We start from the raw sequence: 111,059 nt of genomic DNA, 5'->3' as shown, positions 1-111,059 counted from the left end.
TCGTCACGCGTCCGATCTCGCTCGGCCTGCTGCTTGCCGCTTTGCTGCTGCTCGTGATCGTGCTGCTGCCGGCGGTCAAGGCGAAGCGCGAAGAAGCCTTCGTCGAGGACTGAACGGCCCACCCCCGTCCCTCGCTCACTTCGTGTAGCTCGACTCCCCCCTCAAGGGGGCAACACCAGCGGCCCGGCATAGCCGGTTCCGCGGTGTTCCACGAAAAATACGGCGGCGCCTTCGGGCGCCGTTTTCTTTTTCAGGGCCTGGCAGCCCTTGGTGGTTTCATGTGCTGTCGTGCCATGGTGAGAAAAGCCATGGCCGCGGGATTGAGCGGATGCTTGGCCAGGCGGATGGCGACGACCGGGTATTCGAGCGCCGGGCGCGTGACAGCCACGGCGCGCAGGTTGCCGGGCATCAGCACCTCCACATAGCGCGGCAGGAGCGCCACACCCGCGCCCGCCTGGATCAGGCCGAAGGCCGTCGAGAGCATCGACACATGGTGGACCACGCGCGGATACACATTCGCCATGCTCGACAGCTGGCGGCTCACGGCGCGCCACACGTTGGCGTCGGGATTCACGTGGATGAAGGGCAGCGCCTCGAGCTGCCGGGCATCGACCACCACGCGCTGGGCCAGCGGATGGTCGTCGCGTACGAAGAGGGCCATGCGCTCGGTGAACAGCGGCTCGGTCGCCAGCTCCGAGTGCTTCTGGCCGATGTCCGAGCCGAAGCCCAGGTCGGCCTCCTGCGAGAGGATGCGCGAGATCATCTGCTCCGCGGTGCTGTCCAGCAGCGTGGTGGCCAGCGTGGGGTGCTTCTGCGAGAAGCGGCCGAGCATCGGCGGCAGCAGGGCGCCCGCCGTGAGGTGTCCCACGGCCAGCACCACGCGTCCTTCGCGCAGCTGCGACTGCGAGCGGCAGGCGTCCACCGATTCATCGATCATCCGCAGCGCCCGCACGGCGGTCTCGACCATCACTTGGCCCGCGCTCGTGAACTGGATACGGCGGCCGCGCACGATGAGCGGCTGTCCGAGCTGCTCTTCCATGCGCTTGACCAGGTGGCTGATGGCCGGCTGCGTCAGCTGCAGGCTTTCCGCTGCCAATGTGAAGCTGCCCGATTCGGCGACCGCCGCCAGCGCCCGCAGCTGCTGCAGCGAGACTTCCTCCGTGGCGTTCTTCGTCATAAGCAGCGCTCATAGTTGAATAAGCTGGATTATCTGGCTTGATGTGCGGCGGCTGCATAGCATGCGAGCTTTTCTCCACCGGGCCAGAATCAGCACCATGAAAAGAATCCAGTTCCTCCAAGCGGCCGCGGCGGCGCTTTGCGTGGCTGCATCGACGGCCAGCGTGGCCCAGGGCTATCCGAACAAGCCGGTGCGGCTGATCGTGCCGTTCCCGGCGGCCGGCGCAACCGACCTCTTCGCCCGCACGCTCGGGCAGAAGATGAGCGAAAAGCTCGGCACCCCGCTGATCATCGACAACAAGCCGGGCGCGGGCGGCGCCATCGGCTCCGACATGGCCGCGAAGGCGCCGGCCGACGGCTACACGCTGCTGCTGGCCACCACCAGCACCCACTCCATCGGGCCGGCCATCACCAGCAAGCTGCCCTATGACACGGTGCGCGACTTCACGCCCATCGCGCACGTGGGCGATGCGCCGAGCATCATGCTGGTGCCGGTCAACTCGCCCGCAAAGACCGTGCGCGAATGGATTGACCACGCAAAGAAGAACCCCGGCAAGCTCAACTACGCGTCCAGCGGCAACGGCACCATCGTGCAGCTCACTGCGGAGCTCTTCAAGGCGCAGGCCGGCGTGTTCGTGACCCACATTCCCTACAAGGGCACCGCGCTGGCCATTCCCGACCTGATCAGCGGCAAGGTCGACGTGCTGTTCGACTCGCTTCCCACCGGCATGCCGCACGTGCGCGACGGCCGGCTGCGCGCGCTGGGCGTCACCACGCTCAAGCGCAGCCCGCTGGCACCCGAACTGCCGCCGATCGCCGACACGCTGCCGGGCTTCGAGTCGAACACCTGGTTCGGCTTCTACGGTCCCAAGGGCCTGCCGGCGGACATCGTGGCGCGCGTCAACAAGGCCGCGAACGAGGCGCTGGCCGATCCCGAGGTGAAGGAAAAACTGTCGCGCCTGGGCATCGAGCCTGCCGCCGCCGGAACGCCCGAGCAGTTCGCCAAAATGGTGGCGGCCGATGCCGCCAAGTGGAAAAAGATCGTGGTCGAGCGCAAGATCACCAACGAATAAGCGAGCACATTCCCATGAATTTCGACTTCAGCAATCCCTACCTCTCCACCCGCATTCCGATCTTCGCGCGCAACGTGGTGTCGACCTCGCACCCGCTCGCCTCGCAGGCGGGGCTGCGCATGCTGCAGCAGGGCGGCAATGCCGTCGATGCGGCCATTGCCACCGCGGCCGTGATGACGCTGGTCGAGCCCGTGAGCAACGGCCTGGGCAGCGACGCCTTCTGCATCCTGTGGGACGGCAAGGAACTGCACGGCCTCAACGCCTCGGGCCCTGCGCCCAAGGCCTGGACGCCCGACTACTTCAAGGCCAAGTACGGCGCCGACGCCGCCACGCCGCCGATGCGCGGCATTGATTCGGTCACCGTGCCGGGCGCGGTGCGCGGCTGGGTGGCGCTCAGCGAGCGCTTCGGCAAGCTGCCTTTCGCCGACCTGCTGGCACCGGCCATCGACATCGCCGAGCGCGGCTACCTGGTGCCGCCGGTGGTGCAGCAGAAGTGGGCCGCGGCCACGCCGGTGCTGGCATCGGTGGCGGGCTTCGCGCAGACCTTCATGCCCTGGGGCCGCGCACCCGAAGTGGGCGAGCTGTTCCGCTTCACGGCCGCCGCGCGCGCGCTCAAGGCCATTTCCCGCACCAAGGGCGAGGCCTACTACAGCGGCGAGATTGCCGAGGCGCTTGCCAGGTTCTCGAAGGAGCAGGGCGGCTCGCTCACGGTGGCCGACCTCTCGGCCTACCAGCCCGAATGGGTCAAGCCGATCTCGCGCGACTACCGCGGCCACACGCTGCACGAGATTCCGCCCAACGGGCAGGGCATTGCGGCGCTGATCGCGCTCGGCATCTTGGAAAAGTTCGACATCGCCTCGCTGCCGGTCGACTCGGTCGCTTCGCAGCACCTGCAGATCGAGGCGATGAAGCTCGCCTTCGCCGACGTCTACCGCTATGTGTCGGAGCCATCGTCGATGACGGTGACACCCGCGCAAATGCTCGATGACTCCTACCTCGCATCGCGTGCGAGACTCATCGACGTGAAAAAGGCACAGGACTTCAAGGCCGGCAACCCCGTCAAGGGCGGCACCATCTACCTCACGGCGGCCGACGAGAGCGGCATGATGGTGAGCTTCATCCAGAGCAACTACATGGGCTTCGGCTCGGGCTGCGTGGAGCCCGAGTTCGGCATCAGCCTGCAGAACCGCGGCCATGGCTTCAGCCTCAAGGCCGAGAGCCCGAACGTCGTGGCGCCGGGCAAGCGGCCGTTCCACACCATCATCCCGGCCTTCCTTACCAAGGACGGCCAGCCGGTGATGAGCTTCGGGGTGATGGGCGGCAACATGCAGCCGCAAGGCCACATGCAGACGCTGGTGCGCATGCTCGACTACAAGCAGAACCCGCAGGCCGCCTGCGACGCGCCGCGCTGGCGCTTCAACGCGGGGCTCGAGATCAACGTCGAGGCCGCAATGGACTCGGCCACGGTGCAGGGCCTGCGCGAGCTCGGCCATCACCTGGACGTGATCGACGACTCCTACCAGGACTTCGGCGCCGGCCAGTTCATCTGGCGCGCGGGCGATCCGTCGGTCGAAGGCTACGTGGCCGCCAGCGATCCGCGCCGCGATGGCCTTGCGGCAGGCTTTTGACGGCTACGCGATGATCGGGGAATGACCAAGTCCGCCGTACAGACCGGCATTCCCTCTTCTTCTTCTTCTTCTTCTTCTGCCAGCGGCGCAAGGAGCCTTGCGCCCGGCCTCATCCTCGCCTCGCTCGGCGCGGTCGCGTTCAGCGGCAAGGCCATCATCGTCAAGCTGGCGTACCGCTACGGCGTGGATGCGATCACGCTGATCATGCTGCGCATGCTGTTCGCGCTGCCGCTGTTCGCGGTGATGGCGTGGTGGGCCGGCCGCGGCAAGCCCGCGCTCACCTTGCGCGACTGGTTCGGCGTGGCCGGGCTCGGCTTCTCGGGCTACTACCTGGCGAGCTTTCTCGACTTTGCCGGGCTCGCCTACATCTCGGCCAGCTTCGAGCGGCTCATTCTCTATCTCAACCCCACGCTGGTGCTGCTGTTCGGCTGGCTCCTGTACCGGCGGCGCGCCACGCGGCCGCAGGTGCTCGGCATGATCGTGAGCTATGCCGGCGTGCTGCTCGTGTTCGGGCACGAGCTCTGGATCGGCGGCGGCGGCAAGGGCGGCGGGGCGGCGGCCTGGGGCACCTTCCTCGTGTTCCTGAGCGCCGTGAGCTATGCGGCCTACCTTGTCTACAGCGGCGAATTCGTCAAGCGCCTGGGCTCGCTGCGGCTCGTGGGCCTGGCCACCACCGTGGCCTGCCTGCTGTGCATCCTGCAGTTCGCGCTCACGCGGCCGATGAGCGCCGCAATGCAGGTGGCGCCCGAGGTCATCTGGCTGTCGGTGCTCAACGCCACGCTGTGCACGGCGGTGCCTGTCCTCATGGTCATGATGGCCATCGAGCGCATCGGCCCGGCCATGGCCGCGCAAACCGGCATGATCGGGCCGCTGTCGACCATCCTCATGGGCGTGGTCATACTCGGCGAGCCGTTCACCGCGTGGATCGCGGCCGGCACGGTGCTCGTGATTGCGGGCATCTTCGTTTTCACACGCACGGGGCGCTAGCGCTCCTGCAGTCAAGGAGCAACAACATGGATTTGGGCATTGCAGGCAAGACCGCGCTGGTGTGCGGCGCGAGCAAGGGACTGGGCTACGGCTGCGCCGAGGCCCTGGTGCGCGAGGGCGTGAACGTGGTGATCGTGGCGCGCGGCGCCGAGGTGCTCGAAGCGGCGGCTGCGAAGCTGGCCGCAGCGGCAGCCGGCTCGCCGGCGCCTTTCGTCAAGCACGTGGCCGCCGACATCACGACCGAGGCCGGCCGCGCGGCGGTGTTCGCGCTCGGCCACGACTTCGACATCGTCGTCACCAACGCCGGCGGCCCGCCTCCGGGCGATTTCCGCAACTGGGACCGCGAGGCATGGATCAAGGCCGTCGACGCCAACATGCTGACGCCGATCGAGCTCATCAAGGCCACGGTCGACGGCATGGCCAAGCGCGGCTTCGGGCGCATCGTCAACATCACCTCGAGCTCGGTGAAGTCGCCCATCGACATCCTCGGCCTCTCCAACGGTGCGCGCAGCGGCCTCACGGGCTTCGTGGCCGGCGTGGCGCGCACGCCCATCGCCGCGCAGGGCGTGACCATCAACAACCTGCTGCCCGGTTCCTTCGACACCGACCGCCTGAAGGGCACGATGGCCGGCGCAGCGCAGAAGTCGGGACAAGACTTCGACACCGTGTGGGAAGCCCGCAAGAAGAACATTCCGGCCAGGCGCTTCGGCACGCCCGCCGAGTTCGGCGCGATCTGCGCCTTCCTCTGCAGCATGCAGGCCGGCTACATGACGGGACAGAACGTGTTGGCCGACGGCGGCGCCTACCCCGGCACGTACTGAGCTCGCCCCCAGGCTGCGCGCGCTTCGTGCCGCGCGCGGCTATGGGCGCCGTGACGAGATCACGATGCCGCCCACGATCAGCGCAAAGGCCGCGCCGTGGTACCAGTGCGGCGGCTCGCGCAGGAAGGCCGCGGACAGCAGCGCGGCGAACAGCGGCGTGAGGTTCATGAAGAAGCTCGCGGCCTGCGGCCCCGCATGCTGCACGCCGCTGCCCCAGCAGCGGTAGGCCACCACGGCCGGGCCGATGCCGATGAAGGCCAGCGCCGCCAGCAGCGGCCATCCGAGCTCCATGCGCGCATCGGCCAGCGTCCATTCCCCGGCCGCGAACAGGCCCGACCATGCGAGGCCGAACACCAGCTGTGCCATCAGGAACGCGGCCCAGTCCTGCCGCACGTCCTGCGGCTCCCGCGTGCGCACCAGGAACCAGCTGTAGAACGCCCAGGCGATGGTGCCCAGGATCATGTAGAGATCGCCCGGCACCAGCCGCAGCGCGAGCAGCTGCCGCCATTCGCCCCGGCTCAGCACCAGCAGCACGCCCAGCATCGAGAGCAGCGAGCCGCCGATCTCGCGCCCGCCGACACGCGCGCCGAAGAAAATGCCGCCCACCGCCAGCATCCACAGCGGCAGGCTGGAGCCCACCAGCGTGACGTTGATCGGCGCGGAGGTCTGCAGCGCCAGGTACTGGAATGCGTTGTAGCTGCCGATGCCCAGCAGCCCCAGCACCGAATAGCGCTTCCAGTGCGCCCACATCGGGCTGCCGCGGCGCAGCACCGGCCATGCGAGCGGCAGCAGCAGCACGAACGCGATGACCCAGCGCACGAAGTTCAGCGTGAGCGGCGACACCAGGTCGCGCACCAGGCGGCCGACCACCGCATTGCTCGCCCACAGCAGCGGCGGCACGGTGAGCAGGAAGACGGTGGAAGGCGTGAGGCGCTGCTGGATCTGCATGGCCGCCGACTCTACCGGGCATTCCCCGCCCCCGTCGCGCGAAGGCCAAACGTGGCACCATGCGCCTCTTCTTTTCTGTGCGACTGGAGACTGCAAAGATGATGAGCAAAGCCGTCCGTATCGACCGCCATGGCGGCCCCGAGGAACTGAAGATCGTCGACGTCGAGGTGGGCGAGCCCGGCCCCGGCGAGATCCGCATCCGCCACAAGGCCGTGGGCCTGAACTTCATCGACACCTACCAGCGCAGCGGGCTCTATCCGTTCCAGATGCCGCTGCAGCTGGGCATGGAAGCCTCGGGTGTGGTCGAGGCCGTGGGCGAAGGCGTGGCGCACCTGAAGGCCGGCGATCGCGCCGCCTATGCGAGCCAGCCGCCCGGTGCCTACAGCGAGCTGCGCGTGATGCCGGCCAAGAATGTCTGCAAGCTGCCCGATGCGATCTCCTTCGAGACCGGCGCGGCCATGATGCTCAAGGGCCTCACGACGCAATACCTGCTGAAGAAGACGCTGCCGGCCGAAGGCCTGCAGCCCGGCGACTTCATCCTGTTCCATGCGGCGGCCGGCGGCGTCGGCCTGATCGCCTGCCAGTGGGCCAAGGCGCTCGGCCTGCAGCTGATTGGCACGGCCGGCAGCGACGCCAAGTGCAAGCTCGCGCTCGAACACGGCGCGGCGCATGCCATCAACTACAGCACCGAGAACTTCGCGGCCCGCGTGAAGGAGATCACCGGCGGTAAGGGCGTGAAGGTGGTGTACGACTCGGTCGGCAAGGACACCTGGGAAGGCTCCATCGACTGCCTGCGCCCGTTCGGCCTGCTGGCTGTGTTCGGCAACGGCTCGGGCCCGGTACCGCCGATCAGCCTGGGCACGCTGGCGTCCAAGGGCTCGCTCTACGTGACGCGACCGACGCTGTTCACGCACATCGCCACGCGCGAGAGCACGCAGGCCATGGCCGACGACCTGTTCGCCGTGGTGCAGAGCGGCGCGGTGAAGATCCCGATCGACCAGCGCTATGCACTGGCCGACGTGCAGCAGGCGCATCGCGACCTGGAAGCGCGCAAGACCACCGGCTGCACCATCCTCACGCTCTGAGGCCGGGCCAGCCGCCGTCCTACCCGCGGTGGGGTGTCATGCCTGCGTCTTGTGCAAGGCGCACTTTGTAGCCTTCAGCAAAGCCAGCGAAGGCCCGCGCCATGGACACCGTCAGAACCTTCATCGTCGAGGACAACCCCGCCATCCGCGAGAACCTGGCCGGCACGCTGCGCGAGGTGGCGCGGGTCGATCCGGTGGGCCAGGCCGAAACCGAGAACGAGGGCGCGCGCTGGCTCGCGGGCAACCTGTCGCAATGGGACCTGGCCATCGTCGACCTGTTCCTCAAGGACGGCACCGGCTTCGGCGTGCTCGAGGCCTGCCGCAACCGCGATCCGAACCAGAAGATGGTGGTGCTCAGCAACCACCTGACGCCGCAGATGCGGCGCAAGTGCGCGCAGCTGGGCGCCGACGCGGTGTTCGACAAGGCCACCGAGCTCGACGACCTGGTCGATTTCTGCCTGCGCCGGCGCATGGAGCAGTTCGCGGCCCCGCCATTTCCTGCGGCGCACTGACCGCGCCAGCGCCAGATCAGCCCTCGATCTTCCCGAGCCGCGATTCGCGCAGCCGGCTTGGTGCCAGCGCGCCCGCCGATTCGAGGATCGGATAGGCAATGGAGCAGATGTGCGAGTTGATCCGCTTCAGGTCGCTGATCAGGTCGATGTGCAGCGAGCTGGTCTCCATGCTCAGCGTGGTGCGGTCGGAGAGGCGGTCGAGGTGGGTGGTGGCATAGGCCCGCTCGAGGTCGCGGAAGCGCGCCTTCTCCTCGAGCAGCCGCTGCGCGTCGCGCACGTTGCCGTTCAGGAAGACGCTCATGCTCAGCCGCAGGTTGGCGACCAGCCGCCCGTGCAGCTCGACGATTTCCGCCATGCCCGCCTCGGAGAAATTGCGCTGCGGCTTGATCTTCTTGTCCTCGATGTCGATGATCACGCGCTCGATGATGTCGCCGATCTGCTCCATGTTGATGGTGAAGCTGATGATGTCGGTCCAGCGCCGGCTTTCTTCCTCGCCCAGCGCCTCGCGCGAGATGCGCGTCATGTAGTACTTGATGGCCGAGTAGAGCTCGTCCACCGTGTCGTCGAGCTGCCGCAGCTCCTGCGCCAGGCGCAGGTCGTTGTGGCGGATCACGTCGAGCGTGCCGATGAGCATGGTCTCCACCACGTCGGCCTGGTGCAGCGCCTCGCGCGCCGCGTTGGAAATGGCGAGCGAGGGCGTCGACAGCGCCGACGGGTCGAGATGGTGCGGCCGCATGGAGCTGGCCGGCACCGGCGGCACCGGCAGCATCTTCGTGACCAGCGTGGCAACCCACTGCGTGAGGCCGATGAAGCCCAGGCTGATGAGCACGTTGAACGCCAGGTGGAACAGCACCACGCCGTGCGTCGCGTTCGGCACGTGCGGCTGCACATGGCGCAGCCAGAGCCCGACGAAAGGCGCGAGGATGGCCACGCCCAGCGCCTTGAACAGCAGGTTGCCCACCGTGACCTGCCGCACCGGCACGGCGGACTTGGCCGTGGTCAGCACCGCCAGCAGGCCGCTGCCGAGGTTGGCGCCCAGCACCAGACCGAGCGCGACGTCCAGCGGCACCACGTTGGAACTGGCCATGGCCGCCACCAGCAGCACCACGGCCAGGCTCGAATAGGCCACGATCGCCAGCACCGCGCCGATGGTGATCTCGAGCAGCACGTCGCTGTTGAGAGAGGCCAGCAGCACGCGCACGGCCGGCGCTGAAAAGAGAGGCTCGGTCGCTTCCACCACCAGCTGCAGCGCCAGCAGCATCAGCCCCAGGCCGATCAGCACCCGCCCCACGCGGCCCGCCACGCTGGCCGAGCGGGAAATGAACAGCACCACCCCCACGAAGATGAACATCGGCGACAGCCAAGAGAGGTCGGCCGAGAACAGCACCGAGATGAGCGCCGTGCCCACGTCGGCCCCGCGCATCACCGCCAGCGCCGCCGGCAGCGTGACCAGGCCCTGCCCCACGAAGGAGGAGGTCATCAGCGAGGTGGCGGTGCTCGACTGCACCAGGGCCGTGACGCCGATGCCCGAGAGCGCGGCCGTGAAGCGGTTGCGCATGCTCTGCACCAGGATCTTGCGCAGGTTGGCGCCGAACACGCGCAGCACGCCCGTGCGCACGAGGTGCGTGCCCCACACCAGCAGGGCGACGGCGGCGAGCAGGTTCAGGAGATGCTTCATGGGTGCCGGTTTCTATCCTTTTCGTTTTTGTTCGTTTGCGGCCCCATTTTCCACATCTATGGCCTCAGTCGATCAACGCTCCGTTGTCATGGAAGGGAAAAGGCCCTTCGAAGGTGCCGGAAGCCGCCAGATGGGTCACGAGCCGGCCGTCCCGGGCCGACCAGGCGTGAATCTTGAAGCCCGGGGGCTCCAGCGTCCAGGCCGAGGCCGCATCGGGCGACAGGTCCAGGCAGACCTGGTGCGCCGGCGCCGGCGAAGTCGATGCGATGCTGCCGCCGAAGCGCACGTCGATGGCGCGGTGCAGGTGGCCGCAGATCACGCGCTCCACGTTGCGGTGCCGCCCGACCAGCGCCTCGAGCGCCTCGGCGCCCTGCAGCAGGCCGATCTCGTCCATGTGGCCGATCAGCGTGCGGAAAGGCGGGTGGTGCATGGCGATCACCACCGGCTCGCCGCGGCAGGCATCGAGCTGTTCCTCGAGCCAGGCCAGGCGCTCGCTGCAGAGTTCGCCGTGGCTCGCGCCCGGCACGCAGGTGTCCAGCGTGAGCAGGCGCAGCGCGCCGACGCGCACCGAATACTGCACGAAGCCGGCCGAGCCCACGCCCGCCGCCAGGTAGGCGTGGCCGGGAAAGCTGCGGCGCAGCTGGCCGCGCTCGTCATGGTTGCCGGGCATCAGGTAGACCGGCATCGCGAGCGGCGCCAGCAGGCGCGCCAGGTGCTCGTATTCGGCCGCGCGGCCGAAGTCGCTGAGGTCGCCCGTGATTACCACGGCGTCGGGCTGCTGCGGCAGCCGCAGCACCGACTGCACCGCGCGTTCCAGGTAGGGCGCGGTGTCGATGCGGCCATAGGCCAGGCGTCCCGGCTCGCGGATGTGCAGGTCGGTCAGCTGGACCAGGAAGGTGGTGTCTTGTGTCGTTGTCGTCGTCATGCGATGGTCTCCTGCGAGGTCATCAGGCGGTCGGGCTGGATGCGCAGGCCCACCGGATCGCCGGGCCCGAAAGGCGTGTCGCGGCCCACGTCGGCCACCAGCAGGGGCTGGTCCTGCACGCGCAACTGCAACTGCACGCGGTCGCCGAGGAAGGTGCGGCGCTCGACCGTGGCGGTGCCCCAGTCGGGCCGCGGCGCGCTCACTTCGACGTCTTCGGGCCGCACCAGCAGCATCGCATGGCTGCGCCAGGCGGGTGGGCAAGGCAGGGTGCTTCCGCCGAGTCGGACAACGCCTTGCGCAATGGCGTCGGCTTCGCGCGCGAGGCGGTTGACGCGGCCCAGGAATTCGGCAACGAAGGGATGCGCCGGTGCGCGGTACAGCTCTTCGCCGCGGCCGATCTGCACGATGCGCCCGGCGCTCATCACCGCCAGGCGGTCGGCAATGGCCAGCGCCTCCTGCTGGTCGTGCGTCACGTGGATGGCCGTGATGTGCAGCCGGCGCAGCAGTTCGGCAAGCTCGTCGCGCAGCGACTCCTTGAGCTTGGCATCGAGCGCGGCCAGCGGCTCGTCGAGCAGCAGCACGCGCGGGCGCACGGCCACGGCACGCGCCAGCGCCACGCGCTGCCGCTGGCCGCCCGAGAGCTCGGCGGGGCGCTTGTTCTCCAGGCCGCCCAGGCGCACCAGGTCGACCAGCTCGCCCACCGCGCGCCTTTCCTCTTCCGGCGCCACGCCGCGGATGCGCAGCCCATAGCCGATGTTGGCCGCCACCGTCATCTGCGGAAACAGCGCATAGCTCTGGAACACCATGCCCACGCCGCGATGCTCCACCGGCCGTTCGGTGACGTCCTGCCCGCCGAACACGATGCGGCTGCCTGCGTCGGGCGCTTCGAGCCCCGCGATCAGCCGCAGCAGCGTGGTCTTGCCGCAGCCCGAGGGCCCGAGCAGCGCCAGCACCTCGCCGGCCTCCACATGCAGGTGGGTGGGCAGCAGGCCGCGCGTGCCGTCGGCGTAGGTTTTCGCGCAGTTCGCGATGTCGATGGGAATGCGTTCAAGTTCCATGGCGTTTCTGCATCAGGTTGGCAAGATATTGAAGGCCCCACAGCACCGGAAGGATCACGGCGAAGAAGACCAGCGTGTAGGCCGATCCGATCTCGATGCGCATCGAGGCATAGCTGTCGGCCAGGCCCACGGGCAGGGTGCGCGTGAGCGGCGTGTGCAGCATCCACGTGAGGTTGAACTCGCCCACCGAGAGCGTGAACACCATCAGGCTGCCGGCCACGATCGCGGGGAACACGGCGGGCACGAGGATGCCCATGAAGCGCTGGCGGAAGTTCGCACCCAGCGAGCGGGCAGCTTCCTCCAGCGCGAGCAGGTCGTCGCGCTGGAAGGCCGAACTCACGGTGCGCACCATGAACGGCAGCGTGAACACCATGTGGCCCACGAGGATGAAGGCGAAGCTCTGGCGGAAGGCCGTGAGCTGGCCGTAGGCGAGGATCAGCGCCAGCGCCGTGGCCAGGCCCGGCACCGCCACCGGCAGCGTGAGCAGCTCCTCGAAGATGTGCGCCGCGCGCGAGCGGCTGCGCGCCAGCGCATAGGCGCAGGGCACGCCCAGCAGCACGGTGCCGACCACGCAGGCCAGCGCCAGCGCGAGCGACCAGCCGACGGTGCCGCCGTAGTTGTCCCACACCTCGCCGAGCCAGCGCAGCGTGAGGCCGCTCTTCAGGCCCGTGCTGTAGTTGTTGACCAGGCCCGCCATCACCGACAGCAGCATCGGCGCGATCATGAAGAGGCTCACGAGCACGGTGATGGCCAGCAGGAAGGGCGCCCTGGGTTGCGTGTTCTTGCGCATGAGGCAATTCCTTCGGTCAGCGTGCGACCGGGTTGGCACCGAAGCGCCGCGCGGCGAACAGCACCAGCCAGGTCACGAGGCCCAGCGCAATCGACAGCGATGCGGCGAGCGCGAAGTTGGCGTAGTTGGTGAACTCGTTGTAGATGGTGATGGGGATCACCTCGAACTTGCTGGCTAGCGTGAACGCGGTGCCGAAGGCGCCCATCGAGGTGGCGAACAGGATCGCGCCGCATGCGAGCGTGGTGGGCGCGAGTTCGGGCATCCACACGTCGCGCGCCACGCGCAACCGCGAGGCGCCGAGCGAGCGCGCGGCTTCTTCGAGCTGCATGTTCATGGCCTCGGCCGCGGCGGCATAGGTGGCAATGGCGCGCGGCAGCGAGAAGTAGAGGTACGCGAGAAACAGCCCGAGCAGGCCGTAGGCGAAGGTGATGCGCTGGCCGAACAGGCTGTCGCCGATGTCGGCCACCAGCCCTTGGCGCCCGCCGAGCAGGATCACGAAGAAACCAATGATCACGCCCGGAAAGGACAGCGGCAGCGTGAGCAGCGACAGCAGCATGCGCTTGCCCGCGAAGGCATGGCGCGCAAGGTAGATGCCGACGGCGGCGCCGAGCACCAGGGTTGCCAGTGTCACGGCCACCGACAGTGCGACGGTGTTGGCCATGCTCTGCAGGTAGCGCGAGTCGGTGAGCACTGCGAAGTAGGTGGACCAGCCTTTGCTCGCCGGCAGCGTGAGCAGGCGCACCACCGGCAGCAGCCAGAAGGCCGCGAAGAAAACGGCGGCGGGGGCTGCGCAGGCCAGCAGGCGCCAGCGGGGGTTCCAGGCGTTGGGTTGCTTCATCTCAGTTTTTCATTACGCGCTTGTGTTCTTGTCGCTGTTTTGTTCGGGGCGTGTGCACAGGCCACCGGGTACTCCCCTCCGCGAATGTCCCCCGCCTTCGGCTCCTCCTTTATTTCGCTGCGGGGAGCACCCGATGGCCTGTGCACCAGGGCACGCTCTGGGTGTACCGCTGATCAACGACTGCTCTGTCCAACGCACCCGCTGATGGGGTGCCTTGCGCAGCGAAATCAAGGGGGAGGCCGCAGGCCGGAGGACATTCGCGGAGCAAGGTACCCCGTCGGCGGGAGCGCGCCCTGAACGCATCCGGGACAAAACTCAGCGCACTTCCTTGAGATACCGATCGGAGAACGCACGCTGCGCCTCGGCCATGCGGGCGTAGTCGACGCTCTTCGCGCGGGCGTATTCGGTAGCAGGCAGGAACTGCGCCTCGATGTCCTTGGGCATTGCGCTCGCGCGCACCGGCCGCAGGTAGGCCTTGGCCCAGATCGCCTGGCCCTCGTCGGACAGCACGAAGTCGAGCACCTTCTTGCCCTCGGCCGCATGCGGCGCCCTGGCGACCAGGCTCATCACGTAGGGCACGGCCAGCGTGCCTTCGCTCGGAATGACGAAGGCGACGTTGGCCTTGTCCTTGTACTTGGCGCGGTAGGCATTGAAGTCGTAGTCCAGCAGGATCGCGATCTCGCCCGACAGCACGCGTGCGTAGGAAGTCTGCTTGGGCACGATGGGCTCGTTCTTCTGCAGCGCCTTGAAGTAGTCGATGGCCGGCGCGAAGTTGTCGAGCGTGCCGCCGCGTGCCTCGTTCACCGCCACCGCGCCGACATAGCCCACGAAGGCCGAGGCCGGATCGAGGTAACCGATCAGGCCCTTGTATTCGGGCTTGAGCAGGTCGGCCCACGACTTCGGAATCGGCTTGCCCTTGAGCGCATCGACGTTGACCATGAAGCCGAGCGTGCCCGAGTGGATGGTGAACCAGTTGCCCGCCGGGTCCTTCAGGCCGTCGGGGATGTCCTTCCACGCGGCCGGCTTGTAGGGCTCGACCACGCCTTCCTTCTGCGCCTGCACCGCGAAGGTCACGCCCAGGTAGGTGACGTCGGCCACGGGGCTCGCTTTCTCGGCCACCAGCTGCGCGAGCGACTGGCCCGAGTTCTTGTTGTCGGCCGGCACCGTGATGCCGGTCTTGGCCTTGATGGCCTTGAGCTGCGTGCCCCAGTCGGCCCACTCGGTGGGACAGTTGTAGCAAATGGCGGTCTGGGCCGTGGCGCTGCCGGCGGCAACGAGCGCGGCGGCGATCAGGCCGAGGCGAGCCATGCGGGAAATACGGAGGGACATGAAAGAACTCCTTGGATGGATATGTGGAGACGGAGGCGAGGTGATCGATCAGTCGTTGGCGTTGTCGCGCGCGGCCGCGCACGATTCGCCGTCGCGGAAGAAGTACGGCAGCAGCAGGCTCGCATCGGCCTGCAGCGCGGTGCCGCCGGCCATCGCCTGGATCAGCAGTTCGACGCTGCGGCGGCCGATGTCGTCGTTGGGCTGCGCGATGGTGGTGAGCGCCGGCGTCAGGTCTTCGCCGAGCGCGATGCCATCGAAGCCGATGACGCTGAGGTCGTCCGGCACGGCAAGGCCGCCCAAGTGCGCGGCGCGGATGCTGCGGATGGCGAGCAGGTCGTTCGAGCAGACCAGCGCAGTGGGCCGGCCGGGCACCTGCAGCACGCCGGCGAGCGCATCGACCGCGCTTTCGACAAACGGCACCTCGATCAGCGGCGGTGCCTTGAGCCCGGCATCGGCCATGCCCTTGCGGTAGCCGCGGTAGCGCTGCTGCGCGCGGTCGGACGCGGCGAGCGTGCCGCTGACCATTGCGATGCGGCGATGCCCGTGCAGCACCAGCCGCGCCACCGCATCGGCCACGGCTGCTTCGCCATCGACGGTCACGCAGGGATGCTCGGGGTGCCTGTTGTAGGCCAGCACGTAGGGCGTGCCGGTGCCGCGCAGCCGGGCCAGCGCGGCCGACGTGGAAGGATTGGAGACCACGAGGATCAGCCCATCGACATTGCCGGCAAGCAGCAGGTGGACCGCACGCTCTTCCTCGTCGAGCTGGTAGCCCGTGGTGACCGGAATGATCGCGTAGCCGCCGGCGATGGCCGCGCGCGCGATGCCCTGCAGGCATTCGGCAAAGGTCGGATTCAAGAGCGTCGGCAGCACCACGCCCAACGCACGGCTGCGCTGAGTGCGCAAGGTGCGCGCGCTGGCGTTCGGCACGTAGTCGAGTTCACGCGCGACGCGCTCCACCAGCTCCCGCGTGGAGCGGGTCACCTTGTCGGGGAAATTGAAGGCCCGCGACACGGTGGCCACGGAAACCCCGGCTTTGGCTGCAACGGCTTGGATGCTCATTCGTGCGGTGTCATGTAATCGATTACATTTCACCGCGGCAGTATGACCCCGCTATGACAGCCGATGAAGTGGGGAAAAACCCTCGCGCGCGTGCGAGCCCGGTCTTGCTCCCTCTCCCTCCGGGAGAGGGCCGGGGTGAGGGCAGCGGCATCCAAGCGACGGCAAGCGCCCGGCAGGCGGTGCGGTGCGGACGGCCCCTCTGTGCCGCCGAGGAGCGCAGCGTTTCGCGGATCAGGGCTCGCAGCTGTCTGAGCCGCAGGCGAGTTCTGCGAGACCCCGCGAAACGCGAGCACCGCAGGGCAGCCCGAAGGGCCGGCACAGTGGGGCCGACCGCGCCGCGCCGCATGCCGGGCGCGTCTCCCCAAAGCCGCTAAGAAGCCCTACTTCCCCCGCCGAACCCGCCGTATCTCATCCAGCACCAGGCAGATCGCCCCCAGCGTGATCGCGCTGTCCGCCGCATTGAACGCCGGAAAGTACCAGTTGCCCGCGTGGAAGCTCAGAAAGTCCACCACGTAGCCGTGCATCATCCTGTCGATCACATTGCCGATCGCCCCGCCCAAAATGCAGGCCATCGAGAACGAGAACAGCTTCTGCCCCGCGTGCGACTTCAGCATCCAGACGATGAACACCGCGGCCGCCACGCCAATGGCCGTGAAGAACCAGCGCTGCCAGCCCGAATGGTCGGCCAGGAACGAGAACGCGGCGCCCGTGTTGTGCGCGCGAACCACGTTGAAGAAGCTCGTGACGTAGGTTGCGTCGCCCAGCTTGTAGTAGCCCAGGATCAGCGTCTTGGTGAACTGGTCGATGATCAGGATGATCGCCGCCAGCCCGAGCCATGGCCAGATGCTGCCGCTGCGCGAGCGCGATGCCGACATGGTGCGTGCCGCCGCCATCAGGCAAAGCTCCGCGGCTCGCCGGCACCGAACAGGTTGCTCGTGCAACGGCCGCAGATCGTCGGATGCGCCGGGTCGTGGCCCACGTCGTCGCGGTAGTGCCAGCAGCGATCGCACTTCTGCGCGCTGCTCGGCGTCACCACCGAAGACAGCGCCTCGCCCGCCGCCAGTTCGATGGCGGAAGTGATGAAGACGAACTTCAGGTCGTTGCCCAGCGACTCCAGCAGCGCGAAGTCGTCGGCCGGTGCGCTGAGCTGCAGCTTGGCCTGCAGCGACGAGCCCACCTTGCCTTCGGCGCGCACGGCTTCGATGTCCTTGTTGACCACGTCGCGGATCTCGCGGATGCGGCCCCACTTCGCAAGCAGTGCTTCGTCGGGCGCGGCGAACTTGCTGTAGGTCTGCGCAAAGATCGACTCGCCCGGCTTGCCCGTGCTCACGAACTTCCATGCCTCTTCGGCCGTGAAGCTCAGGAACGGCGCCATCCAGCGCAGCATTGCCTGCGAGATGTGCCAGAGCGCCGTCTGCGCGCTGCGGCGCGCCAGCGAGCCCGGCGCGGTCGTGTAGAGCCGGTCCTTCAGGATGTCGAGGTAGAAGCCGCCCAGGTCTTCCGAGCAGTAGATCTGCAGCTTGGCCACCACCGGATGGAACTCGTACACCTTGTAGTGCGCAAGGATCTCGGCCTGGAACTGCGCCGCGCGCGAGAGCGCATAGCGGTCGATCTCGAACAGTTCCTCGAGCGGCACGGCATCCTTGGCGATGTCGAAGTCGCTCGTGTTCGCCAGCAGGAAGCGCAGCGTGTTGCGGATGCGGCGGTAGGCATCGACCACGCGCGCCAGGATCTTGTCGTCGCCCGCGATGTCGCCCGAGTAGTCGCTCGCGGCCACCCACAGGCGGATGATTTCCGAGCCCAGCTTGTTGCTGATTTCCTGCGGGTCGATGCCGTTCTTGAGCGACTTGCTCATCTTGATGCCCTTGGCATCCACCGTGAAGCCGTGCGTGAGCAGGCCGCGGTAGGGCGCCCGGCCTTCCAGCGCGCAGGCGATCAACAGCGACGAATGGAACCAGCCGCGGTGCTGGTCGTGGCCTTCGAGGTACAGGTCGGCTTCGGGGCCGCTCTCGTGGTGCACGTTGGGGTGCGTGCCGCGCAGCACGTGATAGAAGGTCGAGCCCGAGTCGAACCACACCTCGAGGATGTCGGTGCTCTTGGTGTAGTGCGGCGCGTCTTCGGCGCCCAGGATCTCTTCAACCGTGACGCGGCTCCAGGCCTCGATGCCGCCCTTCTCGACGATGTCGGCGGCCTGGTCAAGGATTTCCATCGTGCGCGGATGCAGCTCGCCCGAATCCTTGTGCAGGAAGAACGGGATCGGCACGCCCCAGCTGCGCTGGCGGCTGATGCACCAGTCGGGCCGCCCGGCGATCATGTCGTGCAGGCGCGCCTTGCCGTTCTCCGGGTAGAAGCTGGTCTGTTCGATGGCGTCGAGCGCGGTCTGGCGCAGCGTCTTGGGCGCCTTGTCCTTGGTGAACACGCCTTCGCCCTGGTCCATGCGGATGAACCACTGCGCCGCGGCGCGGTAGATCACCGGCGTCTTGTGGCGCCAGCAGTGCGGATAGCTGTGCGTGATGGTCTCGGTGGTGAGCAGGCGGTTGGCGTCGCGCAGCGCGGCGATGATCACCGGCACGGCCTTCCAGATGTTCTGCCCGCCGAACAGCGGGAAGTCGGGCGCATAGCTGCCGTTGCCCTGCACCGGGTTCAGGATGTCGTCGTACGCCACGCCGTGGGCGATGCAGGAGTTGAAGTCGTCCACGCCGTAGGCGGGCGAGGAGTGGACCAGGCCGGTGCCGTCGGTGGCGGTGGCGTAGTCGGCCAGGTACACGGGCGACAGGCGCTTGTAGCCGGCGTCCACGTCGTACAGCGGATGCTCGAATTCGAGCCCGCCAAGTGCTTCGCCCTTGACCGTGGCCAGCACCTTGCCGTCGAGCGCATAGCGCGTCATGCACATCTCGACCAGCGAGTTGGCGAGGATCAGGAGGCCGCGCTCGGTGTCGACCAGCGAGTATTCGATCTCCGGGTTCAGGTTGATCGCCTGGTTGGCCGGGATGGTCCACGCGGTGGTGGTCCAGATCACGGCAAAGATGTCGCCGAGGATCGTGTGGTCGGTCCCGAAGGCCTTGAGCACCTTCTCGCGCTCGTGCGCCTTGAAGGCCACGTCCAGGGTCTGGCTCTTCTTGTCGGCGTATTCGATCTCGAATTCGGCCAGCGACGAGCCGCAGTCGAAGCACCAGTACACGGGCTTGAGGCCGCGGTAGACGAAGCCGCGCTCGATCACGCGCTTGAACGCGCGCAGCTCGCCGGCTTCGTTCGCGAAGTCCATCGTCTTGTAGGGATGGTCCCATTCGCCCAGCACGCCCAGGCGCTGGAAGTCGGCCATCTGCTGCGCGATCTGTTCCGTGGCGTAGGCGCGGCTCTTGGCCTGCATCTCGTCGCGGCTCAGGTTGCGGCCGTACTGCTTTTCGATGGCGTTCTCGATCGGCAGGCCGTGGCAGTCCCAGCCGGGCACGTAGAGCGCGTCGTAGCCTTCGAGCTGGCGCGCCTTGGTGATCATGTCCTTCAGGATCTTGTTCACCGCGTGGCCCATGTGGATCTGGCCGTTGGCGTAGGGCGGGCCGTCGTGCAGGATGAACTTGGGCGCGCCGTGGCGGGCGTCGCGGAGGCGCTGGTAGCGGCCTTCGTCGTTCCATTCCTTGACCCAGCCCGGTTCGCGCTTGGGCAGGTCCCCGCGCATCGGGAAGGGGGTGTCGGGCAGGTTCAGCGTGGAACGGTAATCGGTGGGGGAAGCGGCGTCAGACATGTTGGGGTGCGAAACAGAGGGGCTTCGACAGGCTCAGCCCGAACTGCATTTGAGCGGTCGGTGCGGAAGAAAAGCCGTTCGCCCTGAGCTTGTCGAAGGGCGGCAGCACGGTGCGTGCAGGGCTAAATTCGGTCGCGCGTGGTCTGGCGGTGGGTTTCGGCGTGGGTCGACGCAAAGAACGCGCGCGCGTCGCGCCCATCCTTCGCGATGCCCGCAGTCAGGGCCTCGAGGCTGGTGTAGCGCAATTCGTCGTGCAGTTTGTGCAGGAGTTCCACGCGGACGATTTTACCGTAGGCCCCTTCGGCTCCCAGATGCGAGGGCCACTCCAGGCAATGCGTCTCCAGCAGCACGCGGCCCGCGTTGACGTCGTTGGCATCGAGCGAGGGCCGCACGCCGAGGTTCGCCACGCCCGGCAGCGGCTGGTCGGCCAGCCCGTGCACCAGCACCGCGAAGATGCCGCTGGCCGCCGGTTTCCAGTGCTTGAAGCGCAGGTTGAGGGTGCGGAACCCGTCGTCCTTGCCGGGCGCCGAGGCGCCCAGCGCGCGGCCGAGCTTGCGGCCATGGACCACGTGGCCCGAGATCGTGTAGGGCCGCCCGAGCAGATGCTGGGCATCGGCCATGCGGCCCTCGGCCAGCGCCTCGCGCACGGCCGAACTGGAAACGCGCAGGCCGTGGACCTCGTAGCTGTTCATGCGCGCCACGTCGAAGCCGTGCGCATCGCCGGCGGCGTCGAGCATGGCGTAGTCGCCGGCCCGCCTGGCGCCAAAGCGGAAGTCGTCGCCCACCAGCACGTAGCGCGCGCCCAGGCCGTCGATCAGCACGTTCTGGATGAAGGCTTCGGGCGACTGGGAGGCCAGCCGGCCGTCGAAGGGCAGCACCACCGTCTGCGCCACGCCGCAGGCCGCGAGCTCGGTGAGCTTGTCGCGCAGCGTGCCGATGCGCGCGGGCGCCAGGTCGGGTTTCTTGGTGACGGCGGCGAAATAGTCGCGCGGATGCGGCTCGAAGGTGAGCACGCAGCTGGGCAGCCCGCGATGGCGCGCCTCGGTCTGCAAGAGCGCCAGCATGGCCTGGTGGCCACGGTGCACGCCGTCGAAATTGCCGATGGTGAGGGCGCAGGCCGGAGCCACGCCCGGGTGCCGGAAGCCGCGGAAAACCTGCATGGATGGGTATCTTTTTGATAGCGCCTTTTGCCCGTCGAATGGGCACATCAGGCCGTTTTGTCACAAAGCCGGTATATTGTGACTCAGTGCGTCGCCTGAAGTGGTCTCCGGCGCGCTCCGTGTCCCTGGTCTTTCCGTGATTCTTCCCTTTTTGAGGAGGCGTGTGGTGAAGGTCTTGAAGCTGTCGGCCCAAGGGCTGCCCCAGTCATGGATATCGCTCGAACAGGCGGTCATCCACTATGCAGCGGACGAAGTCCGCTGGGAGGTGGGCGCGCAGGTGGCCGTGTTCCGTGGCGGCCACAATGCCATCACCGGCCAGCAGTCGCAGATCGCGATCAACAGCATCATCGGCACCAAGGGCGTGCCGCGCATCAATCCCTTCACCCAGCGCCCGGGGCTCACCAACAGCAAGCTGTTCTCGCGCGACCGCAACATCTGTGCTTACTGCGGCGGGCATTTCCACGAAGACGAGCTCACGCGCGAACACATCATTCCGTTCGCGCAGAACGGCATCGACACCTGGATGAACGTGGTCACCGCCTGCCGGCCCTGCAACCACCGCAAGAGCAGCCGCACGCCCGAGCAGGCCAACATGCCGCTGCTGTACGCACCCTACGTGCCCAGCCTCTGGGAAGATTTCATTTTGCGAAACCGCCGCATCCTGGCGGACCAGATGGAATTCCTGATGGCGCACCTGCCGCAGAGCTCGCGGCTGCACGACACCTAGCGCTTCCAGCCGGGCGGGCGCTTCTCGATGAAGGCCTGCACGCCTTCCAGCGCGCTCTCGTCCATCATGTTGCAGGCCATGGTCTGGCTGGCGTCGGCCAGCGCGGCCTCGATGCCGGTTTCGAGCTGCCGATAGAACAGCGCCTTGCCGAGCGCGAGCGCCTGGCGCGGCTTGGCGACGATGCTGGCCACCAGCGCCTCCACTGCGGCGTCGAGCTCGCCGGGCGGCGCCACCCGGTTGACCAGGCCTTTCTCGCGGGCTTCCTCCGCGCCGATGAATTCGCCGGTCACCAGCATCTCGAAGGCCTGCTTGCGGCCGAGATTGCGCGACAGCGTGACGCTCGGCGTGGCGCAGAACAGGCCCACGTTCACGCCGCTGACCGCGAAGCGCGCCTCGCTCGAGGCCACCGCCAGGTCGCACACCGCGACCAGCTGGCAGCCCGCGGCCGTCGCGATGCCGTGCACGCGCGCGATCACCGGCACGGACAGGCGCTGGATCGACAGCATCATCGCGCCGCAGCGCTCGAACAGCCGCTGGTAGTAGCCGAGCGAGGGTTCGGCGCGCATTTCCTTCAGGTCGTGGCCCGCGCAGAAGGCCTTGCCCGCTGCCGCGATGACGACGGCGCGCACCGTGTCGTCGGCCGCAATGTCAGCGAGCGCCTGTTCGAGCGCGCCCAGCATGCCTTCGGAGAGGGCGTTGAACGAGGCCGGGCGGTTCAGCGTCAGCGTGGCCACGCCGCGCGCATCGCGTGTCGCCAGCACGAAGGGAGAAGTCGCGTCATTCATGTCCTGGGCCCTCGTCAATCAGTCAGTAGGTCAATTCGAGCACCGTCACGTGCTGCTGCGCCGCCGGCCAGGTCAGGCCGGTGATGCGCTCCGCGTTGAATTCGCCGGTCACCGCGCGCTGCGGTTGTGCGGCGGCCACCCGCAAGCGCGAACTCGACACGCCGGAGCCCTTGGGCGGCACGCCGGGCGGCGGGCTCTGGCCGTCGAAGCGCATGGTGTCGCGCTCTGCATCGAAGTAGCCGCGCGGCCGCGTGAAGACGACCACCGCCTGGGCGCTGCCATCGGCCGGCGTGAGGCGTTCGGGCCGCAGGTTCACGACGCGGCTGCTGCGCGGAAACGGACTGCGGTAGATGTGCGTGATGCCGTAGCCGGGTGCGCTGAGCACGAACTCGTAGGCCGTGTCGCCGCGCGCATTGAACGGACCCCAGCGGCCATCGGCGCCGATGCTCTTGCTGTGCACCGCATCGCCGCGCCGTGCGCCCGTGGCCGGATCCACCGCGTAGACGGTGACCTGCCCGCCATTGAGCGAAAGGTTCTCCGCGCCCACCGCCCGGCCGTCGAGCACGACGCTCGCCTCGGGCGCCACCGCCGTGCTGCGCGGCGCTTCGCCGGTCAGGAACTGCCAGGTCGCCGCGAATGCCGCGGGCGAGAACGAGGTTTCCCGGTGGTCCACGCGCGGCAGCACCACGTTGGTTGCGCCCTTGAGCGCCGGTCCGTCGAAGCCGATGTTCGTCGGCTGGCCCGGCACCCCGATCCACACGCCATCGGGCTGGGCGTACTTGTCGTTGTTGTCCGAGCGCAAGGTGAGCCACTTCACGCCCGGCGTGACCTCCTCGCCGTTCGGCCCTTTCGGCGCGTTGAGCTGCTGCATGAAGCCCGAGAGCCCCGAGAACTCGTTGTTCTCGCGGAAGCCCTTCACGGCCCAGATGCCGTGCGCCGGATTGCCGCCCAGCACCACGTGGCTCACGACGGCCGCGCCGCCGCCGTTCTGCACGTAGTTGCGGATCGTGTTGCCGCCGCGCGAATTGCCGATCAGCACCACCTTGCCGGCGCCCGTGGCCTTCAGCACCTTGTCGACCTCGGCCTTCAGGAAGAGGGCCGAATCGGCGGTCGAGCTGCGGCCCGGCTGGGCCACGGCATCGTCGTCGCGTGCCAGCGGGTAGGGCTGGTCGAGCGCAAAGAGCCGGTCGCGCGGCCAGCCGTTCGACTCGAAGCGCCAGATCGTGGTCTGCCAGAGCGCAGCCGAATCGCCATTGCCGTGCATGAAGACGATCGGCGGGCGTTCGGTGTACGAAGGCGAGGGGGCGGTGGCGCAGGCGGTCAGCATGGCGGTCGATGCGAGTCCGAGGGCCAGCAGGGTGCGGCGTGATGGCATGTGATGTGTGTTCCTGGCGAGGTTCCAGTAAGAACGCCCGCCGGCGCAAGGCGGGCGGGCGTTGGATGCTATGGGAAAAACTCCGTCAGGCGAAGACGCCGGCCGTGTCCTGCATGCGCGCCGACACTTCGCCCAGGTGGTGCAGCGTGTCGCCGAAGGTCATTTCGAGCTGCGTGAGCTTGCGGAAATAGTGGCTGCCGATGTATTCGTCGGTCACGCCGATGCCGCCATGCAGCTGCACCGAATTCGCGGCGACAAAACGCATCGACACGCCCAGCTGGTACTTGGCGCGTGCCAGCGCCTGGCGCCGCTCCTCGGCGGGCGCATTGAGCTTGAGCGTGGCGTAGTAGCTCATCGAGCGCGCGAGCTCGAGCTGCATCTTCATGTCGGCCACGCGGTGGCGCAGCGCCTGGAAGGTGGAGATGGTCACGCCGAACTGCTTGCGCTGGTTCATGTAGTCGACGGTGAGGGCCAGGGTCTTGTCCATCACGCCGACCGCTTCGGCGCAGGTGGCGGCAATGCCGACGTCCACCGCATATTCGAGCGCGGCCAGGCCGTCGGCCGTGACCAGCGTGGCGTCTGCCTTGTCGAACACCACCTCGGCCGCGCGGCCGCCGTCCTGCGTTCCGTAGCCGCGGGCCTCGACGCCGCTCGCGCTGCGTTCGACCAGGAAGAGGGCGATCCTGCCGTCGGCCTTGGCCGGCACCAGGTAGGCGTCGGCCTCGTCGCCCACGGGCACCACGCTCTTGGCACCGGTCAGCGACCAGCCGTCGCCGGCCTTGGCCGCATGGGCCTCGCACACGTCGAGGCGATAGCGCGACTTGCGTTCCTGATGAGCCAGCACCACGATGGCCTGGCCGCCGGCGATGCGCGGCAGCCAGTTGTCCTTGGTGTCGGCACCGGCGTAGCCGCCCAGCACGGCGCCGGCGATCAGCGTCTGCGCAAAGGGCTCCAGCACGATGCCGCGGCCCAGCTCTTCCATCACCACCATGCCGGCCACCGGACCCATGCCCAGGCCGCCGTCGTCCTCGGCGATGTAGAGGCCGCCCAGGCCGAGCTCGGCCAGTTCGTCCCAGGCCTCGCGCGAGAAGCCGCCGTGGGCCTCGATGCTGCGGCGGCGTTCGAAGTCATAGCCCTTGTCGACCCACTTGCGAACGGCGTCGCGCAGTTGTTCCTGGTCGTCGGTGAAATTGAAATCCATGTTCTTGTCTCCTCAGCCCAGCACCGTCTGGGCGACGATGTTGCGTTGCACTTCGTTCGAGCCGCCGTAGATGGTGGTCTTGCGCATGTTGAAGAAGGTCGATGCAAGCGGCGCGAGCGCCGGGTTGCCGCCCGGGAAGTTGCCCTGCCAGCCGGCTTCCATCGCTTCGCGGATGAGCGGCAGCGAATAGGCGCCGCCGGCCAGCATCATCAGTTCGCTGTAGCGCTGCTGGATCTCGCTGCCGCGGATCTTGAGCAGGCCCGCGACATCGAGCGAATTCTTGCCCGAGGTGGCGGCCGAAAGCACGCGCAGCACCATCATCTCGAGCGCGACGATGTCGACCTCCAGCTTGGCGATCTCGTCGCGGAAGCGCTGGTCGTCGTAGACGCCTTCGCTCTTGGCGATGCGCTTCAGGCGCTCGAGCTCGCGCTTGGCGCGGTTCACGTCGGCGATGTTGGTGCGCTCATGCGAGAGCAGGTGCTTGGCGTAGGTCCAGCCCTTGTTCTCCTCGCCGATCAGGTTCTCGGCCGGCACCTCGACGTTGTCGAAGAACACCTCGTTCACTTCATGGCTGCCGTCCAGCAGCTTGATCGGCCGCACCGTGACGCCGGGCGACTTCATGTCGAGCAGCAGAAAGCTGATGCCGGTCTGGGGCTTGCCCTCGTTGCTGGTGCGCACGAGGTTGAACATCCAGTCGCCATGCTGGCCGAGGGTGGTCCAGGTCTTCTGGCCGTTGACGATGTACTTGTCGCCGTGGCGCTCTGCCTTGGTCTTGACCGAGGCCAGGTCGGAGCCCGAGCCGGGCTCGCTGTAGCCCTGGCTCCACCAGACCTCGCCGCTCGCGATGCCGGGAAGAAAGCGCTTCTGCTGCTCGGCATTGCCGAAGGCCATGATCACCGGGGCGACCATCACGGGGCCGAACGGGATGATGCGCGGCGCGCCGGCCAGCGCGGTTTCTTCCTCGAACAGGTGGCGCTGGATGGCGGTCCAGCCCGGGCCGCCGAATTCCTTCGGCCAGCCGTAGCCGAGCCAGCCCTTCTTGCCAAGAATCTTGGCCCAGCCCTGCAAATCGTCGCGCGTCAGCTCGAGCGCGTTGTGCACCTTGTGCGAAATTTCTTGGGGAAGGTTTTCTCTGACCCAGGCGCGAATTTCTTCGCGGAACTGCTGTTCTTCGGGCGTGAAGCTCAAATCCATGCGTGCCTCGCTGTGTTGATCGGTCCGCCGCCGTCGCGGCTGCGGCGGCATGTCTCCGGAGCTTCGAGTTTTAGCACGGTCGTGCTGTGAATCGGTGTCCGCGCGGCGACAACGCGGGCGGAGCACAGATAATCCCGGCCTCCCATGAAGAACATCGTGATCCTGATTTCCGGCGGCGGCTCCAACATGGCGGCCATCGTGCGCGCCGCCGAGCGCGACCGCTGGCCCGAGCGCTTCGGCGCGCGCATTGCCGCGGTCGTCAGCAACAAGGCCGACGCAGGGGGGCTTGCCGTCGCCAGGGCCCACGGCATCGCAACCGCCGTGGTCCCGCACAAGGACTTCGCGACGCGCGAGGCCTTCGACGAGGCGCTGGCGAAGGCGGTCGACGCGCATTCGCCGGCGCTGGTGGTGCTGGCGGGCTTCATGCGCATCCTGACGCCGGGCTTCGTCGGGCGCTACGCCGGCCGCCTGATCAACATCCATCCCTCCTTGCTGCCGGCCTTTGCGGGGCTGAACACGCACCAGCGGGCCATCGATGCCGGCTGCAAGGTGGCGGGCGTCACGGTGCACCAGGTCACGACCGAACTCGACCACGGTCCGATCCTGGATCAGGCGGTGGTGCCGGTGCTGCCGGACGACACGGCCGCCACGCTGGCCGGCCGGGTGCTCGCGCAGGAGCATCAGTTGTATCCACGCGCCATTGCCGCGTGGCTTGCAGATACATCAAGTCACACGTCTTAAATTTGTTTATATTCGCGGGTTTTCGGGAGCACGAATGAAAACCCAATCGCTACTGTCCGCGGTCGCCGGCGCTGTCCTGTTGTCGGCCTGCGCCGCGCCAGCCCCCGCACCAACCCCTGCATCCGCATCCGCTGCACCGCCCGAGCCGGTGTTCCAGTGCAATGCGGACGGCGCGCGCTTCGCCGTCGGCCAGCCGCTGTCGCCCCAGCTCGAGGCCGCCGCCCGCGTACGCGCCGGTGCGGGCACGGTGCGTGCGCTGAAGCCCGGCGAGGCAGTGACGATGGAACTCAACGGCGGGCGCCTGAACCTCGACGTGGATGCACGCGGCCGCGTGACGGACGTCCGCTGCGGCTGAGGCGCACTGGGGCCGGCGCTGTCGTCGAATACCTGGTGTTCTAGATCGGCGCGAAGCGCGGTTGGATGACGCCGTCGATCTCCACCGTGCCCTCGAACATCGCAGCCGGGCGGACCCACAGCCCTTTCGCACCATAGAGCGCGCGGTACAGCGTCATCGGCTCCAGCGTTTCGCTGTGGCGCACGGTGCCCAGCACCTCGTATTCGCCGCCCTTGTAGTGCCGATAGCGGCCGGGGGGCGTCTCGATCAGGGGTGGCAGGTCGTTGTCGTCGTTCATGTTCTTGCTGGCCTTTCAATGGGAGGCTGGTGGAGGAAAGTCGGATGGATCGCGCTGATTTTGTTCACCTCGTCAGGCTGAGCGAGCATGCCAGCGCGGACGACAGCGCGCGCTACCGGCGCGGCGTCGCGGCTTTTGCGGCGCTCGGCTATCTCTGGGTGCTGGCTTGCCTTGCGCTTTCGGTCGGCATCATCGCCTGGGTCGCGCTGGCGGCCGGACGCGGGCGTTTCAGCTTCACGCGCGGCTGGCTGCTGCTGTTCGCCCTGGGCCTGCTCTGGGCCACGCTGCGCGCGCTCTGGGTCCGGTTCGACGAGCCTGAAGGGCGCGAGCTTTCGCGCGCCGATGCGCCCGCGCTGTTCGAGGCGCTCGAGCGCATCCGCAAGAAGATCAAGGGGCCGCCGGTCCACCGCGTCTATCTCGACGACGAGTTCAATGCCAGCATCCGGCAGGTACCGCGCTTCGGGCTGTTCGGCGGGGCGGTCAACTCCCTGAGCATCGGGCTGCCGCTGCTCATGATGCTGGACCGGCGGCGGCTGCTGTCGGTGCTCGCCCATGAATACGGGCACCTGCGCGGCAACCACGGCAAGCTCAGTGCCTGGATCTACCGCACGCGGCTTTCATGGCTGAAGCTGGACGCCAGCCTGCAGCGCGACGAAGGCGTGATGGCGCTGGTGTCGCAAGCCTTCTTCCGCTGGTACTTTCCGCGTTTCGCGGCCCGCACCTTCGCGCTTGCGCGGCAGGACGAATACGAAGCCGACCGCATCTCCGGCCGGCTGCTGGGCACGCCCGTGGCCGCGGCCGCCTTGACCGAGATCGCCATCAAGGCCCGCTGGTATGCCGACGAGTTCTGGGCCTCGCACTGGGCGCGCGCCGAACGCGAGCCGCAGCCGCCCGGTCCCTTCGAGGCCCTGAGCCAGCGCGCCGCCACGCCGCCGGACGCCGAATTCGCGCGCCAGGCCCTGCGCGAAGCCATGCGACGCGTGAGCGACCTGGAAGACACCCATCCCGTGCTGCGCGACCGGCTCGAGGCGCTCGGCCAGAAGGCCGTGGTGCCGCCCTGGTCGGTCGAACCCGCGCTGGGCATGCTGGCCGACAGCGCCAAGTGGATCGCGCATTTCGACAACCAGTGGCGCCGCGCCCATGCCGGCGACTGGAAGCAGCACCACGCGCATCGCTCGCGCATCCGCGAGCGCGTCGAGCTGCTCGCGGCGCGGGGCGAGCGCAACACGCCCGACGAGCTGGTGGAGTGGGCGGATGCCGAACGCCGGCTCGATCCGGCCGCCCCGGTGCGTGTCCGCTATGAGCGCGCACTCCAGATCGCGCCCGAGCACGCCGGCGCGCTGCGCGGACTGGCCCAGATGCTGCCCCTGCGCGACCGCGCGGCGCGCCTGGCGGTGCTCGAGCGCCTGTACGGCTCCAGCGCGGCGAGCCGCTGGTGGGCCGCGAAAAGTGCCGTGGCCGCGCTCGAGGACCCCGATGCGGGCGCGCACGACGAGGACGCGCTCAAGCTGTGGCGCGGCCGCCTCAAGGAGGCCGAGGAAGCCGAAGCCCGCGCCTGGGAAGAGATCACCGAGACGCCTTTCTTCAGCCAGATCGCCCGGCACGACCTGGGCGACCACGAACTGGGCGAGCTGCGGGCCGACCTCGCGCGCTGCCTGCCCGTTTCGCGGGCCTGGCTGGTGCGCAAGATCCTGCGCGAATTCCCGTGGCGCCGGGCCTACGTCGTGTTCGTCGAGTTGCCGGGGCTGGACGACGACGACCGCTGGCAGCTCTGCCGCCAGCTCGAACACACGCTGAGCCTGCCGGGCGCGGCGCTGGTGCTCTGGGCCGGCCATTCGCCGACGCTGGAGGAGATCGAGCGGCAGGCTTTCGGGGCGATCTGGACGCGCACCGCGTAGCGGGCCGCCCGGCTGAGACAATCGGGGCATGCACCCCAAAGCCCTGTTGGAGGCCACCGCCGATCTGGTCGGCCTTGTCCTGAAATTCGATCACCCGGCCGACCAGGTCGTTTCGCGCTTTTTCCGCGACCACCGCGAGTTCGGCCCGCGCGAGCGCGCCACGCTTGCCGAAACCGTCTACACCGTGCTGCGCAAGAAGCTGCTGTTCGACCACCTCTCGCCCTCGGGCAGCGGCTCGAAGGAGCGCCGCATGGCGATCCTGGGCTTTCACGGCCCGCGCGACTTCCTCAAGAGCGCCCTCAACGACACCGAAAAGCGCTGGCTCGACAACTGCGACGCCGTCAAGCCGGACGATCTGCTCGAACGCCATCGCCACAACCTGCCCGAATGGCTGGTGGGGCCGCTCAAGGCCCAGCTGGGCGACGGTTTCTGGGCGCTGGTCGAAAGCCTGCAGCAGCCCGCGCCGCTCGATCTCCGCGTCAATGCGCTGACCGACAAGCGCGCCGAAGTCAAGGCGGAGCTTGCGAAAGCTGCTATCAAATCGGAAGCAACGCCGTTCTCGCCCTGGGGCCTGCGGATCGACGGCAAGCCCGCGCTGACCAAACTGGACGCCTTCGCCCGCGGCGCCGTCGAGGTGCAGGACGAGGGTTCCCAACTGCTCGCGCTGCTGCTGGATGCCAAGCGGGGCGAGATGGTGGTCGATTTTTGCGCCGGTGCCGGCGGCAAGACGCTGGCCATCGGCGCGACCATGCGCAACACCGGCCGGCTCTACGCCTTCGACACCTCGGCCCACCGGCTCGACGCGCTCAAGCCGCGGCTCGCGCGCAGCAAGCTGTCGAACGTGCATCCGGCCGCCATCGCGCACGAGCGGGACGACCGCATCAAGCGCTTGGCCGGCAAGATCGACCGCGTGCTGGTGGACGCACCCTGCTCGGGCCTGGGCACGCTGCGCCGCAATCCGGACCTGAAATGGCGCCAGTCGCCCCAATCGGTCGAGGAACTGACGGTCAAGCAGGCCGCCATCCTGCAAAGCGCGGCGCGCCTGCTGAAATCGGGCGGACGGCTGGTCTATGCCACCTGCAGCGTGCTGCCCGAGGAAAACGAGGCCATTGCCGAGGCTTTCAGCGCCGCCAACCCCGATTTCGTGCCCCAGGACGCCGCGGAACTGCTGCAGGGGCTCAAGGTGGAGGGTTTCGAGGCGCTCTGCGCAGGCGGAGCGGACGGGCGGCGCTATCTGCGGCTGTGGCCGCACCGCCACGCCACGGACGGTTTCTTTGCCGCGGTGTGGAACCGCAAATAGGCACGGCACTCCAAATTAGGGTAAATCTGCGCCTTCAAGGAAGGGCAAAGGGCCTCATTTTGGCCCTGCCGCCTTAAAATCGCGGGTTAACTGAAAGGCTGCACCTTCGTGTGGCCATGGAGCACTTAATTCAATGTTGATTCCTGACTCTGCCGTTTTGAGCGCGGCCATCGACTGGCTCGGACACGGCTTGTGGGACCTCACATGGTGGCAAGTCGTGCTGTACACGCTCGTCACCACGCACATCACGATCGCTGCGGTCACGATCTTCCTGCACCGCACGCAGACGCACCGGGCCATGGATCTGGGCCCGATCCCCTCGCATTTCTTCCGCTTCTGGCTGTGGCTCGGCACCGGCATGGTGACCAAGGAATGGGTGGCCATCCACCGCAAGCACCACGCCAAGTGCGAAACCGAAGAAGACCCGCACAGCCCGCAGGTCAAGGGCATCGACGAAGTCCTGTGGCGCGGCGCCGAGCTGTATCGCGCCGAGTCGAAGAACAAGGAAACGATGGAGCGCTACGGCCACGGCACGCCCGACGACTGGCTCGAGCGCAACCTGTACACCCGCTACAGCTGGCAGGGCGTGGGCCTCATGCTGGTCATCAACCTGGCGCTGTTCGGCGCGCTCGGCCTCACGGTCTGGGCCGTGCAGATGCTGTGGATCCCGATCACCGCGGCCGGCATCATCAACGGCATCGGCCACTACTGGGGCTACCGCAACTTCGAGGCGCCGGACGCCAGCCGCAATGTCTCGCCCTGGGGCCTGATCATCGGTGGCGAAGAGCTGCACAACAACCACCACACGTATCCCACCTCGGCCAAGTTCTCGGTCAAGAAGTACGAATTCGACATCGGCTGGGTCTACATCCAGATGATGCAGAAGATCGGCTGGGCCAAGGTCAAGAAGGTGCCGCCGAAGATGCTGATGGGCGACATCCAGCCCGTGGCCAACGAGAAGACGCTCGAGGCCGTCATTGCCAACCGCTATGAAGTCATGGCCGGCTATGCCCGCGAGATGCGCCGCGTCACCAAGGCCGAACTGGCTGCGCTCAAGACCAAGGGCGGCGACATTTCGGTGCTCAAGGCGGCCAAGAACTGGCTGCATCGCGACGACGACAAGGTGCCCGCATCGGCCCGCTCGCACCTCGTGCAGGCGCGCGCTGCCCACCCGGTGATCGACAAGATGGTCACCATGCGCGAAGAGCTGCGCCAGCTCTGGCTCAACACCTCGCAGTCGCGCGAGCAGCTGGCGGCCGACCTGGCGGCCTGGTGCCACCGCGCGGAGGCCAGCGGCATCGCCGGCCTGCGCGAGTTCTCGACCCGCTTGCGCGCTGCACGCGCCTGATCAGGCGGGCGTTCGCGCCCATCAAGAAGCCGGCCCATGGGCCGGCTTTTTTGTTTGTGCCTGCCGCACCCCGCGCTGCGCGTGATTCGACAGGCAACAAAAAACCCGCTGGGTGAGCAGCGGGTTTTTCGTGGGGGAAACCGGGGCCGAATTACTTCAGCTTGATTTCCTTGTATTCGACGTGCTTGCGTGCCTTGGGGTCGAACTTCATGATCGACATCTTTTCAGGCATCGTCTTCTTGTTCTTGCTGGTCGTGTAGAAGTGGCCGGTACCCGCGGTGGATTCCAGCTTGATCTTTTCGCGTCCGCCTTTGCTCGTTGCCATGATTCAGCTCCTTAAGCTTGGCCGCGTGCACGCAGGTCTGCGAGCACGGCGTCGATGCCGTTCTTGTCGATCAGGCGCAGTGCGGCGCTCGAAACACGCAGGCGAACCCAGCGGTTTTCAGTCTCGACCCAGAAACGGCGGTATTGCAGGTTCGGCAGGAACCGGCGCTTGGTTTTGTTGTTGGCGTGGGAAACGTTGTTTCCGACCATCGGGCCTTTGCCCGTTACGTCGCATACGCGTGCCATGAGGACACTCTTTCTTGAACAGCTGGCACCGGCGCAATCGTGGCGATTGCAGGTGTTTTGCAGCTTGACCTCGCCAGAAAACGGGTGGCGGTACCCCGGCTTTGCCTGGATTCTCGGCCCCGGTTGAAAGGGGCTATTTCGGCAAAGCCTTGGATTATAGCCCTTTTGGGGCTGCCCGCTTAAAGCGTGCCGTCCTGCTCGAGGAAGCGCTGGGCGTCCAGCGCGGCCATGCAGCCGGTGCCGGCGCTCGTGATGGCTTGGCGGTACACGTTGTCCTGCACGTCGCCGGCGGCAAAGACGCCCGGAATGCTGGTCATCGTGGCAAAGCCCTGCAGGCCCGAGCGGGTCAGGATGTAGTTGTCCTTCATTTCCAGCTGGCCCTGGAAGATGTCGGTGTTGGGGTGGTGGCCGATCGCGATGAAGCAGCCCTTGAGGTCGATCTGCTCGGTGGCGCCGCTTTGCGTGTTCTTGATGCGGATGCCCGTCACGCCCGTGTCGTCGCCCAGCACCTGGTCGAGTTCGTTGTGCAGCTTCAGGACGATCTTGCCTTCGGCGACCTTCTCCATGAGCTTGTCGATCAGGATGGGCTCGGCGCGGAACTTGTCGCGGCGGTGCACCAGCGTGACCTTGTTCGCGATGTTGGCCAGGTACAGGGCTTCCTCGACGGCGGTGTTGCCGCCGCCGATCACGCACACTTCCTGCTCGCGGTAGAAGAAGCCGTCACAGGTGGCGCAGGCCGAGACGCCGCGGCCCATGAATTTCTGTTCCGAGTCGATCCCCAGGTACTTGGCGGAAGCACCCGTGGCAATGATCAGCGAATCGCAGGTGTAGGTGCCACTGTCGCCGGTCAGCGTGAACGGGCGCTTGCCGAGGTCGACCTTGTTGATGTGGTCGAAGACGATCTGCGTCTTGAAGCGCTCTGCGTGCTCGAGAAAACGCTGCATGAGCTCGGGGCCCTGCACGCCATGCACGTCCGCGGGCCAGTTGTCGACCTCGGTGGTCGTCATCAATTGGCCGCCCTGGGCAATGCCCGTGATGAGCAGCGGCTGGAGGTTTGCGCGGGCTGCGTAGACGGCGGCGGTGTAGCCGGCCGGGCCGGAGCCCAGAATCAAGACCTTGGCGTGTTGGGGAGCGGACATGAGTGGAAAACCTAGGATTTGCGCTGCTTCAGCGTGTACATTTTCAGGGTGGTAGCGATATATGTGGAGTATCACCGCTCGGTTCAACACCGGGTGCACGGTGTTTTCAATGCGCGCGATTGTAGTAATCCATCGGGCCCACGATGGACGAGCTTGCGCACGCCGTATCAGGGATTGATAAATGTCGATGCTGTCCAATCTTGAGTTGCTGCGGCGCGTTCCGCTGTTTGCCTCGCTCACGTCCTCGCAGTCTGCAAGCATTGCGGATGCGATCATCAAGAAGCGCTTCAAGCGGGCCGAAGTCGTTGTCGAGCAGGGCAAGAAATCGGACGCGCTCTACATCATCCTGACCGGACGCGCGCGCGTGACGAGCGCCGACAACCGCGGGCGCGAGGTGATCCTTGCCACCTTGCATCCCGGCGACTACATCGGCGAGATGAGCCTGATCGACGACGAGCCCCATTCGGCCACGGTGCGCACCGAGATCCAGTGCGACGTACTCATGCTGGACCGGGACGCCTTCGCACGCTGCCTGCCCGAGAACTCCTCGATGGCCTACAACATCATGCGCGGCCTGGTGCAGCGCCTGCGCCATGCCGACCGCAAGATCGAGTCGCTTGCGCTGATGGACGTCTATGGGCGCGTGGCGCGCTCGCTGCTCGAGTTCGCGATCGACGATGGGGCAGGCAACCTGAAGGTGCGCGACAAGATCTCGCGCCAGGATCTCGCGAAAATGGTGGGCGCCTCGCGCGAAATGGTGAGCCGCGTGATGAAGGATCTCGAGGAGCGCGGATTTGTCCAGACCCAGGACGACGGCTCCATGATCGTCAAGGACCGGCTCTTGTCCCTGGCTTGAGCCGCCGGGTCCGGCGCTTCAGGCGGCCGCACCCTTTTGTTGTAGTGTTCAGGCATCCAGCCGCCGTTTCGAAGGATTGGGTGCCGCGTTTTTCATGACCTATTCGCTCAATACACTTCAATCTTCTTCTGCCGCCGAGGGGCAGCCGGTGCGCCTGCGCGCCATGCGCTTCGCCCACGAGATCACGCTGGTGGCGGGCTTTGCGGGGCTCTTGTTCTGGCTGCTGGCCATGCTGAGCTTCACGCCCTCCGATGCGGCCTGGTCGACCTCCGGCACCGGCGGCGAGATCAAGAACTGGGGCGGCCGCATCGGCGCCTGGCTGGCCGACGGCAGCTATTTCCTGGCCGGCTATTCGGTCTGGTGGTGCCTCGCGGCGGGCCTGCGGGCATGGCTTTCGTCGCTGGCCAACTGGCTGCGCGGCGGCGAGGCCGCGCCGGCCGAGCAGCCGGTGCGCGGGCGCTTCAACCGCAGCCGCCTGGCGTTCTGGTTCGGCCTGGTGCTGCTGCTGTGCGCGAGCGTGGTGCTCGAATGGTCGCGCCTGTACCGGCTCGAGTCCCACCTGCCGGGTTCGGGCGGCGGTGTGCTGGGCTACCTGGTGGGGCCCGCAAGCGTGCGCTGGATGGGCTTTACCGGATCGGCGCTGGTGGCCATCGCTGCCGGCGTGATCGGCTCGGCGCTGGTGTTTCGTTTCTCATGGAGCCAGATCGCCGAGCGCATCGGCGCGCGGGCCTATTCGCTGTTCGAGTCGCGCCGCGAAAAGCGCGAGATGGCGGCCGACATCGCCATGGGCAAGCAGGCCGCCCGCGAGCGTGCCGAGGCCGAAGACCTGCCGTTCTCGCGTGCAGCGGACGGTGGCGAGCCGGCGGATTTCGACGGCGACGAAGAACTGCGCATCGAGCCGCGCCCGAAGCGCCGCGCGGCGTCGCCGCCGGTGCAGATCGAGCCCGCGATGACCGAGGTGCCCAGGAGCGACCGCGTCGTCAAGGAGCGCCAGAAGCCGCTCTTCAAGGAACTGCCCGACAGCAAGCTGCCGCAGGTCGACCTGCTCGACGCGGCGCAGGCGCGCCAGGAAACGGTCTCGGCCGACACGCTCGAGATGACCTCGCGCATGATCGAGAAGAAGCTCAAGGACTTCGGCGTCGAAGTGCATGTGGTGCTGGCTTCGCCGGGCCCGGTGATCACGCGCTACGAGATCGAGCCGGCCACCGGCGTCAAGGGCTCGCAGATCGTCGGCCTGGCCAAGGACCTGGCGCGTTCGCTCTCGCTGGTGTCGATCCGCGTGGTCGAAACCATCCCGGGCAAGAACTACATGGCGCTCGAGCTGCCGAACGCCAAGCGCCAGTCGATCAAGCTCAGCGAGATCCTCGGCTCGCAGGTCTACAACGAAGGCAAGTCCTTCCTGACGATGGGCCTGGGCAAGGACATCATCGGCAACCCCGTGGTGGCCGACCTGGCAAAGATGCCGCACGTGCTGGTGGCCGGTACCACCGGTTCGGGCAAGTCGGTGGGCATCAACGCGATGATCCTCTCGCTGCTCTACAAGGCCGAGGCACGCGACGTCCGCCTGCTCATGATCGACCCGAAGATGCTCGAAATGTCGGTCTACGAAGGCATTCCGCACCTGCTGGCGCCCGTGGTCACCGACATGCGGCAGGCCGCGCACGGCCTGAACTGGTGCGTGGCCGAGATGGAGCGCCGCTACAAGCTCATGAGCAAGCTCGGCGTGCGCAACCTGGCCGGCTACAACACCAAGATCGACGAAGCCAAGGCGCGCGAGGAGTTCATCTACAACCCCTTCAGCCTCACGCCCGACGATCCCGAGCCGCTCAAGCGCGAGCCGCACATCGTGGTGGTGATCGACGAACTCGCCGACCTGATGATGGTGGTGGGCAAGAAGATCGAAGAGCTCATCGCCCGCCTTGCGCAGAAGGCGCGCGCCGCCGGCATCCACCTGATCCTGGCCACGCAGCGGCCCAGCGTCGACGTGATCACCGGCCTCATCAAGGCCAACATTCCCACGCGCATCGCGTTCCAGGTGTCGAGCAAGATCGACAGCCGCACCATCCTCGACCAGATGGGCGCCGAGGCGCTGCTGGGCATGGGCGACATGCTCTACATGCCGAGCGGCACGGGCCTTCCGATCCGCGTGCACGGCGCGTTCGTGAGCGACGAGGAAGTGCACCGCGTGGTGGCCTACCTCAAGAGCCAGGGCGAGCCCGACTACATCGAAGGCGTGCTCGAAGGCGGCACGGTCGACGGTGACGGCGACATGCTGGGCGAGGGCGGCGACGCCGAGAAGGACCCGATGTACGACCAGGCGGTCGAAGTGGTGCTGAAGAACCGCAAGGCCAGCATCTCGCTGGTGCAGCGCCACCTGAAGATCGGCTACAACCGCGCGGCGCGGCTGGTGGAAGACATGGAGAAGGCGGGCCTGGTCAGCGCCATGAGCGGCAGCGGCCAGCGCGAGATCCTGGTGCCGGCGCGCGCCGAATAGCCGGCCCATGCCTGCGCACCTGGGCGTTACCCACTGACAGCCACGTTGCAAAAGCTGCAATAACGTTGCAAAACTTCATGAAGCCCCGCACATGGCGCAACGCGCAGCGGGGTATGGTCCTGTCAACGCCATCGCTTTTTCCGAGGAACCCCAATTGAAAATTCGCCATTGGCTGTTGATCGGCCTCCTGTGTTCCGCCAACGCCTGGGCCGGCGGCCTTGAAAGCCTCGAGGCCTTCGTGAAGACGGTCAAGTCGGGCCGCGCCGAGTTCACCCAGACCGTGACGGCGCCGCCGCGCGAAGGCCAGCCTGGCCGCACCAAGACCTCCACCGGCACCTTCGAATTCCAGCGGCCCGGCAAGTTCAAGTTCGACTACCAGAAGCCCTTCGCCCAGAGCATCGTGGCCGACGGCAAGACGCTGTGGCTCTACGACGCCGACCTGAACCAGGTCACGCAGCGCGCCCAGTCGCAGGCGCTGGGCTCGACGCCCGCCGCGCTGATTGCCGCGGCACCCGACCTGCGCGCGCTGCAGGCCGACTTCACGCTCGAGGCCGCGCCCGAGCGCGACGGCCTGCAGTGGGTCAAGGCCACGCCCAAGAACAAGGACGGCCAGCTGCAGAATGTGCAGGTCGGCTTCCAGGGCGACGCGCTGGCGGCGCTCGAAATCCTTGACAGCTTCGGGCAGCGCTCGGTGCTCAAGTTCAGCAAGGTGGAGGTGAATCCGGCACTGCCTGCCAGCGTGTTCGAGTTCAAGGCGCCCGCCGGCGCGGACGTCATCAAGCAATAGCCACCGGACGCACCGCAGGTTTGGCCACCAGTTCGCATCAACCCCTTGCCGAGCGCCTGCGTCCGAAGACGCTGGGCGAGGTCATCGGCCAGCAGCACCTGCTGGGGCCGGGCATGCCGCTGCGCATTGCCTTCGAATCGGGCCAGCCGCATTCGTGCATCCTCTGGGGGCCGCCCGGCACCGGCAAGACGACCATCGCGCGGCTGATGGCCGATGCCTTCGATGCGCAGTTCCTCAGCATCAGCGCGGTGCTCGGCGGCGTGAAGGACATCCGCGATGCGGTCGAACGCGCCACGGCGGCGCGCGACGGCCTGGAGCAGCGGCGCACGATCGTCTTCGTCGACGAGGTGCACCGCTTCAACAAGAGCCAGCAGGACGCGTTCCTGCCGCATGTGGAATCGGGACTCTTCACCTTCATTGGCGCCACCACCGAGAACCCCTCGTTCGAGGTCAACTCGGCCTTGCTTTCGCGTGCGGCCGTGTACGTGCTGCAACCGCTCACCGAGGCCGACCTCAAGCAGATCGTGGCCAAGGCGCAGGCCATCCAGGCAGTGCCGGGCATCGAGGACACGGCCATCGACCGGCTCGTCGCCTATGCCGACGGCGATGCGCGGCGCCTGCTCAACACGCTCGAGACGCTGGCCGTCGCGGCCCGCGCCGAGAAGCTCGGCCACATCACCGACGAATGGCTGCTGCGCGTGCTCGGCGAACGCATGCGGCGCTACGACAAGGGCGGCGAGCAGTTCTACGACACCATCAGCGCGCTGCACAAGTCGGTGCGCGGCAGCGACCCCGACGCCGCGCTCTACTGGTTCGTGCGCATGCTCGACGGCGGCGCCGATCCGCGCTACATGGCGCGCCGGCTGGTGCGCATGGCCAGCGAGGACATCGGCCTGGCCGACCCGCGCGCGCTGCGGCTCGCGCTCGACGCCGCCGAGGTGTATGAGCGCCTGGGCACGCCCGAAGGCGAACTCGCGCTGGCCGAGTGCGTGGTCTACCTGGCGATGGCGCCCAAGTCGAATGCGGTCTACACCGCCTACAACGCCGTGCGCGCGCTCATCAAGAAGGACAGCACCCGCCCGGTGCCGATGCACCTGCGCAACGCGCCCACCAAGCTCATGAAGGACCTCGACTACGGCAAGGGGTACCGCTACGCGCACGACGAGGAGGGCGGCTTTGCCGCGGGCGAGCGCTACCTGCCCGATGGCCTCGAGGGCCAGGTTTTCTACCAGCCCGTCGAGCGCGGGCTTGAAATCCGCATCGCGGAGAAGCTGCGTGAACTGCGCCGCCTGAACGGCCAGCGCGAGGAGTGATACGCCTTTTCACCATGCGCGTACGCCATGCATGACTTCACTCGCATACAGCATGGCATGAGCGGGTAAACCCCGGGCAAGGCGCACCAAATCGGCGCTGGTGGGTGCTTACAATCCCGCCCACAAATCAGCCAGCGGCACATGTTGGCTGGTTTTTTGCTTATCAAGCCAAGGTGCCAAACCGGTGCCAAGGTGGGTGAACAGCACCCCGCAACGGTGCAACAAATAGGGAACGCGTTATGGAAATATTGCTGCAGCAGATCATCAACGGTCTGGTCCTGGGCAGCATGTATGCCTTGATAGCCTTGGGCTACACCATGGTGTACGGCATCATCAACCTGATCAATTTTGCGCACGGCGAAGTGCTGATGGTGGGGGCGCTCACGAGCTGGACCATCATCGGGCTCATGAAGGAATCCATGCCCGGCACGCCCGGCTGGCTGATCCTCATCATCGCGCTGATCATCGCCTGCATCGTTGCAGCCACGCTCAACTTCGTGATCGAGAAGGTCGCCTACCGGCCGCTTCGCAACAGTCCCAAGCTCGCACCGCTCATCACGGCCATCGGCATGTCGATCCTGCTGCAGACGCTGGCCATGATCATCTGGAAGCCCACCAACAAGGCCTATCCCAACCTGCTGTCGACCACGCCCATCGAGGTGGGCGGCGCGGTGATCTCGCCCACGCAGGTCATGATCCTGAGCGTCACGGCGTTCTCGCTCGTGGTGCTGATGTGGCTGGTCAACTACACCAAGCTCGGCCGCGCGATGCGCGCCACCGCCGAGAACCCGCGCGTCGCGGCGCTGATGGGCATCCGGCCCGACATGGTCATTTCGGCCACGTTCATCATCGGTGCCGTGCTCGCGGCCATCGCGGGCGTCATGTACGCCTCCAACTACGGCATCGCGCAGCATGCGATGGGCTTCCTGCCCGGCCTCAAGGCCTTCACCGCGGCGGTGTTCGGCGGCATCGGCAACCTGGCCGGCGCGGTGGTCGGCGGCATCCTGCTCGGGTTGATCGAAGCCATCGGCTCCGGCTACATCGGCACCCTCACGGGTGGCGTGCTGGGCAGCAACTACAGCGACATCTTCGCTTTCATCGTGTTGATCGTCATGCTCACGCTGCGGCCCTCGGGCCTGCTCGGCGAGCGCGTGGCGGATCGGGCCTGAGGAGCAGCACACCATGAAGAACAGCAAGAACCTCGCGCTCTACATCCTGGGCGTCGTCGCGGTGCTCGCACTGCCGATCTTCCTGCAGAGCCAGGGCAACGCCTGGGTGCGCATTGCCGACATCGCATTGCTCTACGTGATGCTCTCGCTCGGCCTGAACATCGTCGTCGGCTACGCCGGCCTGCTCGACCTGGGCTATGTGGCCTTCTTTGCGATCGGGGCCTACCTGTTCGCGCTGATGGGCTCGTCGCACCTGTCCGACACCTTTCCGTGGTTCAAGGCCATGTTCCCGAACGGGCTGCACACCTCGCTGCTCATCGTGATACCGCTGGCGCTCGTGGTGGCCGGCATGCTGGGCGTGCTGCTCGGTGCGCCCACGCTCAAGCTGCGCGGCGACTACCTGGCCATCGTGACGCTCGGCTTCGGCGAGATCATCCGGGTGTTCCTGAACAACCTCGACCAGCCGATCAACATCACCAACGGCCCGAAGGGCATCACCGCCATCGACTCCGTCAAGTTCTGGGGGCTCGACCTCGGCAAGGCATGGAAGTTCGACGGCTTCTCGATCTCCTCGGTCACGCTCTACTACTACCTGTTCCTTGCGCTGGTGGTGGCCACGATCATCATCTCGCACCGCCTGCAGATGTCGCGCATCGGGCGCGCCTGGATGGCGATCCGCGAAGACGAGATCGCCGCCAAGGCCATGGGCATCAACACCCGCAACATGAAGCTGCTGGCCTTCGGCATGGGCGCGAGCTTCGGCGGCGTGTCGGGCGCCATGTTCGCGGCCTTCCAGGGTTTTGTCTCGCCGGAGTCGTTCAGCCTCATGGAGTCGGTGATGATCGTTGCCATGGTGGTGCTGGGCGGCATCGGCCACCTGCCGGGCGTGATCCTCGGCGCCGTGCTGCTGGCTGCGCTGCCCGAGGTGCTGCGCTACGTGGCCGGCCCGCTGCAGGCCATGACCGACGGCCGCCTCGACGCGTCCATCCTGCGCCAGCTCTTCATTGCGCTGGCCATGATCATCATCATGCTGGTGCGCCCGCGCGGCCTCTGGCCTTCGCCCGAGCACGGCAAGACATTGCAGCGCAAGGGGGCCGCTGCCCCCGGCGCACCGGTGGCGCCGGGGTCGCTGCAGACCCATGCGCCGGGCATCGAGACGCCGGCCGACGAACTGCCGGGTGCGGCCTCGCGCCCCATGTCGATCAATCCGTGAGCCGAAGGAGAAAATCAACATGACGACAGACACCATCCTCGACGTTCGCGGCATCTCCAAGCGCTTCGGCGGCCTGCAGGCGCTTTCCGACGTCGGCATCACCATCAAGCGCGGCCAGGTCTATGGCCTCATCGGCCCCAACGGCGCCGGCAAGACCACCTTCTTCAACGTGATCACCGGGCTCTACACGCCCGACAGCGGCAGTTTCGAGCTGGCCGGCAAGCCCTACCAGCCCACGGCCGTGCACGAAGTGGCCAAGGCCGGCATTGCGCGCACCTTCCAGAACATCCGCCTGTTCTCCGAAATGACGGCCCTCGAGAACGTCATGGTGGGGCGGCACATCCGCACGCATTCGGGCGTGTTCGGCGCGATGCTGCGCACCGGCAGCTTCAAGGCCGAGGAAAAAGCCATCGCCGACCGCGCGCACGAGCTGCTCGAGTACGTGGGCATCGGCAAGTTCGCCGACTACAAGGCGCGCACGCTGTCGTACGGCGACCAGCGCCGGCTCGAGATTGCGCGCGCACTGGCCACCGACCCGCAGCTCATCGCACTCGACGAGCCCGCCGCCGGCATGAACTCGACCGAGAAGGTGCTGCTGCGCGAACTGATCGACCGCATCCGCAAGGACGACCGCACCATTCTCATCATCGAACACGACGTCAAGCTCATCATGGGCCTGTGCGACCGCGTCACCGTGCTCGACTACGGCAAGCAGATCGCCGAAGGCACGCCCTACGACGTGCAGAAGAACGAAAAGGTGATCGAGGCCTACCTCGGCACCGGAGGACACTGAAATGGCGACGACGACGATGACGAGCGCAGAAGAAACAACAACGACGGCAACGGCAACTGCAACCCCGCGCAAGACCGCGGCCAACGCCCCTGGCAAGACGCTGCTCAAGGTCAGCGGCCTCAAGGTCGGCTACGGCGGCATCCAGGCGGTGAAGGGCGTGGACTTCGAGGTCCACGAAGGCGAACTGGTGTCGCTGATCGGCTCCAACGGCGCCGGCAAGACCACCACCATGAAGGCGATCACCGGCACATTGCCGGCGGGTGCCGGCACCATCGAATTCCTGGGCCGCAACATCAAGGGGCGCGGCGCCTGGGACCTGGTGGGCGAGGGCCTCGTGATGGTGCCCGAAGGCCGCGGCGTGTTCACGCGCATGACGATCACCGAGAACCTGCAGATCGGTGCCTACATCCGCAAGGACAAGGCCGAGATCGCGAGCGACATGGAGCGCGTGTTCGTGACCTTCCCGCGGCTGCGCGAGCGCAAGGACCAGCTCGCGGGCACCATGTCGGGCGGCGAACAGCAGATGCTGGCCATGGGCCGCGCACTCATGGCGCGCCCCAAGGTGCTGCTGCTCGACGAGCCCACCATGGGCCTGTCGCCGATCATGTGCGACAAGATCTTCGAGGTGGTGCAGACCGTGGCCGCGCAAGGCGTGACCATCCTGCTGGTGGAGCAGAACGCCAACCGTGCGCTGCAGCTGGCCGACCGCGGCTACGTGATGGAGTCGGGCCTCATCACGATGACGGGCGACGCCAAGGATCTGCTGAGCGACCCGCGCGTGCGGGCCGCCTACCTCGGCGAATAATCTCCAAGGGTCAGTCGACCCTGGCGCCGGTCGCCTTCACGACGGCTTCGTACTTGGAGAGTTCGCTCTTCATGAACGCGCCGAACTGCTCGGGCGAATTGGCGACCGGCTCGGCCAGCAGCGTGGCAAAACGGGTCTTCGTTTCCGGTGCGTTCAGCGCCGCCACGAAGGCCTGGTTGAGCTTCACAACCACGTCGTGCGGCGTGCCGGCCGGTGCCACCAGGCCCCACCAGGTGTCGATCGAGAAGCCCTTGAGCGTGTCGGCCACCGGCGGCAGCTCGGGCATGGCGCTGCTGCGCTGCAAGGTCGTCACGGCAATGGCCTTGAGCTTGCCCGAGCGGATGTTCGGCGCCGCCGTGGCCAGGTTGTCGAAGTTGAAGTCGACCTGGCCCGAGAGCAGCGCCAGCTGCGCCGGATTGCCGCCGTTGTACGGAATGTGCAGCGCGAAGATGCCGGCCTGCTTCTTGAACAGCTCGCCTGCCAGATGGCCGGCGCTGCCGTTGCCGCCGCTGCCGTAGTTGAGCTTGGCGGGGTTGGCCTTGGCGTAGCGGATCAGGTCGGCCACGGTGTTGATCTTCAGGCGCTGCGCCGTTTCCGCATTCATCACCAGCACGTTCGGCACGCGCACCATCTGCGTGATGGGCGCGAAGTCGGTCGCCGCGTTGAACGGGATCTTGCTGTAGAGCCACGGATTCACCGCGTGGGTGGCGGTGGCCGCAATGCCGATGGTGAGGCCGTCGGGCGCCGCCTTGGCCACGATGTCGGCGCCGATGTTGCCGCCCGCACCGGGCTTGTTGTCGATGATGACCGTGCCCAGGGAGTCCTTCACGCGTTCGGCCAGCATGCGGGCCGTGACGTCGATGGGGCCGCCAGCGGCGTAGGGCACCACGAGGCGGATCGGGCGCTGCTGCTGGGCCGCGGCCTGGCCGGCGGTGGCCAGCAGCGTGGCGCCGGCGAGCAGCGCGAGGAGGAAGTGTCTCGTCTTCATTCTTTGATGTCGTCTCGGAGAAAAGGGAAAGCGGGGATCAGGGAAGCGCCTTGTCGGCCTCGGTGGTGAACGCGTCGGCAAAGAATTCTTCTTCGGGCAGGCCGGCCAGCGCCACGTAGTCGTGCCTGGCCGAGTCGACCACGATCGGCGCGCCGCAGGCATACACCTGGTGGCCTGAAAGGTCGGCAAAGTCTTCCAGCACCGCGCGATGCACGAAGCCCGTGCGGCCGTTCCAGTTGTCTTCCGGCGTGGCGTTGGAGATGACCGGCACGTAGCGCAGGTTCGGCATCTCCTTCTGCTGCTCGCGCACCCAGGCGTCCATGTAGAGGTCTTCGGGCCGGCGGCCGCCCCAGTAGAGCGAGGCGGGCCGGTCGATGCGCTTGAACTTCATGTGCTCGAGCAGCGCCTTGATGGGCGCAAAGCCGGTGCCCGAAGCCAGCAGGATCATCGGCTTGGCCGAATCCTCGCGCAGGAAGAAGCTGCCGTAGGGGCCTTCGATGCGAAGGATTTCCTTTTCCTTCATGGCGCCGAACACATGGTCGGTGAACTTGCCGCCCGGCAGATGCCGCAGGTGCAGCTCGATGCCCGTGCCCGGCTCGGCCAGCGTGTGCGGCGCATTGGCCATCGAGTAGCTGCGGCGCGCGCCGTCGCGCAGGATGAATTCCACATACTGGCCCGCATGGAACTGCAGCGGCTCGCCGGCCGGCAGCTGCAGGCGCAGCTTCATCACGTCGTGGGAGAGCCGCGTGAGCGCCAGCACCCGCACCGGCATCTTGCGGATCGGCAGGGCGCCGGCCTCGGTGACCTGGCGCGACTCGAGCACCACGTCGCTCTTGGCATGGGCGCAGCAGGTCAGCACGAAGCCGGCCAGCTGCTCTTCGGCGCTCAGCGCCTTGCTCTGGTGCGGCCCGAGCTCGACCTCGCCCGAGAGCTTCCGGCACTTGCACGAGCCGCAGGCGCCATCCTTGCAGCCATAGGGAAGGCCGATGCCCTGGCGGATGCCGGCCGCGAGAATGGTTTCGTCGCCATGCACCACGAAATGACGCCCGCTGGGCTCGACGGTGATGGAAAAGCCCGCTTCATGCGGCGCTGCAACAGTCATCGGTATTCTTCGGCTTGTTTCAGCCTGGGTCTGAAAAGGGAAAGGAACTCGGATTTTGCCTTCAATCAATAGCCCTTCCGGCGCGCTGCCGGCGCGCTTTCGCCGCGAACGCCTGCTGATCGTGGGCTGCGGGGACGTCGGCCAGCGCGTGGCGCGCAGCCTGCGCGGCCGCATGCAGCTGGTGGCGCTCACTTCATCGGGCGAACGGGTGCCGGCCCTGCGGGCGGCGGGCATCCGTCCGCTCCAGGGCAACCTGGACGATCCGGCCACGCTGCGCCGCCTGGCCGGCGTGGCCACCCGCGTGCTGCACCTGGCGCCACCGGCGCGCGACGGCGGCGCCGCCTGGTGGCGCGACCAGCGCACCACCGCGCTGGCGCGCGCGCTGCGGCTGCGTTCCGTGCCGCTGGCGTTCGTCTACGGCTCCACCAGCGGCGTCTATGGCGACTGCGGCGGCGCCCGCGTGAGCGAAACGCGCCCCGTGCGGCCCGACACGCCCCGCGCCCACCGCCGCGTGGACGCCGAGCGCGCAGTGCGCTGGCTCGGCCGCAGCGCGGGTGTGCGCGCCAGCATCCTGCGCATCCCGGGCATCTATGCGCCCGACCGCGAGGGCGGCACGCCGCGCCAGCGGCTCGCGCGCGGCACGCCGGTGCTGCGGCGCGAGGACGACGTGTTCACCAGCCACATCCATGCCGACGATCTTGCGCGGGCCTGCGTGGCGGCGCTGTTCCGGGGCCGGCCGCAGCGCATCGTGCACGCCTCGGACGACACCGAGCTGCGCATGGGCGACTACATCGACCTGGCGGCCGACCTGTACGGCATGCCGCGCCCGCCGCGCGTGGCCCGCGAGGAAGCCCAGCGCCAGCTGCCCTTGCAGCTGCTGAGCTTCATGGGCGAATCGCGCCGGCTCGACAACACGCGGCTCAAGCGCGAACTGCGCGTGCGGCTCGCGCACCCGACGGTGCACACCGGCCTGCGCGAAGAAGCAGCAGCAGCCTGAAGCCGTGCCGGACCTGCCCGCGAAGGCCTTTCATTTCGTCGATGCCGCCAACTGGCCGGCGGTGCGGCAGCAGGGGCTGTGCAGCACCGACGAGCTGCTGCGGCGCGGTGCCTTCGGCACTGAAGTCGAAGCCTCGGTGCGCGCGCACCGCCCCGAGGGCGTCACGCTGCCCGACGGCCGCTACATCCGCGACCAGCGTCCCATGCCGCCCGGAGCACTGGCACGCTGCCTCGATCCCGGCCTGGCGCCGGCCGACTGGTATGCGCTGCTCAACGGCTGCGTGTTCTTCTGGCTGGACCCCGAAAGGGTGCAGCGCCATCGCGCCGCCCTGCGCGGCCGGCCGCAGGTGCTGCTGACTTTCGACGCGCATGCGCTGGCCGCCGCCCACGAGGCTGTCGCGCACGTTACGCCATTCAACATCGGAAGCGCCCTGCGCAAGGCCGCGCCGCGGGGGCTGCGAACGCTGGTGCCGCTCAAGCAATGGCAGCCGAAGGGATGGGCATCGGAGGCACTGCCGGGGCAGGCGGTGCGGGCTGCGAGCCATCGGCCGGCCGAGCTGGTGCTGCGCGCGGCGGCCGTGCCGGACGCGATGCGCCATGTCACGGCGACCGAAATGATCGGGGCTGCGTGAGGGCAGGCAGGAAAGAGGGGGAGGGGGTGGTGCCCGGGGCCGGAATCGAACCGGCACACCTTTCGGTGGGGGATTTTGAGTCCCCTGCGTCTACCAATTTCACCACCCGGGCACATCCGGAAGGAAGCCCAAAATTATGGCACAGTGGCTGCCATGAATTATCCGACGATCGAAGACGCCATCGGCAAGACCCCCCTGGTGGCACTGCAACGCATCGATGCGGCCGAAAACGCCAGGCGCGGCAATGTCATCCTTGGCAAGCTGGAAGGCAACAATCCCGCGGGCTCGGTGAAGGATCGTCCTGCGCTTTCGATGATCAAGCGCGCCGAGGAGCGCGGCGAGATCAAGCCCGGCGACACGCTGATCGAAGCCACCTCGGGCAACACCGGCATCGCGCTGGCCATGGCCGCGGCCATCAAGGGCTACCGCATGGTGCTGATCATGCCGGAGGACCTGTCCGTCGAGCGCGCCCAGACCATGAAGGCCTTCGGCGCCGAGCTGGTGCTCACGCCCAAGAGCGGCGGCATGGAATACGCGCGCGACTTGGCCGAGCAGATGGTGGCGCAGGGCAAGGGCCGGGTGCTCGACCAGTTCGCCAATGCCGACAACCCGCGCATCCACTACGAGACCACCGGCCCCGAGATCTGGACCGACACCAAGGGCAAGATCACGCATTTCGTGAGCGCCATGGGCACCACCGGCACCATCACCGGCGTCTCTCGCTTCCTGAAGGAAAAGAACCCCGCGGTGCGCATCATCGGCGCGCAGCCGGCCGAAGGCTCGCGCATCCCGGGCATCCGCAAGTGGCCGGCCGAATACCTGCCCAAGATCTACGACCCGAGCCGGGTCGACGATGAAATCAGCGTGAGCCAGGACAACGCCGAGGAGATGTGCCGGCGCCTTGCGCGCGAAGAAGGCATCTTCGGCGGCATCTCCGCGGCCGGCGCGCTCTGGGTGGCGCTCGAGGTTGCCAAGACGGTCGAGAACGCGACCATCGTGTTCGTGGTGTGCGACCGCGGCGACCGGTACCTGTCGACCGGCGTCTTTCCCGCCTGACCGAAGCCATGGCCCATCCCAAGTTCTGCCAGGCCTGCGCCACGCCGCTCGAATGGATCGCGTTGATGGAAGACGGCGGTCCCAAGGAACGCCTGCGCTGCCCCTCCTGCGGCCACACGCACTGGAACAACCCCACGCCCGTGCTCGCGGCCATCGTCGAGTATCGCGGCCAGGTGCTGCTGGCGCGAAACGCCGCCTGGCCCGTGAAGATGTATGCGCTGATCACCGGCTTCATGGAAGCCGGCGAAACGCCCGAGGAAGGCATTGCGCGCGAGGTCAAGGAAGAAACCAACCTCGACGTGAGCGCGGCCAAGCTCGTCGGCGCGTACGACTTCCAGCGCATGAACCAGATCATCATCGCCTACCACGTGGTGGCCGATGGCGAGGTCAAGCTTTCGCCCGAGCTGCTGGACTACCGCCTCTACGACCTGCCCGACCTCAAGTGCTGGCCCGCGGGCACCGGCTATGCACTGGCCGACTGGCTGCGCACGCGGGGGCACGAGCCGGTGTTCTTTACCGCGGCGGAAAACGAGGAACGGCGGCGCGGCCTGAACCTGCCGCCCGAGGAGCCGAAGCATGCAGGTTGACCGCGAACTCGACACGCGGGGCCTGAACTGCCCGCTGCCCATTCTCAAGGCAAAGAAGTCGCTCAACGACATGGCGAGCGGCCAGCTGCTGAAGGTGGTGTCGACCGACCCGGGATCGCTGCGCGACTTCCAGGCCTTTGCGCGGCAGACCGGCAACGAGCTGGTCGAGCAGCAGACGATCGGCAGCGACTTCATCCACGTGCTGAAGAGGCGCTGAGCGCCAGAAAAGAAAAGGGCCCCGCCGGGGCCCTTTTTCTTCAGAGCTCCAGGCTCTTGAGGTATTCGCGGAACTGCCCGCCGACTTCGGGGTGCGCGAGCGCAAGCTCCACCGAGGCTTGCAGGAAGCCTTCCTTGCTGCCGCAGTCGTAGCGGATGCCCTTGTAGGCATAGGCGTAGACCGCTTCCTTCTTCATCAGCGCCGCGATGCCGTCGGTGAGCTGGATCTCGCCGCCCGCGCCCTTGGGCTGGTTGCGGATCTCGTCGAACACGGCGGGCGTGAGGATGTAGCGGCCCGCCACGCCAAGGCGCGAAGGTGCCTTGTCCGGCGAGGGCTTCTCGATCATGCGATCGACCTTCACGAGGTCGTCGCCGATCGATTCGCCCGCCACGATGCCGTAGCGCTTGACGTGTTCGAGCGGCACTTCCTGCACCGCGAGCACCGAAGCACCGAGCTTGCCGAAGGCGGCCGTCATCTGCGCGAGCACCGGTGCGCCGCCCACAGGGCCGACCATCAGGTCGTCGGCCAGCAGCACGGCGAAGGGCTCGTTGCCCACCAGGTGTTCGGCGCACAGCACTGCATGGCCGAGCCCCAGCATGCGCGGCTGGCGCACGTAGGAGCAGGTCATGTCGTCGGGCATGACCGAGCGCGCGATGTTGAGCAGTTCGAGCTTGCCGCTGGCCTCGAGCTGGCTCTCGAGTTCGTAGGCGGTGTCGTAGTGGTCTTCGATGGCACGTTTGTTTCGGCCAGTTACGAAAATCATGTCGCGAATGCCCGCCGCGTAGGCTTCCTCAACCGCGTACTGGATGAGTGGCTTGTCGACAACCGGCAGCATTTCCTTGGGCTGCGCCTTGGTGGCGGGCAGAAAGCGGGTGCCGAAACCTGCAACAGGAAATACGGCCTTGCGGATGCGTGTCGAGGGAGTGGGCATGGACAATTTGGGCGTCTGTTCGTTCAGTTGAAGAAGAAGGTTCGATGGATCAACGGCGGCACGGAAAGGCCGTCGTTGCCATGCTAAACCTTGCCCAGGCCCGCGTGTGTCAGCCGAGACGCACAAGCTGGTCGCGAAGACGCTCCAACATGGTGCTGAAATCGGCCAGGCGCTTGCGCTCCTGCTCGATCACGGCCGGCGGTGCCTTGGCCACGAAGGCTTCATTGCCGAGCTTGCCGTTCACCTTGAGGATCTCGCCCTCGATGCGGGCAATTTCCTTGCCGATGCGCGCGCGCTCGGCGGCCTTGTCGATCTCCATGTGCAGGCACAGGCGCGCCGTGCCGACCACGGCCACGGGCGCCGCTTCGGCCGCCGCCGACCAGGAAGCCTCGTCGTCGAAGACCTTCACTTCCTTGAGCTTGGCCAGTGCCTGCAGCACCGGCGCCGCGTCGCGCAGGAAGGCCGCGCCCTCGGCATCGTCGGCCACCGCATAGAGCGGCAGGCGCACCGCGGGCGACACGTTCATTTCGCCGCGCAGCGTGCGGCAGGCATCGACCAGCGCCTTCAGGCGCGCCACATGCGCTTCGGCTGCTTCGTCGATCTTCCCGGGCTGGCTTTGGGGGTAGGCCGCGACCATGATCGATTCGCCCTCGCGTCCGGCGACGGGCGCCACCTTCTGCCAGAGCTCCTCGGTGATGAACGGAATCACCGGGTGCGCGAGGCGCAGCAAGGCCTCGAGCGTGCGGATCAGCGTGCGGCGCGTGGCGCGCTTTTGCGCATCGTCGCCGGTCTGGATCTGCACCTTGGCGATCTCCAGGTACCAGTCGCAGAACTCGTCCCAGGCGAACTGGTAGATGGCGTTGGCCACGTTGTCGAGCCGGTATTCCTCGAAGCCCTTGGCCACTTCGGCCTCGACGCGCTGCAGCTGCGATGCGATCCAGAAATCGGCGCGGCTGAACTTCAGGTAGCCGTGCGCCGGGCCGCCGACCGCGCATTCTTCCTTCGTGTGCTCGCGCAGGCCGCAGTCCTGCCCCTCGCAGTTCATCAGCACGAAGCGCGTGGCGTTCCAGAGCTTGTTGCAGAAGTTGCGGTAGCCCTCGCAGCGCTTGCTGTCGAAGTTGATGCTGCGGCCGAGCGAGGCCAGCGACGCGAAGGTGAAGCGCAGCGCATCGGCGCCGAAGGCCGGAATGCCATCGGGAAATTCCTTCTGCGTGTTCTTGCGCACGGCAGGCGCGGTCTCGGGCTTGCGCAGGCCCTGCGTGCGCTTGTCGAGCAGTTCGGGCAGCGCGATGCCGTCGATCAGGTCGACCGGGTCGAGCACGTTGCCTTCGGACTTGCTCATCTTCTTGCCCTGTGCGTCGCGCACCAGGCCGTGGATGTAGACGTCCTTGAACGGCACCTTGCCGGTGAAGTGCTTGGTCATCATGATCATCCGGGCGACCCAGAAGAAGATGATGTCGTAGCCCGTCACGAGCACCGTGGAGGGCAGGTACAGCGCGAGGTCCTCGGTCTTCTCGGGCCAGCCGAGCGAGGAGAAGGGCACCAGCGCGGACGAATACCAGGTGTCGAGCACGTCCTCGTCGCGGCGAAGCGTCTTGCCCGGGGCCTTGGCCTGCGCCTCGGCCTCGTCATGCGCCACGTACACCTTGCCGTCCTCGTCGTACCAGGCCGGGATCTGGTGGCCCCACCAGAGCTGGCGCGAGATGGTCCAGTCCTGGATGTTCTCCATCCAGTGGTTGTAGGTGTTGACCCAGTTCTCGGGCACGAAGCGCACCTCGCCGGTCTTCACCACGTCGATGGCCTTCTGCGCGATCGAGGTGCCGTCGGCGCCCGGACGCGTCATGGCCACGTACCACTGGTCGGTGAGCATCGGCTCGACGATGGCGCCGGAGCGCGCGCAGCGCGGCACCATGAGCTTGTGCTTCTTCACCTCGACCAGGAGGCCGAGCGCATCGAGGTCGGCCACGATGGCCTTGCGCGCCACGAAGCGGTCCATGCCGCGGTACTTCTCGGGCGCGTTGTCGTTGATGGTGGCGTCCAGCGCGAGGATGCCGATCAGCTCGAGCTTGTGGCGCTGGCCGACCGCGTAGTCGTTGTAGTCGTGCGCGGGCGTGACCTTGACCACGCCGGTGCCGAATTCCTTGTCGACGTAGTCGTCGGCAATGATCGGAATCAGCCGGTCCACCAGCGGCAGCCGCACCTGCTTGCCGATCAGCGGCCGGTAGCGCTCGTCCTCGGGGTGGACCATCACGGCCGTGTCGCCGAGCATGGTCTCGGGCCGCGTGGTGGCCACCGTGAGCGTGCCGCTGCCGTCTGCCAGCGGATAGGCGATGTGCCAGAGCGAGCCGTCTTCCTCTTCGCTCTCCACTTCGAGGTCGCTCACCGAGGTCTTGAGCACCGGGTCCCAGTTGCCCAGCCGCTTGCCGCGGTAGATCAGGCCTTCTTCATAGAGCGAGACGAAGGTCTGCGTGACCACCTTGGACAGGTCGTCATCCATCGTGAAGTATTCGCGGCTCCAGTCGACCGTGTCGCCCATGCGGCGCATCTGCTCGGTGATGGTGTTGCCCGACTTTTCCTTCCATTCCCACACGCGTGCCACGAAGTTCTTGCGGCCGAGGTCGTGGCGGCTGATCTTCTGTTCCTGCAGCTGGCGCTCCACCACGATCTGCGTCGCGATGCCCGCATGGTCGGTGCCCGGCACCCACAGCGTGTTGTCGCCCTTCATGCGGTGGTAGCGCGCCAGGCTGTCCATGATGGTCTGGTTGAACGCATGGCCCATGTGCAGCGTGCCTGTCACGTTGGGCGGCGGCAGCTGGATGGCGAAGGAATCGGCGCCCTTCTTGGGCGCCTGCGTGCCGCGAAAGCCCGCCTTGGCGTAGCCGCGCTTCTCCCACTCGGGGGCCCAGTGCGCCTCGATGGCGGCGGGTTCGAACGACTTGGAGAGGCTCTCCAGTCCAGGCTGGGCGGAAGGGGTGGTGGGTTCGCTCATGGGAAATGCAGAAGCGGCGCCTTCGGGGGTGCCGTGGGGACAAGATGGGATAGCCGGCGATTTTACCGGGGCCGCCCCGGGGCAGGCCCACCCCACATAATTCCGGGATGCTCTTCCTGCTCTCCCCTGCGAAATCGCTTGACTACGACACCCCCGTTCCCACCGAAGTCCCCGCCACCCAACCCCATTTCGAAGCCCCCCGCGGCCCCTCGGCCGAACTGATCAAGCTGCTGCGCGAGAAGTCGCCGCAGCAGATCTCCGAACTCATGCACCTGTCGGACAAGCTCTCCGCGCTGAACGTGGCGCGCTACCAGGCCTGGTCCGGCAAGAGCACGCCGAAGAATGCGCGCCAGGCCGCCTTCGCGTTCGATGGCGACGTCTACGGCGGGCTCGATGCGCGCTCGCTCACGCCCGCGCAGCTGGCCTGGGCGCAGGAGCACGTTTGCATCCTGAGCGGCCTCTACGGCCTGCTGCGTCCGCTCGACCTGCTGCAGCCCTACCGGCTGGAGATGGGCACGCCGCTTGCCAATCGGCACGGCAAGGACCTGTATGCCTTCTGGGGCGCGCGCATTGCGGAGCACCTGAACCAGCGCCTGGCGGCGGACCGCACGCCCGTGGTGGTCAATGTGGCCTCGCAGGAGTACTTCAGGTCGGTGGACCGGAAGGCGCTCAAGGCGCGCGTGGTCGAATGCGTGTTCGAGGAGTGGAAGGGCGACCGCTACAAGATCGTGAGCTTCTACGCCAAGCGCGCCCGCGGCCTGCTCGCGCGCTGGGCGGTGCTGCACAAGGCCGCCACGCCCAAGGCGCTGGAAAAATTCGATCTCGAGGGTTATGGTTTCGATGCCACGGCGTCGACGGCCGAAAGGCTGGTGTTCAGAAGGAAGACTTGATATGTCGCAACCGATCAGTCCGGAGCTCCGGGAATGGCTGGTGTCGCAGCTCGCGGCGGGGCATTCGGTGCCTGCGCTGCGGGCCTCGATGCGCGCGGCCGGCTGGCAGGACGCGGCCACCGACCTGGCGCTGGCGCAGCTCGAGGCCGGCTTTCCCCACGTGGAGGTGGCCAGGCCGCGGCGCACCGAGATGCCCGGTCCCGACCTCGAAGGCGCGCCGCTGTACATCGACGCGGGCGACCGCCGCGTGCAGGTGCTGCAGACCATGCGGCATCCGCGCGTCGTCGTGTTCGGCAACCTGTTGTCGCCCGAGGAGTGCGAAGGGCTGATTGCCGCCGCGCGGGTGCGGCTGGCGCGCTCGCTCACGGTCGAGACGCGCACCGGCGGCGAGGTGCTCAACGTCGACCGCACCAGCGAGGGCATGTTCTTCGAGCGCGGCGAGAACGACATCGTCGCGCGCCTCGAGCAGCGCATTGCCGCGCTGCTGCGCTGGCCGGTGGAGTTTGGCGAAGGCCTGCAGATCCTGCGCTATGCGCCCGGCGCCCAGTACCGGCCGCACTACGACTACTTCGACCCCGGCGAGCCCGGCACGCCCACCATCCTCAAGCGCGGCGGCCAGCGCGTGGCCACGCTCGTGATGTACCTGCAGGAGCCCGATCAGGGCGGCGCCACCACCTTCCCCGACGTAGGCCTGGAAGTGGCGCCCGTGCGCGGCACCGGCGTGTTCTTCAGCTACGAGGATCCCGACCCCGCCACCCGCACGCTGCATGGCGGCGCGCCCGTGCTCGCGGGCGAGAAGTGGGTCGCCACCAAGTGGTTGCGCGAACGCGAATTCAAATAAACAGACACGGGAGCGCCATGAAGCTGCTGGCCAACGGATTGCAGATCGAGGTCGACGACACCGGCGGCGAAGGCCGCCCGGTGGCCCTGCTCATCATGGGCCTGGGCATGCAGCTGGTCGGCTGGCCGCAGGACTTCGTGCAGGCGCTGGTCGATGCGGGCTTTCGCGTGGTGCGCCACGACAACCGCGACATCGGCCTGAGCCAGGGCTTCGACCATGCGGGCACCGGCAACATCGTGTGGGAGAGCATTCGACAGAAGCTGGGCCTGCAGGTCCGATCGGCCTACACCTTGCAGGACATGGCGCGCGATTCGCTGGGCGTGCTCGACGCATTGGGCATCAAGCAGGCGCACGTCATCGGCGCCTCGATGGGCGGCATGATCGCGCAGCACCTGGCCGCCGAAGCGCCCGAGCGCGTGGCCAGCCTCGTGAGCATCATGAGCTCCAGCGGCGCGCGCGGCCTGCCCGGACCGCGCAGCGACGTGGCCGCCATGCTGCTGCGCCGGCCGCTGGGCGGCGGCGAGGCCGAGCTGGTGGCGCACAGCATCCGGCTGCTCAGGCTCATCCAGAGCCCCGCCTATCCGCAAAGCACCGAGGCGCTGGCAGAGCGCCTCACCTTCAGCATGCGCCGCGCCTACCGCCCGGCCGGCATGTTCCGCCAGATGCTCGCCATTGGCGCCGATGCGCGCCGCCCCGAAGTGCTGCCGCGCATCAAGTGCCCGACGCTGGTGCTGCACGGCGAAGCCGATGCGCTGGTGCCGATGGCCTGCGGCCTGGATACCGCCAAGCGCATTCCGGGCGCAAAGTTCGTCAGCATTCCCGGCATGGGCCACGACCTGCCGCCCGAGGTCTGCGCGATCCTCGCCCACCACATCGCGCCGTTCCTGCATGCGGCCGAAGAACACCACAAGCCATGAGCCTCGACAACATCCCCCCCGCCAACCCCAACACGCCCGAGCAGTCGCAGCTGGGCCGCGCCTCGGCCTATGCCGACAGGTACGACCCCTCGCTGCTCTTTCCGATTGCGCGCAGCACCCAGCGCGAAGCCATGGGCATCGCCGCCGGCGCGCTGCCCTTCTTCGGCGCCGATCTCTGGACCGCCTTCGAGGTGAGCTGGCTCAACCTGCGCGGCAAGCCGCAGCTGGCCATCGCGCACTTCACCATCCCCTGCGAAACGCCCAACATCATCGAGAGCAAGTCGTTCAAGCTGTATCTCAACAGCTTCAACAGCAGCGCCTTCGCGAGCGTCGAGGCGGTGCGAGACCGCCTGCGCGCCGACCTGTCCGAGGCGCTCTGGCGCGGCAGCGACCAATCGGCCGGCATCGGCGTGAAGCTGCTGGCACCCGACATGTTCGACCGCGAGCCGGTGCACGAACTCGACGGCCTGGACCTCGACCGGCTCGACATCGAGTGCACCCACTACCAGCCCGCGCCCGAACTGCTGTCCAGCGACAGCACCCAGCCGCCGGTGAACGAGACGCTCACGAGCCGCCTGCTCAAGAGCAACTGCCTCGTCACCGGCCAGCCCGACTGGGGCAGCGTGCAGATCCGCTACAGCGGCCCGGCCATCGACCAGGCCGGCCTGCTCGCATACATCGTGAGCTTTCGCAACCACAACGAGTTCCACGAACCCTGCGTGGAGCGCATGTTCACCGACATCTGGCGCCGCTGCCAGCCCAACAAGCTCGCCGTGTATGCGCGCTACACGCGGCGCGGCGGGCTCGACATCAATCCGTTCCGCACCAGCTGGCCGCAGGCGCTGCCGCCGAACATCCGCACCGCGCGGCAATAAGGGAGGGGCAAGGGCGCCGCCGAAGCCCCTCTTCGGAAATCCGGAACCCGCAGCGCGGCCCCTGTGGCATTCTGGAACTGCCCGCGACACTGCGGGCGGCTATCCGGAGCAGACACACATGGTTGAAGGAAAAGTAGTCGTCGTCACCGGCGCGGGCGGCGGCATCGGGCGCGACATCGCGCTGGCCATGGCGAGCCATGGCGCCAAGGTGGTGGTGAACGACATCGGCGCGGCCCTTGATGGTGCGGGCGGCAGCGCCGGCCCCGCGCAGCAGGTGGTCGACGAGATCCGCGCTGCGGGCGGCCAGGCCGTGCCCAACACCGACAGCGTGGCCGATGCGGCCAGCGCGGCGCGCATCGTCGAGTGCGCGGTCGAGAGCTTCGGGCGCATCGATGCGGTGGTCAACAACGCCGGCATCCTGCGCGACCGGTTCTTCCACAAGATGTCGGTCGACGAGTGGGACGCCGTGCTCAAGGTGCACCTGTACGGCGCCTACTACGTGAGCCGCGCGGCCGCCACGCACTTCAAGGAGCAGAACTCGGGCGCGATGGTGCACATGACCTCGACCTCGGGCCTCATCGGCAACTACGGCCAGGCCAACTATGCGGCGGCCAAGCTCGGCATCGTGGCACTGTCGAAGTCGATCGCGCTCGACATGCTCAAGTTCAACGTGCGCTCCAACTGCATCGCACCGTTTGCATGGAGCCGCATGATCGGCGCCATTCCCACCGACACCGACGAGCAGCGCGCCCGCGTCGACAAGATCAAGCAGATGACGCCCGCCAAGGTGGCGCCGCTCGCGGTGTACCTGGCAAGCGATGCGGCCGGCGCGGTCAACGGCCAGATCTTCTCGGTGCGCAACAACGAGATCTCGCTCATCAGCCAGCCGCGGCCGGTGCGCTCCATCCATCGCTCCGAGGGCTGGACCCCGCAGAGCATTGCCGAGCACGCCATGCCGGCCATGCGCGCGAGCTTCCATCCGCTGGACCGCTCGGCCGACGTGTTCAGCTGGGACCCGGTCTGAGCGGGGCCCGCTCCTGAGGTCAAACCCTGAGGCCGGCGCGCGCGGCGCCATTCGCCGGACAATGCACGCTTCCTTTCTTTCTGGCGCGCTTGTCCGGTGAACCTGCATTTCGACCTGTTCGACCTGAAACTGTTCGTCTACGTGGCGGACGCGCGCAGCCTCACGCGCGGCGCCGAGAAGGCCTGCATCTCGCTGGCGGCCGCCTCCACCCGCATCAAGCAGATGGAAGAGGCCGTGGGCGGCAAGCTGCTGCACCGAAGTGCGCAGGGCGTGAGCCTCACGGCGGCAGGGCAGGCGGTGCTCTACCACGCCAAGCGCGTGATGCAGCAGATGGAGCACCTGCGCTGCGACATGCAGGATTTCGGCAAGGGCATCAAGGGCCATGTGCGCGTGTTCGCCAACACCACCTCCATCACCGAATACCTGCCGCAGAAGCTGGCCGGCTTTCTCACGCAGCATCCGGCGGTGCAGGTGGACCTGCGCGAATACCTGAGCGAGGAGATCGTGCGCGCCGTGGCCGACGGCGAGGCCGACATCGGCATCCTGGCCGGCGACGTGCACACCGGCGAACTCGACGCGCGCCCCTTCGGCCGCAACCAGCTGGTGCTGGTGGTGCCCGCTGCGCACCACCTGGCGGGTGCGGCCTCGGTGGCCTTTGCCGACACGCTCGACGAGCAGCACGTGGGCCTGCACCACGGCAGCGCCATCCACCGCTTCCTGCAGCGCCGGGCCGAGCTGGCCGGCCGCGGCTTCAACCCGCGCATCCAGGTCAGCAGCTTCGAGGCGATCTGCCTGATGATCGAGGCGGGCGTGGGGGTGGGCGTGCTGCCGGCCTCGTCGGCGCAGCGGCTGTCGATGGCGATGCGCATCGCGACCGTGGCGCTCAGCGATGCCTGGGCCGAGCGCGAGCTCAAGCTCATCGCACGCAGCCGCGAGCAGCTGCCGGCCTCGGCGCGCGAGCTGTTCGACCACCTCGTTGCGCCCTGAAGAAGAAGGCGCGCAGGCCATGTCCGCCGACCTGAAGTCGCTGCGCCTGTTCGTGACCGTGGCCGACCACGGCAGCATCAGCGAAGGCGCCAAGCGCTGCCACATCGCGCTCGCGGCCGCGAGCAAGCGCATCTCCGACCTGGAAGCCCGCGCGCGGCTGCCGCTGCTGGTGCGCCATGCGCGCGGCGTGACGCTCACTTCGGCCGGCCACGGCCTGCTGCTGCATGCGCGCGCCGTGCTCTCGGCCATGGACCGGCTCGGCGCCGAGCTCGACGACTTCCAGAACGGCGTGGCGGGCGTGGTCAGCATCACGGCCAACGCGTCCACCATCGCGCAGTTCCTGCCCGCGCAGATCGGCTCCTTCCTGCGGCTGCATCCGGTGCTCAAGATCGACCTGCAGGAGCGCGCCAGCACCGAGGTCGTGAAGGCCGTGCAGGCCGGCCTGGCGGACATCGGCGTGATCGAGGGCAACACGCCCGCCGACATGCTCGAATGCCTGCCCTACCGCAGCGACGAACTGGCCGTGGTGGTGGCGCGCGACCATCCGCTGGCCCGCCGCAAGCGCATCGGCGTGGAGGAGGTGCTGCGGCACGACCATATCGTGGTGCGCGAAGGCACGGCGCTGCACCGCGTGCTGCTGAACGCGGCGCTGGAGGCGCAGCTGCCGCTCAAGGTGCGCATGCAGGTGGGCAGCTTCGACATGGTGTGCCGCATGGTGGAGCAGGGCGTGGGCATCGGCGTGCTGCCTTATGCGGCCATCCTGCCGCAGCTGCAGATACTGAAGCTGCGCTGCCTCAAGCTCGATGCGCCGTGGGCGGTGCGCCGCCACCTGCTGTGCGTGCGGCGGCAGCAGGACCTGACCGCGGCCGCGCGCTCGGTGCTGGAGCATCTCGGCCGGCCGGACTGAGCCCCGAGCCTTCGCGCGGCGCGAAGCCTCGCGCCCGCCAAAAACGAATTGTTCTCCGCGGCCTGCGCACCAAGAATCGTGCAGCCGAAGCAAAGCAACAGGAGACGTTCTTGAAGATCATCCGCGTCAGCGCCACGCCGCTGAACATTCCCGTCACCATCGATGTGCTGGGGCTCAACCAGCAGACCTCGCTGTCGCTCTGCCTGACCGAGATCGAGACCGACACCGGCCTTGTCGGCCATGGCATGACGGCCATCACCGAAGAAGAAATCATTGCCGCTGCCGTGCGCGAGGTGGCCGGCCCGGCATTGATCGGCGAAGACCCGATGGCCACCGAGCGCCTGTGGGACAAGCTCTACTGGCTGCTCTCGCCGCGCGGCCAGACCGGCTATGCGAGCCACGCCATCGCCGCGCTCGACATCGCGCTGTGGGACCTGAAGGCCAGGGCGCTCGGCCAGCCGCTGTGGCGCCTGCTGGGCGGTGCGCGCTCCAAGGTGCCGGTCTATGCGACCTTCGGCTTCGGCTTCTTCGAGCGCGACCAGCTCGCCGCCGCCGCCAAGCTCTGGGTCTCGCAGGGTTTCCGGCGCCTGAAGATGACGGTCGGTGGCCATGCGCTCGCGCGGCGCGACGAGCCGCGGCCCATCGACGAGGTCATTGCCGAGGACGTGCGCCGCGTGGCGGCCGTGCGCGAGGCGGTCGGTCCTGATGTGAAGCTGTACGTCGACGCCAACTGCGGCCTCGACCTGTTCCACGCCACCGAACTCGCGCGCCGCATCGAGCCCTACGGCATCAGCTTCTTCGAGGAGCCGCTCACGCAGAACGACGTGCGGCAGATGGCCCAGCTGCGCGCGCGCACCAGCATTCCGCTGGCCTGCGGGCAGAACGAAGGGCTGGCCTTCCGCTTCCGCGACCTGCTGGTGAACCAGGCGGCCGACGTGCTGCAGCCCAACGTGACCATCTCGGGCGGCTATTCGCAGTGCCTGAAGATCGCGGGCATGGCCGCGGCCTTCAACGTGCCGATCGACAACGGCGGTGCCTGGCCCTTCCACAACATGCACCTGCATGCGGGCGTGTCGAACGGCGGCATGGCCGAATACCACTACGTGGCCGTGCAGATGCTCAAGCAGGTCTTCGACGGCCTGCCGGTGCCGCAGGACGGCTGGCTGCAGCTGCCCGAGACGCCGGGCCTGGGCTTCGCGCCCAATGCGGATCGCGTGCGCGAGCTTGCGAAGCTGCCGACTTCGCGCGGCAAGGGCAAAGCATAAAAATGGACGCTCCCCGAAGCGCCTTGGGCGCTTCCCCCCACTGGGGGCGCACCCGGCGGCCCGGCAAAGCCGGTTCCGCGGGTGCACTTGAACGAGCCGCGCAGACGGCCGCTGATCGATGACCATTGGAGACATGATGAAAGCCAGAGAGATTGCTCGCCCTGCACGCCGCCAGGCGCTGCGTGCCGCCATGGCCCTGGGCCTTGCGGGTGCGCTCGCCGCGCCCGCCGCCTGGGCCCAGAAGTACCCCGACAAGCCGATCCGCCTCGTGGTCGGCTATTCGGCCGGCGGCGGCGTCGATGCGGTCGCGCGCCTGCTCGGCACGCGCCTGTCGGCGGTGCTCGGCCAGCAGGTGATGGTCGACAACCGCACCGGCGCCACCGGCATGATCGCCGCCGAATACGTCGCCAAGTCGGCGCCGGACGGCTACACGCTGATGATGGGCGACAGCGCGCTGCTGGCCGCCAAGCTGCTGCAGCCGAAGGCGCCGGTCGATCCGCTCACCAGCTTCAGGCCCGTCGCGGGCGCCTTCGTCTCGCCGCTGATGATCGTCACAGGCAACGACTTCCCGGCCAGGACGCCGGCCGAATTCGTGAAGGAGATCAAGGCCCGGCCGGGACACTATTCCTACGCCACCTCGGGCGTGGGCACGGTGCACCACCTGGGCTTCGAGATGCTCAAGCAGACCAGCGGCAGCAGGGTGGTGCACGTGCCCTACCGCGGCGCCGCGCAGATCGTGCCCGACGTGGTCGGCGGGCAGGTGCCCATCGGCGTGGTCAGCGCCACGGCCGGCATGGCGCAGGCCAAGGCCGGCAAGCTGCGCGCGATCGCACTGATGAACACCGCGCGGCTCGAAGGCGCCGAGAGCGTGCCGCCGCTGGCCGATGCGCTGCCGGGCTTCGACGTGGCGCCGCGCATCTTCGTGCTCGCGCCCGCCGGCACGCCCGACGAGATCGTCGACAGGCTCTCGGCCGCGGTGAAGACCGTGCTCGACACGCCCGACGCCGGCGCCGCGGCAGCCGCGCAAGGCACGCTGCGCGCCTACGCCACGCCGGCGCAGCTCGGCAAGGACATGGCGGAGGAGACGAAGCGCTGGCAGCGCATCATTGCCGAGCAGAACATCGTGGCGGAGGGCAAGTAGATGGCGCGGCCGCACCTGGGCCTGATCGTGCCGCCGGCCGCCGGCGCGGTGCCGGTGGACGGCCCGTTGCTCTACGGCGAGCGCATCCGCTTTTCAGCAAGAGGCTTGGGACTCGGCGAAATCTCGACCCGCGGCTACACCGAAGTGATCGACTCGGTCGTCGACAAAGCGCTGGAACTCAAGGCGGAGGGCGCCAGCGCCGTCTCCCTCATGGGCACGTCGCTGAGCTTCTTCCGCGGCGTCGCCTTCACGCGTCAACTCCAGCGCGAGATGGAACAGGCGACGGACCTGCCTTGCACGACGATGAGCGACGCCATCATCGCGGGCCTGCATCACCTGAAGGTTCGGCGCGTGGCCGTCGCCACCGCCTACATCGACGAGGTCAACACGCAGCTGCGAACCTATCTCGAACAGAGCGACTTCGAACCGCTGGCGCTCGAAGGCCTCGCCATCTCCGATGTGCAGGCCGTGGGCCAGGTGCCGACCGAGGTGCTGGTCGACCTGTGCCTCAAGGTGTTCGAGGACCAGCCCGGCGCCGATGGCCTCCTCATCTCGTGCGGGGGCCTCGTCACGCTCGATGCCGTGCGCGAGGTCGAGGCGCGCCTGCAGGTGCCCGTGGTGTCCAGTTCGCCCGCGGGCTTCTGGGACCTCGTGCGCACCGCCGGGCTCGATGCGCGCTCGCCGGGGCAGGGCCGATTGTTCGCCTGAAGGGCCTCAGCCGAGCCAGCGGCCCACGCGCGGCGCAGACTCGAGCTGCCAGATGCGTTGGCACAGCGCCTTCGCCTCGTCGGCCGTGGCGCCCTCGCCGTAGTGCGCAAGGCGCTGCATCTTGTCCTCGATCTCGGCGCGGCTCAGGCTGTTGCCCGGGTCGCCCTTGGGCTCGTCGACGCGGCCGGCCAGCGTGCGGCCGTCGCGGGTCTGCACGCTGACCTTGCCGATCCAGCGCGCGGGGTAGGCGGTGTCGACCTCGGCGTCGAGTTCCATCGCCACCTTGTCGCGGAACGTGGCCACCTCGGGCGCGAGAAAGTCGCGGTCGAATTCGCCCAGGCCGGCGCGGCCATGCACCGCGATCAGGCCCAGCACCGTGCCCATCGAGAACTTGCCCTGGTGCACGGTGGCCGGCACCGTGACCCGGCCCAGCACGTCGATGGCGCCCTGGTGCACATGCGCGGTCACGCGGGCCACGTCGCCGTGCGCGAGCTGGTGCTCGCTCATCACCTGCAGCAGCGCATCGGCCGCGGGATGCGTGTGGCGGCAGGAGGCGTGGTACTTGAACGAGGTTTCGGCCAGCGCCCAGCGCGTGCCGAGGCGGTCGGTGAGCCGTGCCGGATCGGCATCGCTCGACATGCCCACGCCCAGGCCCTGCGCGCCTTCGAGCACTTTCGCCGCGCCCGTGAAGCCGTCCTGCGCGAGGTAGGCCGACATCAGTCCGCTCGCGGCCGCATGCGCGCAGTGCAGCTGCTTCGAATCGGCCGCATCGCGCAGGAATTCCCAAACGCCGGCCGACTGCGTGCCGGCCGAGCCGAAGGCGTGCAGCATCTGCTGCGGCGCGAGTTCGAGCAGCCGGCCCACTGCCGCGGCAGCCGCGAGCGTGCCCGCCGTCGCGGTGGTGTGGAAAGTCTTGTAGTGCGAGCGGCCCAGGAACTCGCCCACGCGGATGCCGACTTCGTAGCCCGCGACCACGGCCGTCAGCAGCTGCGCACCGCTGGCGCCGATGCTCTGCGCCACGGCCAGTGCGGGCGCAATGACCACGGCCGCGGGATGGAACACCGAACCGTTGTGCACATCGTCCTGCTCCACGTAGTGCGAGGCCGCGGCGTTGACGAGCGCGGCGAACACTGGCGAAGTGGTGCGGCGCGAGGTGAGCATTTCGCTCGGCCCCTCGGCCGGCCCCATCGTCTGCGCGAAGCGCTCGATGCTGCGTACCGGCCGCGCCGTGCGCGCCGCGAGCACCGAGCCCAGCCAGTCGAGCATCAGGTCCTCGGTGCGGCGCAGCACGGGGGCGGGAATGTCCGCTAACTTGAGTTCGGCGGCGAAGGTGGCGAGATCCCGGCTGGGATGATTCGATGAGGTGGTCATGGAGTGCCTTCAGAACGAACGCGGCAGGCCGAGCATGTGCTCCGCCACGTAGCTCAGGATGAGGTTGGTCGAGATCGGTGCCACCTGGTAGAGCCGCGTCTCGCGGAACTTGCGCTCGATGTCGTATTCGCACGCAAAGCCGAAGCCGCCATGGAACTGCAGGCAGGCATTGGCCGCCTCCCAGCTGGCCTTGGCCGCCAGGTACTTTGCCATGTTGGCCTGTGCGCCGCAGGGCTCGCGCGCATCGAACAGGCGGCAGGCCTCGTAGCGCATGAGGTTGGCGGCCTCTATCTCGATGAAGGCCTCGGCAATCGGAAACTGCACGCCCTGGTTCTGGCCGATGGGCCGGCCGAACACCACGCGCTCCTTGGTGTAGGCCGTGACCTTGTCGATGAACCAATAGCCGTCGCCGATGCATTCGGCCGCGATCAGCGTGCGCTCGGCATTGAGGCCGTCGAGGATGTACTTGAAGCCCTGGCCCTCTTCGCCGATCAGGTTCTCGGCCGGGATCTCGAGGTTCTCGAAGAACAGCTCGTTGGTCTCGTGGTTCACCATGTTCAGGATGGGCCGCACCGTCATGCCTTGGCCGATGGCCTCGCGCAGGTCGACGATGAAGATCGACATGCCTTCGGATTTCTTCTTGACCTCCGCAAGCGGCGTGGTGCGCGCCAGCAGGATCATCAGGTCCGAATGCTGGATGCGCGAGATCCACACCTTCTGGCCGTTGACGACGTAGCGGTCGCCCTTCTTCACGGCCGTGGTCTTGATCCTGGTGGTGTCGGTGCCGGTGCTGGGCTCGGTCACGCCCATCGACTGCAGGCGCAGCTCGCCAGTGGCGATGCGCGGCAGGTAGTTGCGCTTCTGCGCCTCGCTGCCGTGGCGCAGCAGCGTGCCCATGTTGTACATCTGGCCGTGGCAGGCGCCCGAGTTGCCGCCCGAGCGGTTGATCTCTTCCATGATCACCGAGGCTTCGGTGAGCCCGAGGCCGGAGCCGCCGTATTCCTGTGGAATGAGCGCGGCCATCCAGCCGGCTTTGGTGAGCGCGTCGACGAATTCGGCCGGGTAGCCGCGCGCCTCGTCGATCTTGCGGAAGTACTCGTTGGGAAACTGCGCGCACAGGTCGCGCACGGCATCGCGGATGTCGGCAAAGCGGGTGTCGTTGTGGTTGTTCATCTCGTCCAATCCTGGCGCGGGCCGCCGGCTTCCTTTTCGACGCGCTGCCAGATCTCGATGGCCATCGGGTCGTCGATTTCCTCCAAGAGGTGGCCCGCGAGCCCGATGGCGCGCGCCATCACGCCGAGGCCGCGGATGATCTTCCACGGAAAGCCGAACTCGGCCGCAATCGCACCGATGGCGCCCGTCGCATTGATGGGCAGCGACTTGCCCGAGACGCGCTCGGCCTCCTGCTGCACCGCCTGCATCAGCGCCACGTAATGGCCCGAGAGGCCGTTCTCCTCGGCGATCTGGAACAGGCGCGGCGTGCGCGGGTCGATCGGCTTGTGCAGCGGATGCCCGAGGCCCGGCACGATCTGCTTGCGCGCGCGATGGTCGGCCACGATGTCCTTCGCCATGTCGGCCAGTGGCCGCGCCGGCTTCTCGCCGAAGGGAATGGCCTCGTAGAGCATCCTGGCTGCGCCTTCGGTGCTGCCCACGAACACCGTGCCCAGGCCGCACAGGCCCGCGGCCACCGCAGCCTGCAGCGCCTCGGGCGCGCCTGCATAGGTGAGGCGCGCGGCCAGCGCGCTGGGCGTGATGCCATGCTCGACCAGCGTGACGACGATGGCGTTGAAAGTGACCGACTCCTGCGGTGTCGGGATGCGGCCCGTGAGCTCCAGGAAGGCCATGTCGCCGAGGTTCAGGTGGCCCAGGATCTCGGAGGGCAGGTCGCGCCCGCGCACGGTGATTCGGTCGGGCGTGCTGTGGCCGAGCTCGGTGTGCAGGGATTTCTTGATCTTTGTGGTGGTCATGTGCCGAATCTATGCCGCCCTCGCGCGAGGCGGGTCTGTGAATGCGAAACCCTCCCTTCGGCAAATGCAAATGCCGCGCGGCGGGGCGTTCTGTCACGCTGCGGCGATGGACACAGAATCACTTTCCGCCGTGCGCGATGCTGCGCTCGACTACTTCGTTCGCAGCCGTTCCATCCAGCGGCGGCGCGAGCGCATGGAGCGGCCCGATGCCGACGAGGCGCAGGGCTGGAGCGCCATGGCCGAGCTGGGCTGGACCGGCATGCTGGCACCCGAATCCGCAGGCGGGCTCGGTCTGGGGCTCGCGGGCGCCGCGCAGATCCTGCGGGCCGCGGGCGAGCATGTGGCGCCCGAGCCGTTGCTGGCGGTGGCGGGCCTGAGCGCGATGCTGCTCGCGCGGCTCAAGGCTCCGGCCGCGCAGTCGCTGCTGGCGGAGCTGGTCGCGGGCCGCAGCCTGCCGGCGCTGGCCTGGCAGGAGAGCGCCGGCGACCTGAGCGCCGTGCCGCTGGCCTGCGGCTGCGAGCCGCGCGGGGGGCATGCGGGCGGCGTGCTGCTGCAGGGCGAGAAGCTCATGGTGCTGCCCGGCGCGGCCGCCAGCGGCTGGCTGGTGTCGGCGCGCGGCAGCGACGACGCGGTGCTGCTGTGGGTGCCGCGCGGCACGGCCGGCGTGAGCGAAACCCTGGTGCCGCTGGTTGACGGCAGCCAGGCTGCGAGCCTGCGCTTCGAGCAGGTGGCGCTGCCCGCGGATGCGGTGCTGGCCGAAGGCCCCGCCGCGCAGGACGCGCTACGCCACGCGCTCGCGGCCGGCCAGGTCCTGCAGGCGGCCGAACTGCTGGGCGTGGGCCAGGCGATGCTCGCGCAGACGCTGGCCTACCTGCGCACCCGTTCGCAGTTCGGCAAGCCCATCGGCAGCTTCCAGGCGCTGCAGCACCGCTGCGTGGACATGTTCATCCACCTCGAAGTGGCGCAGGCCGCGCTCGCCGAGGTGCTGGCACTGGCGGACCAGGGGCTCCCGGCCGAACGGCTCGAAGCCGAAGCCAGCCGCGTCAACGCCCGCTGCACCGCCGCGGCGCTGCAGGCCTCGCGCACGGCAGTGCAGCTGCATGGCGCCATCGGCTACACGCAGGAGTGCGAGCTGAGCCTCTACTACAAGCGCACGCTGTGCCTTTCGGCGTGGCTCGGCAACGTGGCCGCGCACCAGCGCCGGCATGCCGCGCTGGCCGACGGCGGCGAAGCGCGGGCGGGCACCGCCGCATGGGAGGGCGAGTTTCCGCGCAGCGCCGACTGGCATGCGATGCCCGAGGCCGAGTTCCGGCGCATGGTGCGCGCCTTCCTGCAGCAGCGCTATCCGCAGCAGCTGCGCTACCTGTCGCACCGCGCACGCTGGAGCGAGATCCGCGAGTGGTACCTCACGCTGTCGGCGCAGGGCTGGATCGCGCCGGCGTGGCCGGAGGTGCATGGCGGCATGGGGCTGCCGGCCGACAAGCTCATTGCATGGATCGAGGAGCTCGAGCAGCACGGCGTGGCGCGCGCGCCGGACCAGGGCATCGTGATGATCGGCCCGCTGCTGATCCAGCATGGCACGCCGGAGCAGCAGCAGCGCTTCCTGCCGCGCATCCTGAGCGGCGAGCATGTGTGGTGCCAGGGCTATTCGGAGCCCAACGCCGGCTCCGACCTGGCGGGCCTTCGCACCGAGGCCGTGGCGGGGCGCGATGCCGAGGGCGATCACTTCATCGTCAATGGCCAGAAGATCTGGACCACGCTCGCGCAGGATGCCAACCACATCTTCATGCTGGTGCGCACCGACAAGGCCGCGCGCAAGCAGGAGGGCATCAGCTTCCTGCTGTGCGACTTGCGCACGCCGGGCATCACGGTGCGGCCCATCCACACGCTCTCGGGCGAGCCCGAGTTCTGCGAGGTGTTCTTCGACAACGTGCGCGTGCCGGCCGAAAACCTCGTGGGCAAGCTGCATGGCGGCTGGACGATTGCCAAGGCGCTGCTGGGCTTCGAGCGCATCTTCCTGGGCAGCCCCAAGCAGTCGCAGTACGCGCTGGGACAGCTTGCGCGGTTGGCGCAGGCGCGGCGCCTATTTGCAGACCCGGTGTTCGCGCAGCGCTTTGCCGCACTGCGGCTCGACGTGCTCGACCTGTCGGCCGCATACACGGGCTTTGCCGACATCGTGCGCGCGGGCCAGCCGCTGCCGGCATCGGTGTCGTTGCTCAAGATATGGGCCAGCGAAACCTACCACCGCATCGGCGCGCTGCTGGTCGAGGCCGGCGAAGAGCAGGGCGCCGTCGCGGGCGACCAGCTGCTCGACGGGCAGAGCTTCAACGTGCTGTCGCCGCTCATCGGCTCCACCGCCGCAATGATCTACGGCGGCACCAACGAGATCCAGCGCAACATCCTTGCGCGGCAGGTGCTGGACCTGCCGGCCTGATCGATGCGAGCCGCCGAAGAAATACACACCAGGAGACAACGCCATGACATCGACTCACTTCTCGCGCCGCCACCTCATGGCCGCGATGGCAGGCAGCGCGGCGCTGTCTGCACTGCCGCATCGCGCCTTCGCGCAGCAGCCCCTGCCGCCGCTCATCAAGCTGGTGGTCGGCTATTCGGCCGGCGGTCCGGTGGACGGCGCGGCGCGCCTGCTCGCGCCCGCGCTGAGCCAGGAGCTCGGCACGCAGGTCATCGTCGACAACCGGCCCGGCGCCAGCGGCTCGGTGGGTGGCGACGCAGTGGCCAAGGCCGCACCCGACGGCGCGCTGCTGTTCTTCGGCGCGAGCCCGACCATCACCATCAATCCGAACGTCCAGCGCAAGATGGCCTTCGATCCGATGAAGGACCTGACGCCCATCGCGCCGCTGGTCGACTACACCAACGTGCTCGTGGTCAACAAGGACCTGCCGGTGCGCAGCGTGGCCGAGCTGCTGGCCTATGCGAAGGCGCACCCGGGCAAGGTGTTCTACGGCTCGGCCGGTATCGGCGCGTCGAACCACCTGAGCGGCGCGCTGCTCGAGAAGATGACCGGCGTGCAGCTCACGCACGTGCCCTACAAGGGCAGCGCACCCGCGTTGGCCGATGTGATGGGCGGCACCGTGACCATGATGTTCGACATCATCGCCACCTCGCGGCCCTTCATCCAGTCGGGCAAGATCCGCGCGCTGGCCGTCACCTCGCGCCAGCGCAACCGCATGCTGCCCGAGGTGCCGACCATGATCGAGTCGGGTGTGGCCGGCTACGACGTGGGCGGCTGGTTCGGCCTCTACGGTCCGGCGCGCATGGACGCGGCGCTGGTCGCGCGCCTGAACGCCGCCGCGCACAAGGCGCTGGCGCGTGAGGATGTCGCCCATCGGCTGCGCGAGCAGGGCTACGAGGTCTGGAGCGGCGGCGCGGAGCTGCTCGCGGCCAAGGGCCAGGCCGACCGCAGGCTCTGGGCCACCGCAGCGCAGGGCATCGAGGCGGAATGAGCGAAATGCCGGCACCCACGCGGATCCACGAGCTGCTCGAAGCACGCGCATTGCAGTCACCGGGCGCGGCCTTTCTCTTCGAGCCATCGGGCACCGTGTCGTACGGCGCGCTGCAGGCCATGGCCGAGGCGGCCGCGCAGGACCTCTTGGCCGCCGGCGTGCGGCCGACCGACCGCGTGCTGCTGGTGGCCGAGAACTGCGCCGCGCACATCGCGCTCATCATGGCGTGCAGCCGCATCGGCGCATGGTCGTGCGGGGTCAACGCGCGCATGTCGCCCGGCGAGGTCGCGGCCATTGCCGACCGCGCCGATGCGCGGCTATGCTGCTTCACGAGCGATGCTTCGGACGCCGCGCGCCAGCATGCGCAGCGCGCCGGCGCGGTGCCCTCGGCGCTGCCGGGCGTGATGCGCTCGGCCGTGCGCGCCGAGGCCAGCCCGGAGGCCGACTCCGCGCTGGCGGACACTGCGGCCATCATCTTCACTTCAGGCACCTCGGGCACGCCGAAGGGCGTGATGGTGTCGCACCGCGGGCTGCTGCATTTCGGCCGCGTGTCGGCCGGCGTGCGATCGCTGGGCGCGCACGACCGGGTCTACGCCTTCCTGCCGATGACGCACATCTTCGGCATCGGCACGGTGCTCATGGCCGCGCTCACGGGCGGCGCCGCGCTGGTGCTGCGCGCGAGCTTCTCGCCGGCCGACATGCTGCATGCGCTCGCGCATGAAGAGGTGTCCAACTTGCTCGGGCCGCCCACGATGTACGCGCGGCTGCTGGCGCACGTCGAGGCCGGGCACGGCGCGCCGCGCTTTCCGGCGCTTCGCTATGTCTACACCGGCTCGGCGCCGCTCGATCCAGCGCTCAAGCAGCGCGTGGAGGCGCTGTTCGGCCAGCCGCTGCACTATGGCTATGGCCTGTCGGAGTACGCGGGCTCGGTGTTCCTCACGCGCGTGGAGGCACCGCGCGCGGACACCGCCGCGGGCCATGGGGTCGAGGGCGGCGAGGCGCGCATCGTCGGACCTGACGGCCAGGACCTGGCGCCGGGCGAGACCGGCGAGATCTGGCTGCGCGGGCCCGGCCTCATGCTGGGCTACTTCCGCGATGCGGCGGCCACGGCGCAGGTCATGCGACCCGGCGGCTGGTATGCGAGCGGCGACCTCGGGCGCCTCGATGCGGACGGTGCGCTGTTCGTGGTCGGCCGGCTCAAGGAAATGATCATCCGCTCGGGCTTCAACGTCTATCCGGCGGAGATCGAGGCGGTGATCGGCCGCTTTGCGGGCGTGCACCTTTGCGCGGTGGTGGGCGTGCCCGAGGCCGACGGCAACGAGCGCATCGTCGCCTTCGTCGAGATGAAGCCCGGCGCCGTGCTCGATGAACCGGCGCTGCGCGCCTACCTCGCGGAGCACCTGTCGCCCTACAAGCGGCCCGCGCGCATCGAGACCATCGACGCCATGCCGACCACGGCCAACGGCAAGCTGCTCAAGCGCGAGCTGCAGGCGCGCGCCGCCCGGCCCTAGCCGAAGATGCAGGCGCGGCCCTTCTGCGTGTCCATGTACTCGCGCACGCGGGCGATGCGCCCATCGCGCAGTTCGAAGATGAAGCAGTAGTCGTTGTCGTACCGGCGGCCGTTCGCGAGCGTGGCCTGCAGGCGCAGCTCGACGATCACGGTATCGCCCTCGCAATAGCGGCTGCGGAAATCGACCGCGACGTCGGAGACGAAGAGCGCCGGAAATCTCTCGGCCAGGAAATGAACGATGGCGTCCGGGCCGATCATGTGGTCGGGCGCATCGAGTGCCAGCGCGGTGGCGTTGCCGCGTGGCGCCAGCCATTCGGCATCCTCGGTGAACCAGGATGCGATGCGTTGGGGGTCGCGGCTTGCGAAAGCCTTCCATGCGTCGGCGATGGTGCGCTTGTTCTGTTCGGAGTTCATGCCCTGACCATAGGCGCGGCCCGCGGCGCCCGCACGCCGGTTTCGGACATTTCCTGCAAGGAGCCGCGCCGCCGTCCGCCAGTGCCGCGCCGCAGGGGCGCGCATCGTCCCTGCATCGACATACGAAACACAGGAAGCACGCCATGGCAGACGACCCGAACAAGCGCGGCCCGCAGGACCGGACCCGCATCAATGTCAACGAGCCGCACGAGGTGCGCTATTGGACCGAGACGCTGGGCGTGACCGAGGCGCAGCTGCGTTCGGCCGTGGCCGCCGCGGGCGTCGAGGTGAAGGACGTGCGGGTCTACCTCGGCAAACCCTAGGCGGGTGGCGAAAGCGTAGGTACGCTCCTACACCCGCTGCGGGGGGCGGGACCGATACTTTGGCTTTCCTTCGCTTCAGGACGCGCAAAGTGAACGAGCCGAATGCCGAACCCCGCACCAGCAGCAGTGGTCCGCGGGCCTGCCACCCCCTCACCGAGGCGAAGCCTTCGGCTCTCCGCGCCCAATGAAGGCCTCGCCCGGAGCCCGAAGCTGGATCGCCGCCGGCGTACGCCACGAACTGCTCACCCGCGCCTTGCCGGCACTGCGCCACGACATGGCGGCGCCGGTGTCGGTGATCCGCATGGCGCTGCTCATGCTCAAGCGCCAGATCGGCGCGCCGGTCATCGATGCACCGGTCTGCGAGGAGCGTGTGGCGCTGATCGACAACCAGGTGTCCGAACTCGTCGAGGGCATCCGCTCGCTGCGCGACTGGGAGCTGGCCACGACGGATGACGGCATCACGCGCAGCGCGCTGGTGGCGCAGTGCGTGGGCCTGATGCGCGCAGCCTTCGACATGCACGGCGTCGAGCTGGCTGTCGATGCCGCGCTCGAACCGCGCGAGGGCGAAACGCGCTGGCCCCAGGGCGCCGCGCTGCGCTACCTGGTGCTTGGCGGCCTCGGATACCTGCACGACGGCGCATCCGAAGCCGGCGCGATCCGCATCGAGGCCGATGGCGGCAACGCGCTTCGCCTCAGCGCCTTGCCGCGCGAATCGGCCGGTGCCAGCCCGGTGCTCGACGCGCACCGCGCCCCGCGTGCGCTGGCCATCGACGCGATTGCGCTCCAGAGCCTGGCGGAAGACCTGGGCTACACCGTGGCGCTCGAGCGCGACAGCGTGCGCTTTCCGCTCGCGCCGGGCTGAGGCCTTCGTCGTTCTTCTCCGGCCTTGCGCCGGCCGTTGGCGCTGCGTGCCTCGCGTTGCTGGCGCGCCTGGCCTTGCCGATGCATCCGCAGGAAGGCGAGCAGCCGCTGTTCGGCGGCGTGCAGCCCGCGCGTCTTGCGCGCCGCGGTACGGGCCGACATCTTTCGCAGCAGTTCGGCCGCGGGGTCTTCCTCGTCGCCCGCCAGCGCGCTGCCCAGCGCCAGCACGGCCGGGTGCACGTAGGCCTTCTTGCAGACCGCGGGCGTGTTGCCCAGCTGCCTGGCCACGGCGGCCAGTATTTCCTTGGCGCTGTAGCGCGTGCCGTCGGCGGCCGTGCGCCCCGGTTCGCAGGCCAGCCGCGTGAGCTCCAGCGCCTGCACCGTGCCGTGCCAGGTGCGGAAGTCCTTTGCGGTGAAGCGCTCGCCGGGCGAGGCTTCGGCGATGTAGCCGTTGACGTCGGTGGACGAGACGCTGCGCAGCTCCCCGTCTTCGTCCTGGTACTGGAACAGCGCCTGGCCGGGCAGCTGCTGGCATTGGCGCACCACCCTGGCCACGCGCGGATCGTCGAGCCGGGCTTCATGCATCACGCCGCTCTTGCCCCTGAAGCGCAGCCGCAGCGCCGCGCCCTGCACGGCCGCGTGCCGGTTGCGCAGCGTGGTGAGGCCGAAGGAGCCGTTGCTGCTGGCGTATTCCTCGTTGCCCACGCGCAGCAGCGTGGTGTCGAGCAGCCGCACCAGGGCTGCCAGCACCTGCTGGCGACCGGGCGCCTTGGCCGTTGCCGCGCCTTCCTGCAGGTCGCGTGCGACGCGGGCGCGGATGCGCGGCAGCGCGAGCCCGAAGGCCTCGAGGCGCTCGAACTTGGTCTCGTCCTTGAAAAGCCGCCAGTCGGGGTGGTAGCGGTACTGCTTGCGGCCGCGGGCATCGATGCCGGTGGCCTGGAGGTGGCCATTGGGCAGCGGGCAGATCCACACCTGCGTGTAGGCCGGCGGAATGGCCAGCATGCGGATGCGGGAGAGCTCGTCCGCGTCGCGCACCCAGCGGCCCTGCGCGTCGCGGTAGCGGAAGTGCTCGCCGTGCTTCAGTCGCCGGATGCCCGGCATGTCGGGGTTCACGTAGACCAGGCCGTTGGCAATGGGCGCGGCCGTCGGCGAGGGCCTGGAGGGCGGGGCGGTCGATCTGGAGCGGGCCGGCATGGGGTTTGCGTGGTGACGGTACCCAGCGCTTGTGCCTGCACCGACAATCGCCGCCTGTAGGACGCCGCAATCGCCGCTGGTGCGATGGAGGCGCTTTGTTCTTTTCCTGGAGTCCCAAAGAAATGATGTTCTTCCATCGGCCGTTCCCGTCTTCCTGCGTGCGCTGGCTCTCGGCCTGCGGCGCGGCGCTGCTCGTTGCGGCCTGCGCTTCCCCAACTTCGCCGACTTCGCCGGTATCGGCTGCACGCCCAGCTGCTGCTGCTGCCGCGCCCGTCAAGGTGAAGGTCTTCGTCGCGGCCATGTTCGAGATCGGCCAGAACACCGGCGACCGGGCCGGCGAGTTCCAGCACTGGTACGAGCGCTACTGGAAGGGCGCCGCGCCCATGGCGGTGCCCGGCGCATTGCAGCCGGTGTACTGCAATGCCGACGGCGTGTGCGGCGCGGTGCTCGGCATGGGCAAGGTCAACTCGTCGTCGTCGATGCAGGCCATCCTGCTGAACCCGCAGTTCGACTTCTCGCAGGCTTACTACGTGATTTCCGGCGTGGCCGGCACGCCGCCGGCGCGCGGCACCATCGGCGAGGTGAGCTGGGCCACCTGGCTCGTGGACTACGACCTCGGCCACCGCTGGGCGCCCGAGGAGAACAAGCCCGGCGAACCCACCTTCATGCCGCGCAAGGGCTACGAGGAATACCGCCGCTTCAAGCTCAACCCCGACCTCGTGGGCTGGGCCATGAAGCTCTCGTCCGACACGCCGCTCAAGGATTCGGACAGCGCGCGCAAGTACCGCCTGCGCTACCCCGATGCGGCCGCGCGGCGCGCGCCCTTCGTGGCCACCGGCACCCACATGACCGGCGACACCTTCTTCCACGGTCCCGGCATGTCGAAGCAGGCGCAATACATCGCCAGGCTCTACGGCGCCGACGACTACGTGATCACCGAAATGGAAGCCGCCGCCATCACGCTCGTGATCAAGCGCACCCATGGCACCGACCGCGTGATGAGCCTGCGCGGTGCCGTCAACTTCGACCAGGGCAGCCCGAAGGAAAGCACGCTGCAGCACCTGGACCCGGCCCCGGGCGAGACGGCGGGCGGCTTTGCCGAGACGGTGGAGAACATTGCGCTGGTGGGCACGCGCGTGGTGGACCACATCGTGGCCAACTGGCCGCAGTGGCAGGCCGGCGTGCCCAAGCCCTGAGCGGGTTCAGGGCCGCACCGGCTGCAGGTGCCACGTCACGTTGAAATCGAAGGGCGTCCAGCGGCTCACCGTGACGCCCGCCTGCCGCAGGCCGCGGCCGGTCCAGGTGTTGCAGGTCTCGAAGAGGTGGTAGCCGCCTTCGGCCTCGTAGAAGGCGTCGTCGTTGCCGTAGTGGGCGCCGGCAACGGGTGTCGCGCCGCCCGAGGCGAGCGTCGCCTGCACGTAGCCCGCGAGCTGCGCGTACTGCGCCTGCGAGAGCGGCAGGTGGAAGGCGTTGCTGCGCAATGAGGCGCGCGTGAGATAGGTCACGTGCAGCAGCGCGCGGTTGCCGCCGAGCAGGGCGCCCAATGCGCGCGAGGCCGTGAGGTCGGCCCAGGTGGGCGTGTGCAGGTAGAACTCGCGGTCGCCCCAGCCGATGGCGATGAACTCCGCATCGGGCGGCACGGCCCTGAAGTGCGCGAACGGAAAGAGCTGCTGCCAGTCGACGGTGGCCGAGCGGATCGGAAACACCAGGTCGGTGTGGATGCCGTTGCTCAGCACCCAGGCCTGGACGGCGGGCGGCGACGCGGGCGCCCGTGCATTGGCCGGCCAGAGCATCAGCGCGCAGGCCGCGCCCACGTACAGCCCCGCGGCCATCGTGAAGCCCAGCAGCGTGAATGCGATGCGCCGGAGCCAGCGTCTGATCACGGCGCCGGGTGTTTCAGAAGAGCGACGCGGTGGCCGAGGCCGCCTCCGCCGACGCGCGCGAGGCCGGGCCGACCACAGCCGGCGCCGTGGCCTCGGGACTGCCCGCCTTCGCAAGCGCGCCCACGCGCACGCCCAAAAGGCGCAGCGGCCGCTCCAGCGGCACGCGCTTCAGGCACAGCCCGCCGACCTGGCGGATGGTCTTGCCGTCGGCGGTGTGGCGCTCGATGGTCTGGTCGCGCGTGGCGATCTTGAAATCGTCGTAGCGCAGCTTGATGCCGATGGTCTTGCCCACGTAGCCCTTGCGCTGCAGGTCTTCGGCCACCTTCTCGCACAGGTGGGTGAAGATCGCGCCCAGCTCGGCGCGGTCGCGCACCGCATGCAGGTCGCGGTCGAAGGTGGTCTCGCGGCTCATCGACACGGGCTCGCTCTCGGTCACCACCGGCCGGTTGTCGCGGCCCCAGGCCACCTCGTGCATCCACGCGCCCGTGGACTTGCCGAAGTTCTGGATCAGCCAGTCGCGCTCGCGCGCCGCGAGCTGGCCCACGGTCTCGATGCCGAAGCGCTTGAGCTTCTCGTCGGCCTTGGGTCCGATGCCGTTCACCTTGCGGCAGGGCAGCGGCCAGATGCGCGTCTGCAGGTCGTCTTCGTAGACCACCGAGATGCCGTTGGGCTTGTTGAACTCGCTCGCCATCTTGGCGATGAGCTTGTTGGGCGCCACGCCGATGGAGCAGGTGAGGCCGGTGGCGTCGAGGATGGCCTTCTGGATGAGCCGCGCGAGCGATCGGCCGCCGTCGCGCTGGCCGCCGGGCACATCGGTGAAGTCGATGTAGACCTCGTCCACGCCGCGGTCTTCCATCAGCGGCGCGACCTCCCTGATGACCTGCTTGAAGGTGCGCGAGTACTTGCGGATCTCCTCGAAGTCCACCGGCAGGATGATGGCCTGCGGGCACAGCTTGGCGGCCTTCATGAGCCCCATGGCCGAGCCCACGCCGAACTGCCGCGCCGGGTAGGTGGCGGTGGTGATCACGCCGCGGCCCACGTAGTCTCTCAGCCGCGGAAAGGCCTCCACCGGGATGTCGGCCAGCGTGCCGCCCTCGGGCACGTGGCGGATCGCCTCGTCCACGCTGCGCCGCCCGCCGCCGATCACCACCGGCAGGCCCTTGAGCTGCGGATAGCGCAGCAGCTCGACCGACGCGTAGAAGGCGTCCATGTCGAGGTGGGCGATGCGGCGGATCGGGGGCGTTGGAACGGTCGGGGAGCTCACGGCATGGATTGTCTCGCGGCCGGGCGATGTTCGCCTGCCGGGCGGCCGCGTGCAAGAATGCGGCCGATTTGCAGGCTGGCCCTCCGGTGGCATGGAAAGGAATCTGGCATGGATGACGAAGTCGAAGGCATGACCATCGCGCTGACGCCGGTGCAGATGGCCGCGGTTCTGGGCGGGGAGGACGTGCCCGAATCCGCGAGCCTGAGCAACCGGCTCTGGGGCACGGTGGGGCTGGTGGGCGGCGTGGTGGAACTGGTGGGCGCCGGCATCCTGTGCGTCGCGCCCGAGCCCACGATGGTGACCAAGGCCGGCTGCGTGGTGCTGGGCGTGCACGGCTTCGACACCCTGGCGACCTCGGGCCGCCAGGTCTGGACCGGCACCCCGCAGCGCACCGCCACCGCCGTCACCGCCAGCTCGGCGGCCGAGGCGCTGGGCGCCTCGCGTGAAACGGCCGATGGCATCGGGCTTGCCGTGGACGTGGCGGTGCCGCTGGTCGTGGCTTCGGGGCTGGGCGCCGCGCGCATCGTCGCCGTGATGCGCGGCGGCCGCATCCGCTTGGTGGAGCATGAGGCCGCGGCGGGATCGCGGCTGGGCGGCCACACCATGGCGCGCCACGTCGGGCAGACCGATGCCCAGCTGCTGGCCAGGGTACGAACCGCCACCCGGCCGGGCCCGCGGGCGGTGTCCACCTTTGCCGACCTGGCCACTGCAGAACGCGCGATCACCGAGACGCTGCGCGCCAACGCCGCCGCGGTGCGCGCCTGGTCGCGCGGGGCGGCCGCGGGCAGCAAGTCGCCGGAGTTGGAGCACGTGCTGGGCTACGTGGTGGGGCGGGGCGTGCAGTTCGGCAGCACCGCCGTCAACGACCTCTCCGGCGTGCGGATCATCCTCAAGATGGAAACCTACAACGGCAAGCCGTTCTACATCCTCACGGCCTATCCGATCTGAGCCGCGCGGCGCCGCGAGCGCCTACAGGAAGGACGGGGCTTCGCCCGTCGTCCACACGTCGGCGCCGAGTTCTTCGGCCAGGCGGGCCAGCAGCCTGGCGGTGCGCTCGCGCAGCGGGGCAATGCGGGCCTGCAGGCCGGCCCGGGGCAGCGCTGCGGCCTGGACGGTCGCGTCGGAATCGGGGTCGCTTTCGCGGATGTAGAGCGTGCTGTTGCGGGCCCAGGCCTCCACCGCCCAGCCCTGGTCCTGGTCGGCATAGACCATGCCCTCGTCGTGCCCCGCCACGGCGGCAAGGAAGTGGTCCATGGAAGAGAACGTGTCGTACCAGGGGAAGGACAGGTGCACGTCCGCATCCTCGTTGTCCAGCCGCAGATCCATCCAGAAATACTGGCGCACCTGCTGGAGTTTCAGCCCGCGCTGCCGGGCCAGTGCAGCCACCCGGCCGTAGTAGGCAGCAAGCTCCGCCTCGTGCCCGATGGCCTCCGGAACGCTCACCCGCAGGCGCTCGGCGCGCGGGAATTCCGGCAGCGCGAGCGGCTCGGGCGGGCGGTCCCGCACGGGATGGAACTCGTCCCACAAATGAAATGCGATCTCGGGCTCCAGCGAGTTGATCGGCTTGGCGTCGGCGAACCAGGGTTCCACTTGCGCGCTCCTCTGAATGGTCGGGCGGACGATGTTAGCCCGAGGCGCAGCCGCGCACTCTGCGGCATGTCCGGCGCGCATTCTTCTCAGGGCGGCGGCACCATGTCACGCATGAGCTTGTCCAGCGCTTCGTCGCTCATCTGCTCGGCCGGCGCCAGCGCAGTCGGCGAAGTGCGCAGCCAGCGCGTGGTCACGGGCAGCGCCATCACCAGCGCGGCCACGGTGGCGAGCACCGCGAGGTAAGGCGCGAGCGCGCGCGCGACGGCGGCCGCAGGCGGCCGCGGCGCGACCTGGCCGCGCGCGAGCACCAGCGCATAGCCGAAGGGCGGCAGCAGGAAGCCCGCCTGCAGCACCAGCAGGGTCAGCTCGGCGATCCATGCTGCATCGTCGAGCTGTGCGAGCACGGGCGGCATCACGATGGGAACGATCAGGAAGATCAGCTCGAAGGCATCGAGCACGAAGGCGAAGGCCAGCAGAACGGCCAGCACCACGCCCAATCCCGCCATAGGGTGGCCCTGCAGCGACAGCACGAGCCGTGCAATCAGCCCGTCGGTGCCGAAGCCGCGCAGCAGCAGAGAGAAGGTGGTGGCCGCCACCAGCAGCGCATACAGCGCGCCGGTGAGCGCCATGGCATCGTCGAGCACCTGCCACAGCACCGGGCGCGTGAGCTGGCGCGACGCCAGGCCCCAGCCGAGCAGCAGCACGCCGGCCGCGGCCGCGCCTTCGACCGCGCGCACCTTGCCGAGCGTGACCAGCACCAGCAGTGTGCCGATCAGCAGGGGCACGAGCAGCAGCGTCCAGCCCTCGCGCCGGTTCAATGGCTCCCGTTGCACCGGCGGCCGCGGCTTGCGCCGTGCGCCGAACCACGCCACCGCGAGCCAGCCGGCCAGCAGGACGGCGGCGGGTACCAGTGCCGCCTGCAGGATGTCCTGCGTGTTGACGATGCGGTTCGCGGCGCCGGCGGCGGCCGTCGGGAGCCCCAGCTCGCGGGCCATGTTCGTCCCTTCGGTGTGGGCGCGCAGCATCGCGTCGCCGAGCAGCAGCAGCACGAGCGAGGGCGGCACGCTCACGCCCAGCGTACTGGTGAGGGCCACGAGTGCGGTGCGCTGGGCCGGGGGCACTCCCTCGCGCGCCCAGCCTTCGCCCGCGGTGCGCGCCAGGGTGAGCAGGCTGGCGCCGACCGAGCCGTTCATCGGTGCGAGCATCAGGCCCAGCAGCATGCCTGCGAGTTCGGGCGCGGCCCGCGGTGTGATGCGTGCGAGCACCTTGCGCAGGCCGGTGTACAGGTGCTCGGCCAGGGCCAGCCGGTTGAGCAGCGCACCGACCAGCCCATACAGTGCCAGCGCCTGCAGCAGATCGTGCTCGAGCAGGCCGACGATGCGCCAGGGCAGGTTTTGCAGCAGCGCCAGGTCGAAGGCACCGAGCGCGAGGCCCGCAACAGCGCCCAGCGAGCATACGCCGAGCAGCACGGCGTAGGTCGGCCAGCCGGTGGCCATCATCAGCACCAGGGCCAGCGCAAGCAGGGCGAGTCCGGTCCATGCCATGGCGTTGCCTTTACGACCGCCGCCGCTCGCACCAGAGGTCGAGCGCGCCCTGCACCGCCAGCAGCGCCGCGAGCAGAAGCAGCGCAACCTTGATCATGAAGTAGCCCGGATTGAAGGTGTCGGGAAAGCGTTCCAGCGCCGTCACCGCATCCGCGACCGGCACCGCGGCGCTGCAGACCAGGAACAGCGCCCAGGGCAGCACGCACAGTGCCGCGCCGGTGCGGCGCAGCCGCGCGATGCGGCTCGTGGTGTCGGCCGCGAGGTCGGGCCGCGCCACCAGGTGCGCACCGCGCCGCCCGGCATGCCGCAGCGCCACCGCCACGTAGAGCGCGAACAGCCACTGCGCGAGATCGTTGGCCTGCGTCGGCCCGCTGCCGGATCGAGTCAGGTCGCGCAGCGGCCATTGCACGAAGAGCAGCAGCGCGATCGCAATGGCCAGCGGCATCGCGGCGCGATCGATCAGGTCCAGCACGCGCAGCGATGGCGGCGCTGAAGGCGAATCGGTCGGTTCGGGATGTTCCGGCGGGAGCGTCATGTCGCGGGCAACCCTATCGCCGCAACCTGACCGCCACCTGCGGCAAAAAGGGCACGGCTTGCGCTCGGCGGCATGCCGGTGCCATCATCCGCGCCATGCAGACAGTTTCCTCCATCCTGTGGCGCAGGCTCGATGCACCGGGCCATGACGCCTGCCGGCTCGAGCGCAACGCGACCGCGTGGCAGCTCGACGGCGCCGCCGTGTTCCGCCTCGAGGACGGCCGCATCGGCCAGCTGCACTACCGCGTGCGCTGCGACCTGCACTGGCACACGCAGTGGGGCACCGTGCGCGGCTGGCTCGGCGGCAGCGCCATCGACCTGGCCATTGCCCGCGATGCGCGCGGCCACTGGAAGCTCAACGACGAGGCGGTGCCCGACCTGTCGCACTGCACCGACCTCGACCTGGGCTTCACGCCCGCCACCAACCTGCTGCAGCTGCGCCGGCTCAACCTGGCAAAGGGCGAGGGCGCCGATGCGCCGGCCGCCTGGGTCGACTTGGACGGCGGCGGCGTGCTCAGCGAGCTGATGCAGCGCTACGAGCGAACCGCGGACGACGCCTATGCCTACGAGGCCAAGCGCTTCGACTACGCGGCTACCCTGCGCGTCACGCAGGACGGCTTCGTGCGCGACTACCCGGGCCTCTGGAGCGCCGAAGCCTGATGGTCGCCACGGCATTGATGACCCACAGCAAACCACTTCTTCGCACCTTCGCCTTCGCGCTGCTCGGCACCATGGCCGCGCTGTCGGCCGAGGCCGCCGCCTGGGGCCCCAGGCCCACGGCCTGCCCGGCGCCGGTGCCCGCGCAAACGCGCTGCTACACCGGTGCCGATGGCGCCGGCGCGCTCTACTGGATTGCCATACCGCAGGCGTGGAACCGCGTGCTCGTGATGCACGCCCATGGCGGCCCCGAGACCGGCCCGCCCAGGCTCGAGCGCAGCGAGGAAGACCTGAAGCGCTGGGCCGTCACCGTGAAGGCCGGCTACGCATGGGCCGGCTCCACCTACCGCCGCGGCGGCTACGGCGTGACCATGGCCGCGGAGGACACCGAGCGTCTGCGCCGCATCTTCGTGCAGCGCTTCGGCCCACCGCGGCGCACGCTGCTGCATGGCCAGAGCTACGGCGCGGGCGTGGCCGCGAAGGCGGCCGAACTCTATGCACCGGCCGGCGATGCCAAGAGCCCGTACGACGGCCTGCTGCTCACCAGCGGCGTGCTCGGCGGCGGCAACAGCGCCTACGACTTCCGGCTCGACCTGCGCGTGGTCTACCAGTACGTGTGCCGCAACCATCCCAAGCCCGACGAGCCGCAATACCCGCTGTGGCAGGGCCTGCCGATGGACTCGAAGCTCACGCGCGCCGAGCTGGCCGCGCGCGTCAAGGAATGCACCGGCGTCGGCCTGCCCGCGGCGCAGCGCACGCCCGAGCAGGCCGCGCGGCTCAAGACCATCCTGTCGGTGGTGAAGATCCAGGAGCGCTCGCTGCTGGGGCACCTGAACTGGGCCACCTGGCTGTTCCAGGACCTGGTGCAGCAGCGCCTGGGCGGACGCAACCCCTTCGGCAACATCGGCGTGGCCTACCAGGGCTCGGCCGACGATGCGGCGCTGAATGCCGGCGTGGCGCGCTATGCGGCCGACCCGCAGGCCAAGGGCGCTCTCGCCGCCGACAGCCAGCCCACCGGCCGCACCGCGCTGCCCACCGTGGCGCTGCATGCCATCGACGACCCCACCGCTTTCGTCGAGCTCGAGAACGCCTACCGGCGCATCCGCGATGCCGCGGGCACGGGCGGCACGCTGGTGCAGAGCTTCAGTGCCGAGCGCGAGCACAGCTACCTGAGCGATTCGGAATACCCGGCGCTCTTCGAAGCCTTGATGGACTGGATCGACAAGGGCGAGAAGCCCACGCCCGCAAGCCTGGCGCAGCGCTGCGCGGCGCTGATGCCGCGCTACGGCACCGACGGCAGGAACGGCTGCCACATCAAGCCCGAATGGCAGGCGCCGGCGCTCGAAACCCGCGTGCCCGTGCGGGCTCCTTGAGCGAGGCGAGGCAGCAAGCGGCGCAGGCTCAGTGGTCGCGGTGCAGGTAGCTCGCCTGCCGCGGCAGCCGCAGGCTCACGAGGAAGGCGATCACCATCATCGCGGTCACGTACCAGAAGAAGGCCGATTCGTGGCCCAGCGACTTGAGCCCCAGCGCCACGTACTCGGCCGAGCCGCCGAAGATCGCGTTGGCCACGGCGTAGGCCAGGCCCACGCCCAGCGCGCGCACCTCGGGCGGAAACATCTCGGCCTTCACGATGCCGCTGATCGAGGTGTAGAAGCTCACGATCGCCAGCGCCGCGATGATCAGCGCGAAGGCGGCCACGGCGTTGGTGGTGTGCTGCAGTGCCGTGAGGATCGGCACCGTGGCCAGCGCGCCGAGCCCGCCGAACAGCAGCATGTTGTTGCGCCGTCCGATGCGGTCCGACAGTGCGCCGAACAGCGGCTGCATGCACATGTAGAGGAAGAGCGCGCCGGTCATCACGTAGCTGGCGGTCTTGATCGGCAGGTGCACCGTGTTCACCAGGTACTTCTGCATGTAGGTGGTGAAGGTGTAGAAGATCAGCGAGCCGCCGGCCGTGAAGCCCAGCACCGTCAGGAAGGCCGGCATGTGGTGCTTGAAGAGCCCGGTCATGCTGCCGGCCTCCTTGTTGGCCTTGGCTTCGGCGCTTTGCGTCTCGTGCAGCGTGCGCCGCAGCAGCAGCGCCACCACCGCGGCCACCGCGCCGATGACGAACGGAATGCGCCAGCCCCAGGCCTTGAGCTCGGCTTCGGTGAGCAGCTGCTCGAGCACCACGATCACCAGCACCGCCAGCAGCTGCCCGCCAATCAGCGTGACGTACTGGAACGACGAGTAGAAGCCGCGCTGCCCGCGCAGCGCGACCTCGCTCATGTAGGTGGCGGTGGTGCCGTATTCGCCGCCCACCGACAGGCCCTGGAACAGGCGGCAGACCAGCAGCAGGAACGGCGCCCAGGCACCGATCTGCGCATAGGTGGGCAGGAAGGCAATCACCAGCGAGCCGCCGCACATCATCGACACCGAGATCAGCAGCGAGGTCTTGCGCCCGACCCTGTCCGCAATGCGCCCGAACAGCCAGCCGCCGATCGGCCGCATCAGGAAGCCCGCCGCGAACACGCCGGCGGTGTTCAGCAGTTGCACCGTCGGGTCCGACTTGGGAAAGAACGACGACGCGAAATACAGCGCCGAGAAGGCATACACGTAGAAGTCGAACCACTCGACCAGGTTGCCCGACGAGGCCGCCATGATCGAGAAGACGCGGTGGCGTTTTTCTTCTGCCGTGTAGTGGGGAGGGGGTGGCGATGCGAGGGCCGATGAGCTCCCCGGATTGGAAGTGGCTGCGCTCATGATGCGTTGTGCCGCCCGTGCAGGCGATGTTGTTGGAAGCAACATTTTCTGCACCCGCGCATATGTGCGCTGTCAGCCAGCGCCGCAAGCCTGATGCCCGAGGGGTTTAGAAGCTGCCCGGCAGCAGGATGCTCGAATCCACCTTTTCGATGTCGGTGCGTCCGCAAAAGGCCATGGTGATGTCGAGTTCCTTGTGGATGATCTGCAGCGCGCGCGTCACGCCGGCCTGGCCATGGGCACCCAGGCCGTAGAGAAAGCTGCGGCCGATCAGCGTGCCGCGGGCGCCGAGTGCGCGCGCCTTGAGCACGTCCTGGCCGCTGCGGATGCCGCCGTCCATCCACACCTCGATCTCGCGGCCCACGGCATCGACGATGGCGGGCAGTGCCGCGATGGAAGAGGGCGCGCCGTCGAGCTGGCGCCCGCCGTGGTTGGAGACGATGAGAGCGTCGGCGCCGCTCGCGGCGGCCAGGCGCGCGTCTTCCACGTCCATGATGCCCTTGAGGATCAGCTTGCCGCCCCAGCGCTTCTTGATCCATTCGACGTCGGCCCAGCTGAGCGCGGGGTCGAACTGCTCGGCCGTCCAGGACGACAGCGACGACAGGTCCTTCACGCCCTTGGCATGGCCCGCGATGTTGCCGAAGGTGCGGCGCCTGGTGCCGAGCATGCCCAGGCACCAGTGCGGCTTGGTCGCCAGGTTGATCATGTTGGCGAGGGTCGGCTTGGGCGGCGTCGACAGGCCGTTCTTGATGTCCTTGTGGCGCTGGCCGAGGATCTGCAGGTCGAGCGTGAGCTGCAGCGCAGACACGTTCGCGGCCCGGGCTCGCTCGATCAGGCGCTCGATGAAGTCGCGGTCCTTCATCACGTAGAGCTGGAACCAGAACGGATGCCGGCCGGTGTGCTCGGCAATGTCCTCGAGCGAGCAGATGCTCATGGTCGAGAGCGTGAACGGAATGCCGAAGGCCTTGGCCGCGCGCGCGCCCAGGATCTCGCCGTCGGCATGCTGCATGCCCGTGAGGCCGGTGGGCGCAATGGCCACGGGCATCGCAACGTCCTGCCCGATCATGGTGGAGCGCGTGGAGCGGCCCTCCATGTTCACGGCCACGCGCTGGCGCAGCTTGATCTTCTGGAAGTCGCTCTCGTTGGCGCGGTAGGTGCTTTCGGTCCACGCGCCGGAATCGGCGTAGTCGTAGAACATCTTCGGCACACGCCGCTTGGCGATCACCCGCAGGTCTTCGATGCAGGTGATCTTGGAAAGGTCGGCCACGGGGGAGTCTCCTGGGTAGTCTCTGTTGTTCGATCGCGCGAGCGGGGATTATGGACACGCTCCGCCGCGGGCCGAGTGTGGCGTCCGGATGGGACCCCGATCTGAAAAATACCCGGGCCGGACCTGAAAAGAATTCAGTCAGTCCCGCAGCGCCTGCCGCAGCCATTCGACGAAGGTCGCGCACTCCCAGCGCTCCATCGCCCCCGGCCGCCAGCACAGGAAGTAGGCGTTGGGCGAGGGCACGCTCTCTGCCGAAAGCCGCACGAGGCGCCCGTTCTCCAGCCAGGCGCTGCCGAGCTTCAGGTGCATCAGCACCACGCCGAAGTCTTCGGCCGCGGCATCGAGCGCCAGGCCCAGGTCGTTGAACTGGTGGCCCGTGGCCGGCTCCGGCAGGCCGATGCCGCGGGCCTTGAACCAGGTGCGCCACGACTCGAGCGGCGTGCGCAGCAGCTGCACGCGCGAGGCCTCGGCATCGGTCGCAAAGCCGTCGAACGGCCCGTGGCGCTGCAGGTACGCCGGGCTGCAGGCGGGCGCGACGTCATCGGCCAGCAATTGGCAGAACTCGCGGTCGTGAAAAGGCCCGGTGCCGAAGCGCAGTTCCAGGTCGGCCTCTTCGGCCGTCATGTTGCGCACCGGCATGGTCACCTGCAGCATCAGCTCGATGTTCGGATAGGCATCGCGAAACCGCGCGAGCCGGGGCAGCAGCATCTGGCGGGAGAAGGTGGGCGTCACTGCCACGCGCAGCCGGCGCACCTGCGATGCGGGCTCGCGGCCGGGCACCCGCTGCAGCGCCGCAATGGCCTCGCGCACGCGGGCCAGGTAGGCCATGCCGTCGGCGCTCAGGCCGAAGTCGTTGCCTGTGAAAAGCCTGAGTTCGAGCAGCGTCTCGAGCTGGCGGATGCGGTGGCTCACCGCGCTGGGCGTGACGCTGAGCTCTTCCGCTGCGAGGTTCACGCTGCGCAGGCGCGCCACGGCCTCGAAGGCCTGCAGGCCCTGCGTGGAGGGAAGTCGCGTCGATGCCATGGGTGTTTTCCGGGAGCGATCTTATCGATGCAGCGTGGCGGCCAGTGCCTCGAGCAGGCGCCGCAGGTCGTCGACGGCTTCGCGCGCCAGCGCGGCGCCGCCCATCTGCGCTTTGACGATGGCACCGTCGACACCCAGCGCCGCGGCCTGGGCGAGCGCCATGCGCGCGGGCAAGGCCGCGGGCAGCAGGCCGGCAATGACTTCCACCATCTCGCGCTTGTGTTCGCGCGCGCGCTCGGCGGCGCCCTCCACGCTGCCGCCCACCTCGGCCACCGCGTTGATGAAGGCGCAGCCGCGAAAGGCCGCGTCGGCGAACCATTCGGCCATCGCGTCGGCGAGCAGCAGCAGGGCCCCGGCATTGCCGGCGCGTTCGTGCGCGCCGCGGCGCCCCAGTGCATCGACGAACCATGCCATCCATCGTGCATGCCGGTGATCGAGAAAGGCGCGCACCAGGTCGTCCTTCGATGGGAAGTGCCGGTAGAAGGTGACCTTGGTGACGCCCGATGCGGCAATGACGCGGTCGATGCCGGTGGCGCGGATGCCGTCGGCATAGAAGAGGTCGTGCGCGGTGAGCAGGATGCGTTCGCGCGCGGGCAGTGCGGAGATGTCCATGGCGCGATTGTAGGCATGTAGACAGGTCTGTCTACGTGTGGCACATTGCGGGCCTTCGCCATCCCTCATTCAACGAAAGACCGCCATGGAATCCCGCCCGCCGCTGCCTCCCTTCACCCTCGAAACCGCAACGAAGAAGGTGCAGGCCGCCGAAGACGCCTGGAACACGCGCGACCCGGTGCGCGTGAGCCTGGCCTACACGCCCGACACCGAATGGCGCAACCGCGCCGACTTCGTCAACGGCCGCGAGCAGGTGGTGCAATTCCTCACCCGCAAATGGGAGCGCGAGCACGACTACCGCCTGAAGAAGTCGCTCTGGGCCTTCATGGACAACCGCATCGCGGTGCGCTTCGAGTACGAATGGCACGACGCGGCCGGGCAATGGTTCCGCAGCCACGGCAACGAGAACTGGGAATTCGCCGAGAACGGCCTGATGCAGCGGCGCTTCGCGAGCATCAACGACCAGCCCATTGCCGAGTCGGAGCGCAAGTTCCGCTGGGAACGCGTATGAGGGCCGCGGTCCGATGCCGATCGCCCGGCACGGCTGTTGCTTGCTGCGGGTGACACACCCCATCAGGAGCAAACCCGCATGAACCGCAACGACGTCACCGAGAAAATCATCACCGTGAAGGTGTCCAAGGGCATCCAGTGGGCCGACGTGGCAAAGAAGGTCGGCCTCTCCAAGGAGTGGACCACCGCCGCCTGCCTCGGCCAGATGACGCTCGACGACAAGCAGGCCAAGGTCGTGGGCAAGATTTTCGGCCTCACGGCCGCAGAGCAGAAGTGGCTCCAGGTGGTGCCCTACAAGGGCTCGCTGCCCACGCCGGTGCCGACCGATCCGCTCATCTACCGCTGGTACGAGGTGGTGAGCGTGTATGGCACCACCATCAAGGAACTGATCCATGAAGAATTCGGCGACGGCATCATGAGCGCGATCGACTTCAGCATGGACATCCAGCGCCAGGCCGACCCCAAGGGCGACCGCGTCAACGTGGTGCTGTCGGGCAAGTTCCTGCCCTACAAGACCTACTGACGCGGTCCCTCGGAACGAACCTCAGAACGCCGCGTGCTCGGCCGGCCTTGGGCGCCACGCGGGGCGCCGCGGGGCCGAGATGCTGCTGCCCTCGATGGCGCCCGCAATCGAGCGGGCCACGGCCTCCGCGGGCACTGCGATGCGCCGCCGCGTGACCATGCGCTCGAAGCTGCTGCAGGCTGCGATGCGGTCGGCCAGCGTGCTGTCCGCCTCGCTCACGTCGGGGCGCACCACCGTCACGCGTACCTTCCCTGCATGCTCCTGCCGCAGGCCCTCGGAGATGGCGTCCACCGCATACTGCGTGCCGCAATACACGGCCGAGTTCGGCGACACGCCCTGCGCGGGCACCGGCGCCACGTTGACGATGTGGCCCCAGCCCTGTTCCTGCATGGTCGGCAGCACCGCCGCAATGCCCAGCAGCACGCCGCGCAGGTTGACGTCGAGCATCAGCTCCCATTCGTCGACCTTGCGCGTCCACAGCGGCGACAGCGGCATCACGCCCGCGGCGTTCACCAGCACGTCGATGCGGTCGTGCGTTTCGAGTGCGAATTCGGCAAATGCTTCCACGTCGGGCCGGTAGGTGACGTCCAGCCGCTGGAAGTGCGCGGTGCCGCCGGCGGCGGCGATTTCTTCGGCCAGCGCTTCGAGCCGGTCGGTGCGGCGCGCGCCGAGCACCACCTTGGCGCCGCGCCGCGCCAGGAGCCGCGCGGCCGCCGCGCCGATGCCACCACTTGCGCCCGTGATGAGGACGACTTTTTCCTGGATTGCGCTCATGAGACTCTCCTCGTGCGATGGGTGTGGACCATGGCGCAACACTGCGCCGGGCATGGAGGCAAGTCTCTCGCGGATGGGGCCTCGGGCGTTATCCGGATCGAACAGGCTTCTTGCCTGATCCTGCAAGACCTGCGGTCCGGCCCGCCATGGCGCCGAGCGTGCGCAGGCCCTTCTCGATGCGCGCGTCCCAGCCGTGGCCGCCGCTCAGGCGCAGGCAGTGGGCGTACTTGCCGCTGGCCGAGAACACCACGCCGGGCGCAAAGCAGATGCGTTTCTCCAGCGCCTGCGCAAACAGGAGCCGCGTGTCCGCGGGCTCGGGCAGTTCGACCCACAGCACGAAGTTGCCGGCCGGCCTCGACACCTTGGTGCCCGGCGGGAACGCCTGCTCGATCACCCGCGTCATGCGGGCCAGCGTGTCGGCGAACTCGCGCCGGACGCGGCGCAGGTGGCGGTCGTAGTCGCCGTTCGACAGGAAGGTGGCGAGCGCCACCTGCGTCAGCACCGGCGTCGCCAGGCTGGTGGCGAACTTGGTTTCGAGCACGCGGGCCATGTGGCGGCGCGTGGCGATCCAGCCGATGCGGTAGCCCGGCGCGAGCGTCTTGGAGAAGGAGCCGCAATAGATGACGTTGTCGTGCGTGTCGAGCGCGCTGAAGGGCAGAGGCCGCTCCTCGCCGAAATGGACGTCGCCGTACACGTCGTCCTCGATCAGCGGCACGCCGTGTTCGGCCAGGATGCGCAGCACGGCGCGCTTGTTCTCTTCGGGCATGGTGCAGCCGAGCGGATTGCTGAAGCTCGACGCCAGCACGCAGGCGCGCACCTTGCCCGAGGCCACGACCTCGCGCAGCGCATCGACCGCGACGCCGGTGTCCGCATCGGTCGGCAGCTCGACCACCTTCAGTCTCTTTGCGCGCAGCACCTGCAACAGCCCGAAGTAGGTCGGCGATTCGATGGCGACCGTGTCGCCCGGCTCCGTGACCGCATCGAGCGCGAGCGCCAGCGCCTCGGTGCAGCCGCAGGTGATGGCGATGTCGTCGGGTGCCAGCGCCTGTCCGAAGCGCAGCGCGCGGCGCGCGATCTCCAGCCGCAGCGACATCTCGCCGTGCGGCGGCGAGTAGGTGTTGCACTGGCTGCCCTTCACGCGGGCCGTGCGGGCCAGCACGAGGTCGAGCCTGGAGGAAGACAGCAGCCGCTGGTTGGGAATGGCGCAGCCGAGCGGCACGAAGGCTTCGTCCGACGCGTGCTTCAGCAGGTCGAGCATGAGGCCCGACAGCTCCACCTTGGCGGGCCGGATCGAATGGCGCGCGGTGGTGGGCACGGGCAGGGCGGGCGGCGGCTTGGCGACGTAGTAGCCCGACTGCGGCCGCACTTCGAGGATGCCGCGGTCTTCGAGCAGGCGGTAGGCCTGCACCGCGGTGCTCAGGCTGGTGCGCTGCTGCGTGCTGATCTCGCGCAGCGAAGGCGCCCGCGCACCCGGCTTCAGCGTGCCGCGGCCGGCCAGGCCGGCCACGAAATCGGCAATTTCTTCATAGCGGAACCGGGGAGATTGCGACACGGATCACTCCTGCTGGCGTGGATGGCACTGCACCCAACTGTACTGCACCAAATTTCAGAAAAGTGTGGCTGTTATCGACGGTCATGAAACTGCAACATCGGAGCCATCGACAGCAACGGATCAAGCGGCAGTTCATGGCACGGTTTCCCGACAACGAAATCATTTCCCTCGTCAGCAAGGCACCGCGCTTCGACCTTGCCGAAAGCGTGGGGCCGAGCGTGCGGCTGTCGGAACTGGCGGACATGGCCTTCGGCGAGGATGCGGATTTTTCGCTGGACTACGGCACCGCGGCCGGCAGCTCCGCCCTGCGCCAGGAAATCGCGAACGAGCATGGCGTCGAGGCCGACGACGTGGTGGTCACGGTCGGCGGTGCCCACGCGCTGTTCCTCATCGCCTTCACGCTGTGCCAGGCGGGCGACGAAGCCGTGGTGGCCGAGCCGGTGTTTCCGTTGGCGCGCAACGCGCTGGCCGCCGTCGGCGCCACCACGCGCGCGCTGCCGCTCGCTTTCGACACCGGCTACCGCATCGACCTGGACGCGCTGCGCCAGCTGCTCTCCCCGAAGACCAGGGTGCTGAGCCTGGCCTCGCCGCAGAACCCTTCGGGCGTCGCGATTCCGTCGCAGACCTTGCGCGAGATCGTGGCGATGCTGGCCGAACTTGCGCCGAAGGCCTGGCTCGTGATCGACGAGACCTACCGCGAGGCGGCCTATGGCGACGCCGCCGCGGTGCCCCCTGCTGCCGGGCTGGGGGACCGGGTGATCTCGGTGTCCTCGCTGTCCAAGTGCCATGGTTCGGCGGGCCTGCGCATCGGCTGGGCCATCACGCGCGACGCGGCGCTGCGCCAGGCGCTGGTCACGGCGAAGTTCAGCACGGTGATCTCGTGCTCGCCGGTCGACGAGGCGCTTGCGCTGGCCGTGTTCAGGCAGCGCGACCGGATCATCGGCGAGCGGCGCAAGCTCCTCGCGCAAAACCTGCAGCTCACCGAGGCCTGGGTGTCGCGCCATGCCAGCCACATCGAGTGGGTGCGCCCGGACGCCGGGGCGCTGTGCTGCATGCGGCTCAGGCGCGAGCTCTTCGACGCCGCGGCCGTCGAGCGCTTCTATGCGGCGCTGGCCAGGTACAGCACGCGCGTCGCGCCCGGTCCGTGGTTCGGCGACGACCCGCTGGTGTTCCGGCTGGGCTTCGGCCTGCCGACGCTCACGCAGCTGGCGATTGCGCTGGAGTGCGTGTCGGTGGCGCTGACGGAGGCTGCGAAGGCGGGTGTCTAGGGTCGCTCAATAAGGCGGCGCCTTGCGCGCCCGCTGCGCGCGCGCCGCCTCGGTCCACCATGCCAGGTCGTCCGCGAACCTTCCGAATGAGCGATCGAGCGATTCGCCCGCGCTGCCGGTGGGCTTGCCGCTCGCATCGAGCGTCTGCGAGATCGGGCCGATGGCCAATGTGCTCGACACCACGACCATGCCCATCTCCGACAAAACCGAATGCCACACGGTGCCCGAGCGCACGCCCGAGAACCGGCCGGCCGAATAGCTCGCGATGGCGGCGGGGCGCCAGAACCATTCCTCGAGGAAGTGGTCGGTCAGGTTCTTCAGGCCGGGCTGCGGGCCCCAGTTGTATTCGCCGGTCACGAAGACGAAAGCATCCGCGCCGCGTATCTTCTGCGCCAGCGCTTCCATCGCCGCGGGCGCGGTGCCGGGGGGATATTCCTTGTACATGCGGTCGAGCATCGGCAGGCCGACGGCCTTGGCGTCGATCAGTTCGGCCTCGGCGCCGCGCGCATCGAGGCCCGCCACCAGGTAGTCGGCCAGGCGGATGCCCATGCGGTCCGAGCGGTACGAGCCATAGAACACCAGGATCCTGTCAGCCATCTCTGCTCCGTTCGAGGCCGGAATGGCCCGCGTGAATGAACGAACGAAGGCTACAGCATCGACCCGCCCGCACCGCAATTGGTTGCAGCAAGTTCCGGGCGGGCTGGCTACCATGCCGGTCCATGAACCCGCTGCCCATTCTTCGCACCGCCGCCCTGCCGATGTTCGCCCTGCTGCTTGCGGGGCCTGCGGGCGCCGCGCCGTCGGCGCAGCTTTTCGATGCGGTCAAGAAGCCGGAGTCGCTCGATGCGGACTGGCGCGCGCAGCTTTGTGCGCTGTTGCCGCAGCCCTGCGATCCGCAGGCGCTGGGCCTGTACCGGCCGCGCGGCGGCGCAGCGGGCGACTACGCGGTGTTCTCGGGCGAGCCGCTGGCCATGGCGCGCGTCAAGCGCATCGCGGGCACAGGCGCGTGGCAGCTGAACCGCCTGCACGACTTCAGCGGCTATGCGGCCGCATTGCTGAAGAAGGCGGCCGACCCGGCCACCGCGGACGCACGCATTTCGCTGGCGCCGGCGCTCTATCCGCTGGCCGAAGGGCAGTGGGCCGTGGCGGTGCTCCAGACCGTGTCGGAGATGTACTCGGGCGGCGGTGCTTCGTTCAGCAAGGCCGACTTCGTTCCGCTCGAGGATGCGAGCCGCGCCGTGCATGAAGGCATTCCTTTTTCGTGCTCGAAGATGGTCCGCGCCTGCTTCAGCGAAAAGGAATACAAGCAGTCGAAGCACTGCCACGACGAAAGCAGCGGCAGCCTTCGCATCAGCTACGGCGAACCCGCGAACCCGGGTGGAGCCTACGCCTGGCAGTACACCTGGCTGCAGAGCGAATGGCCGCAGAACACGCCGGCCAGCGAGACCACCACCACGCGCCTGCACTTCACGGCCCGGACCACCGAAAGGGCGAGCTTCTGCGGCGGACCGCAGTAGGCGGCAGCGCCGCGCGCTCTTCTCTTCTCAGTGCCGCGGAACCGTCACCGCGCCCACGTGCATCGAGCGCCCCGCGCCAAGGCCCGCCATCACCAGCGCAATGCCCAGCCCGATGAAGAGCCATGACGACGCGCGGAAGCTGCCGGTCCAGCCGTGCAGCAGGCCCGCCACCAGCGGCCCGCAGGCAGCCACCACGTAGCCCACGCCCTGCGCCATGCCCGAGAGGTGCGCCGCCACGTGCGAATCGGGCGAGCGCAGCACCATGAAGGTGAGCGCCAGCGCAAAGGTGCCGCCCTGAGCAATGCCCAGCAGCACGGCCCACAGCCACACGCCGCCCAGCGGTGCGAACAGCATCGCCAGCATGGCGGCCACGGTGATGACGGCCAGCACCACCGCCAGCCCGCGCTGGTTGCGCAGCCTCACGGCCACTGCGGGAACGATGAGGCAGGTCACGACCTGCGTCATGACCGCCAGCGACACGACGTAGCCGGCCGTTTCGCCGCCGAGTCCGCGTTCGCGCAGGATGGGCGCGAGCCAGCCCATCACGGTGTAGGCCAGTGCCGATTGCAGGCCCATGAAGAAAGTGACCTGCCAGGCCAGCCGGTCGCGCCACAGCCCGCGCACGGTGAAGCCCGATTCGCTGGCCACCGGTTTCAGCGGCAGCGCCTGCGGCGCCCAGATCAGCGTGACCAGCAACGCGGGCACCGCCCACATCGCCAGCGCATAGGTCCAGCCGCCGCCCAGCGCATGTTCGAGCGGCACCGTGAGGCCCGCCGCGCTGGCCGCGCCGCCGCACACCGCCATGGTGTAGAGGCCCATCATCAGCGCCGCCTGCCTGGCGAAGTCGCGCTTCACCAGGCCCGAGAGCAGCACGTTCGACACCGCGATGCCGCTGCCCGCGATGGCCGAGGCCACGAACAGCAGCGGGATGCTGCCGGTGCCGCGCAGCAGCGTGCCCACGAGGATGAGCACCATGCAGGCGAGCAGCGTGCGCTCGGTGCCGAAGCGCCGGCCCAGGCCCGGCGCCAGCGGCGCGAACACGCCCAAGCAGACGATCGGCAGCGTGGTCAGCAGGCTCGCGGCGGTGGCCGAGAGTCCGGTGGCCGCGATGATCTCCGGCAGCACCACCGACAGGCTGGCGAACACCGGCCGCAGGTTGAAGGCGATCAGCACCACGCTCGCACCCAGCAGGATGCGCCGGCCCAGGCCGGCCGCCGGCGTGGGGCGCGGCGCGGGCGTGCTGTCGGCCTCGGCGTCGATCAGCAGTTCGTCGGCAGCGCGGGCCGTCCGGAATGCCACCGCGCTCATCGGACAGGCTCGGCGTCTTGCGCCAGCGCGTCGATCATCGGCGACATGAAGGCGCGCACCGCCTCGGCGGCGCGGTCGGGGTCGCGGCTTGCAATGGCCTCGAGGATGGCGGTGTGCGCAGCCGTGTCGGGTTCGGGCAGGCTGGTGCCCATCGTGCTCGCGATGGTTTCCTTGATGTAGCCGGCAATGAAGCGGCAGGTTTCTGCCAGCGCGAGGTTGCCCGAGATGTCGACGATGGCCAGGTGGAAGGCCAGGTCGCGCTCGATGAAGCCCGCGCCGCCGTCGCTCGCGTCGGGCACGCCGCGCTTGTTGAGCAGGCTGTTGAGGTTGCGCAGGTCCTTGGCGGTGTGGCGCACGGCGGCCAGCCGCGCGGCCTCGACCTCGAGCGCGCGGCGCACCTCGAACTGGTCGCGCAGGCTTGCGCGCCGCATCTTCTGCAGGCTGGCCGACGGGTCGAAGCCCGAGCGCACATAGGTGCCCGAGCCTTGCCGCACTTCGAGCAGGCCGCGCGAGACCAGCGTCTTCACCGCTTCGCGCACGGTGCCGCGGCTCACGCCGAGCAGTTGCGCGAGCTGCGGCTCGATCGGAATGCGCGATCCGACGGTCCAGCGGCCGGCCGCGATCTCGGCGCGGATGCTGTCGGCGGCACTGTCGGCCAGGGAGGTTCGGGGGGCTTGGAGCAGCATATGAATAAGAAAGACCTAATTCATTCAATCATTGGATGAATTTTCGCGCGACTGCAATGCCGCAGTCGAAAGCAGGGGGATTCGGGCGGCCGCCGGCGCGTCTACCGGCGCGCGCTTTTCGCGACCACGCCCGCGCCGCGCACTTCGAGCTTGCGCTGGTCGACCACCTTGCCCGTGGCATCGGCGAGTTCGATCACGTGGCGCCCGGGCCACGGCAGCCACTGCGCGCTGTTGCCGCGCGCAAACAGCTTGCCGTCGATGCGCCATTGCACGCCGCGGCCTTCGGACTCGAAGCGCACGCGCTGGTGCAGCGGCGGAATGTCGGGGTCCAGCGCGATGATGGTGCCGTCGGCCGGCGCGGTGATGCGCGGCGCGGCCCCGGCGCCTGCCGGCGTGCCGGCGTTGTCGAGCGCGAAGAGCGGCTGCTCCGTGCCCTGCAGGAACCATTCGCTGCGCGCCGCCTCGAGCGCGTTGCCGTCGGCGCCGGGGCCGAACGTCACCTGCGCCTCGACCAGGCCGGCGGGCGGCCGGGGCGCGCGGCTCGGCTCGCGCGCGTGCAGGAAGCGCATCACCTCGGCCCACACCGGGGCCGCGCCGCTGGTGCCGCTCACGTCCCACATCGATGCGCCGCTCGCGTTGCCGACCCACACGCCGACCGTGTAGCGCTGCGACCAGCCCACGGCCCAGTTGTCGCGCATGTCCTTGCTGGTGCCCGTTTTCACGGCGGTCCAGAAGCGCGTGGAAAGAATGCTGTCGAGCCCGAAGGTGCGCGTGCGTGCGTTCGCGTCGGACAGGATGTCGCCGACGATGAAGGCCGCGCGCGGATCGAGGATGGGCGCAGCCGGCGCCGGCACGGGAGGCCGCGCCATCAGGGTGGGCGGCCCGTAGCGCCCGCCATTGGCCAGCATGCGATAGGCGTTGGCGAGCGACAGCAGCGACACCTCGGCGCTGCCCAGCGCCAGGCTGTAGCCGTAGTAGTCGCCGCTTTCACGCAGCGGCAGGCCGGCCGCGCGCAGCTGGCGCGCGAACGATTCGGGCGACACCATCACCAGCGTGCGCACGGCCGGCACGTTGAGCGAGGCGGCCAGCGCGGTGCGCGCCGATACCGGCCCCTTGAACTGGCGGTCGTAGTTCTGCGGAATGTAGAGCCCGCTCGCGGTGCTGATCTGCGCCGACGAATCGTCGATCAGCGAAGCCGCCGTGAGCCGCCGCTCGGCGATGGCCTGCGCATAGAGCAGCGGCTTGAGCGTGGAGCCGGGCTGGCGCAGCGCGGTGACCGCATCGACCTCGGCCGCCTGGCTCAGCGGGCCCGAGGAGCCGACCCAGGCGAGCACCTCGCCGCTCGCGTTGTCCAGCACCACGAGCGCGCCGTCTTCCACGTGGCGGCCGCGCAATTCCTTCAGGTGGCGCTGCAGCGTGGCCAGCGCAAAGCGCTGCAGCGGCGCACGCAGCGTGGTCCGCACGGCGGCCTCCTTGCCGGCTGCTGCTGCTTGGCGCGAGGGCGGCGCGGCCGTCTCGCCGGCCTCGCGCAGTTCCTTCAGAACGCGCCGCGCCGCATGCGGTGCAATGCCTTCGGTCGCATCGAAGGCCCGCCGCTGCACCGCCGCGCTCGTGAACATGTCGAGCGCATCGCAATCGATCTTCTGCCCCGGCTCCATCGCGCGCATCACCTCGCAGGCACGCTGCGCCACCAGGGCCGGCTTGGCGTTGGGCGCGCGCACCAGCGCCGCGGCCACGCTGGCCTCGCGCGCGTCCAGGCCACTGGGCGCCTTGCCGAACAGCGTGCGCGAGAGCGCGTCGATGCCCACGATCTCGCCGCGGAAGGGCACGGTGTTGAGGTAGGCCTCCAGGATCTGGTCCTTGCGCCAGCTGCGCTCCAACTGCGCGGCTGCCACGGTCTGGCCGATCTTCTGCGTGAAGCTGCGCCCGCTGTTGGCGCGGCGCAGGTCTTCGTCGAGCAGGCCCGACAGCTGCATCGTGATGGTGGATGCGCCGCGCGTGCGGGTGTTCCAGAGGTTGCCCCAGGCGGCGGACGACACCGCGCGCCAGTCGATGCCGCTGTGCTCGTAGAAGCGCCGGTCTTCGCTCAGCACCATGGCCATGCGCAGCGCGGGCGAAACATCGGCCAGCACCACCCACTGGCCGCGCCGCACGCTGGCATCGGTGCGCACGCGCTGCAGCAGCTCGCCGTTGCGGTCGAGCACCGCGGTGTCGGAAGGGCGGAACTCGCGCTTCACCTCGTCGAAGCTCACGGCGCCGGCAGCAACCGGCAGCGCGCAGGCGATGGCCGCCAGCGCTGCGGCAAGGCGGCTGCGGCTGGCGGGGAAGGGCGGGCGGTGCATGGCGGTGGAAAGCGGAAATCGGCGGCGTGGCGGCGCCATTCTCGGCGAAGCGGCCACGGGAACTGCACCTACTTGCGAACGGGTGCGCCGCCGCCTGCGGCCGCAGGAACTTGGCGCCAAAGTCCGCAGCATGTTCCACATCCGGTAACCAACTTCACGTCCCGGCCTCATGGCGGATACGCAGCCGAGACGCAGATGGCCTTCAATGCAGTTGCCGGCTTGCGCGAGGCGAGCCGCCTTCCTACAACTCCAAGGAGAAACCAAATGATGATGACGAAGACATTGGCCCTTGTGCTTGCCGCATCGGCCGTGCTGGCCGGCTGCGTTGTGGCACCCTATGACCGTCCGGCGCCGCGCCCGAACTACGGCTACGGAGACCGCGACCGCGACGGCGTGCCCAACCGCTATGACCGCGATCGCGACGGCGACGGCATACCGAACCGCTACGACCGCAACCCGAACAATCCTTACCGCTGAGCCTGGCCGCCGCGCGCCTCAGGCGGGCCGGCGCGCGAGCAGCGCCCACACGCCCGCCGCACTCAGCAGCGAGCCGCCCGCAAGGTTGAAGCGCCGCTGCGCGCGCGGCGAAGACAGCAGCTTGCGGGCCGATCCCGCGAACACGGCATAGAACGTGGCATTGAGCGCAGCCATCGCCACGAAGGTGACGGCCAGCACCCAGAGCTGGCGCGTCATGTCGGCCGCGGGGCTCAGGAACTGCGGCAGGAACGCCACGAAGAACACGATGCCCTTGGGGTTGAGTGCCGTCACCAGGTAGGTGTTGGCGAACAGCCGCCAGCGCGAATCGGGCGCCGCGGGCGCCGCGATTTCGGTGCCGCCGATGCCCGCGCGCAGCAGCTTGATGCCGAGGTACAGCAGATACAGCCCGCCCACCCACTTCACCACCGTGAACCAGAACGCCGACGCGGCCAGCAGCGCGCCCAGGCCGAGCAGCGACACCACCAGCGCGGTGGAATCGCCGAGCGCCACCGCGGCCACCAGCGGCACGTTGGCGCGCCGGCCGTGCGACATGGAATAGCTGATCACCGTGAGGATGGTCGGCCCGGGAATGATCAGCAGCACGGACGATGCGGCGACGAAGGCGAGCCAGAGTTCGATCGGCATGGGTTCTCCAGAAAAATGCAGTTGGCAGTCAGGTGCCGAAGCGCGCGGCCGACCTGGCCTTTGCGCGTTCGGCTTCGATGGCGCGGTCGCGCGGCTCGGCGGTGGTGACCAGCGAACCGATCAGCCGCGAGGCGCTCGCGGACACCTCGTCGACCGCGCGTTCAAAGGCTTCCTGGTTGGCCTTGGACGGCACGCTGAAGCCGCTGAGCTTGCGCACGAACTGCAGCGCGGCGGCGCGGATCTCCTGCTCGGTGGCGGGAGGTTCGAAGTTGTAGAGGGTCTTGATGCTTCTGCACATGGGGCGCTCTCCGGTTGCATGCAGTGGATGCTTCAGTCTAGCGAAGCAACGCCATCGCGTGGGCGTCGTGGTAGGTGCCGTCGACCAGGCTTGCGCGGCGCAGCAGGCCTTCGTGCTCGAAGCCGAACCGTTCGTACAACGCCTTCGCATTCAGGTTGTCCGCGCGGACGGCAAGCTCGATGCGGGTGAGGCCGCGCGCCCATGACCTGTCGATGGCCGCCTGCAGCAGCTTGGCGCCGAGTCCGAGCCCGCGTGCCTCGGGCAGCAGCGCGATGCCGAGCAGGCCGATGTGGGCCCGCGAGTGGCCGAAGACCGGCGACACGTCGCACCAGCCCACCACCTTGCCGCTGCCATTCACCGCCACGAAATGGGGGAAGCCCGCCGCCAGCACGCTGCGGTAGAAGGCCAGCGATTGTTCCCAGGGCGGCGCCTGCATGAGCGCAAGGTACTTCCGTTCCCGCGCCACCACGTCGAGCGCCTGGTGCAGGCTTTCGAAGTGGTGCTCTTCGGTGGCGACGACGGAATGGTTCACTCGATCAGCCCGCGCTCGGCCGCCTGCGCCTGGTTCTCGAAGATCGCCATCGCGGTCTTCATGCGCCTGAAGCCGAGCTTCTCGTAGAAGGGCTCCTTGCCGGCCACCGCATAGAGAATGATCTTGCGGTGTCCGCGCGAGAGCTCCAGCAGCCGCGAGACGATCTGCCTGCCCAGGCCGGTGCCCTGGTGGCTCGGGTGCACCGCCACGTCGCAGATGTAGGAGCAGTCGAGCCCGTCGGCCATCGCGCGGCCCGCCCCGACGAGCCGGCCCGCGTCGAACACCAGGCACTTGAACATGCTGTTGCCGAACACGAGCTTCAGGCCGTCCGGCTGCTTGTTGCCCAGCGGTGCGGCCTGGTAGAGCCGCGAGAGTTCGTCCCAGTCGAGGCCTTCGAGCGAATCGCGCCATTCGAGTGTCATGAGCCTGCCTTGCCGTTGCCGTGAATGTGCCCGCTACCCTGCGGCGTTCAACCGCAGGATGGCCTCCGCCACCGTGTCGATGCCCGCGTCGGTCAGGTCGGGCGCCGCCACCTGCTGGCGCAGCGGCCACTTCTCGAAATGGCGCGCCTGCGAGCGTTCGTAGTGCGGATCGTAGTGAAGCGCCATCAGTTCGGCAAAGAGCTGCGGCAGGTTGCCCGCGAGCGCCCATTCCTGCCAGCGCTGCACCACGGCCTTGCCCTGCATTTCCTTGAGCCTGTCGAGCTGGCCCGCCAGCGCGGCGCGGTCGTCGCCCAGGTAGGCGTAGTCGCGCAGCAGGTAGTCGAGCCGCGCGGCCGCGTCGGCCTGCACCTCGATGCAGTCGGCCGCGCGCATGTGCGCGACCAGCGGGATGGGCACCGAGAGCCGGCCGATGCGCGCGCTTTCGCCTTCCACGTAGAGCGTGCGCGACACATCGAGCGCATCGAAGCAGGTGGCGATGCGCGTCTCGAACTGCTTTTGCGAAGGCTGCGGCACGCCGGGCAGGGCGCCCAGCAGCGAACCCTTGTGGCTCGCGCAGTGCTCCAGGTCGAGCACCTGTTCGCCGCGCGCGGCCAGCGCCTGCAGGACGCGCGTCTTGGCGCTGCCGGTGGCGCCGCAGATCACCTTGAGCCGGAGCTTGGGCACCGTGGCCTCGATCTGCGCCAGCACGTGCTGGCGATAGCTCTTGTAGCCGCCGGCGAGCTGCTGCGCGTCCCAGCCGACCAGGCGCAGCCAGGTCACCATCGAGCCGCTGCGCAAGCCCCCGCGCCAGCAATACACGAGCGGGCGCCAGTTGGCGGGCTGCTCGGCAAAGCGTTCGCGCAGGTGCTGCGCGAGGTTGGCGGCCACCATGGCGCCGCCCACGCGCCGCGCCTCGAAGGCGCCGGTCTGCTTGTAGATGGTGCCGACGATGCGGCGCTCCTCGTCGTCGAGCACCGGGCAGTTGATGGCGCCGGGAATATGGTCGAGCGCGAATTCGGAGGGCGAGCGCGCGTCGATGAGGGTGTCGAAGCGGTGCAGGTCGGCCACGCGCGTGGGCTGGTGGCGCGGGTTGTATACGGTCATGGCCTGGTGCGGTTGGAGGAAGGAGCGGACAACCTTCGATTGTAGAAACCCGGCCAGAATGCAGGGCAGGGGAGACACTGTCGTCTTCGGCTGCCAACGGCGGAGGTCGCATGATGCGCACATCGGTTCTGTTCATTCCGGTCTTCTTCTTCGGCGCGGCCGCCGCGGCCATGGGTGCGCAGGCGGCCGAGGTGGTGCGCTGCACCGATGCGGGCGGAGGCATCGTCTACACCGACGGCCCTTGCCCCGCCGGCAGCCGGCTCTCGCGCCAGGTGCCCATCACCGAACCGCTGACGGTGACGCCGCCCGCTTCCCCCGAAGAAGCGCGCCGGCCGGCATACACGCCGCCACCACCACCGCCGCCGCCCGCGGCCAGCAACGCGCCGCAGGGCCCGGCCATCATTCCGCGCAACGTCGGCGAGCCGCAGCGCCCCGCGCCCGAATCGCCGCCGGTCTATAGCTGGGGGCCCGACCCGTACTACGACCCCGGCCGCCCGATTGTTCGCCCGCCACGGCCTCCGCGCCCGCAGGATCCGGGACCGCCTCCGGGCCAGCGGCCCTGCCAGAACCTCGCGGGCATCAAGCGCAACAACTGCTGAATCGACGCAGCCGATGCAACTCCCCCACTGGACCGTGTACTGCGACGGCAGCGCGATGCCGAACCCCGGCCGCATGGGCGCCGGCGCGGTCATCACCGAGCCCGACGGCACCCGCCACACCCTCTCGCTGGCCAGCCATGCGACGGGCTGCAACAACGAAGCCGAACTCAGGGCGCTGACCCTCGCGCTCGAGGACCTCAAGGCCAGGGGCGCGACCGCGGTGCTGGCCTATACCGACAACAGCATCCTCGTCGAGCAGCTCGGTGCGCCCGGCGCCCGGCCGATCGCGCGCATGGCCGGGTTGTTCGAGGACGCCCGCGCCTTGCTCGGCTCGTTCGAGGAGGCGAGCCTGCGCTGGGTGCCGCGGCACCGCAACCACGAGGCCGATGCGCTCGCGCGCGCCTCGCTGGGCGTTGGGCCCAAGCCGGCGGCCCGCATGGCGAAGAAGAAGACGCGGCGGTAGGTGCGGCCCCGGGGGCGCGGGGCAGAGGCCATATCATCCGCGGCATGACCGAAGCCAATTCTCTTCCCCCTCTTCCCGACCACCTGTCCACCGACCCGCGCAGCCCCCACCACGTGGCGGCTGTCTTCGAGCACGACATCGGCATCCGCTTCAACGACAAGGAACGCCTCGACGTGGAGGAGTACTGCATCAGCGAAGGCTGGATCAAGGTGCCCGCGGGCAAGACGGTGGACCGCAAGGGCAAGCCGCTGCTGCTCAAGCTCAAGGGCAGGGTCGAGGCGTTCTACCGCTGAGGCTGAGCAGCACCGGGCACATGCGCAGTGCCCGAGCCGCCGGGCGCTCCGCTCGGCCATGAAACGAACGATTCAACACAAAAAAGTCGGCGTTCTTGCATCTTTAGTTGTCGTACAACTGGATTCGAAAACCATCGAAAATGGCAGAATTCCAGCGACTCATCGGACATCGTATGAGTTGAAAAGTACCAAGGCGGCTCAACCGCTGCCTAACTGGAGACAAAAGATGAAACGCAGGAACTTCGTCATTTCGACACTTTCTCCCTTGGCGCTGAGCGCGTGCGGCGGCGGGGGAGACGGCCCCGGCTTTCCGCCGTTCCCGGTGCCGCCGCCGGCACCCGCGCCCGAACCTCCGCCGAGCACCGAGGCACTGGCGCGCAAGGCGATGCGGCGCGCCGCGGGCTTCATGGACGAGACGGTGTCCTATCGCGGCGGCTACGTCTGGGCCTACCTGCCCGACTTCTCCACCATCTGGGGCGAAATGGAGGCGCGCCGCACCATGTGCTGGATCCAGCCGCCCGGCACGCCGACCGCCGGCCATTGCATGCTCGATGCCTACCATGCCACGGGCGACGAACTCTTCTACAGCGCCGCCGAGCGCACCGCGCTCGCGCTGGTCGAGGCGCAGCATCCGGCAGGCGGCTGGAACTACATCCACGACTTTGCCGGCGAAGCCTCGCTGCGCGAGTGGTACGCCACCGTGGGCGCCAATGGCTGGCGGCTCGAGGAGTTCCAGCACTACTACGGCAACGCCACCTTCGACGATGCGGGCACGGCGGTGTCGTCGCAGTTCCTCTTGCGCATGTACCTGGAAAAGCGCGATGCGCGCTTCCTGGCGGCGCTGCAGAAGGCCATCGGCTTCGTCACGCAGGCGCAGTTCAGCTCCGGCGTGGCCGACGGCGGCTGGCCGCAGCGCTATCCGCCCTCGCCCGATGCGATCTCGTCGATGCCGCTGCCCAACCCGCAGCAGCTGCCTTCGGGCGCGACCGCGGGCATGGAAGACGGCGACTACACGCGCCACGTCACCTTCAACGACGACGTGGCGGGCGAGAACATCAAGTTCCTGCTGATGTGCGTGGTGGCGCTGGGCGACCAGAGCCTGGTGCCGTACATCACCCGCGCAATGGACTGCCTGCGCCGCATGCAGCAGCCCGGGCCGCAGGCCGGCTGGGGCCTGCAGCACCTGGCCACGGACCAGAACGGCCGCCTGGCCGGGGCGCCCGCCGGCGCGCGCAGCTACGAGCCGCGGTCGCTGGCCACGCACACGACGCAGACCAACGTGCAGCAGCTGTTCAACTATTTCCGCCTGACGGGCGACCGCGGCTACCTGGCGCGCGTGCCCGAGGCGCTCGACTGGCTGGACAGCTGCAAGCTCACCGACACCATGATTGCGGAGAATCCGCTGCTCAAGGGCCGCACGCATCCCACTTTCGTGGAGCTCGGCACCAACCAGCCGCGCTTCGTGCACCGCTACGGTTCGAACATCCACAACGGCGCCTACTACGTCGACCACGACCACCGCGCAACGCCCAGCCACTACTCGGCCGGCCGCGCCATCGACATTGCCGGCATGCGCCAGACCTACGCCCAGCTCAACGGCATGAGCGACACCGCCATCCAGCAGATGGTGGCGGCTTCTCCGCTGCGCCACGGCGAGCAGCGGCCGCTGCCCAAGTACTTTTCGCTGCGCGAGGTGGACTTTGCCGACCTGTTCGCCGACCGCGTGATGACCAGCCCCGTGGTGAGCGCCGCCGATGCCGCGGCGGTGATGGACAAGCTCGACCCCAAGGGCTATTGGCTCGCGCCGCTGGCGGCCGTGACCAACCCCTACAAGGGCGACGGGCCTTCCACGCCGTACACGGGCGATGCCTACCGCAGCAAGCATGTGGGCGACGTGTTCGACACCTCGCCCTACGACCCGGCGGACCCGCCGCTGATCGAGCCCTACGTCAAGAAGGAGCAGCCGCAGGGCATCACGGTCGCGAGCTTCGTCGCCAACATGGGCAAGCTGATTGCATTCACCGCGCCGGTCGCCTAATCTGTCCTGGATCATGCAGAAAGCGCTTCGTGCCATCCGCGGCGACATCACCACGCTGCAGGTCGATGCCATCGTCAATGCGGCCAATTCCTCGCTGCTCGGCGGAGGCGGCGTCGATGGCGCCATCCACCGCGCCGCGGGGCCCGAGCTCCTGCATGAATGCCGCCTGCTGTCGGGCTGCAAGACCGGCGACGCCAAGCTGACCCGGGGCTACCGGCTGCCGGCCCGCTTCGTCATCCACACCGTCGGGCCGGTCTGGCGCGGCGGTGCGAGCGGCGAGCCGGAGCTCTTGGCCTCGTGCTACCGGAAGTCGATGGAAATCGCCGGGCAGCACGGCGTTCGCAGCATCGCGTTCCCCTCGATCAGCACGGGCATCTACGGCTACCCGATCGAGCTCGCGGCGCCCATTGCGGTGGCCACGGTCCGATCGGCGCTGGCCGCGAGTGCCAGCGTGCAGGAGACCACGTTCTGCTGCTTCTCGGACGCGGACCTGGCGGTGTACGAAGCGGCGCTTGCGGCGGCGGGGCCGGCATAAGCAGGCCCCGCCACTTCTTTTCTTACTTCGCCGCCTCCACCTTCACGCGCGCATTCGGCGTCTCGCCGAACATCTCGGGCGCGTACATCGCCTCGACGCGGCTCGGCGGCAGCGCGAAGTCGCCCACATTGTTGAGGCGCACGGTGTATTCGATCTTCACCACGCCCTTGGGCAGGTACTCGTAGTAGCTGCGGAAGGCCTCGAAGCTGCGCTCCTCGAAGGCCAGCCAGCCGGCGCCCGACTTGCGCTCGCCCTGCGTGGCGATCTGCGAGTCGCGGCCGAGGCCCGTGCCCAGGATGGTGGCGCCGCCCGGGATCGGGTCGCTCACCACCACCCAGGTCATGTCGGTGCTGGCGTTCACCTCGACGGTCACGCGCAGCACGTCGCCGCGCGTGTACTTGCCCGCGGTGGCCTGCTCGACCGGCGTGATGGTCTTCTTGATCGCATAGCCCGCGGCGAACGGCGCCTTCAATTGCACCGCGGCAATCGACTGCATCGTGAGCCAGGGCTTGCCGCTGCCCTGCTGCGTGACCAGCAGCGTGTCGCGCACCGGCGTGCCCGCGGGCGATGCGGCCCAGGGCAGGAACATGCTGTTGTTCTTCAGGTTGCCGGGCGACGCGGGCGCGCCGAAGAAGGTGCTCTGGTTGGGCGCGCCGGCCGCGTCGGTGGTCTTCACGCGCTCGACGCTGCGCCAGTCGACCTGCGCCTTCACGGCGCCGAGCGTGGCGGCCGTGACGCCGGCCACCGGCGTGCTCTCGAACACCTTGGAGAACTTCTCGAGCGCGAGCCCGCCCCACAGGTTGGCGGTGGTGGTGTGCCAGGCGCCGTTCTGCTGGCGGCCGATGAAGCCGTTGGCCAGTTTGCCGATGTCGTCCTTCCAGGCCGGGTCGTCCATCACGCTGAGCAGGAGGCGCGCGGTGTTGACGTCGCCGTTGGTCATGAGCCACCACCAGTAGTCGTCCTGCTCGGTGCTGAAGATGAGCTTGGTGCCCTGGTAGGACAGGCGCGCCTTGAGCACGTTGTTGGCCTCCTCCAGCCGCTGCTGCCGCTGCGGCACGTCCTGCACGCGCTTGAGGATGTTGAGCCAGTCGATCACCGCGCTGGTGGGCCATTGGTTCGGCGCGATGGTGATGCTGCCGAGCATGCTGCCCTTGGCCGTGCCGTAGCGCGACAGGGCCTCGAGCGCGGCGAGCTTGCGCACGTCCAGGTCCTTGCGCGGGCTCCAGAACTCGCGCTGGATGCGGCCTTCGACAAAGGCGATGAGGCCCGACTCCATCGGCGCGCGCGCCGCGTCGGGCAGCGCGAAGGCGGGGTTCAGCGCCGCCGCCTCGTGCGTGGCCGCCAAGAGGTAGGAAGTGAGGATGTCGCTGCCGCGGTTCGATTCGCCGTCGCGCGGCGGAAAGTAGCTGGCCAGGCCGTCGCTGTCGAGGTAGGTCGGCAACTGGGCCATCACGCCCTGCCACATCTTCGCGTCGCGCAGGCCGACCGACTTGCTGGTCTTCTGCTCGAGGCAGATGAACGGGTAGTTGGCGAACCAGTCGCGCACGCCCGGCAGGCCCTCGGCCAGCTTGGGTTGCAGCGACAGCTTCAGGCCGCCGCGGCCGGGCAGGGCGTCGGCGGGCGGCGCCACGTCGATGGTGAAGGGGCCGTCGAGCTGCACCAGCGTGGCCTGCTGCACCGTGAGCGGCACCGACGGGATGATGCGCTGGCGCACCTTGAGCGCATCGCGCGCGCCGCCGAGGGTGTCCTTGGCCTCGATCTCCCACAGGATGGCTTCGGCGCGCGTCTGCGCGAGCTGCGCGGGCGCGGTCACGGTCCATGCGACTTCGCGCGCTTCGCCGGCCGGGATGTCCACCGTCTGCGGCGGGAGCGTGAGCAGCGTGGCGCGCGGCGCAGCCTCCACCTTCATCGGCTTTTGCGTGGTGTTGCGCAGCGTGATCTGGGCGCGGAACTGGTCGTCCTCGCGCACCAGCGGCGGCAGGCCGCTGATGATCTGCAGGTCCTGCGTGGCCTGGATGCTGGCCTGGCCGGTGCCGAACAGGCTGGTGCCCGAGTCGGCCACGGCCACGATCTTGAACGTGGTCAATGCATCGTTGAGCGGCACCGTCACCACGGCCTGGCCGTTGGCATCGAGCACCACCTTCGGGTTCCACAGCAGGAGGGTGTCGAGCAGCTCGCGCGTCTGGCCCTTGCCGCCGCCGCCGCCCGCGGGCACGGCCTTGCGCCCGTAGTGGCGCCGGCCGACGATTTCCATCTGCGCGGTGGAGGTGGAAACGCCCCAGCTGCGCCGCTGCAGCATCGCGTTGAGCAGGTTCCAGCTGTCGTTGGGCATCAGCTCGAGCAGCGCCTGGTCGACCGCGGCCAGCGCCACTTCGGCGCCCGCCGCGGGCTTGCCGTCGGGCAGCTTGGCGGAGATGGTGATCTGCGCCTTGCTGCGCACCGGGTAGCTGGGCTTGTCGCTGGTGACGGTCACGTCGATCTGGTGCGCGCGCGTGCCGACGCGGATCTCGGCCATGCCGAGGCGATAGGCGGGCTTGCTGAGGTCGACCATTGCGGTGGGCGCGACGTATTCCTTGCCTTCGTACCAGAAGGCGGTCCACCATTCGCGCGGCGCCTTGAAGCCCCAGGTGAAGAAGCTGTACCACGGCACTTCGCGCAGCCGGCCGCGCAGCGCGAGCACGCTCACGTAGGCGTTCGGCCCCCATTCGGGCCTGACCTGCAGGCTCACGGTCGGGTCCTTGCCGTCGAGCTGCACCACGTGGGTCTCGATGATGCCCTCGCGTTCCACCGACACCAGCGCAGTGGCAAAGCGGAAGGGGCTCCTCACCTGGAACTTGGCAATCTCGCCGGGCTGGTAGCTCTTCTTCTCGGGCAGCACGTCGATGCGGTCGTTGTCCTCGCCGCCGAACCAGAGTTCGCCCTGCTTCGTCACGTACACCGAGCTGGCGGCGCGGCTGTCGCGGCCTTCGCTGTCGGTGGCGCTGGCCACCAGCTCGACCTCGCCGGCTTCCTTGAGCTCGGACTCGCACAGCAGCAGGCCGCGCGCGTCGCTCTTGCCGCTGCAGACGGTGCCGATGTCTTTCGTCTCGGTCTTGTTGTCGTAGGTGTAGAAGCCGCCCACCATGCGCTTGCGGCTGGTGGTGGTGATGCGCGCCACGGCGCGCACGTTGAGGGTGACGCCGGCCTGCGGCTTGCCCGAGAGGTCGAGCGCGAGCGCCTGGTACTTGAGCTTCTGGCTGGTCGAGACCCAGCCTTCGGTCTTGATGCCGGCGATCACCGAGGCGGGCCACAGCGTCTGCGTGCTGCGGATGGTCTGCACCTCGCCGTTCGGGTCGGCATAGGTGGCTTCGAGCAGCAGCTCGCGCGCGGCCTTGACCTTGGGCACCTTGTCGATCGTGAGCTTGCCGGTGCCATCCTTGTTGAGCGTGAGCGGCAGCTTGTCGGCGATCACGCGGGTGTCGCTGGCGCTGTTGATGTCTTCCTCGGCGCCCGCGGTGTCGGCCGCCGCCGCGGCGGGTGCCTGCGAGCTGTCGGCCTGCACGCGCGGCGGGCTGAAGCTGAAGGCCTCGTGGTCGGCAAAGCCGAGGCTCTTGCCGCGCACCATGGCCGACACGCGCACCGGCAGGTTGGCAGCGCCGCCGCCGGCCACGTAGTTGATCTGCACCTCGGCCGGCACCGAGGCCACGCTCACCAGCGGCTTCTTGTCGGTGGGCGCGATGCGGCCTTCGAGCACGGGCAGGCGGAATTCCTCGACGCGGAACTGGCCGGTGGCGAAGCTGCGGTTGAAGCCGCCGTCGTCGTCGACTTCGACTTCTTCCTCTGAGCTGCTGCCGTTCGCGTCCTTGCCCTTGCCGCTGCGCAGCATCACTTCGTACAGGCCGAGCTTGGCGGCCGGCGGAATGGCAAAGCTGTTCTCCGCGCTCAGGCCGCCAGTCGGCGTCTTGCGCCAGGCCAGCGGCTGCGTGAAGCGCTGGCCGCTGCCGGTGTGGGTGATGACCAGCGTGTCGGGCCGGTTCTCGGGCAGGCCGAAGCCCTTGCTGGTCTGGGTGCGGATCAGGTGCTTCATCGACACCGTTTCGCCGGCGCGCAGCAGGGTGCGGTCGAAGATGGTGTGGGCCACGCGGTCGGGCTCGGCCTGCAGGCTGGTGGGCACGTTGAAGCGCCAGGGCTCGATGCCGCGCTGCCAGTCGCTCCAGGTGAAGGCGAGGTCTTCCACGCCCTTGTCGTCCTTGGCGCGGGCGCTGACGAACCAGGCACCCGCGTTGTATTCGTCCGGGCCGTTGCAGTTGGGCGCATCGGGCGCGATGCCCGTGAGGTTGACGATGCCGTTGGCGTCGGTGGTGCCCGAGGCGACGGCAACGCCGCGGCAGTCGGACACGCGCACCTCGGCATTCGGCACCACCTTGCCCTTGTCGAGCGTGGTGACCCAGGCCATCGAGTTCTCGCGGCCGAGCTTGAAGTGCACCGCCAGGTTGGTGGCCAACGCGGTGGTGCGCACGTACATCGTGCGGCTGGCGCCGTAGCGCTCGTCGAGCAGCGCGTCGCCGAGCTTTTGCGAAGCGATCTCGAGCACGTGGAAGCCCGGCGTCAGCGGAATGCCGATGACCTCGAACGGCCGCGGATCGCCGCTCTCGGCCTTGGGCATGTCGAGCGCCTTCACGCCCGGCTGGCCCGCCAGAAGCGACAGCATGCGGCTTTGCACGCGGCTGCGCTCGCTGTTTTCGATGACGGCGGGCAGCGCGCCCTTGATGTCCTTGCGCGCCTGTTCGCGGCTCACGGTGTATTCGTCGTAGCGGCGCACCTTGCGGAACCACGCGATGATCTCGGCGTCGGTCTTCGGGTTCATGTCGCTGACCTTGCCGGGCGTCAGCGCCTGCACCATCAGCGCGGGTTCCACGCGCCGCACGGTCACCGGCATCATGGCCGGCGTGCCGGGCTCGGCCAGCCGCTCGACCACGCCGAAGGGCGAGGCCGCGAACTTGGCCAGCGGCGGCATCGCGCCGGTGGCCACCTTCAGCGGAAAGCTGCCGGGCGAGGCCAGCGGCCGGCCCGAGGCGTCTTCGAACTTGGCGGGCAGCTCGATGCTGAACTTGGTGTCCTCGGCGAACGGCGGGCTGAAGCTCGCGGCGCTGACGACGTCGTCTTCGCTCGGCGTGCCGCCGTCGTTCTCGAGCGTGGCGGCAATCGACTTGCCGCCGCCCTTGAGCTGGATCTGCGAGGCCATCTTGCGCGTGACCGGCGCATTGAACTGCAGCTGCATCGGCCGCAGCGGCAGGCAGGCGGCCTGGGCGTTCTCGCGCTCGCAGCTGAAAGACACGGCGAACGGCTCGCGCACCTGGAAGCTCAGGCGGCGCTCCACGTTGTTGGCCACGCCCGAGGGCGTGGCCACGCCCTTGCCGTAGACGATCTGCACCTTGCTGCCCGGCGTGAGCGTGCGGTTGCATTGCAGCGCGATGAAGCGCAGCGGGTCCTTGGCGGCTTCCGCCTCGCGGCCGAAGGCCTTGAGGAGCCCGGCACGCTGCTCGCCTTCGAGCAGCCGCACGGGAATGCGCTCGCCGAGGCCGTCGGCCGCGCACCAGACGTTCTGGCGCACGCTCTCCACGGTGGCGGCGCCATTGAGCTCGAGCACGAACATCTGCTGCTCGTCGATTCGCCCATAGCTGCCCGGCATGTGGTTGCGCACGAACGGTCCGCCGCTATTGAATTGATAGCGTTCCGGCCCGGTCAGCTCCCCGCCCGAGGCGGGCTTGAAGCCGGCAATCCGCGTGACGGTGCAGCGCACGCCGGGCGGCAGGTCGTTCTCGAAATCGTAGACCCAGGCTTTTGCATCGGTCCAGCGGCCGGTGCCCTTGCCGGCCTGCGCGTCGGTGCAGCTCACGGCGAGCGGCGCGGGCGCCTTCGGGTCGCCGAAGTTGACGGCCGGCTGGTCGAACTTGGCGACCACCTGGCGCACGCGTGCCACTTCGCCCTGCGGCGTCAGGCTGGTGATCTGGAGGGCGAGGGCCGGGACGGCGAGCAAGGCGCTGCCGGCCAGAAGCAATGCTGGAATGGTTCTTTTCAATTTTTTCTCCACCTGGAAGCAGCGCGCAGCGTAGCCGATTTGAATGGCGCTCCGGCAGTGCCAGTCGTCATATGCCTTGGCCGCTCTTCATACAATCGGCACTGTCGTGCGTGCGCCGCGCGGACCGCCACCAAGACCTCGCCGCCGACCGATGAAACGCTACTGGGAAATAGACGCCTTGCGCGGGCTGATGCTCGTGCTGATGACCGTCACCCATCTGCCCACCCGCCTGACCGACCCGCTGGGCCAGCCCTTCGGCTTCGTCTCGGCCGCCGAAGGCTTCGTGCTGCTGTCGGCCTTCGTGGCCGGGCTGGTCTACAGCCGCATCGGCTACGTGCGCGGCGTCGACCCGATGCGCCAGGCCTTCTGGCGGCGCGTGCTCAAGGTCTACCTGTGCCAGGCGGCGATCCTGCTGTTCCTGTTCACCGTGATTGCCGCGCTCGGGCTGCATATCGACCAGCCCGCGGTGAAGAACCTGGTGTCCTACTACCTGGCCGAGCCGCGCGACGGCTTTCTCTTCGGGCTGCTGCTGATCTACGAGCCCGCGCTGCTCGACATCCTGCCGATGTACATCTTCTTCATGCTGATGAGCCCCTGGGTGCTGGCCTTTGCCATGCGCCACGGCTGGACGCTGGTGATGGCCGCCAGCGTCACCCTGTGGGCGCTCGCGCAGTTCGACTTGAGCGAATGGATCTA

106 protein-coding genes and 1 tRNA gene (2 of these 107 only partly in view) are annotated in these 111,059 nt (G+C 68.5%); 56 read left to right on the top strand and 51 right to left on the bottom strand.

All coding sequences use genetic code 11. The annotated features are described in order from the left end of the window. Nucleotides 1-113 carry the final stretch of a tripartite tricarboxylate transporter permease gene (locus VPA02S_RS06610; RefSeq protein WP_012746400.1) on the top strand. Its footprint begins 1,399 nt before the window's first position, so 113 of the gene's 1,512 nt are visible here — the last part of the coding sequence; its start codon lies off the left edge, out of view; the stop codon is at nt 111-113. Nucleotides 114-250: 137 nt separating this feature from the next. On the opposite strand, the gene VPA02S_RS06605 is transcribed toward VPA02S_RS06610, so the two are convergent. After that, complete coding sequence (locus VPA02S_RS06605; RefSeq protein ID WP_012746401.1) at nt 251-1,177, bottom strand: LysR family transcriptional regulator; 927 nt, start codon at nt 1,175-1,177, stop codon at nt 251-253. 97 nt (nt 1,178-1,274) lie between these two features. Here VPA02S_RS06605 and VPA02S_RS06600 point away from each other — a divergent pair, with 97 nt between their 5' ends. From VPA02S_RS06600 to VPA02S_RS06585, 4 genes are read left to right on the top strand one after another with little or no spacing between them, the layout of a single operon-like run. Further along, nucleotides 1,275-2,249: a Bug family tripartite tricarboxylate transporter substrate binding protein gene (locus VPA02S_RS06600; RefSeq protein WP_062362990.1), complete on the top strand. Its 975-nt coding sequence runs from the start codon at nt 1,275-1,277 to the stop codon at nt 2,247-2,249. A gap of 14 nt (nt 2,250-2,263) precedes the next feature. Beyond that, nucleotides 2,264-3,877 (top strand): gamma-glutamyltransferase family protein, encoded by a 1,614-nt coding sequence (locus VPA02S_RS06595; protein WP_062362987.1) that lies wholly within the window; start codon nt 2,264-2,266, stop codon nt 3,875-3,877. 21 nt (nt 3,878-3,898) lie between these two features. Further along, on the top strand, nt 3,899-4,864 hold the full coding sequence (locus VPA02S_RS06590) for a DMT family transporter (RefSeq protein WP_062362985.1): 966 nt from the start codon (nt 3,899-3,901) through the stop codon (nt 4,862-4,864). A 26-nt stretch (nt 4,865-4,890) separates the two neighbouring features. Then, the gene (locus tag VPA02S_RS06585) at nt 4,891-5,685 is read left to right on the top strand and encodes an SDR family oxidoreductase (RefSeq protein ID WP_028254273.1); all 795 of its coding nucleotides are present in this window, start codon (nt 4,891-4,893) and stop codon (nt 5,683-5,685) included. Between the two features lie 39 nt (nt 5,686-5,724). Here the strand turns inward: VPA02S_RS06585 and VPA02S_RS06580 are convergent, their stop codons facing one another. Beyond that, nucleotides 5,725-6,633, bottom strand: a complete 909-nt coding sequence (locus VPA02S_RS06580; protein ID WP_018906465.1) for a DMT family transporter — start codon at nt 6,631-6,633, stop codon at nt 5,725-5,727. Between the two features lie 101 nt (nt 6,634-6,734). Between VPA02S_RS06580 and VPA02S_RS06575 the strand changes: the two genes are divergently transcribed. Together VPA02S_RS06575 and VPA02S_RS06570 are read left to right on the top strand one after the other, a co-directional pair. Beyond that, on the top strand, nt 6,735-7,718 hold the full coding sequence (locus VPA02S_RS06575) for a quinone oxidoreductase family protein (RefSeq protein ID WP_028256445.1): 984 nt from the start codon (nt 6,735-6,737) through the stop codon (nt 7,716-7,718). A 101-nt stretch (nt 7,719-7,819) separates the two neighbouring features. After that, entirely contained in the window at nt 7,820-8,230 is a 411-nt protein-coding gene (locus VPA02S_RS06570) for a response regulator (protein WP_012746408.1), read from the top strand. Between the two features lie 16 nt (nt 8,231-8,246). Here VPA02S_RS06570 and VPA02S_RS06565 read toward each other — a convergent pair whose 3' ends face one another. From VPA02S_RS06565 to VPA02S_RS06520, 10 genes are all read right to left on the bottom strand, one after another. Continuing rightward, nucleotides 8,247-9,908, bottom strand: a complete 1,662-nt coding sequence (locus tag VPA02S_RS06565; RefSeq protein ID WP_062362982.1) for a Na/Pi cotransporter family protein — start codon at nt 9,906-9,908, stop codon at nt 8,247-8,249. Between the two features lie 64 nt (nt 9,909-9,972). Beyond that, complete coding sequence (locus VPA02S_RS06560; RefSeq protein WP_062362980.1) at nt 9,973-10,833, bottom strand: phosphodiesterase; 861 nt, start codon at nt 10,831-10,833, stop codon at nt 9,973-9,975. Then, nucleotides 10,830-11,891, bottom strand: coding sequence for an ABC transporter ATP-binding protein (locus VPA02S_RS06555; RefSeq protein ID WP_028256331.1), 1,062 nt, complete (start codon nt 11,889-11,891; stop codon nt 10,830-10,832). The genes VPA02S_RS06560 and VPA02S_RS06555 overlap by 4 nt, the downstream gene beginning before the upstream one ends. Then, entirely contained in the window at nt 11,881-12,681 is an 801-nt protein-coding gene (locus tag VPA02S_RS06550) for an ABC transporter permease (protein WP_028256330.1), read from the bottom strand. Before VPA02S_RS06550 ends, VPA02S_RS06555 begins: the two co-directional genes overlap by 11 nt. A 16-nt stretch (nt 12,682-12,697) precedes the next feature. After that, the gene (locus tag VPA02S_RS06545) at nt 12,698-13,519 is read right to left on the bottom strand and encodes an ABC transporter permease (RefSeq protein ID WP_028256329.1); all 822 of its coding nucleotides are present in this window, start codon (nt 13,517-13,519) and stop codon (nt 12,698-12,700) included. A 315-nt stretch (nt 13,520-13,834) separates the two neighbouring features. Beyond that, entirely contained in the window at nt 13,835-14,848 is a 1,014-nt protein-coding gene (locus VPA02S_RS06540) for an ABC transporter substrate-binding protein (RefSeq protein ID WP_028256328.1), read from the bottom strand. Between the two features lie 48 nt (nt 14,849-14,896). Then, nucleotides 14,897-15,907, bottom strand: coding sequence for a LacI family DNA-binding transcriptional regulator (locus VPA02S_RS06535; RefSeq protein ID WP_028256327.1), 1,011 nt, complete (start codon nt 15,905-15,907; stop codon nt 14,897-14,899). 380 nt (nt 15,908-16,287) lie between these two features. Continuing rightward, a complete protein-coding gene (gene lspA, locus VPA02S_RS06530) occupies nt 16,288-16,800 on the bottom strand; it encodes a signal peptidase II (RefSeq protein ID WP_018906458.1) in 513 nt (170 codons plus the stop codon). Beyond that, nucleotides 16,800-19,649 carry an isoleucine--tRNA ligase gene (gene ileS, locus VPA02S_RS06525; protein WP_028256326.1) on the bottom strand — a complete coding sequence of 950 codons (2,850 nt, stop codon included), beginning with the start codon at nt 19,647-19,649 and terminating at the stop codon, nt 16,800-16,802. The genes lspA and ileS overlap by 1 nt, the downstream gene beginning before the upstream one ends. Nucleotides 19,650-19,771: 122 nt before the next feature. After that, complete coding sequence (locus tag VPA02S_RS06520) at nt 19,772-20,809, bottom strand: bifunctional riboflavin kinase/FAD synthetase (protein WP_012746418.1); 1,038 nt, start codon at nt 20,807-20,809, stop codon at nt 19,772-19,774. Between the two features lie 166 nt (nt 20,810-20,975). Here VPA02S_RS06520 and VPA02S_RS06515 point away from each other — a divergent pair, with 166 nt between their 5' ends. After that, on the top strand, nt 20,976-21,536 hold the full coding sequence (locus VPA02S_RS06515; protein ID WP_012746419.1) for an HNH endonuclease: 561 nt from the start codon (nt 20,976-20,978) through the stop codon (nt 21,534-21,536). On the opposite strand, the gene VPA02S_RS06510 is transcribed toward VPA02S_RS06515, so the two are convergent. The 4 genes from VPA02S_RS06510 to VPA02S_RS06495 all read right to left on the bottom strand — a co-directional run bounded on the left by VPA02S_RS06510 (nt 21,533) and on the right by VPA02S_RS06495 (nt 26,091). Continuing rightward, nucleotides 21,533-22,321, bottom strand: a complete 789-nt coding sequence (locus tag VPA02S_RS06510) for an enoyl-CoA hydratase (RefSeq protein WP_028256325.1) — start codon at nt 22,319-22,321, stop codon at nt 21,533-21,535. The genes VPA02S_RS06515 and VPA02S_RS06510 overlap by 4 nt on opposite strands. 22 nt (nt 22,322-22,343) lie before the next feature. Beyond that, nucleotides 22,344-23,696 carry an alpha/beta fold hydrolase gene (locus tag VPA02S_RS06505; RefSeq protein ID WP_028256324.1) on the bottom strand — a complete coding sequence of 451 codons (1,353 nt, stop codon included), beginning with the start codon at nt 23,694-23,696 and terminating at the stop codon, nt 22,344-22,346. Nucleotides 23,697-23,781: 85 nt separating this feature from the next. Next, nucleotides 23,782-24,897 (bottom strand): acyl-CoA dehydrogenase family protein, encoded by a 1,116-nt coding sequence (locus tag VPA02S_RS06500; RefSeq protein ID WP_028256323.1) that lies wholly within the window; start codon nt 24,895-24,897, stop codon nt 23,782-23,784. Between the two features lie 12 nt (nt 24,898-24,909). Beyond that, a complete protein-coding gene (locus VPA02S_RS06495) occupies nt 24,910-26,091 on the bottom strand; it encodes an acyl-CoA dehydrogenase family protein (protein ID WP_028256322.1) in 1,182 nt (393 codons plus the stop codon). Nucleotides 26,092-26,235: 144 nt separating this feature from the next. Between VPA02S_RS06495 and purN the strand changes: the two genes are divergently transcribed. Together purN and VPA02S_RS06485 are read left to right on the top strand one after the other, a co-directional pair. Next, on the top strand, nt 26,236-26,832 hold the full coding sequence (purN, locus tag VPA02S_RS06490; protein ID WP_028256321.1) for a phosphoribosylglycinamide formyltransferase: 597 nt from the start codon (nt 26,236-26,238) through the stop codon (nt 26,830-26,832). 34 nt (nt 26,833-26,866) lie between these two features. Then, nucleotides 26,867-27,187: an I78 family peptidase inhibitor gene (locus VPA02S_RS06485; RefSeq protein ID WP_012746425.1), complete on the top strand. Its 321-nt coding sequence runs from the start codon at nt 26,867-26,869 to the stop codon at nt 27,185-27,187. Nucleotides 27,188-27,227: 40 nt separating this feature from the next. On the opposite strand, the gene VPA02S_RS06480 is transcribed toward VPA02S_RS06485, so the two are convergent. Beyond that, nucleotides 27,228-27,464 (bottom strand): DUF1653 domain-containing protein, encoded by a 237-nt coding sequence (locus VPA02S_RS06480; protein WP_012746426.1) that lies wholly within the window; start codon nt 27,462-27,464, stop codon nt 27,228-27,230. A gap of 44 nt (nt 27,465-27,508) precedes the next feature. Between VPA02S_RS06480 and VPA02S_RS06475 the strand changes: the two genes are divergently transcribed. From VPA02S_RS06475 to VPA02S_RS06465, 3 genes are all read left to right on the top strand, one after another. Further along, the gene (locus tag VPA02S_RS06475) at nt 27,509-29,362 is read left to right on the top strand and encodes a M48 family metalloprotease (protein ID WP_028256320.1); all 1,854 of its coding nucleotides are present in this window, start codon (nt 27,509-27,511) and stop codon (nt 29,360-29,362) included. 28 nt (nt 29,363-29,390) lie between these two features. Further along, the gene (locus tag VPA02S_RS06470; protein WP_012746428.1) at nt 29,391-30,662 is read left to right on the top strand and encodes an RsmB/NOP family class I SAM-dependent RNA methyltransferase; all 1,272 of its coding nucleotides are present in this window, start codon (nt 29,391-29,393) and stop codon (nt 30,660-30,662) included. A gap of 133 nt (nt 30,663-30,795) precedes the next feature. Then, nucleotides 30,796-32,010, top strand: coding sequence for a DesA family fatty acid desaturase (locus VPA02S_RS06465; RefSeq protein WP_012746429.1), 1,215 nt, complete (start codon nt 30,796-30,798; stop codon nt 32,008-32,010). A gap of 151 nt (nt 32,011-32,161) precedes the next feature. Here the strand turns inward: VPA02S_RS06465 and rpmG are convergent, their stop codons facing one another. The 3 genes from rpmG to trxB all read right to left on the bottom strand — a co-directional run bounded on the left by rpmG (nt 32,162) and on the right by trxB (nt 33,719). Next, nucleotides 32,162-32,335 carry a 50S ribosomal protein L33 gene (gene rpmG, locus VPA02S_RS06460; RefSeq protein ID WP_007830291.1) on the bottom strand — a complete coding sequence of 58 codons (174 nt, stop codon included), beginning with the start codon at nt 32,333-32,335 and terminating at the stop codon, nt 32,162-32,164. A gap of 11 nt (nt 32,336-32,346) precedes the next feature. Continuing rightward, on the bottom strand, nt 32,347-32,580 hold the full coding sequence (rpmB, locus tag VPA02S_RS06455) for a 50S ribosomal protein L28 (protein ID WP_007830293.1): 234 nt from the start codon (nt 32,578-32,580) through the stop codon (nt 32,347-32,349). Between the two features lie 179 nt (nt 32,581-32,759). Continuing rightward, nucleotides 32,760-33,719, bottom strand: a complete 960-nt coding sequence (trxB, locus tag VPA02S_RS06450) for a thioredoxin-disulfide reductase (protein ID WP_012746430.1) — start codon at nt 33,717-33,719, stop codon at nt 32,760-32,762. A 181-nt stretch (nt 33,720-33,900) separates the two neighbouring features. Here trxB and VPA02S_RS06445 point away from each other — a divergent pair, with 181 nt between their 5' ends. From VPA02S_RS06445 to VPA02S_RS06410, 8 genes are all read left to right on the top strand, one after another. Further along, nucleotides 33,901-34,575, top strand: a complete 675-nt coding sequence (locus tag VPA02S_RS06445; protein ID WP_018903175.1) for a Crp/Fnr family transcriptional regulator — start codon at nt 33,901-33,903, stop codon at nt 34,573-34,575. 94 nt (nt 34,576-34,669) lie between these two features. Beyond that, nucleotides 34,670-37,069, top strand: coding sequence for a DNA translocase FtsK (locus VPA02S_RS06440; protein ID WP_026283832.1), 2,400 nt, complete (start codon nt 34,670-34,672; stop codon nt 37,067-37,069). A 154-nt stretch (nt 37,070-37,223) separates the two neighbouring features. Then, nucleotides 37,224-37,856 carry an outer membrane lipoprotein periplasmic chaperone LolA gene (lolA, locus tag VPA02S_RS06435; protein WP_062362977.1) on the top strand — a complete coding sequence of 211 codons (633 nt, stop codon included), beginning with the start codon at nt 37,224-37,226 and terminating at the stop codon, nt 37,854-37,856. Nucleotides 37,857-37,876: 20 nt separating this feature from the next. Continuing rightward, nucleotides 37,877-39,169 carry a replication-associated recombination protein A gene (locus VPA02S_RS06430; protein WP_062362975.1) on the top strand — a complete coding sequence of 431 codons (1,293 nt, stop codon included), beginning with the start codon at nt 37,877-37,879 and terminating at the stop codon, nt 39,167-39,169. A 239-nt stretch (nt 39,170-39,408) separates the two neighbouring features. Beyond that, nucleotides 39,409-40,338, top strand: coding sequence for a branched-chain amino acid ABC transporter permease (locus tag VPA02S_RS06425; RefSeq protein WP_012746435.1), 930 nt, complete (start codon nt 39,409-39,411; stop codon nt 40,336-40,338). 13 nt (nt 40,339-40,351) lie between these two features. Then, on the top strand, nt 40,352-41,551 hold the full coding sequence (locus VPA02S_RS06420) for an ABC transporter permease subunit (RefSeq protein ID WP_018903178.1): 1,200 nt from the start codon (nt 40,352-40,354) through the stop codon (nt 41,549-41,551). Nucleotides 41,552-41,570: 19 nt separating this feature from the next. Then, nucleotides 41,571-42,344, top strand: a complete 774-nt coding sequence (locus VPA02S_RS06415) for an ABC transporter ATP-binding protein (RefSeq protein ID WP_012746437.1) — start codon at nt 41,571-41,573, stop codon at nt 42,342-42,344. Nucleotides 42,345-42,360: 16 nt separating this feature from the next. Next, a complete protein-coding gene (locus VPA02S_RS06410) occupies nt 42,361-43,149 on the top strand; it encodes an ABC transporter ATP-binding protein (protein ID WP_027730917.1) in 789 nt (262 codons plus the stop codon). Nucleotides 43,150-43,159: 10 nt separating this feature from the next. Here VPA02S_RS06410 and VPA02S_RS06405 read toward each other — a convergent pair whose 3' ends face one another. After that, nucleotides 43,160-44,137, bottom strand: a complete 978-nt coding sequence (locus tag VPA02S_RS06405; RefSeq protein WP_062362972.1) for a Bug family tripartite tricarboxylate transporter substrate binding protein — start codon at nt 44,135-44,137, stop codon at nt 43,160-43,162. 37 nt (nt 44,138-44,174) lie between these two features. Further along, complete coding sequence (locus VPA02S_RS06400) at nt 44,175-45,239, bottom strand: CDP-6-deoxy-delta-3,4-glucoseen reductase (RefSeq protein ID WP_062362970.1); 1,065 nt, start codon at nt 45,237-45,239, stop codon at nt 44,175-44,177. 55 nt (nt 45,240-45,294) lie between these two features. On the opposite strand from VPA02S_RS06400, the gene VPA02S_RS06395 reads away from it, so the two are divergent. Beyond that, on the top strand, nt 45,295-46,236 hold the full coding sequence (locus tag VPA02S_RS06395) for an SDR family oxidoreductase (RefSeq protein ID WP_062362967.1): 942 nt from the start codon (nt 45,295-45,297) through the stop codon (nt 46,234-46,236). Nucleotides 46,237-46,240: 4 nt separating this feature from the next. After that, nucleotides 46,241-46,867, top strand: coding sequence for a DUF7002 family protein (locus tag VPA02S_RS06390; RefSeq protein WP_062362964.1), 627 nt, complete (start codon nt 46,241-46,243; stop codon nt 46,865-46,867). 27 nt (nt 46,868-46,894) lie between these two features. Here VPA02S_RS06390 and VPA02S_RS06385 read toward each other — a convergent pair. Continuing rightward, nucleotides 46,895-46,979 (bottom strand) — tRNA-Leu (locus tag VPA02S_RS06385). Between the two features lie 41 nt (nt 46,980-47,020). On the opposite strand from VPA02S_RS06385, the gene cysM reads away from it, so the two are divergent. The 3 genes from cysM to VPA02S_RS06370 are packed head-to-tail and all read left to right on the top strand — an operon-like array spanning nt 47,021 to nt 48,727. After that, the gene (cysM, locus tag VPA02S_RS06380; RefSeq protein WP_062362961.1) at nt 47,021-47,923 is read left to right on the top strand and encodes a cysteine synthase CysM; all 903 of its coding nucleotides are present in this window, start codon (nt 47,021-47,023) and stop codon (nt 47,921-47,923) included. An 8-nt stretch (nt 47,924-47,931) separates the two neighbouring features. Further along, a complete protein-coding gene (locus tag VPA02S_RS06375; RefSeq protein ID WP_062362958.1) occupies nt 47,932-48,510 on the top strand; it encodes an NUDIX hydrolase in 579 nt (192 codons plus the stop codon). Next, nucleotides 48,500-48,727 (top strand): sulfurtransferase TusA family protein, encoded by a 228-nt coding sequence (locus VPA02S_RS06370; protein WP_012746445.1) that lies wholly within the window; start codon nt 48,500-48,502, stop codon nt 48,725-48,727. The genes VPA02S_RS06375 and VPA02S_RS06370 overlap by 11 nt, the downstream gene beginning before the upstream one ends. Before the next feature lie 40 nt (nt 48,728-48,767). Here VPA02S_RS06370 and galU read toward each other — a convergent pair whose 3' ends face one another. Then, entirely contained in the window at nt 48,768-49,658 is an 891-nt protein-coding gene (gene galU, locus VPA02S_RS06365) for a UTP--glucose-1-phosphate uridylyltransferase GalU (RefSeq protein WP_062362956.1), read from the bottom strand. A gap of 109 nt (nt 49,659-49,767) precedes the next feature. Beyond that, nucleotides 49,768-52,647, bottom strand: coding sequence for a valine--tRNA ligase (locus VPA02S_RS06360; protein WP_062362953.1), 2,880 nt, complete (start codon nt 52,645-52,647; stop codon nt 49,768-49,770). A 107-nt stretch (nt 52,648-52,754) separates the two neighbouring features. Here VPA02S_RS06360 and yaaA point away from each other — a divergent pair, with 107 nt between their 5' ends. The 10 genes from yaaA (at nt 52,755) to VPA02S_RS06310 (ending at nt 62,202) form a co-directional block, all read left to right on the top strand. Next, complete coding sequence (gene yaaA, locus VPA02S_RS06355) at nt 52,755-53,537, top strand: peroxide stress protein YaaA (protein WP_062362950.1); 783 nt, start codon at nt 52,755-52,757, stop codon at nt 53,535-53,537. A 1-nt stretch (nt 53,538) separates the two neighbouring features. Continuing rightward, the gene (locus VPA02S_RS06350; RefSeq protein WP_062362946.1) at nt 53,539-54,378 is read left to right on the top strand and encodes a 2OG-Fe(II) oxygenase; all 840 of its coding nucleotides are present in this window, start codon (nt 53,539-53,541) and stop codon (nt 54,376-54,378) included. 17 nt (nt 54,379-54,395) lie between these two features. Continuing rightward, complete coding sequence (locus tag VPA02S_RS06345) at nt 54,396-55,295, top strand: alpha/beta fold hydrolase (RefSeq protein ID WP_062362943.1); 900 nt, start codon at nt 54,396-54,398, stop codon at nt 55,293-55,295. Next, nucleotides 55,292-56,170, top strand: coding sequence for an NADPH-dependent 7-cyano-7-deazaguanine reductase QueF (gene queF / locus VPA02S_RS06340; RefSeq protein ID WP_062362940.1), 879 nt, complete (start codon nt 55,292-55,294; stop codon nt 56,168-56,170). The genes VPA02S_RS06345 and queF overlap by 4 nt, the downstream gene beginning before the upstream one ends. Before the next feature lie 118 nt (nt 56,171-56,288). Then, complete coding sequence (locus VPA02S_RS06335; protein WP_012746452.1) at nt 56,289-57,194, top strand: SDR family NAD(P)-dependent oxidoreductase; 906 nt, start codon at nt 56,289-56,291, stop codon at nt 57,192-57,194. Nucleotides 57,195-57,290: 96 nt separating this feature from the next. Beyond that, entirely contained in the window at nt 57,291-58,181 is an 891-nt protein-coding gene (locus tag VPA02S_RS06330) for a LysR family transcriptional regulator (RefSeq protein ID WP_062362937.1), read from the top strand. A 19-nt stretch (nt 58,182-58,200) separates the two neighbouring features. Beyond that, the gene (locus tag VPA02S_RS06325) at nt 58,201-59,088 is read left to right on the top strand and encodes a LysR family transcriptional regulator (protein WP_062362934.1); all 888 of its coding nucleotides are present in this window, start codon (nt 58,201-58,203) and stop codon (nt 59,086-59,088) included. Nucleotides 59,089-59,198: 110 nt separating this feature from the next. Beyond that, nucleotides 59,199-60,353 (top strand): mandelate racemase/muconate lactonizing enzyme family protein, encoded by a 1,155-nt coding sequence (locus VPA02S_RS06320; protein ID WP_062362931.1) that lies wholly within the window; start codon nt 59,199-59,201, stop codon nt 60,351-60,353. 136 nt (nt 60,354-60,489) lie between these two features. Then, entirely contained in the window at nt 60,490-61,494 is a 1,005-nt protein-coding gene (locus VPA02S_RS06315; RefSeq protein ID WP_062364432.1) for a Bug family tripartite tricarboxylate transporter substrate binding protein, read from the top strand. Further along, a complete protein-coding gene (locus tag VPA02S_RS06310; protein ID WP_062362927.1) occupies nt 61,495-62,202 on the top strand; it encodes an arylmalonate decarboxylase in 708 nt (235 codons plus the stop codon). 6 nt (nt 62,203-62,208) lie between these two features. Here VPA02S_RS06310 and VPA02S_RS06305 read toward each other — a convergent pair whose 3' ends face one another. The 3 genes from VPA02S_RS06305 to VPA02S_RS06295 are packed head-to-tail and all read right to left on the bottom strand — an operon-like array spanning nt 62,209 to nt 65,540. Next, the gene (locus VPA02S_RS06305) at nt 62,209-63,573 is read right to left on the bottom strand and encodes an MmgE/PrpD family protein (RefSeq protein WP_062362924.1); all 1,365 of its coding nucleotides are present in this window, start codon (nt 63,571-63,573) and stop codon (nt 62,209-62,211) included. A 9-nt stretch (nt 63,574-63,582) separates the two neighbouring features. Next, complete coding sequence (locus VPA02S_RS06300) at nt 63,583-64,746, bottom strand: acyl-CoA dehydrogenase family protein (protein WP_012746459.1); 1,164 nt, start codon at nt 64,744-64,746, stop codon at nt 63,583-63,585. Then, nucleotides 64,743-65,540 (bottom strand): citryl-CoA lyase, encoded by a 798-nt coding sequence (locus tag VPA02S_RS06295; protein ID WP_062362922.1) that lies wholly within the window; start codon nt 65,538-65,540, stop codon nt 64,743-64,745. Before VPA02S_RS06295 ends, VPA02S_RS06300 begins: the two co-directional genes overlap by 4 nt. Before the next feature lie 106 nt (nt 65,541-65,646). Between VPA02S_RS06295 and VPA02S_RS06290 the strand changes: the two genes are divergently transcribed. The 3 genes from VPA02S_RS06290 to VPA02S_RS06280 are packed head-to-tail and all read left to right on the top strand — an operon-like array spanning nt 65,647 to nt 70,515. Further along, the gene (locus VPA02S_RS06290; RefSeq protein ID WP_062362920.1) at nt 65,647-67,974 is read left to right on the top strand and encodes an acyl-CoA dehydrogenase family protein; all 2,328 of its coding nucleotides are present in this window, start codon (nt 65,647-65,649) and stop codon (nt 67,972-67,974) included. A 43-nt stretch (nt 67,975-68,017) separates the two neighbouring features. Then, nucleotides 68,018-69,004, top strand: coding sequence for a Bug family tripartite tricarboxylate transporter substrate binding protein (locus tag VPA02S_RS06285; RefSeq protein ID WP_062362917.1), 987 nt, complete (start codon nt 68,018-68,020; stop codon nt 69,002-69,004). Next, a complete protein-coding gene (locus VPA02S_RS06280; RefSeq protein ID WP_174545053.1) occupies nt 69,001-70,515 on the top strand; it encodes a class I adenylate-forming enzyme family protein in 1,515 nt (504 codons plus the stop codon). The genes VPA02S_RS06285 and VPA02S_RS06280 overlap by 4 nt, the downstream gene beginning before the upstream one ends. Here VPA02S_RS06280 and VPA02S_RS06275 read toward each other — a convergent pair. Then, a complete protein-coding gene (locus VPA02S_RS06275; protein WP_012746464.1) occupies nt 70,512-70,928 on the bottom strand; it encodes a nuclear transport factor 2 family protein in 417 nt (138 codons plus the stop codon). The genes VPA02S_RS06280 and VPA02S_RS06275 overlap by 4 nt on opposite strands. A 143-nt stretch (nt 70,929-71,071) precedes the next feature. On the opposite strand from VPA02S_RS06275, the gene VPA02S_RS06270 reads away from it, so the two are divergent. Together VPA02S_RS06270 and VPA02S_RS06265 are read left to right on the top strand one after the other, a co-directional pair. Then, nucleotides 71,072-71,251 carry a DUF3606 domain-containing protein gene (locus tag VPA02S_RS06270; RefSeq protein ID WP_012746465.1) on the top strand — a complete coding sequence of 60 codons (180 nt, stop codon included), beginning with the start codon at nt 71,072-71,074 and terminating at the stop codon, nt 71,249-71,251. Nucleotides 71,252-71,435: 184 nt separating this feature from the next. Continuing rightward, nucleotides 71,436-72,113 (top strand): hypothetical protein, encoded by a 678-nt coding sequence (locus VPA02S_RS06265; RefSeq protein WP_012746466.1) that lies wholly within the window; start codon nt 71,436-71,438, stop codon nt 72,111-72,113. Here VPA02S_RS06265 and VPA02S_RS06260 read toward each other — a convergent pair. After that, nucleotides 72,059-73,306 carry a DNA topoisomerase IB gene (locus VPA02S_RS06260; RefSeq protein ID WP_062362910.1) on the bottom strand — a complete coding sequence of 416 codons (1,248 nt, stop codon included), beginning with the start codon at nt 73,304-73,306 and terminating at the stop codon, nt 72,059-72,061. The two genes, VPA02S_RS06265 and VPA02S_RS06260, sit on opposite strands and share 55 nt — an antisense overlap. A 122-nt stretch (nt 73,307-73,428) precedes the next feature. On the opposite strand from VPA02S_RS06260, the gene VPA02S_RS06255 reads away from it, so the two are divergent. Continuing rightward, complete coding sequence (locus tag VPA02S_RS06255; protein WP_062362908.1) at nt 73,429-74,502, top strand: purine-nucleoside phosphorylase; 1,074 nt, start codon at nt 73,429-73,431, stop codon at nt 74,500-74,502. A gap of 6 nt (nt 74,503-74,508) precedes the next feature. Here the strand turns inward: VPA02S_RS06255 and VPA02S_RS06250 are convergent, their stop codons facing one another. Continuing rightward, nucleotides 74,509-75,189 (bottom strand): TIGR02117 family protein, encoded by a 681-nt coding sequence (locus tag VPA02S_RS06250; protein ID WP_062362906.1) that lies wholly within the window; start codon nt 75,187-75,189, stop codon nt 74,509-74,511. A gap of 13 nt (nt 75,190-75,202) precedes the next feature. Continuing rightward, nucleotides 75,203-76,453 (bottom strand): Y-family DNA polymerase, encoded by a 1,251-nt coding sequence (locus tag VPA02S_RS06245; protein WP_062362904.1) that lies wholly within the window; start codon nt 76,451-76,453, stop codon nt 75,203-75,205. A 108-nt stretch (nt 76,454-76,561) separates the two neighbouring features. Between VPA02S_RS06245 and VPA02S_RS06240 the strand changes: the two genes are divergently transcribed. Further along, a complete protein-coding gene (locus VPA02S_RS06240) occupies nt 76,562-77,401 on the top strand; it encodes an RNase A-like domain-containing protein (RefSeq protein ID WP_012746471.1) in 840 nt (279 codons plus the stop codon). Between the two features lie 21 nt (nt 77,402-77,422). Here VPA02S_RS06240 and VPA02S_RS06235 read toward each other — a convergent pair whose 3' ends face one another. The 3 genes from VPA02S_RS06235 to VPA02S_RS06225 form a co-directional block, all read right to left on the bottom strand. Then, the gene (locus tag VPA02S_RS06235; protein ID WP_062362901.1) at nt 77,423-78,043 is read right to left on the bottom strand and encodes a hypothetical protein; all 621 of its coding nucleotides are present in this window, start codon (nt 78,041-78,043) and stop codon (nt 77,423-77,425) included. An 86-nt stretch (nt 78,044-78,129) separates the two neighbouring features. Next, nucleotides 78,130-79,587, bottom strand: coding sequence for a TRAP transporter large permease subunit (locus tag VPA02S_RS06230; RefSeq protein ID WP_062362898.1), 1,458 nt, complete (start codon nt 79,585-79,587; stop codon nt 78,130-78,132). A 10-nt stretch (nt 79,588-79,597) separates the two neighbouring features. Further along, nucleotides 79,598-80,122: a C4-dicarboxylate ABC transporter substrate-binding protein gene (locus VPA02S_RS06225; RefSeq protein ID WP_062362895.1), complete on the bottom strand. Its 525-nt coding sequence runs from the start codon at nt 80,120-80,122 to the stop codon at nt 79,598-79,600. Between the two features lie 95 nt (nt 80,123-80,217). Between VPA02S_RS06225 and VPA02S_RS06220 the strand changes: the two genes are divergently transcribed. After that, a complete protein-coding gene (locus tag VPA02S_RS06220) occupies nt 80,218-80,781 on the top strand; it encodes a putative glycolipid-binding domain-containing protein (RefSeq protein WP_012746475.1) in 564 nt (187 codons plus the stop codon). Beyond that, complete coding sequence (locus VPA02S_RS06215) at nt 80,781-82,151, top strand: alpha/beta hydrolase (protein WP_062362890.1); 1,371 nt, start codon at nt 80,781-80,783, stop codon at nt 82,149-82,151. Before VPA02S_RS06220 ends, VPA02S_RS06215 begins: the two co-directional genes overlap by 1 nt. Nucleotides 82,152-82,179: 28 nt before the next feature. Here the strand turns inward: VPA02S_RS06215 and VPA02S_RS06210 are convergent, their stop codons facing one another. The 4 genes from VPA02S_RS06210 to VPA02S_RS06195 form a co-directional block, all read right to left on the bottom strand. After that, the gene (locus tag VPA02S_RS06210) at nt 82,180-83,517 is read right to left on the bottom strand and encodes an MFS family transporter (protein ID WP_062362887.1); all 1,338 of its coding nucleotides are present in this window, start codon (nt 83,515-83,517) and stop codon (nt 82,180-82,182) included. Nucleotides 83,518-83,623: 106 nt separating this feature from the next. Then, a complete protein-coding gene (locus VPA02S_RS06205; RefSeq protein WP_062362884.1) occupies nt 83,624-84,781 on the bottom strand; it encodes an alpha-hydroxy acid oxidase in 1,158 nt (385 codons plus the stop codon). Between the two features lie 138 nt (nt 84,782-84,919). Then, on the bottom strand, nt 84,920-85,804 hold the full coding sequence (locus VPA02S_RS06200) for a LysR substrate-binding domain-containing protein (protein ID WP_062362881.1): 885 nt from the start codon (nt 85,802-85,804) through the stop codon (nt 84,920-84,922). Nucleotides 85,805-85,825: 21 nt separating this feature from the next. Continuing rightward, nucleotides 85,826-86,416 carry a TetR/AcrR family transcriptional regulator gene (locus VPA02S_RS06195; protein WP_062362879.1) on the bottom strand — a complete coding sequence of 197 codons (591 nt, stop codon included), beginning with the start codon at nt 86,414-86,416 and terminating at the stop codon, nt 85,826-85,828. Between the two features lie 85 nt (nt 86,417-86,501). On the opposite strand from VPA02S_RS06195, the gene VPA02S_RS06190 reads away from it, so the two are divergent. Together VPA02S_RS06190 and cynS are read left to right on the top strand one after the other, a co-directional pair. Further along, entirely contained in the window at nt 86,502-86,927 is a 426-nt protein-coding gene (locus VPA02S_RS06190) for a nuclear transport factor 2 family protein (protein WP_012746481.1), read from the top strand. A gap of 78 nt (nt 86,928-87,005) precedes the next feature. Further along, nucleotides 87,006-87,449 (top strand): cyanase, encoded by a 444-nt coding sequence (cynS, locus tag VPA02S_RS06185; protein WP_062362876.1) that lies wholly within the window; start codon nt 87,006-87,008, stop codon nt 87,447-87,449. A gap of 21 nt (nt 87,450-87,470) precedes the next feature. Here cynS and VPA02S_RS06180 read toward each other — a convergent pair whose 3' ends face one another. Then, the gene (locus VPA02S_RS06180; protein WP_062362873.1) at nt 87,471-88,223 is read right to left on the bottom strand and encodes an SDR family oxidoreductase; all 753 of its coding nucleotides are present in this window, start codon (nt 88,221-88,223) and stop codon (nt 87,471-87,473) included. 88 nt (nt 88,224-88,311) lie between these two features. Beyond that, nucleotides 88,312-89,775: an aminotransferase-like domain-containing protein gene (locus tag VPA02S_RS06175; RefSeq protein ID WP_062362870.1), complete on the bottom strand. Its 1,464-nt coding sequence runs from the start codon at nt 89,773-89,775 to the stop codon at nt 88,312-88,314. 134 nt (nt 89,776-89,909) lie between these two features. Here VPA02S_RS06175 and VPA02S_RS06170 point away from each other — a divergent pair, with 134 nt between their 5' ends. After that, on the top strand, nt 89,910-91,043 hold the full coding sequence (locus tag VPA02S_RS06170; RefSeq protein ID WP_062362867.1) for a pyridoxal phosphate-dependent aminotransferase: 1,134 nt from the start codon (nt 89,910-89,912) through the stop codon (nt 91,041-91,043). 6 nt (nt 91,044-91,049) lie between these two features. Here the strand turns inward: VPA02S_RS06170 and VPA02S_RS06165 are convergent, their stop codons facing one another. Then, complete coding sequence (locus VPA02S_RS06165) at nt 91,050-91,640, bottom strand: NADPH-dependent FMN reductase (RefSeq protein ID WP_018903213.1); 591 nt, start codon at nt 91,638-91,640, stop codon at nt 91,050-91,052. A 122-nt stretch (nt 91,641-91,762) separates the two neighbouring features. Between VPA02S_RS06165 and VPA02S_RS06160 the strand changes: the two genes are divergently transcribed. After that, nucleotides 91,763-92,560 (top strand): hypothetical protein, encoded by a 798-nt coding sequence (locus VPA02S_RS06160; RefSeq protein ID WP_018903214.1) that lies wholly within the window; start codon nt 91,763-91,765, stop codon nt 92,558-92,560. A 27-nt stretch (nt 92,561-92,587) separates the two neighbouring features. On the opposite strand, the gene VPA02S_RS06155 is transcribed toward VPA02S_RS06160, so the two are convergent. The 3 genes from VPA02S_RS06155 to pbpC all read right to left on the bottom strand — a co-directional run bounded on the left by VPA02S_RS06155 (nt 92,588) and on the right by pbpC (nt 96,896). Next, the gene (locus VPA02S_RS06155; protein WP_018903215.1) at nt 92,588-93,868 is read right to left on the bottom strand and encodes a CynX/NimT family MFS transporter; all 1,281 of its coding nucleotides are present in this window, start codon (nt 93,866-93,868) and stop codon (nt 92,588-92,590) included. Further along, nucleotides 93,865-94,554: a FadR/GntR family transcriptional regulator gene (locus tag VPA02S_RS06150; RefSeq protein WP_012746489.1), complete on the bottom strand. Its 690-nt coding sequence runs from the start codon at nt 94,552-94,554 to the stop codon at nt 93,865-93,867. The genes VPA02S_RS06155 and VPA02S_RS06150 overlap by 4 nt, the downstream gene beginning before the upstream one ends. A gap of 101 nt (nt 94,555-94,655) precedes the next feature. Further along, a complete protein-coding gene (gene pbpC, locus VPA02S_RS06145) occupies nt 94,656-96,896 on the bottom strand; it encodes a penicillin-binding protein 1C (protein WP_062362864.1) in 2,241 nt (746 codons plus the stop codon). 264 nt (nt 96,897-97,160) lie between these two features. On the opposite strand from pbpC, the gene VPA02S_RS06140 reads away from it, so the two are divergent. Next, on the top strand, nt 97,161-97,373 hold the full coding sequence (locus VPA02S_RS06140) for a thrombospondin type 3 repeat-containing protein (protein WP_012746491.1): 213 nt from the start codon (nt 97,161-97,163) through the stop codon (nt 97,371-97,373). Between the two features lie 18 nt (nt 97,374-97,391). On the opposite strand, the gene VPA02S_RS06135 is transcribed toward VPA02S_RS06140, so the two are convergent. The 5 genes from VPA02S_RS06135 to mnmH are packed head-to-tail and all read right to left on the bottom strand — an operon-like array spanning nt 97,392 to nt 100,374. Further along, nucleotides 97,392-98,018, bottom strand: a complete 627-nt coding sequence (locus VPA02S_RS06135; protein WP_062362861.1) for a LysE family translocator — start codon at nt 98,016-98,018, stop codon at nt 97,392-97,394. A gap of 28 nt (nt 98,019-98,046) precedes the next feature. Next, nucleotides 98,047-98,316 (bottom strand): DUF2277 domain-containing protein, encoded by a 270-nt coding sequence (locus tag VPA02S_RS06130; RefSeq protein WP_012746493.1) that lies wholly within the window; start codon nt 98,314-98,316, stop codon nt 98,047-98,049. Nucleotides 98,317-98,353: 37 nt separating this feature from the next. Next, nucleotides 98,354-98,848, bottom strand: coding sequence for a GNAT family N-acetyltransferase (locus VPA02S_RS06125; RefSeq protein WP_062362858.1), 495 nt, complete (start codon nt 98,846-98,848; stop codon nt 98,354-98,356). Then, nucleotides 98,845-99,270 carry a GNAT family N-acetyltransferase gene (locus VPA02S_RS06120; protein WP_062362856.1) on the bottom strand — a complete coding sequence of 142 codons (426 nt, stop codon included), beginning with the start codon at nt 99,268-99,270 and terminating at the stop codon, nt 98,845-98,847. Before VPA02S_RS06120 ends, VPA02S_RS06125 begins: the two co-directional genes overlap by 4 nt. A 33-nt stretch (nt 99,271-99,303) precedes the next feature. Further along, nucleotides 99,304-100,374, bottom strand: coding sequence for a tRNA 2-selenouridine(34) synthase MnmH (mnmH, locus tag VPA02S_RS06115; RefSeq protein WP_062362853.1), 1,071 nt, complete (start codon nt 100,372-100,374; stop codon nt 99,304-99,306). Between the two features lie 113 nt (nt 100,375-100,487). Here mnmH and VPA02S_RS06110 point away from each other — a divergent pair, with 113 nt between their 5' ends. From VPA02S_RS06110 to VPA02S_RS06090, 5 genes are all read left to right on the top strand, one after another. After that, nucleotides 100,488-100,973: a DUF4124 domain-containing protein gene (locus tag VPA02S_RS06110; protein WP_162269813.1), complete on the top strand. Its 486-nt coding sequence runs from the start codon at nt 100,488-100,490 to the stop codon at nt 100,971-100,973. Between the two features lie 13 nt (nt 100,974-100,986). Then, nucleotides 100,987-101,436 (top strand): ribonuclease HI family protein, encoded by a 450-nt coding sequence (locus tag VPA02S_RS06105; protein ID WP_062362848.1) that lies wholly within the window; start codon nt 100,987-100,989, stop codon nt 101,434-101,436. A 44-nt stretch (nt 101,437-101,480) separates the two neighbouring features. Further along, nucleotides 101,481-101,729: a DUF3297 family protein gene (locus VPA02S_RS06100; RefSeq protein WP_062362845.1), complete on the top strand. Its 249-nt coding sequence runs from the start codon at nt 101,481-101,483 to the stop codon at nt 101,727-101,729. Between the two features lie 226 nt (nt 101,730-101,955). After that, nucleotides 101,956-103,767, top strand: a complete 1,812-nt coding sequence (locus tag VPA02S_RS06095) for a pectate lyase (protein WP_062362841.1) — start codon at nt 101,956-101,958, stop codon at nt 103,765-103,767. A 13-nt stretch (nt 103,768-103,780) separates the two neighbouring features. Next, nucleotides 103,781-104,302 carry an O-acetyl-ADP-ribose deacetylase gene (locus VPA02S_RS06090; protein ID WP_062362839.1) on the top strand — a complete coding sequence of 174 codons (522 nt, stop codon included), beginning with the start codon at nt 103,781-103,783 and terminating at the stop codon, nt 104,300-104,302. Nucleotides 104,303-104,324: 22 nt separating this feature from the next. Here VPA02S_RS06090 and VPA02S_RS06085 read toward each other — a convergent pair whose 3' ends face one another. Beyond that, a complete protein-coding gene (locus tag VPA02S_RS06085; RefSeq protein WP_062362836.1) occupies nt 104,325-110,363 on the bottom strand; it encodes an alpha-2-macroglobulin family protein in 6,039 nt (2,012 codons plus the stop codon). 151 nt (nt 110,364-110,514) lie between these two features. Here VPA02S_RS06085 and opgC point away from each other — a divergent pair, with 151 nt between their 5' ends. Continuing rightward, on the top strand, nt 110,515-111,059 hold the 5' end (the start) of the coding sequence (gene opgC / locus VPA02S_RS06080) for an OpgC domain-containing protein (RefSeq protein WP_062362832.1). It continues 598 nt past the right edge of the window; the window shows 545 of its 1,143 coding nt (coding positions 1-545); its start codon is at nt 110,515-110,517; the stop codon falls past the right edge of the window.

It is taken from the genome of Variovorax paradoxus NBRC 15149 (assembly GCF_001591365.1).
Classification (GTDB): domain Bacteria; phylum Pseudomonadota; class Gammaproteobacteria; order Burkholderiales; family Burkholderiaceae_C; genus Variovorax; species Variovorax paradoxus.
Note: the sequence above shows the minus strand (reverse complement) of the source record. Positions and strands in the feature narration are given on the sequence as shown.

Bases quoted from the DNA above. Each gene is read 5' to 3' on its own strand.
- VPA02S_RS06120 (WP_062362856.1), bottom strand. From the start codon at position 99,270: ATGACACTCGAATGGCGCGATTCGCTCGAAGGCCTCGACTGGGACGAA.
- VPA02S_RS06485 (WP_012746425.1), top strand. From the start codon at position 26,867: ATGAAAACCCAATCGCTACTGTCCGCGGTCGCCGGCGCTGTCCTGTTG.
- VPA02S_RS06480 (WP_012746426.1), bottom strand. From the start codon at position 27,464: ATGAACGACGACAACGACCTGCCACCCCTGATCGAGACGCCCCCCGGC.
- VPA02S_RS06520 (WP_012746418.1), bottom strand. From the start codon at position 20,809: ATGCAGGTTTTCCGCGGCTTCCGGCACCCGGGCGTGGCTCCGGCCTGC.
- VPA02S_RS06240 (WP_012746471.1), top strand. From the start codon at position 76,562: ATGGATGACGAAGTCGAAGGCATGACCATCGCGCTGACGCCGGTGCAG.
- ileS (WP_028256326.1), bottom strand. From the start codon at position 19,649: ATGTCTGACGCCGCTTCCCCCACCGATTACCGTTCCACGCTGAACCTG.
- VPA02S_RS06290 (WP_062362920.1), top strand. From the start codon at position 65,647: ATGGACACAGAATCACTTTCCGCCGTGCGCGATGCTGCGCTCGACTAC.
- VPA02S_RS06420 (WP_018903178.1), top strand. From the start codon at position 40,352: ATGAAGAACAGCAAGAACCTCGCGCTCTACATCCTGGGCGTCGTCGCG.
- VPA02S_RS06130 (WP_012746493.1), bottom strand. From the start codon at position 98,316: ATGTGCAGAAGCATCAAGACCCTCTACAACTTCGAACCTCCCGCCACC.
- VPA02S_RS06210 (WP_062362887.1), bottom strand. From the start codon at position 83,517: ATGAGCGCAGCCACTTCCAATCCGGGGAGCTCATCGGCCCTCGCATCG.
- VPA02S_RS06165 (WP_018903213.1), bottom strand. From the start codon at position 91,640: ATGGCTGACAGGATCCTGGTGTTCTATGGCTCGTACCGCTCGGACCGC.
- VPA02S_RS06270 (WP_012746465.1), top strand. From the start codon at position 71,072: ATGGCAGACGACCCGAACAAGCGCGGCCCGCAGGACCGGACCCGCATC.
- queF (WP_062362940.1), top strand. From the start codon at position 55,292: ATGAGCCTCGACAACATCCCCCCCGCCAACCCCAACACGCCCGAGCAG.
- VPA02S_RS06540 (WP_028256328.1), bottom strand. From the start codon at position 14,848: ATGTCCCTCCGTATTTCCCGCATGGCTCGCCTCGGCCTGATCGCCGCC.
- VPA02S_RS06295 (WP_062362922.1), bottom strand. From the start codon at position 65,540: ATGACCACCACAAAGATCAAGAAATCCCTGCACACCGAGCTCGGCCAC.
- VPA02S_RS06440 (WP_026283832.1), top strand. From the start codon at position 34,670: ATGACCTATTCGCTCAATACACTTCAATCTTCTTCTGCCGCCGAGGGG.
- VPA02S_RS06180 (WP_062362873.1), bottom strand. From the start codon at position 88,223: ATGAGCGCAATCCAGGAAAAAGTCGTCCTCATCACGGGCGCAAGTGGT.
- VPA02S_RS06285 (WP_062362917.1), top strand. From the start codon at position 68,018: ATGACATCGACTCACTTCTCGCGCCGCCACCTCATGGCCGCGATGGCA.
- VPA02S_RS06275 (WP_012746464.1), bottom strand. From the start codon at position 70,928: ATGAACTCCGAACAGAACAAGCGCACCATCGCCGACGCATGGAAGGCT.
- VPA02S_RS06595 (WP_062362987.1), top strand. From the start codon at position 2,264: ATGAATTTCGACTTCAGCAATCCCTACCTCTCCACCCGCATTCCGATC.
- rpmB (WP_007830293.1), bottom strand. From the start codon at position 32,580: ATGGCACGCGTATGCGACGTAACGGGCAAAGGCCCGATGGTCGGAAAC.
- VPA02S_RS06535 (WP_028256327.1), bottom strand. From the start codon at position 15,907: ATGAGCATCCAAGCCGTTGCAGCCAAAGCCGGGGTTTCCGTGGCCACC.
- VPA02S_RS06310 (WP_062362927.1), top strand. From the start codon at position 61,495: ATGGCGCGGCCGCACCTGGGCCTGATCGTGCCGCCGGCCGCCGGCGCG.
- VPA02S_RS06585 (WP_028254273.1), top strand. From the start codon at position 4,891: ATGGATTTGGGCATTGCAGGCAAGACCGCGCTGGTGTGCGGCGCGAGC.
- cynS (WP_062362876.1), top strand. From the start codon at position 87,006: ATGAACCGCAACGACGTCACCGAGAAAATCATCACCGTGAAGGTGTCC.
- VPA02S_RS06135 (WP_062362861.1), bottom strand. From the start codon at position 98,018: ATGCCGATCGAACTCTGGCTCGCCTTCGTCGCCGCATCGTCCGTGCTG.
- VPA02S_RS06410 (WP_027730917.1), top strand. From the start codon at position 42,361: ATGACGAGCGCAGAAGAAACAACAACGACGGCAACGGCAACTGCAACC.
- VPA02S_RS06265 (WP_012746466.1), top strand. From the start codon at position 71,436: ATGAAGGCCTCGCCCGGAGCCCGAAGCTGGATCGCCGCCGGCGTACGC.
- VPA02S_RS06605 (WP_012746401.1), bottom strand. From the start codon at position 1,177: ATGACGAAGAACGCCACGGAGGAAGTCTCGCTGCAGCAGCTGCGGGCG.
- VPA02S_RS06100 (WP_062362845.1), top strand. From the start codon at position 101,481: ATGACCGAAGCCAATTCTCTTCCCCCTCTTCCCGACCACCTGTCCACC.
- VPA02S_RS06565 (WP_062362982.1), bottom strand. From the start codon at position 9,908: ATGAAGCATCTCCTGAACCTGCTCGCCGCCGTCGCCCTGCTGGTGTGG.
- VPA02S_RS06570 (WP_012746408.1), top strand. From the start codon at position 7,820: ATGGACACCGTCAGAACCTTCATCGTCGAGGACAACCCCGCCATCCGC.
- VPA02S_RS06140 (WP_012746491.1), top strand. From the start codon at position 97,161: ATGATGATGACGAAGACATTGGCCCTTGTGCTTGCCGCATCGGCCGTG.
- VPA02S_RS06550 (WP_028256330.1), bottom strand. From the start codon at position 12,681: ATGCGCAAGAACACGCAACCCAGGGCGCCCTTCCTGCTGGCCATCACC.
- VPA02S_RS06260 (WP_062362910.1), bottom strand. From the start codon at position 73,306: ATGCCGGCCCGCTCCAGATCGACCGCCCCGCCCTCCAGGCCCTCGCCG.
- trxB (WP_012746430.1), bottom strand. From the start codon at position 33,719: ATGTCCGCTCCCCAACACGCCAAGGTCTTGATTCTGGGCTCCGGCCCG.
- VPA02S_RS06150 (WP_012746489.1), bottom strand. From the start codon at position 94,554: ATGCTGCTCCAAGCCCCCCGAACCTCCCTGGCCGACAGTGCCGCCGAC.
- VPA02S_RS06225 (WP_062362895.1), bottom strand. From the start codon at position 80,122: ATGACGCTCCCGCCGGAACATCCCGAACCGACCGATTCGCCTTCAGCG.
- VPA02S_RS06375 (WP_062362958.1), top strand. From the start codon at position 47,932: ATGGCCCATCCCAAGTTCTGCCAGGCCTGCGCCACGCCGCTCGAATGG.
- VPA02S_RS06405 (WP_062362972.1), bottom strand. From the start codon at position 44,137: ATGAAGACGAGACACTTCCTCCTCGCGCTGCTCGCCGGCGCCACGCTG.
- VPA02S_RS06090 (WP_062362839.1), top strand. From the start codon at position 103,781: ATGCAGAAAGCGCTTCGTGCCATCCGCGGCGACATCACCACGCTGCAG.
- VPA02S_RS06580 (WP_018906465.1), bottom strand. From the start codon at position 6,633: ATGCAGATCCAGCAGCGCCTCACGCCTTCCACCGTCTTCCTGCTCACC.
- VPA02S_RS06200 (WP_062362881.1), bottom strand. From the start codon at position 85,804: ATGGCATCGACGCGACTTCCCTCCACGCAGGGCCTGCAGGCCTTCGAG.
- VPA02S_RS06280 (WP_174545053.1), top strand. From the start codon at position 69,001: ATGAGCGAAATGCCGGCACCCACGCGGATCCACGAGCTGCTCGAAGCA.
- VPA02S_RS06255 (WP_062362908.1), top strand. From the start codon at position 73,429: ATGATGTTCTTCCATCGGCCGTTCCCGTCTTCCTGCGTGCGCTGGCTC.
- VPA02S_RS06190 (WP_012746481.1), top strand. From the start codon at position 86,502: ATGGAATCCCGCCCGCCGCTGCCTCCCTTCACCCTCGAAACCGCAACG.
- pbpC (WP_062362864.1), bottom strand. From the start codon at position 96,896: ATGCACCGCCCGCCCTTCCCCGCCAGCCGCAGCCGCCTTGCCGCAGCG.
- VPA02S_RS06495 (WP_028256322.1), bottom strand. From the start codon at position 26,091: ATGGATTTGAGCTTCACGCCCGAAGAACAGCAGTTCCGCGAAGAAATT.
- VPA02S_RS06105 (WP_062362848.1), top strand. From the start codon at position 100,987: ATGCAACTCCCCCACTGGACCGTGTACTGCGACGGCAGCGCGATGCCG.
- VPA02S_RS06230 (WP_062362898.1), bottom strand. From the start codon at position 79,587: ATGGCATGGACCGGACTCGCCCTGCTTGCGCTGGCCCTGGTGCTGATG.
- VPA02S_RS06470 (WP_012746428.1), top strand. From the start codon at position 29,391: ATGCACCCCAAAGCCCTGTTGGAGGCCACCGCCGATCTGGTCGGCCTT.
- VPA02S_RS06220 (WP_012746475.1), top strand. From the start codon at position 80,218: ATGCAGACAGTTTCCTCCATCCTGTGGCGCAGGCTCGATGCACCGGGC.
- VPA02S_RS06350 (WP_062362946.1), top strand. From the start codon at position 53,539: ATGTCGCAACCGATCAGTCCGGAGCTCCGGGAATGGCTGGTGTCGCAG.
- VPA02S_RS06155 (WP_018903215.1), bottom strand. From the start codon at position 93,868: ATGAGCGCGGTGGCATTCCGGACGGCCCGCGCTGCCGACGAACTGCTG.
- mnmH (WP_062362853.1), bottom strand. From the start codon at position 100,374: ATGACCGTATACAACCCGCGCCACCAGCCCACGCGCGTGGCCGACCTG.
- VPA02S_RS06400 (WP_062362970.1), bottom strand. From the start codon at position 45,239: ATGACTGTTGCAGCGCCGCATGAAGCGGGCTTTTCCATCACCGTCGAG.
- VPA02S_RS06325 (WP_062362934.1), top strand. From the start codon at position 58,201: ATGTCCGCCGACCTGAAGTCGCTGCGCCTGTTCGTGACCGTGGCCGAC.
- VPA02S_RS06345 (WP_062362943.1), top strand. From the start codon at position 54,396: ATGAAGCTGCTGGCCAACGGATTGCAGATCGAGGTCGACGACACCGGC.
- galU (WP_062362956.1), bottom strand. From the start codon at position 49,658: ATGCCCACTCCCTCGACACGCATCCGCAAGGCCGTATTTCCTGTTGCA.
- VPA02S_RS06575 (WP_028256445.1), top strand. From the start codon at position 6,735: ATGAGCAAAGCCGTCCGTATCGACCGCCATGGCGGCCCCGAGGAACTG.
- VPA02S_RS06095 (WP_062362841.1), top strand. From the start codon at position 101,956: ATGAAACGCAGGAACTTCGTCATTTCGACACTTTCTCCCTTGGCGCTG.
- VPA02S_RS06505 (WP_028256324.1), bottom strand. From the start codon at position 23,696: ATGCCATCACGCCGCACCCTGCTGGCCCTCGGACTCGCATCGACCGCC.
- VPA02S_RS06590 (WP_062362985.1), top strand. From the start codon at position 3,899: ATGACCAAGTCCGCCGTACAGACCGGCATTCCCTCTTCTTCTTCTTCT.
- VPA02S_RS06305 (WP_062362924.1), bottom strand. From the start codon at position 63,573: ATGACCACCTCATCGAATCATCCCAGCCGGGATCTCGCCACCTTCGCC.
- VPA02S_RS06335 (WP_012746452.1), top strand. From the start codon at position 56,289: ATGGTTGAAGGAAAAGTAGTCGTCGTCACCGGCGCGGGCGGCGGCATC.
- VPA02S_RS06600 (WP_062362990.1), top strand. From the start codon at position 1,275: ATGAAAAGAATCCAGTTCCTCCAAGCGGCCGCGGCGGCGCTTTGCGTG.
- VPA02S_RS06560 (WP_062362980.1), bottom strand. From the start codon at position 10,833: ATGACGACGACAACGACACAAGACACCACCTTCCTGGTCCAGCTGACC.
- VPA02S_RS06110 (WP_162269813.1), top strand. From the start codon at position 100,488: ATGCGCACATCGGTTCTGTTCATTCCGGTCTTCTTCTTCGGCGCGGCC.
- yaaA (WP_062362950.1), top strand. From the start codon at position 52,755: ATGCTCTTCCTGCTCTCCCCTGCGAAATCGCTTGACTACGACACCCCC.
- VPA02S_RS06555 (WP_028256331.1), bottom strand. From the start codon at position 11,891: ATGGAACTTGAACGCATTCCCATCGACATCGCGAACTGCGCGAAAACC.
- lspA (WP_018906458.1), bottom strand. From the start codon at position 16,800: ATGGCGGCGGCACGCACCATGTCGGCATCGCGCTCGCGCAGCGGCAGC.
- VPA02S_RS06170 (WP_062362867.1), top strand. From the start codon at position 89,910: ATGGCACGGTTTCCCGACAACGAAATCATTTCCCTCGTCAGCAAGGCA.
- cysM (WP_062362961.1), top strand. From the start codon at position 47,021: ATGAATTATCCGACGATCGAAGACGCCATCGGCAAGACCCCCCTGGTG.
- VPA02S_RS06445 (WP_018903175.1), top strand. From the start codon at position 33,901: ATGTCGATGCTGTCCAATCTTGAGTTGCTGCGGCGCGTTCCGCTGTTT.
- VPA02S_RS06315 (WP_062364432.1), top strand. From the start codon at position 60,490: ATGAAAGCCAGAGAGATTGCTCGCCCTGCACGCCGCCAGGCGCTGCGT.
- purN (WP_028256321.1), top strand. From the start codon at position 26,236: ATGAAGAACATCGTGATCCTGATTTCCGGCGGCGGCTCCAACATGGCG.
- VPA02S_RS06415 (WP_012746437.1), top strand. From the start codon at position 41,571: ATGACGACAGACACCATCCTCGACGTTCGCGGCATCTCCAAGCGCTTC.
- VPA02S_RS06360 (WP_062362953.1), bottom strand. From the start codon at position 52,647: ATGAGCGAACCCACCACCCCTTCCGCCCAGCCTGGACTGGAGAGCCTC.
- VPA02S_RS06500 (WP_028256323.1), bottom strand. From the start codon at position 24,897: ATGGATTTCAATTTCACCGACGACCAGGAACAACTGCGCGACGCCGTT.
- VPA02S_RS06370 (WP_012746445.1), top strand. From the start codon at position 48,500: ATGCAGGTTGACCGCGAACTCGACACGCGGGGCCTGAACTGCCCGCTG.
- VPA02S_RS06425 (WP_012746435.1), top strand. From the start codon at position 39,409: ATGGAAATATTGCTGCAGCAGATCATCAACGGTCTGGTCCTGGGCAGC.
- VPA02S_RS06510 (WP_028256325.1), bottom strand. From the start codon at position 22,321: ATGAATGACGCGACTTCTCCCTTCGTGCTGGCGACACGCGATGCGCGC.
- VPA02S_RS06475 (WP_028256320.1), top strand. From the start codon at position 27,509: ATGGATCGCGCTGATTTTGTTCACCTCGTCAGGCTGAGCGAGCATGCC.
- VPA02S_RS06545 (WP_028256329.1), bottom strand. From the start codon at position 13,519: ATGAAGCAACCCAACGCCTGGAACCCCCGCTGGCGCCTGCTGGCCTGC.
- VPA02S_RS06195 (WP_062362879.1), bottom strand. From the start codon at position 86,416: ATGGACATCTCCGCACTGCCCGCGCGCGAACGCATCCTGCTCACCGCG.
- VPA02S_RS06300 (WP_012746459.1), bottom strand. From the start codon at position 64,746: ATGAACAACCACAACGACACCCGCTTTGCCGACATCCGCGATGCCGTG.
- VPA02S_RS06215 (WP_062362890.1), top strand. From the start codon at position 80,781: ATGGTCGCCACGGCATTGATGACCCACAGCAAACCACTTCTTCGCACC.
- VPA02S_RS06160 (WP_018903214.1), top strand. From the start codon at position 91,763: ATGAACCCGCTGCCCATTCTTCGCACCGCCGCCCTGCCGATGTTCGCC.
- rpmG (WP_007830291.1), bottom strand. From the start codon at position 32,335: ATGGCAACGAGCAAAGGCGGACGCGAAAAGATCAAGCTGGAATCCACC.
- VPA02S_RS06465 (WP_012746429.1), top strand. From the start codon at position 30,796: ATGTTGATTCCTGACTCTGCCGTTTTGAGCGCGGCCATCGACTGGCTC.